This is a genomic window from Micromonospora sp. WMMD1128 (genome assembly GCF_027497235.1).
Lineage (GTDB): Bacteria > Actinomycetota > Actinomycetes > Mycobacteriales > Micromonosporaceae > Micromonospora.
Window position 1 is genome coordinate 2,950,391 of the sequence record NZ_CP114902.1, and the last position, 112,795, is coordinate 3,063,185.

General features: G+C 73.4%; 112 protein-coding genes, 1 pseudogene and 1 riboswitch (2 of these 114 cut by a window edge). Of the genes and pseudogenes, 61 read left to right on the plus strand and 52 right to left on the minus strand.

Going from position 1 to position 112,795, the window contains the following annotated elements; all coding sequences use genetic code 11:
- The 6 genes from O7602_RS13535 to gcvP all read left to right on the plus strand — a co-directional run.
- A protein-coding gene (locus O7602_RS13535) for a MerR family transcriptional regulator (RefSeq protein ID WP_281589313.1) crosses the window boundary here: on the plus strand, positions 1-378 show its 3' portion. The gene continues 210 nt to the left of window position 1, outside the view; only the last 378 of its 588 coding nucleotides appear in the window; the start codon falls outside the window, past its left edge; the stop codon is at positions 376-378.
- Between the two features lie 416 nt (positions 379-794).
- Complete coding sequence (locus O7602_RS13540) at positions 795-1,184, plus strand: group 1 truncated hemoglobin (protein ID WP_281589315.1); 390 nt, start codon at positions 795-797, stop codon at positions 1,182-1,184.
- Positions 1,185-1,186: 2 nt separating this feature from the next.
- Entirely contained in the window at positions 1,187-2,347 is a 1,161-nt protein-coding gene (locus O7602_RS13545) for a globin domain-containing protein (RefSeq protein WP_281589317.1), read from the plus strand.
- A complete protein-coding gene (locus tag O7602_RS13550) occupies positions 2,344-3,024 on the plus strand; it encodes a cell division protein DivIVA (protein WP_281589319.1) in 681 nt (226 codons plus the stop codon). The genes O7602_RS13545 and O7602_RS13550 overlap by 4 nt, the downstream gene beginning before the upstream one ends.
- A gap of 210 nt (positions 3,025-3,234) precedes the next feature.
- Entirely contained in the window at positions 3,235-4,068 is an 834-nt protein-coding gene (locus tag O7602_RS13555; protein WP_281590283.1) for an NAD-dependent protein deacetylase, read from the plus strand.
- A gap of 57 nt (positions 4,069-4,125) precedes the next feature.
- Positions 4,126-4,216, plus strand: a riboswitch (glycine riboswitch).
- Between the two features lie 74 nt (positions 4,217-4,290).
- Positions 4,291-7,116: an aminomethyl-transferring glycine dehydrogenase gene (gene gcvP / locus O7602_RS13560; protein WP_281589321.1), complete on the plus strand. Its 2,826-nt coding sequence runs from the start codon at positions 4,291-4,293 to the stop codon at positions 7,114-7,116.
- A gap of 94 nt (positions 7,117-7,210) precedes the next feature.
- Here the strand turns inward: gcvP and O7602_RS13565 are convergent, their stop codons facing one another.
- Complete coding sequence (locus tag O7602_RS13565; protein WP_013286363.1) at positions 7,211-7,411, minus strand: DUF5999 family protein; 201 nt, start codon at positions 7,409-7,411, stop codon at positions 7,211-7,213.
- Positions 7,412-7,629: 218 nt separating this feature from the next.
- Positions 7,630-8,577 (minus strand): prolyl aminopeptidase, encoded by a 948-nt coding sequence (pip, locus tag O7602_RS13570; protein WP_281589322.1) that lies wholly within the window; start codon positions 8,575-8,577, stop codon positions 7,630-7,632.
- Between the two features lie 74 nt (positions 8,578-8,651).
- Here pip and O7602_RS13575 point away from each other — a divergent pair, with 74 nt between their 5' ends.
- Positions 8,652-9,161 (plus strand): peptide deformylase, encoded by a 510-nt coding sequence (locus O7602_RS13575; protein ID WP_281589323.1) that lies wholly within the window; start codon positions 8,652-8,654, stop codon positions 9,159-9,161.
- Here the strand turns inward: O7602_RS13575 and O7602_RS13580 are convergent.
- Positions 9,141-9,959 carry a GNAT family N-acetyltransferase gene (locus O7602_RS13580; RefSeq protein ID WP_281589324.1) on the minus strand — a complete coding sequence of 273 codons (819 nt, stop codon included), beginning with the start codon at positions 9,957-9,959 and terminating at the stop codon, positions 9,141-9,143. The genes O7602_RS13575 and O7602_RS13580 overlap by 21 nt on opposite strands.
- On the minus strand, positions 9,937-10,656 hold the full coding sequence (locus O7602_RS13585) for a TSUP family transporter (RefSeq protein WP_281590284.1): 720 nt from the start codon (positions 10,654-10,656) through the stop codon (positions 9,937-9,939). The genes O7602_RS13580 and O7602_RS13585 overlap by 23 nt, the downstream gene beginning before the upstream one ends.
- Positions 10,657-10,885: 229 nt before the next feature.
- Between O7602_RS13585 and O7602_RS13590 the strand changes: the two genes are divergently transcribed.
- Positions 10,886-11,665: an endonuclease/exonuclease/phosphatase family protein gene (locus O7602_RS13590; RefSeq protein ID WP_281589325.1), complete on the plus strand. Its 780-nt coding sequence runs from the start codon at positions 10,886-10,888 to the stop codon at positions 11,663-11,665.
- Positions 11,666-11,671: 6 nt separating this feature from the next.
- Here the strand turns inward: O7602_RS13590 and O7602_RS13595 are convergent, their stop codons facing one another.
- The 4 genes from O7602_RS13595 to O7602_RS13610 form a co-directional block, all read right to left on the minus strand.
- On the minus strand, positions 11,672-12,505 hold the full coding sequence (locus O7602_RS13595; RefSeq protein ID WP_281589327.1) for a tetrahydrofolate dehydrogenase/cyclohydrolase catalytic domain-containing protein: 834 nt from the start codon (positions 12,503-12,505) through the stop codon (positions 11,672-11,674).
- 151 nt (positions 12,506-12,656) lie between these two features.
- A complete protein-coding gene (locus O7602_RS13600; RefSeq protein ID WP_281589328.1) occupies positions 12,657-13,688 on the minus strand; it encodes a hypothetical protein in 1,032 nt (343 codons plus the stop codon).
- A gap of 69 nt (positions 13,689-13,757) precedes the next feature.
- Positions 13,758-14,399 carry an HAD-IA family hydrolase gene (locus O7602_RS13605; protein WP_281589331.1) on the minus strand — a complete coding sequence of 214 codons (642 nt, stop codon included), beginning with the start codon at positions 14,397-14,399 and terminating at the stop codon, positions 13,758-13,760.
- 95 nt (positions 14,400-14,494) lie between these two features.
- A complete protein-coding gene (locus O7602_RS13610; protein WP_281589333.1) occupies positions 14,495-15,469 on the minus strand; it encodes a GntR family transcriptional regulator in 975 nt (324 codons plus the stop codon).
- Positions 15,470-15,600: 131 nt separating this feature from the next.
- Here O7602_RS13610 and O7602_RS13615 point away from each other — a divergent pair, with 131 nt between their 5' ends.
- Complete coding sequence (locus tag O7602_RS13615) at positions 15,601-16,323, plus strand: FAD-dependent monooxygenase (protein ID WP_281589335.1); 723 nt, start codon at positions 15,601-15,603, stop codon at positions 16,321-16,323.
- Positions 16,324-16,376: 53 nt separating this feature from the next.
- A complete protein-coding gene (locus O7602_RS13620; RefSeq protein ID WP_281589337.1) occupies positions 16,377-16,715 on the plus strand; it encodes an FAD-dependent monooxygenase in 339 nt (112 codons plus the stop codon).
- Positions 16,716-16,727: 12 nt separating this feature from the next.
- Here O7602_RS13620 and O7602_RS13625 read toward each other — a convergent pair whose 3' ends face one another.
- The gene (locus tag O7602_RS13625) at positions 16,728-17,726 is read right to left on the minus strand and encodes a tyrosine-type recombinase/integrase (protein WP_281589339.1); all 999 of its coding nucleotides are present in this window, start codon (positions 17,724-17,726) and stop codon (positions 16,728-16,730) included.
- A gap of 96 nt (positions 17,727-17,822) precedes the next feature.
- Here O7602_RS13625 and O7602_RS13630 point away from each other — a divergent pair, with 96 nt between their 5' ends.
- A complete protein-coding gene (locus tag O7602_RS13630; protein ID WP_281589341.1) occupies positions 17,823-18,143 on the plus strand; it encodes a phosphotransferase in 321 nt (106 codons plus the stop codon).
- Positions 18,144-18,213: 70 nt separating this feature from the next.
- On the opposite strand, the gene O7602_RS13635 is transcribed toward O7602_RS13630, so the two are convergent.
- Genes O7602_RS13635 through pdxY form a run of 4 tightly spaced genes read right to left on the minus strand, consistent with a single transcriptional unit; the run spans position 18,214 to position 22,371 of the window.
- Positions 18,214-20,574: an excinuclease ABC subunit UvrA gene (locus tag O7602_RS13635; RefSeq protein WP_281589342.1), complete on the minus strand. Its 2,361-nt coding sequence runs from the start codon at positions 20,572-20,574 to the stop codon at positions 18,214-18,216.
- 23 nt (positions 20,575-20,597) lie between these two features.
- The gene (locus tag O7602_RS13640; protein ID WP_281589343.1) at positions 20,598-21,011 is read right to left on the minus strand and encodes a VOC family protein; all 414 of its coding nucleotides are present in this window, start codon (positions 21,009-21,011) and stop codon (positions 20,598-20,600) included.
- Between the two features lie 10 nt (positions 21,012-21,021).
- Positions 21,022-21,468, minus strand: coding sequence for a helix-turn-helix transcriptional regulator (locus tag O7602_RS13645; protein WP_281589344.1), 447 nt, complete (start codon positions 21,466-21,468; stop codon positions 21,022-21,024).
- Between the two features lie 51 nt (positions 21,469-21,519).
- On the minus strand, positions 21,520-22,371 hold the full coding sequence (gene pdxY / locus O7602_RS13650; RefSeq protein ID WP_281589346.1) for a pyridoxal kinase PdxY: 852 nt from the start codon (positions 22,369-22,371) through the stop codon (positions 21,520-21,522).
- Between the two features lie 178 nt (positions 22,372-22,549).
- On the opposite strand from pdxY, the gene O7602_RS13655 reads away from it, so the two are divergent.
- Positions 22,550-23,968 carry an OFA family MFS transporter gene (locus O7602_RS13655; RefSeq protein WP_281589348.1) on the plus strand — a complete coding sequence of 473 codons (1,419 nt, stop codon included), beginning with the start codon at positions 22,550-22,552 and terminating at the stop codon, positions 23,966-23,968.
- Positions 23,965-24,090 carry a hypothetical protein gene (locus tag O7602_RS13660; protein WP_281589350.1) on the plus strand — a complete coding sequence of 42 codons (126 nt, stop codon included), beginning with the start codon at positions 23,965-23,967 and terminating at the stop codon, positions 24,088-24,090. Before O7602_RS13655 ends, O7602_RS13660 begins: the two co-directional genes overlap by 4 nt.
- Positions 24,091-24,142: 52 nt before the next feature.
- Here the strand turns inward: O7602_RS13660 and O7602_RS13665 are convergent, their stop codons facing one another.
- On the minus strand, positions 24,143-24,871 hold the full coding sequence (locus tag O7602_RS13665; protein ID WP_281589352.1) for an SDR family oxidoreductase: 729 nt from the start codon (positions 24,869-24,871) through the stop codon (positions 24,143-24,145).
- 75 nt (positions 24,872-24,946) lie between these two features.
- Between O7602_RS13665 and O7602_RS13670 the strand changes: the two genes are divergently transcribed.
- From O7602_RS13670 to O7602_RS13680, 3 genes are all read left to right on the plus strand, one after another.
- Positions 24,947-25,780, plus strand: coding sequence for a patatin-like phospholipase family protein (locus tag O7602_RS13670; RefSeq protein ID WP_281589354.1), 834 nt, complete (start codon positions 24,947-24,949; stop codon positions 25,778-25,780).
- A 45-nt stretch (positions 25,781-25,825) separates the two neighbouring features.
- Positions 25,826-26,284 (plus strand): peroxiredoxin, encoded by a 459-nt coding sequence (locus tag O7602_RS13675; RefSeq protein ID WP_281589356.1) that lies wholly within the window; start codon positions 25,826-25,828, stop codon positions 26,282-26,284.
- Positions 26,285-26,348: 64 nt separating this feature from the next.
- On the plus strand, positions 26,349-27,038 hold the full coding sequence (locus tag O7602_RS13680) for a hypothetical protein (protein ID WP_281589358.1): 690 nt from the start codon (positions 26,349-26,351) through the stop codon (positions 27,036-27,038).
- 12 nt (positions 27,039-27,050) lie between these two features.
- Here the strand turns inward: O7602_RS13680 and O7602_RS13685 are convergent, their stop codons facing one another.
- From O7602_RS13685 to O7602_RS13695, 3 genes are all read right to left on the minus strand, one after another.
- Complete coding sequence (locus O7602_RS13685; RefSeq protein WP_281589360.1) at positions 27,051-28,556, minus strand: hypothetical protein; 1,506 nt, start codon at positions 28,554-28,556, stop codon at positions 27,051-27,053.
- 89 nt (positions 28,557-28,645) lie between these two features.
- A complete protein-coding gene (cydB, locus tag O7602_RS13690) occupies positions 28,646-29,644 on the minus strand; it encodes a cytochrome d ubiquinol oxidase subunit II (RefSeq protein ID WP_281589362.1) in 999 nt (332 codons plus the stop codon).
- Positions 29,645-29,657: 13 nt separating this feature from the next.
- A complete protein-coding gene (locus O7602_RS13695; protein ID WP_281589364.1) occupies positions 29,658-31,070 on the minus strand; it encodes a cytochrome ubiquinol oxidase subunit I in 1,413 nt (470 codons plus the stop codon).
- A 149-nt stretch (positions 31,071-31,219) separates the two neighbouring features.
- On the opposite strand from O7602_RS13695, the gene O7602_RS13700 reads away from it, so the two are divergent.
- Entirely contained in the window at positions 31,220-31,990 is a 771-nt protein-coding gene (locus O7602_RS13700) for a lysophospholipid acyltransferase family protein (protein ID WP_281589366.1), read from the plus strand.
- A gap of 7 nt (positions 31,991-31,997) precedes the next feature.
- On the opposite strand, the gene O7602_RS13705 is transcribed toward O7602_RS13700, so the two are convergent.
- Complete coding sequence (locus O7602_RS13705; RefSeq protein ID WP_281589368.1) at positions 31,998-32,366, minus strand: DUF4180 domain-containing protein; 369 nt, start codon at positions 32,364-32,366, stop codon at positions 31,998-32,000.
- A complete protein-coding gene (locus O7602_RS13710) occupies positions 32,359-32,829 on the minus strand; it encodes a helix-turn-helix domain-containing protein (RefSeq protein WP_281589370.1) in 471 nt (156 codons plus the stop codon). Before O7602_RS13710 ends, O7602_RS13705 begins: the two co-directional genes overlap by 8 nt.
- Positions 32,830-32,916: 87 nt before the next feature.
- Here O7602_RS13710 and O7602_RS13715 point away from each other — a divergent pair, with 87 nt between their 5' ends.
- The 3 genes from O7602_RS13715 (at position 32,917) to O7602_RS13725 (ending at position 35,881) form a co-directional block, all read left to right on the plus strand.
- Entirely contained in the window at positions 32,917-33,684 is a 768-nt protein-coding gene (locus tag O7602_RS13715) for a glycerophosphodiester phosphodiesterase family protein (RefSeq protein WP_281589372.1), read from the plus strand.
- 19 nt (positions 33,685-33,703) lie between these two features.
- Positions 33,704-35,095 (plus strand): MFS transporter, encoded by a 1,392-nt coding sequence (locus O7602_RS13720; protein WP_281589374.1) that lies wholly within the window; start codon positions 33,704-33,706, stop codon positions 35,093-35,095.
- A gap of 111 nt (positions 35,096-35,206) precedes the next feature.
- Positions 35,207-35,881, plus strand: coding sequence for a thymidine kinase (locus tag O7602_RS13725; protein ID WP_281590285.1), 675 nt, complete (start codon positions 35,207-35,209; stop codon positions 35,879-35,881).
- Between the two features lie 4 nt (positions 35,882-35,885).
- On the opposite strand, the gene O7602_RS13730 is transcribed toward O7602_RS13725, so the two are convergent.
- On the minus strand, positions 35,886-36,344 hold the full coding sequence (locus tag O7602_RS13730; protein ID WP_281589376.1) for a hypothetical protein: 459 nt from the start codon (positions 36,342-36,344) through the stop codon (positions 35,886-35,888).
- A gap of 123 nt (positions 36,345-36,467) precedes the next feature.
- Here O7602_RS13730 and O7602_RS13735 point away from each other — a divergent pair, with 123 nt between their 5' ends.
- Both O7602_RS13735 and O7602_RS13740 read left to right on the plus strand, forming a co-directional pair.
- Positions 36,468-36,839: a VOC family protein gene (locus O7602_RS13735; RefSeq protein WP_281589377.1), complete on the plus strand. Its 372-nt coding sequence runs from the start codon at positions 36,468-36,470 to the stop codon at positions 36,837-36,839.
- A gap of 161 nt (positions 36,840-37,000) precedes the next feature.
- Entirely contained in the window at positions 37,001-38,104 is a 1,104-nt protein-coding gene (locus tag O7602_RS13740) for a hypothetical protein (protein WP_281589378.1), read from the plus strand.
- Positions 38,105-38,240: 136 nt separating this feature from the next.
- On the opposite strand, the gene O7602_RS13745 is transcribed toward O7602_RS13740, so the two are convergent.
- Positions 38,241-39,227, minus strand: a complete 987-nt coding sequence (locus tag O7602_RS13745; RefSeq protein WP_281589380.1) for a tyrosine-type recombinase/integrase — start codon at positions 39,225-39,227, stop codon at positions 38,241-38,243.
- Positions 39,228-39,310: 83 nt separating this feature from the next.
- Between O7602_RS13745 and O7602_RS13750 the strand changes: the two genes are divergently transcribed.
- Positions 39,311-40,339, plus strand: coding sequence for a YafY family protein (locus O7602_RS13750; RefSeq protein ID WP_281589381.1), 1,029 nt, complete (start codon positions 39,311-39,313; stop codon positions 40,337-40,339).
- Between the two features lie 5 nt (positions 40,340-40,344).
- On the opposite strand, the gene O7602_RS13755 is transcribed toward O7602_RS13750, so the two are convergent.
- From O7602_RS13755 to O7602_RS13770, 4 genes are all read right to left on the minus strand, one after another.
- Positions 40,345-40,779, minus strand: a complete 435-nt coding sequence (locus O7602_RS13755; protein ID WP_281589383.1) for an Hsp20/alpha crystallin family protein — start codon at positions 40,777-40,779, stop codon at positions 40,345-40,347.
- Between the two features lie 150 nt (positions 40,780-40,929).
- Positions 40,930-41,457 (minus strand): DUF2087 domain-containing protein, encoded by a 528-nt coding sequence (locus tag O7602_RS13760; RefSeq protein WP_281589385.1) that lies wholly within the window; start codon positions 41,455-41,457, stop codon positions 40,930-40,932.
- 129 nt (positions 41,458-41,586) lie between these two features.
- Positions 41,587-42,153, minus strand: coding sequence for an isochorismatase family protein (locus O7602_RS13765; protein ID WP_281589387.1), 567 nt, complete (start codon positions 42,151-42,153; stop codon positions 41,587-41,589).
- Between the two features lie 91 nt (positions 42,154-42,244).
- Positions 42,245-42,733 carry a GNAT family N-acetyltransferase gene (locus tag O7602_RS13770; RefSeq protein WP_281589389.1) on the minus strand — a complete coding sequence of 163 codons (489 nt, stop codon included), beginning with the start codon at positions 42,731-42,733 and terminating at the stop codon, positions 42,245-42,247.
- Positions 42,734-42,847: 114 nt separating this feature from the next.
- On the opposite strand from O7602_RS13770, the gene O7602_RS13775 reads away from it, so the two are divergent.
- The gene (locus O7602_RS13775; protein ID WP_281589391.1) at positions 42,848-43,666 is read left to right on the plus strand and encodes a TIGR04222 domain-containing membrane protein; all 819 of its coding nucleotides are present in this window, start codon (positions 42,848-42,850) and stop codon (positions 43,664-43,666) included.
- Positions 43,667-43,707: 41 nt separating this feature from the next.
- Here the strand turns inward: O7602_RS13775 and O7602_RS13780 are convergent, their stop codons facing one another.
- The gene (locus tag O7602_RS13780) at positions 43,708-44,538 is read right to left on the minus strand and encodes a pentapeptide repeat-containing protein (protein WP_281589393.1); all 831 of its coding nucleotides are present in this window, start codon (positions 44,536-44,538) and stop codon (positions 43,708-43,710) included.
- Positions 44,539-44,744: 206 nt separating this feature from the next.
- Here O7602_RS13780 and O7602_RS13785 point away from each other — a divergent pair, with 206 nt between their 5' ends.
- The 5 genes from O7602_RS13785 (at position 44,745) to O7602_RS13805 (ending at position 47,655) form a co-directional block, all read left to right on the plus strand.
- Complete coding sequence (locus O7602_RS13785; protein WP_281589394.1) at positions 44,745-45,053, plus strand: hypothetical protein; 309 nt, start codon at positions 44,745-44,747, stop codon at positions 45,051-45,053.
- Positions 45,054-45,188: 135 nt separating this feature from the next.
- Entirely contained in the window at positions 45,189-45,647 is a 459-nt protein-coding gene (locus O7602_RS13790; RefSeq protein WP_281589395.1) for an HNH endonuclease, read from the plus strand.
- A gap of 229 nt (positions 45,648-45,876) precedes the next feature.
- The gene (locus tag O7602_RS13795; RefSeq protein WP_281589396.1) at positions 45,877-46,296 is read left to right on the plus strand and encodes a nuclear transport factor 2 family protein; all 420 of its coding nucleotides are present in this window, start codon (positions 45,877-45,879) and stop codon (positions 46,294-46,296) included.
- Between the two features lie 19 nt (positions 46,297-46,315).
- Positions 46,316-47,092: a class I SAM-dependent methyltransferase gene (locus O7602_RS13800; RefSeq protein WP_281589398.1), complete on the plus strand. Its 777-nt coding sequence runs from the start codon at positions 46,316-46,318 to the stop codon at positions 47,090-47,092.
- Complete coding sequence (locus O7602_RS13805; RefSeq protein WP_281589400.1) at positions 47,089-47,655, plus strand: DinB family protein; 567 nt, start codon at positions 47,089-47,091, stop codon at positions 47,653-47,655. The genes O7602_RS13800 and O7602_RS13805 overlap by 4 nt, the downstream gene beginning before the upstream one ends.
- 162 nt (positions 47,656-47,817) lie before the next feature.
- On the opposite strand, the gene O7602_RS13810 is transcribed toward O7602_RS13805, so the two are convergent.
- Entirely contained in the window at positions 47,818-48,696 is an 879-nt protein-coding gene (locus O7602_RS13810) for a 2-dehydropantoate 2-reductase N-terminal domain-containing protein (RefSeq protein ID WP_281589402.1), read from the minus strand.
- Positions 48,697-48,757: 61 nt separating this feature from the next.
- Here O7602_RS13810 and O7602_RS13815 point away from each other — a divergent pair, with 61 nt between their 5' ends.
- Positions 48,758-49,438, plus strand: coding sequence for a TetR/AcrR family transcriptional regulator (locus tag O7602_RS13815; protein WP_281589404.1), 681 nt, complete (start codon positions 48,758-48,760; stop codon positions 49,436-49,438).
- Between the two features lie 24 nt (positions 49,439-49,462).
- On the opposite strand, the gene O7602_RS13820 is transcribed toward O7602_RS13815, so the two are convergent.
- Positions 49,463-49,954, minus strand: coding sequence for a DUF1992 domain-containing protein (locus O7602_RS13820; protein WP_281589406.1), 492 nt, complete (start codon positions 49,952-49,954; stop codon positions 49,463-49,465).
- Between the two features lie 52 nt (positions 49,955-50,006).
- On the opposite strand from O7602_RS13820, the gene O7602_RS13825 reads away from it, so the two are divergent.
- The gene (locus tag O7602_RS13825; RefSeq protein WP_281589408.1) at positions 50,007-50,675 is read left to right on the plus strand and encodes an HAD family hydrolase; all 669 of its coding nucleotides are present in this window, start codon (positions 50,007-50,009) and stop codon (positions 50,673-50,675) included.
- An 87-nt stretch (positions 50,676-50,762) separates the two neighbouring features.
- On the plus strand, positions 50,763-51,167 hold the full coding sequence (locus O7602_RS13830; protein WP_281589410.1) for a DUF1232 domain-containing protein: 405 nt from the start codon (positions 50,763-50,765) through the stop codon (positions 51,165-51,167).
- A gap of 31 nt (positions 51,168-51,198) precedes the next feature.
- On the opposite strand, the gene O7602_RS13835 is transcribed toward O7602_RS13830, so the two are convergent.
- Positions 51,199-51,747, minus strand: coding sequence for a GNAT family N-acetyltransferase (locus O7602_RS13835; protein WP_281589413.1), 549 nt, complete (start codon positions 51,745-51,747; stop codon positions 51,199-51,201).
- A gap of 100 nt (positions 51,748-51,847) precedes the next feature.
- On the opposite strand from O7602_RS13835, the gene O7602_RS13840 reads away from it, so the two are divergent.
- On the plus strand, positions 51,848-52,498 hold the full coding sequence (locus O7602_RS13840; protein WP_281589414.1) for a LysE family translocator: 651 nt from the start codon (positions 51,848-51,850) through the stop codon (positions 52,496-52,498).
- Positions 52,499-52,511: 13 nt separating this feature from the next.
- Here O7602_RS13840 and O7602_RS13845 read toward each other — a convergent pair whose 3' ends face one another.
- Positions 52,512-54,521, minus strand: a complete 2,010-nt coding sequence (locus O7602_RS13845; RefSeq protein ID WP_281589417.1) for a beta-galactosidase — start codon at positions 54,519-54,521, stop codon at positions 52,512-52,514.
- A 114-nt stretch (positions 54,522-54,635) separates the two neighbouring features.
- Here O7602_RS13845 and O7602_RS13850 point away from each other — a divergent pair.
- From O7602_RS13850 to O7602_RS13865, 5 genes and pseudogenes are all read left to right on the plus strand, one after another.
- Positions 54,636-56,347, plus strand: a pseudogene (locus O7602_RS13850) (TIM-barrel domain-containing protein); the annotation flags it as partial.
- Between the two features lie 96 nt (positions 56,348-56,443).
- Positions 56,444-56,968: a hypothetical protein gene (locus tag O7602_RS30960; RefSeq protein ID WP_348651332.1), complete on the plus strand. Its 525-nt coding sequence runs from the start codon at positions 56,444-56,446 to the stop codon at positions 56,966-56,968.
- Positions 56,969-57,039: 71 nt separating this feature from the next.
- Entirely contained in the window at positions 57,040-58,266 is a 1,227-nt protein-coding gene (locus O7602_RS13855) for an ROK family transcriptional regulator (RefSeq protein WP_281589419.1), read from the plus strand.
- Between the two features lie 241 nt (positions 58,267-58,507).
- Positions 58,508-60,931, plus strand: coding sequence for a glycoside hydrolase family 3 C-terminal domain-containing protein (locus tag O7602_RS13860; protein ID WP_281589421.1), 2,424 nt, complete (start codon positions 58,508-58,510; stop codon positions 60,929-60,931).
- A complete protein-coding gene (locus O7602_RS13865; RefSeq protein ID WP_281589423.1) occupies positions 60,928-61,944 on the plus strand; it encodes a LacI family DNA-binding transcriptional regulator in 1,017 nt (338 codons plus the stop codon). Before O7602_RS13860 ends, O7602_RS13865 begins: the two co-directional genes overlap by 4 nt.
- Here O7602_RS13865 and O7602_RS13870 read toward each other — a convergent pair whose 3' ends face one another.
- Genes O7602_RS13870 through O7602_RS13885 form a run of 4 tightly spaced genes read right to left on the minus strand, consistent with a single transcriptional unit; the run spans position 61,945 to position 65,297 of the window.
- Complete coding sequence (locus O7602_RS13870) at positions 61,945-62,454, minus strand: NUDIX domain-containing protein (RefSeq protein WP_281589425.1); 510 nt, start codon at positions 62,452-62,454, stop codon at positions 61,945-61,947.
- A 10-nt stretch (positions 62,455-62,464) separates the two neighbouring features.
- A complete protein-coding gene (locus tag O7602_RS13875; protein WP_281589427.1) occupies positions 62,465-63,289 on the minus strand; it encodes an SDR family NAD(P)-dependent oxidoreductase in 825 nt (274 codons plus the stop codon).
- The gene (locus O7602_RS13880) at positions 63,286-64,596 is read right to left on the minus strand and encodes an NAD(P)-binding domain-containing protein (RefSeq protein WP_281589429.1); all 1,311 of its coding nucleotides are present in this window, start codon (positions 64,594-64,596) and stop codon (positions 63,286-63,288) included. Before O7602_RS13880 ends, O7602_RS13875 begins: the two co-directional genes overlap by 4 nt.
- A gap of 56 nt (positions 64,597-64,652) precedes the next feature.
- Positions 64,653-65,297 (minus strand): TetR/AcrR family transcriptional regulator, encoded by a 645-nt coding sequence (locus O7602_RS13885; RefSeq protein WP_281590287.1) that lies wholly within the window; start codon positions 65,295-65,297, stop codon positions 64,653-64,655.
- A gap of 58 nt (positions 65,298-65,355) precedes the next feature.
- Between O7602_RS13885 and O7602_RS13890 the strand changes: the two genes are divergently transcribed.
- The 4 genes from O7602_RS13890 to O7602_RS13905 all read left to right on the plus strand — a co-directional run bounded on the left by O7602_RS13890 (position 65,356) and on the right by O7602_RS13905 (position 69,220).
- On the plus strand, positions 65,356-66,705 hold the full coding sequence (locus tag O7602_RS13890) for an MFS transporter (protein ID WP_281589431.1): 1,350 nt from the start codon (positions 65,356-65,358) through the stop codon (positions 66,703-66,705).
- Positions 66,706-66,717: 12 nt separating this feature from the next.
- The gene (locus O7602_RS13895; protein ID WP_281589433.1) at positions 66,718-67,899 is read left to right on the plus strand and encodes a hypothetical protein; all 1,182 of its coding nucleotides are present in this window, start codon (positions 66,718-66,720) and stop codon (positions 67,897-67,899) included.
- A gap of 130 nt (positions 67,900-68,029) precedes the next feature.
- Positions 68,030-68,620 carry a pyridoxamine 5'-phosphate oxidase family protein gene (locus tag O7602_RS13900; RefSeq protein WP_281589435.1) on the plus strand — a complete coding sequence of 197 codons (591 nt, stop codon included), beginning with the start codon at positions 68,030-68,032 and terminating at the stop codon, positions 68,618-68,620.
- A 258-nt stretch (positions 68,621-68,878) separates the two neighbouring features.
- On the plus strand, positions 68,879-69,220 hold the full coding sequence (locus O7602_RS13905; protein WP_007460094.1) for an RNA polymerase-binding protein RbpA: 342 nt from the start codon (positions 68,879-68,881) through the stop codon (positions 69,218-69,220).
- Positions 69,221-69,292: 72 nt separating this feature from the next.
- Here the strand turns inward: O7602_RS13905 and O7602_RS13910 are convergent, their stop codons facing one another.
- From O7602_RS13910 to O7602_RS13950, 9 genes are all read right to left on the minus strand, one after another.
- Entirely contained in the window at positions 69,293-69,820 is a 528-nt protein-coding gene (locus O7602_RS13910; RefSeq protein WP_281589437.1) for an FxsA family protein, read from the minus strand.
- 51 nt (positions 69,821-69,871) lie between these two features.
- Positions 69,872-70,648 (minus strand): polyprenol monophosphomannose synthase, encoded by a 777-nt coding sequence (locus O7602_RS13915; RefSeq protein WP_281589439.1) that lies wholly within the window; start codon positions 70,646-70,648, stop codon positions 69,872-69,874.
- A 22-nt stretch (positions 70,649-70,670) separates the two neighbouring features.
- Positions 70,671-72,269 carry an apolipoprotein N-acyltransferase gene (lnt, locus tag O7602_RS13920; protein WP_281590289.1) on the minus strand — a complete coding sequence of 533 codons (1,599 nt, stop codon included), beginning with the start codon at positions 72,267-72,269 and terminating at the stop codon, positions 70,671-70,673.
- A 483-nt stretch (positions 72,270-72,752) separates the two neighbouring features.
- Positions 72,753-74,087, minus strand: coding sequence for a glutamate mutase L (locus O7602_RS13925; protein WP_281589441.1), 1,335 nt, complete (start codon positions 74,085-74,087; stop codon positions 72,753-72,755).
- 238 nt (positions 74,088-74,325) lie between these two features.
- Positions 74,326-74,718 (minus strand): hotdog domain-containing protein, encoded by a 393-nt coding sequence (locus O7602_RS13930; RefSeq protein WP_281589443.1) that lies wholly within the window; start codon positions 74,716-74,718, stop codon positions 74,326-74,328.
- Positions 74,715-75,470: an OAM dimerization domain-containing protein gene (locus O7602_RS13935; protein ID WP_281590291.1), complete on the minus strand. Its 756-nt coding sequence runs from the start codon at positions 75,468-75,470 to the stop codon at positions 74,715-74,717. Before O7602_RS13935 ends, O7602_RS13930 begins: the two co-directional genes overlap by 4 nt.
- A gap of 53 nt (positions 75,471-75,523) precedes the next feature.
- A complete protein-coding gene (locus O7602_RS13940) occupies positions 75,524-77,080 on the minus strand; it encodes a lysine 5,6-aminomutase subunit alpha (RefSeq protein ID WP_281589445.1) in 1,557 nt (518 codons plus the stop codon).
- Positions 77,077-78,648, minus strand: coding sequence for an amidohydrolase family protein (locus O7602_RS13945; protein WP_281589447.1), 1,572 nt, complete (start codon positions 78,646-78,648; stop codon positions 77,077-77,079). The genes O7602_RS13940 and O7602_RS13945 overlap by 4 nt, the downstream gene beginning before the upstream one ends.
- Positions 78,649-78,652: 4 nt before the next feature.
- Positions 78,653-79,702 carry a zinc-binding alcohol dehydrogenase gene (locus O7602_RS13950; protein WP_281590292.1) on the minus strand — a complete coding sequence of 350 codons (1,050 nt, stop codon included), beginning with the start codon at positions 79,700-79,702 and terminating at the stop codon, positions 78,653-78,655.
- 173 nt (positions 79,703-79,875) lie between these two features.
- On the opposite strand from O7602_RS13950, the gene O7602_RS13955 reads away from it, so the two are divergent.
- Positions 79,876-81,264: a lysine 2,3-aminomutase gene (locus O7602_RS13955; RefSeq protein WP_281590294.1), complete on the plus strand. Its 1,389-nt coding sequence runs from the start codon at positions 79,876-79,878 to the stop codon at positions 81,262-81,264.
- A 114-nt stretch (positions 81,265-81,378) separates the two neighbouring features.
- Here O7602_RS13955 and O7602_RS13960 read toward each other — a convergent pair whose 3' ends face one another.
- Positions 81,379-81,573, minus strand: a complete 195-nt coding sequence (locus tag O7602_RS13960) for a CsbD family protein (protein WP_281589449.1) — start codon at positions 81,571-81,573, stop codon at positions 81,379-81,381.
- A 159-nt stretch (positions 81,574-81,732) separates the two neighbouring features.
- On the opposite strand from O7602_RS13960, the gene O7602_RS13965 reads away from it, so the two are divergent.
- Entirely contained in the window at positions 81,733-82,344 is a 612-nt protein-coding gene (locus O7602_RS13965) for a histidine phosphatase family protein (RefSeq protein ID WP_281589451.1), read from the plus strand.
- Here O7602_RS13965 and O7602_RS13970 read toward each other — a convergent pair.
- From O7602_RS13970 to O7602_RS13980, 3 genes are read right to left on the minus strand one after another with little or no spacing between them, the layout of a single operon-like run.
- Positions 82,277-82,780 (minus strand): Lrp/AsnC family transcriptional regulator, encoded by a 504-nt coding sequence (locus O7602_RS13970; RefSeq protein WP_281589453.1) that lies wholly within the window; start codon positions 82,778-82,780, stop codon positions 82,277-82,279. The two genes, O7602_RS13965 and O7602_RS13970, sit on opposite strands and share 68 nt — an antisense overlap.
- 59 nt (positions 82,781-82,839) lie before the next feature.
- Complete coding sequence (locus tag O7602_RS13975) at positions 82,840-83,055, minus strand: DUF433 domain-containing protein (RefSeq protein WP_281589455.1); 216 nt, start codon at positions 83,053-83,055, stop codon at positions 82,840-82,842.
- A 9-nt stretch (positions 83,056-83,064) separates the two neighbouring features.
- Entirely contained in the window at positions 83,065-84,207 is a 1,143-nt protein-coding gene (locus tag O7602_RS13980; protein WP_281589457.1) for an acyl-CoA dehydrogenase family protein, read from the minus strand.
- Positions 84,208-84,455: 248 nt separating this feature from the next.
- Here O7602_RS13980 and O7602_RS13985 point away from each other — a divergent pair, with 248 nt between their 5' ends.
- The 15 genes from O7602_RS13985 (at position 84,456) to O7602_RS14055 (ending at position 104,179) form a co-directional block, all read left to right on the plus strand.
- A complete protein-coding gene (locus O7602_RS13985) occupies positions 84,456-84,926 on the plus strand; it encodes a hypothetical protein (RefSeq protein ID WP_281590296.1) in 471 nt (156 codons plus the stop codon).
- Entirely contained in the window at positions 84,926-86,389 is a 1,464-nt protein-coding gene (locus O7602_RS13990; protein ID WP_281589459.1) for a hypothetical protein, read from the plus strand. The genes O7602_RS13985 and O7602_RS13990 overlap by 1 nt, the downstream gene beginning before the upstream one ends.
- The gene (locus O7602_RS13995) at positions 86,386-87,702 is read left to right on the plus strand and encodes a VWA domain-containing protein (protein WP_281589461.1); all 1,317 of its coding nucleotides are present in this window, start codon (positions 86,386-86,388) and stop codon (positions 87,700-87,702) included. Before O7602_RS13990 ends, O7602_RS13995 begins: the two co-directional genes overlap by 4 nt.
- A gap of 13 nt (positions 87,703-87,715) precedes the next feature.
- Entirely contained in the window at positions 87,716-88,828 is a 1,113-nt protein-coding gene (locus tag O7602_RS14000; protein ID WP_281589462.1) for an AAA family ATPase, read from the plus strand.
- On the plus strand, positions 88,825-91,671 hold the full coding sequence (locus O7602_RS14005) for a DUF5682 family protein (RefSeq protein ID WP_281589464.1): 2,847 nt from the start codon (positions 88,825-88,827) through the stop codon (positions 91,669-91,671). The genes O7602_RS14000 and O7602_RS14005 overlap by 4 nt, the downstream gene beginning before the upstream one ends.
- Positions 91,672-91,796: 125 nt before the next feature.
- Positions 91,797-92,177, plus strand: coding sequence for a YccF domain-containing protein (locus O7602_RS14010; RefSeq protein WP_281590298.1), 381 nt, complete (start codon positions 91,797-91,799; stop codon positions 92,175-92,177).
- A gap of 495 nt (positions 92,178-92,672) precedes the next feature.
- Positions 92,673-93,395: an FkbM family methyltransferase gene (locus O7602_RS14015; protein WP_281590300.1), complete on the plus strand. Its 723-nt coding sequence runs from the start codon at positions 92,673-92,675 to the stop codon at positions 93,393-93,395.
- Positions 93,396-93,620: 225 nt separating this feature from the next.
- Positions 93,621-94,622, plus strand: coding sequence for a LacI family DNA-binding transcriptional regulator (locus O7602_RS14020; RefSeq protein WP_281589466.1), 1,002 nt, complete (start codon positions 93,621-93,623; stop codon positions 94,620-94,622).
- 121 nt (positions 94,623-94,743) lie between these two features.
- Complete coding sequence (locus O7602_RS14025; protein WP_281589467.1) at positions 94,744-96,423, plus strand: ABC transporter substrate-binding protein; 1,680 nt, start codon at positions 94,744-94,746, stop codon at positions 96,421-96,423.
- Between the two features lie 86 nt (positions 96,424-96,509).
- Entirely contained in the window at positions 96,510-97,634 is a 1,125-nt protein-coding gene (locus O7602_RS14030; protein ID WP_281589469.1) for an ABC transporter ATP-binding protein, read from the plus strand.
- Positions 97,631-98,608: an ABC transporter permease gene (locus O7602_RS14035; RefSeq protein WP_281589471.1), complete on the plus strand. Its 978-nt coding sequence runs from the start codon at positions 97,631-97,633 to the stop codon at positions 98,606-98,608. The genes O7602_RS14030 and O7602_RS14035 overlap by 4 nt, the downstream gene beginning before the upstream one ends.
- A 3-nt stretch (positions 98,609-98,611) precedes the next feature.
- The gene (locus O7602_RS14040) at positions 98,612-99,646 is read left to right on the plus strand and encodes an ABC transporter permease (RefSeq protein WP_281589473.1); all 1,035 of its coding nucleotides are present in this window, start codon (positions 98,612-98,614) and stop codon (positions 99,644-99,646) included.
- A gap of 55 nt (positions 99,647-99,701) precedes the next feature.
- A complete protein-coding gene (locus O7602_RS14045; RefSeq protein WP_281589475.1) occupies positions 99,702-100,709 on the plus strand; it encodes an ABC transporter ATP-binding protein in 1,008 nt (335 codons plus the stop codon).
- A 34-nt stretch (positions 100,710-100,743) separates the two neighbouring features.
- Positions 100,744-102,153 carry a GH1 family beta-glucosidase gene (locus O7602_RS14050; protein WP_281589476.1) on the plus strand — a complete coding sequence of 470 codons (1,410 nt, stop codon included), beginning with the start codon at positions 100,744-100,746 and terminating at the stop codon, positions 102,151-102,153.
- A 142-nt stretch (positions 102,154-102,295) separates the two neighbouring features.
- Positions 102,296-104,179, plus strand: a complete 1,884-nt coding sequence (locus O7602_RS14055; protein WP_281589477.1) for a ricin-type beta-trefoil lectin domain protein — start codon at positions 102,296-102,298, stop codon at positions 104,177-104,179.
- A gap of 39 nt (positions 104,180-104,218) precedes the next feature.
- Here O7602_RS14055 and O7602_RS14060 read toward each other — a convergent pair whose 3' ends face one another.
- Positions 104,219-105,463: an ROK family transcriptional regulator gene (locus O7602_RS14060; protein ID WP_281589479.1), complete on the minus strand. Its 1,245-nt coding sequence runs from the start codon at positions 105,461-105,463 to the stop codon at positions 104,219-104,221.
- A gap of 137 nt (positions 105,464-105,600) precedes the next feature.
- Here O7602_RS14060 and O7602_RS14065 point away from each other — a divergent pair, with 137 nt between their 5' ends.
- Together O7602_RS14065 and sthA are read left to right on the plus strand one after the other, a co-directional pair.
- Positions 105,601-106,944: a glycosyl hydrolase family 18 protein gene (locus tag O7602_RS14065; RefSeq protein ID WP_281589481.1), complete on the plus strand. Its 1,344-nt coding sequence runs from the start codon at positions 105,601-105,603 to the stop codon at positions 106,942-106,944.
- A gap of 74 nt (positions 106,945-107,018) precedes the next feature.
- Positions 107,019-108,422 (plus strand): Si-specific NAD(P)(+) transhydrogenase, encoded by a 1,404-nt coding sequence (gene sthA, locus O7602_RS14070; protein WP_281589483.1) that lies wholly within the window; start codon positions 107,019-107,021, stop codon positions 108,420-108,422.
- Between the two features lie 12 nt (positions 108,423-108,434).
- On the opposite strand, the gene O7602_RS14075 is transcribed toward sthA, so the two are convergent.
- From O7602_RS14075 to O7602_RS14090, 4 genes are all read right to left on the minus strand, one after another.
- Positions 108,435-110,222, minus strand: a complete 1,788-nt coding sequence (locus O7602_RS14075) for a gamma-glutamyltransferase family protein (protein ID WP_281589485.1) — start codon at positions 110,220-110,222, stop codon at positions 108,435-108,437.
- A 35-nt stretch (positions 110,223-110,257) separates the two neighbouring features.
- On the minus strand, positions 110,258-111,307 hold the full coding sequence (locus O7602_RS14080; RefSeq protein WP_281589486.1) for an ABC transporter ATP-binding protein: 1,050 nt from the start codon (positions 111,305-111,307) through the stop codon (positions 110,258-110,260).
- The gene (locus tag O7602_RS14085; protein ID WP_281590302.1) at positions 111,304-112,335 is read right to left on the minus strand and encodes an ABC transporter ATP-binding protein; all 1,032 of its coding nucleotides are present in this window, start codon (positions 112,333-112,335) and stop codon (positions 111,304-111,306) included. The genes O7602_RS14080 and O7602_RS14085 overlap by 4 nt, the downstream gene beginning before the upstream one ends.
- A 110-nt stretch (positions 112,336-112,445) precedes the next feature.
- Positions 112,446-112,795: the 3' end of an ABC transporter permease gene (locus O7602_RS14090; RefSeq protein WP_281589487.1), read on the minus strand. Its footprint extends 535 nt past the window's final position; only the last 350 of its 885 coding nucleotides appear in the window; the start codon falls outside the window, past its right edge; its stop codon occupies positions 112,446-112,448.

Consider the following 112,795-nt stretch of genomic DNA (forward strand, 5'->3'; position numbering starts at 1 on the left):
TCGTTCCGCGACCTGGTGGTGTTGAAGGTCGTGAAGCGGTTGTTGGATGCCGGGGTGTCGTTGCAGAACATCCGGAGGGCGATCGAGGCGTTGCGGTCGCGTGGGGTGGATGATCTGGCGGGCATCACGTTGATCTCCGATGGGACGACGGTGTACGAGTGCCGGTCGCCGGAGGAGGTGGTCGACCTGTTGCAGGGCGGCCAGGGGGTGTTCGGCATCGCGATCGGTGGCGCGTTCAAGGAGATTCAGGGTTCGTTGTCGCATCTGCCGGCGGAGCCGGCGGGTGGGCCGGAGCGGGATGTCGTGGCGGCGGAGCCTGAGGTCGATTCGGTGGGGGACGAGTTGGCGGCGCGGCGGGCGCGGCGCCGGGCCGGGTGATCGTTTCGGTGTCTCGTGTACGGGATCGCGTCGTGGCCTTTTCGGTCCGGCGCGATTCGTCGTTTGGTGACGGTGTGTGTTCGGGGGTGCGGGTTCGGCGGCCGGGGTCGGCCGGGTGTGGGGTGGTCGGCGGTGTGTGCAGGTCGCGGTGGGTGTCGGTGCGGTGTCCGAAAGAGACGGTCGGGATCCCGGTCGGGTGACACGTTTGGGTCGTATCGAGCGAATCGGGTTACAGCGTTGACTGTCCGTGGTCGACGGTTGTCGGGATTCCGACCGGGTGGGCGTGAAGGGTGGCGGCGGGCACGCTATGGTCCCTGACGGTCGCCGGCATGCCGACGTCACGGCGCGTGATGTCGTGTCGCTGGCGACGTCCCCTGCCGCGGCGCTGCCGCGGGCCCCTCGCGGAAGGACCGAGCATGACGGTGACGGACGAGACGACCCCGGTGTCCCACTACGAGCGCATCGGCGGCGCGGCGGCGGTGAAGGCCGCGGTGGAGGTGTTCTACGACCGGGTGCTGGCGGACCCGGACCTGGCCGGCTATTTCACCGGGGTGGACATGGTCGAGCAGCGGCGGCATCTGGCGTTGATGCTGGCGGTGGTGTTGGGCGGTCCGAACGAGTACGCGGGTCGGGGGTTGGCCGAGGCGCATCAGCCGTTGCACATTCCGGCGGACCACTACGCGAAGGTCGGTGAGCACCTGACGGCGACGTTGGCGCAGTTGGGTGTGCCGGGTGACGTGATCGACGACGTGCGGGGCGTGCTCGGTCAGGTGCGCGATCAGGTCGTGTCGGCGGGGAACGCCTGAGCGTGGACGCGGCGCGGCTCAAGCAGAGCTGGGCGCTGGTGGCCGGGCACGGCGACCAGGTGCCGCTCTACTTCTATTCGACGTTGTTCCTGGCGCATCCGGAGACCCGGCAGATGTTCGGCACGGACATGGCCGGGCAGCGGGACCGTCTGGTGTCGGCGTTGGGGCACATCGTGTCGCACGTGGACCAGGTGGATCTGCTGGTCGGGTTCCTGCGGCAGCTCGGCGCGGACCACCGTAAGTACGCGGTGCGGGCGGAGCACTACCCGGCGGTGGGTGAGGCGCTGGTGGCGACGTTGCGGCATTTCAGCGGCGCGGCGTGGACCGACGAGTTGGCCGCGGACTGGGTGGCGGCGTACGGGCTGGTCGCGCGGGTGATGACGGAGGCGGCGCAGGCGGCGGAGGCGCATTCCCCGCCGTGGTGGGTGGGGGAGGTGCTGGTCCACGAGCGGCGCACGTTCGACGTGGCGGTGTTGACGGTGCGGCCGCAGTATCTGTTGCCGTTCACCGCGGGTCAGTCGATCGGGGTGTCGCATCCGGCGGTGCGGTCGTGGCGGTACTACTCGCCGGCGAACGCGCCGCGGGCGGACGGCACGGTGGAGTTGCATGTGCGGGCGGCGCCGGGTGGGGCGGTGTCGTCGCGGCTGGTGTACGGGTGCGCGGAGGGGGATCAGATTCACCTGGCGGCGCCGGTGGGGGACGGGTTGGCGTTGTGGTCGGCGGGGTCGTCGGATCTGCTGCTGCTGGCCGGTGGGACGGGTTGGGCGCCGGTGAAGGCGTTGGTGGAGCAGGTCGCGGCGGAGGGTTCGGGGCGGCGGGTGGACCTGTATGTGGGGGCCCGGTCGCGGACGGAGTTCTACGACAGCGAGGCGATCGACAAGTTGGCCGCGCAGCATCCGTGGTTGCGGGTGTCGTACGTGTCGGGTGGGGATCCGCGGCGGCCGGGTGAGGTGACGCCGGTCGTCGACCGGGTGTTGGCCGAGGGGGACTGGCGGTCGAGGCACGTGTACGTGTGTGGGTCCGACGAGATGGTGAGCCAGTCGGTGGCGGCGTTGACCGGGGCGGGTTACGCGCCGGGTCAGGTGCATCACGAGGGTTACGGCAAGCATTGGTACGGGCCGACGTGGCGTACGGCGACCATCCCTGACGGAGGTATCCGGTGAGTGCGACTCCGATCAGCAGTTATGACGACGCGCAGCACGTGTCGGGTCCGGTGCAGGTGCGGTTGACGTCGGACCGGGTGCGGCGGTGGGAGTTCGGGGCGGCGGCGTTCACGCGCCGCGGGTACGAGCAGACCGATGTGGACCGGTTCCGGATGCAGGTGGCTGACGAGTTGGATTTGTTGGCCGCGCAGGTGGCGAATCTGCGGGCGGAGAACGAGCGGCTCAACGACCATCTGGAGTTGCATCGGCACGGGGTGATTCCGAGCGCCGACAAGCCGGTGATGCCGGCGGCGAAGGAGGTGAACCTGTTGTCGGCGGCGCAGCGGGAGGCGGAGCAGATCATCGCGCAGGCGCACGACTATGCCCGCCGGGTCGCCGAGTACGCGCGGGCGCAGTACGAGAGTTACATGCGGGCGGCGGCGGAGGAGGCGAAGCGGGAGGCCGAGCGGGCGGTGGTGGAGTACCGCAGCAACGCCGGGGGGAACGTCGACGACGCGGTGGCCACGCGGGAGGCGTTGCGGATTTTCGGGGAGATGATGATGTCGCACATGCGGGCGGCGGCCCGGCATCTCGACGACGGCAGTGAGCAGTTGGCGCGGACGATGGAGCGTATCGCCCGGGAGGTGCCGCCGGTCGGCGCGGAGCCGCAGCCGGCGTTGCCGCGTCACCAGCGTTGAGCGAACAAGGAGGGACCCCTCGGCGTCGCCGAGGGGTCCCTCCTTGTTCGCCGGTCAGGTGGCGAGCGCGTCGGCGACGCCGATCATGAGGTTGGCGGCGGTCCGCCGCGGCGTGTCGCACCGCCAACCTCATGATCACCGCAAGCGCGGCGGGGGCGGGTGGGGGCAGTGGGCGCGGGGGCGAGGGAACATGGGTGGGTGAGTGATGCGATGGAGGCGTTGACGTCGCTGGTGGCGGCGGGGGGTGTGGTGGTGCTCAGCGGCGCCGGCCTGTCCACCGAGTCGGGCATTCCGGACTATCGGGGGCCGAGCGGCGCGGCCCGCCGGCACACCCCGATGACGTATCAGGCGTTCACCCGGGATCCGGACGCCCGGCGGCGTTACTGGGCGCGCAGTCACCTGGGGTGGCGCACCATCGCCCGGGCCGCGCCGAACGAGGGGCACCGGGCGGTGGTCCGGCTGCAACGCGCCGGGCTGCTCGGCGGGATCATCACCCAGAACGTCGACGGGCTGCACACCGCCGCCGGCGCCACCGGCGTGATCGAGTTGCACGGCCGCCTCGACGAGGTGACGTGCCTGGACTGCGGCAACGCGACCGGCCGCGACGAGCTGCACCGGCGGTTGACCGAGGCGAATCCGGGGTTCGACGCGCGGGTGGCGCACGTCAACCCCGACGGTGACGTGGAGCTGCCCGACGAGGCGGTGTCCGGGTTCCGCATGGTCGACTGCGGGGTGTGCGGCTGCGGGATGCTGAAACCGGACGTGGTGTTCTTCGGTGAGACGGTGCCGGCGCCGCGGGTGGCGGACTGTTTCGCGCTCGTCGAGGGGGCCCGGTCGCTGCTGGTGCTCGGGTCGTCGTTGACGGTCATGTCGGGGCGGCGGTTCGTGGTGCGGGCGGCGAAGCACGGCATTCCGGTGGGGATCGTCAACCAGGGCGCCACCCGCGGCGACGGGTACGCCACGGTGCGGTTGGACGCCCCGCTGGGCGCCACCCTGACCGGGCTCGCCGCCGCCCTGGCCGCGCCGGCGGGCGCCTCGGTGTGATCAACCCCCGGGACATGAGCGGGAAACACGGCCGCTGGTAGCGTGGGGGTTGCCGGTACCACCCACGTGGGAGAGACCGTCGATCAGGCGGCGCCGAAGGGGCAGATTCTCCCCGGAACCTCTCAGGCAAAAGGACCACGTGGGCAGGCGCTGTGGAGCGCGTCAGCGCGACTCAGGGGGAGGCCGACCCGTCGACCTCGCCCCTCGCAAGGAGCGCCGCGCATGACCGTTGAGCAGTTCGCCGACCGGCACATCGGCCCCGACCCGGCCGCGGAGCGCCGGATGTTGGAGGCCGTCGGTTACAGCTCCGTCGACGAGTTGATGGACGCCGCGATTCCCGAGGTGATCCGCTGGCACGGCGCCCTGGACCTGCCGGAACCGGCGAGTGAGCGGGAGGCGGTCGCGGAGCTGCGCGCCCTGGCCGCGCGGAACACCGTCGCCGTGTCCATGATCGGCCTGGGTTACCACGGCACGCACACCCCGGCGGTGATCCGCCGTAACGTGCTGGAGAACCCGGCCTGGTACACCGCGTACACGCCGTACCAGCCGGAGATCAGCCAGGGTCGGCTGGAGGCGCTGCTGAACTTCCAGACCATGGTCACCGACCTGACCGGGCTGGCCACCGCGAACGCGTCGATGCTCGACGAGGGCACGGCCGCGGCGGAGGCGATGACCCTCGCCCGGCGGGCGTCGAAGAGCACGAGCCCGGTGTACGTGGTGGACGCCGACGCGCTGCCGCAGACCATCGCCGTGCTCGCCGGCCGCGCCGAGCCGCTCGGCATCGAGGTGCGGGTCGTCGACGTGGACGTCGACGGGTTGCCGGCGGAGTTCTTCGGCCTGCACCTGCAGTACCCGGGGGCGTCCGGCGCGGTCCGTGACCACGCGCCGCTGGTCGCCGCCGCGCACACCGCCGGGGCGCTGGTCACGGTCGCGGCGGACCTGTTGGCGTTGACGCTGCTGCGTCCGCCCGGTGAGATCGGCGCGGACATCGCCGCCGGCACCACCCAGCGTTTCGGGGTGCCGATGGGCTTCGGTGGGCCGCACGCCGGCTACCTGGCGGTGCGCGCCGGCCTGGAGCGGATGCTGCCCGGCCGCCTGGTCGGGGTGTCCCGCGACGCCGCCGGTGATCCCGCGTACCGGCTGGCGTTGCAGACCCGGGAGCAGCACATCCGGCGGGAGAAGGCGACGAGCAACATCTGCACCGCGCAGGTGCTCCTCGCGGTGATGGCCGGCATGTACGCGGTGTACCACGGGCCGGACGGGCTGCGGGCGATCGCCCGGCGTACCCATGCGGTGGCGGCGCGGCTCGCGGCCGGGCTGCGCGCCGGTGGCGTGCAGGTCGCGGACGTGGCGTTCTTCGACACGGTCACCGCGACGGTGCCGGGCCGGGCCGCGCGGGTGGTGGCCGCGGCGGCGGCCCGGGGCGTGAACCTGCGGCTGGTCGACGCCGACCGGGTCGGGGTGTCCTGCGACGAGACGACCACGGCGGCGCACGTGGCGGCGGTGTGGGCGGCGTTCGGCGTCGACGGCGTCGACGGCGACGTGGACGCGGCGTTGCCGGACGGGTTGGCCCGCACGTCGGATTTCCTCACCCACCCGGTGTTCGGCGCCCACCACTCGGAGACGGCGATGCTGCGCTACCTGCGCCGGCTGGCCGACTTCGACTACGCGCTGGACCGCGGGATGATCCCGTTGGGGTCGTGCACGATGAAACTCAACGCCACCAGCGAGATGGAACCGATCAGCTGGGCGGAGTTCGCGCACCTGCACCCGTTCGCGCCGCAGGAGCAGACCGCCGGCTACCGGGAGTTGATCGCCCAGTTGGAGGGTTGGCTGGCGGAGGTGACCGGCTACGACGCGGTCAGCGTGCAACCCAACGCCGGGTCGCAGGGTGAGCTGGCCGGGCTGCTGGCGATCCGCGCCTACCACCGGGACCGCGGCGACGGGCACCGCGACGTGTGCCTGATCCCGTCGTCGGCGCACGGCACCAACGCCGCGTCGGCGGTGATGGCCGGGATGCGGGTGGTCGTGGTCGGCTGCGACGCCGACGGCAACGTCGACCTGGTCGACCTCGACGCGAAGATCGACAAGCATCGGGACGCCCTCGCGGCGATCATGGTGACGTACCCGTCGACGCACGGGGTGTACGAGACGGGCATCGCCCAGCTGTGCGCGAAGGTCCACGACGCCGGCGGTCAGGTGTACGTCGACGGGGCGAACCTCAACGCCCTGGTCGGGTTCGCCAAGCCGGGGATGTTCGGGGCGGACGTGTCGCACCTGAACCTGCACAAGACGTTCTGCATTCCGCACGGCGGCGGCGGCCCGGGTGTGGGGCCGGTGGCGGTACGCGCGCACCTGGCGCCGTTCCTGCCCGGCGACCCGCTCGGCGCGCGCACCGACGGCCGGCCGGCGATCTCCGCGTCCCGGTACGGGTCGGCGGGGATCCTGCCGATCCCGTGGGCGTACCTGCGGATGATGGGCGCGCCGGGTCTGGTGCGGGCCACCGGGGTGGCGGTGCTGGCCGCGAACTACGTGGCGGCGCGGCTGCGCCCGCACTTCCCGGTGCTGTACGCCGGCAACAAGGGCCTGGTGGCGCACGAGTGCATCCTGGACCTGCGTCCGCTGACCCGGGCGAGCGGGGTGAGCGTCGACGACGTGGCGAAGCGGCTGATCGACTACGGTTTCCACGCCCCGACGATGTCGTTCCCGGTGGCGGGGACGCTGATGGTGGAGCCCACCGAGAGTGAGGACCTGGCCGAGTTGGACCGGTTCTGCGACGCGATGATCGCCATCCGCGGGGAGATCGACGAGGTGGCGTCGGGGCGGTGGCCGGCCGGCGACAACCCCCTGGCGAACGCGCCGCACACCGCGGCGATGGTGTCCGGCGACCAGTGGCCGCACCCGTACCCGCGGTCGGTGGGCGCCTACCCGGGCGGCGTGGACCGGGCGGGGAAGTACTGGCCGCCGGTGCGGCGCGTCGACGGCGCGTACGGCGACCGGAACCTGGTCTGCTCCTGCCCGGCGCCGGAGGCGTTCGAGGAGGGCTGAGCGGGGTCACGCCGGGGCGGTGGTGGATCTCCGCCCCGGCCGGCGCGCCGACGGTCACCGCCGGCGCGTACGCCATGCGACGCTGCGTGATCGCTCAGGCGACGAGGGCGTGGCGGGCCGGTCCCCGGTGCGGGGCGATGGTCCGCCCGTCGGGGAGCAGCTCACCGGTGTCCTCGAAGACGATGACGCCGTTGCAGAGCAGGCTCCAGCCCTGCTCAGGGAAGCAGGCGAGGACGCGGGCGGCTTCGCGGTCGGTCGCGTCGGCGGAGGGGCAGGTGGGCTGGTGCTGACACATCGGGTTCTCCGGACTGTGGGGGCACTGTGTCATGGTTCACATGACCAGTGACGCACAGTACCAAGTGAAACCGCGCGGCATCGAGCAAGGTTGCGGCTTGTTCACGTAGATTCGGCTGAACGGATGATCCGGAACCGCCCAGACGTCGTGGAAGCGCTCCCACAGGTACCGGTCGATGCGCCGGGCGTGTCGCCGCGCCGCCTCCGGGGCCGACGCGTTCAGGCGGCGGCGAGCGCGTCCAGGGCGGCGACCACCCGCTCGCCGATGCCGTGACCGCTGCCGTGACCCCCCGCCTCGACGATCTCCAGCCGGGCGTCGGGCCACCGCCGGGTCAACTCCCAGGCGATGTCGGGCGGACCGCTGACGTCCAACCGACCCTGCACCAGCACCCCGGGGATCCCGGCGAGACGGGTCGCGTCGCGCAGCAACTGCCCGTCGGGCAGGAACCCGGCGTGGGCGAAGTAGTGGGTGACCAGCCGGGTGAAGCCGAACCGGAACACCGGGTCGGCGTAGCGCAGGCTCGGCGCGTCCCCACCGGCGAGCGACACGTGCACGTCCTCCCACGCGCACCAGTCCCGCGCCGCCCGGTCCCGCACCACCGGATCCGGGTCGTTGACCAGCCGCGCGTACGCGGCGGCCAGGTCACCGTCCCGGTCGGCCACCGGCACCCCGTCGCGGAACCGCGCCCACTGCTCGGGGAACACCCGACCCATGTCCCGGGTCACCCACTCGACCTCCCGGGCGGTGGTGGCGACCACGCTGAACAGCACCAGCGCGGTCACCCGCTGCGGGTGGGCCTGGGCGTACGCCAACGACAGCGTCGACCCCCACGACGCGCCGCACAACAACCACCGGTCCACACCCAGGTGCGCGCGCAGCGCCTCCATGTCCGCCAGCAGGTGCGCCGTGGTGTTCACCGACAGGTCGGTGGCCGGATCCGCCGCCGACGGGGTGCTGCCGCCGCAGCCACGCTGGTCGAACAACACGATCCGGTAGACGGCCGGGTCGAACAACTGCCGCCACGACGCCCCCGCCCCGGAACCGGGCCCGCCGTGCACCACGAGCGCCGGCCGGCCGTCGGGGTTGCCGCAGGTCTCCCACCGCACCCGCTGACCGTCCCCGACGTCCAGGAAACCCTCCGCGTACGGCTCGATCGGTGGATACATCGGCGGGCCCTCCCACGACATCGGACCGGCGGGTGGACGCCACCGACCGGTAAGTAACGACTAGCCTTCCGGACATGACTATGCGCCCGATCCGGATCATCGGCGACCCCGTCCTGCGCACCCCCAGCGAACCGGTCACCACCTTCGACGCCGAACTGCGCGCCCTCGTGCAGGACCTGATCGACACGACTCTCGGCGCGCCCGGACGCGCCGCCGTCGCCGCACCCCAGATCGGCGTCAACACCCAGGTGTTCGCCTGGCACGCCGACGGCCACACCGGCCACCTCGTCAACCCCACCCTGGAACTGTCCGACGAACTCCAGGACGACGACGAGGGCTGCCTGTCCATCCCCGGGCTCTACTTCCCGACCCCCCGCGCCATGCACGCCACCGCCCACGGCCACGACCAGCACGGCGAACCGCTCACCATCACCGGCAGCGGCTTCCTCGCCCGCATCCTGCAACACGAAACCGACCACCTGCACGGCCGGCTCTACGTCGACACCCTGCGCGGCGACACCCGCCGCCGCGCCCTGCGGGACATCCGCGCCGGCCGGTTCGACTCACCCAGCCGCAGCCGATAACCCCGACCGGGCCGTCAACGTGAACTCCTCATAGTCGGCGACCCGGGTGAACCCCACCCGCTCGTACAACCGCACCGCCGCCGCGTTACCCGCGCTCACGTTCAACACCACGTGCGCGACGCTCTCCCGCAGCCGCGCACACGCCGCCGCCACCACCGCCGCGCCCAACCCCCGACCCCGCCACCGCGGATCCGTCGCCACGTTGCCCACCGCCGCCACCCCGTACACCGGCGACCACACGTGCACCCCCGCCACCGCGACCAGCTCACCGCCGTCGCGCACCCCCACGTACTGGCCGGTCTCCACCATCCGCGCGTCGAACCAGTTGCCCGGATACGCCCGCCCGTACAACCGGCGCAACGCCGGCAGGTCCGCCGCGCCCAACACCTCACCCGCCGACGCCACCCCCGCCAACCGGCCCGGATCCGTCAACGCCATCCGAAGATGCCGCCCACCCGACTCACACCGGAACGACCCGGACAGGGCCCCCACCAGCCCGGGGGACAGGTGCGCGTACGACCGGGCCGGCAACACCGGCGCCACCTCCGCCAACAACGCCGCCATCCCCGCGCGCCCCGCCGGCGCCGCGAACGCCAACACCGTCGGCGGCGTCACCCCGTGATACAGCAACACCACCTGCTCACCCCGACGAAACCACGACGTGTACGGCCAGAAGAAGTCGTCCAGATCACCCAACTGGTAGGCGTGCAACACCGGATCCCCACCCAACAGACCCGCCAGCACCACCCGGTCGTGCTCCGCGCGCACCGCCACCTCAACCCGCCACCCACTGGTCATGACCCACCTTCGCCACCAACGCCACGACCACCACCAACAGCACCACGCGCACGAACCCCGACCCGCGGCGCACCGCCATCCGCGCCCCCACCACCGCCCCGGCGACGTTGCACACCGCCATCGCCGCCCCGAGCAGCCACCACACGTGCCCGGTCACCCCGAACACCACCAACGCGCCCAGGTTCGTCCCCGCGTTGACCACCTTCGCCATCGCCGAACCGTGCAGGAAATCCGCGCCCACCACCGCCGTGAACGCCACCACCAGAAACGTCCCCGTACCCGGACCGATCAACCCGTCGTACAACGCCACCGCCACCCCGGCCACCCCGACCGCCACCGCCACCCGCGCCGGCGTCCGCCGCGCCGGCTGCGCCACCACACCCAGCCGCGGGCGCAGCACCACGAACACCGCCACCGACACCAACACCACCAACACCACCGGCCGGTACGCCCCCGCCGGCACCACACCCGCCAACGCCGCACCCAACCCCGCCGACAGCACCGCCAACCCCGCCGCCGGACCCGCCACCACCCAGTCCACCGTCGTCCGCCGGGCATACGTCACCGCCGCCGTCGACGTCCCGAAGATCGCCGCCAACTTGTTCGTCCCCAACGCCGTCGCCACCGGCACCCCCGGCGCCGCCACCAACAACGCCGGCAACAACAACAGCCCGCCGCCACCCACCACCGCGTCCACCCACCCCGCCACGGCAGCCGCAGCCAGCAACGTCGTCAACGCCCACGGATCCACGCCGCGATTCTGCCCACCCCGCCACCAGCGGCGAGAACCCCTGTGGCCAGCCTCACCGACCCCGACGCCGCCGCAACCACACCCCCACCGACGCCACCGCCACGAACACCACCACCGAACAGCACAACAGCTTCAGCACCCGGCCAGCCTGCCACCCCCGACGTAGGGTGTGCAGGTGCGCCTGGCCACCTTCAACCTGCTGCACGGCCGATCCCTCACCGACGGGCTCGTCGACCCCGACCGGCTCACCGCCGCCGTCACCGCCCTCGACGCCGACATCCTCGCCCTCCAGGAAGTCGACCGCGACCAGACCCGCAGCGGCAACCACGACCTCACCGCCATCGCCGCCCGCGCCCTGCACGCCGACCACCACCGCTTCGCCGCCGCCGTCGTCGGCACCCCCGGCGAACAGTTCCGCCCCCTCACCCACGACGACGACGGACACGGCGAACCCCTCTACGGCGTCGGCCTCATCAGCCGCCACCCCGTCCGCACCTGGCACGTCACCCGCCTACCACCGGCACCCGTACGCTCACCCATCTACGCGCCCGGACCCGGCGGCGGACTCCTCCTGCTCCGCGACGAACCCCGCGTCGTCCTCGCCGCCGTCCTCGACACCCCCCACGGCCGGATCACCGTCGCCGCCACCCACCTGTCCTTCGTCCCCGGCTGGAACATCTGGCAACTACGCCGCGTCGTACGCGCCCTGCGCGCCCTGCCCGCACCCCGGATCCTGCTCGGCGACCTCAACCTCCCCGCCGGCCCCGCCGCCACCCTCACCCGCTGGCGACCCCTCGCCCGACGCCCCACCTACCCGGCCGGGCAACCCCGCGTCCAACTCGACCACGCCCTCGCCGACCGGCACCACCTCGACCGGCTCCCACCCGTCACCGCCGTCGGCACCCCACTGTCCACCATCTCCGACCACCGACCCCTCGTGGTCGACCTCGGCTGAAACCGTTCACCCCACCCCGGACTGCCGCCGCGCCGCCTCCACCGCGTTACGGAACAACATCGCCACCGTCGTCGGACCCACCCCACCGACCCGCGGCGTGATCGCCCCCGCCACCCGCGCGCACGACTCGTCCACGTCCGGCAGCAACCGCCGCCCCTCATACCGCACCCCACCACCGACCACGACCGCACCCGGCCGCACATGCTCCGGCCGCACGATCCCCGGCACCCCCGCCGCCGCCACCAGAATCTCCGCCCGGCGCGTATACCGCGGCCAGTCCGCCACCCCCGTGTGCACCACCGTCACCGCCGCGTTCGCCGTCGGCCGCTTCTGCGCCAACAACAACGCCAACGGCCGACCCAACGTCGCGCCCCGACCCAGGATCACCACCTCCCGGCCCGCCACCGGCACCTGATGGAACGCCAACAACGCCTCGATCCCCGCCGGCGTACACGGCAACGGACCCGGCAACCCCAACGCCAACCGGCCCATGTTCACCGGATGCATCCCGTCCACGTCCTTGTCCGGATCCACCTCGGCAAGAGCCCGGTCGTAGTCCAGACCCACCGGAATCGGATGCTGCACCAACACCCCGTGCACATCCTTGTCGGCGTTGAAATCCGCCACCACCGCGTGCAGATCCGCCTGCGACGCCGCCGCCGGCAGATGCACGTGCGGCGACGCGAACCCCAACTCCGCCGCCTGACGCTGCTTGATCCGGATGTAACCCGCGCTCGCGTCGTCGTCACCCACCAACACCGTCGCCAACGCCGGCGTCACCCCGGCCGCGCGCAACCGCGCCACCGACGCGGCAACATCGGTCAACACCCGCTCCGCCACCGGCCCACCCGGCAACAGCCGCGCCGTCGCACCCTGACCCGCCGAACCCGAAGAAGAAGACACGCGACACCTCGCCCGCGGAGGCCCAGGCGGTCGACCCCCACGACGAGCTCCCCGATGGTTTCCACCCATCCCCGTGCCGCCAGTCGCGTCACCCCCAGCCTGCCACAGCCCGCCGCGCCACCGCATCCATCACCGACTGCCACACCGGCAACGACGCCAACACCGCGTCCGCCCGCCGCCGCCGATCCGCCGCCGACGCCACCCCCAGATCCGCCAACACCGCCTCCAACCCCGGCCGCGCCACCCCCTCCCGCTCCGGCGCCACCGCCGACACCACCGACAGGCACCGCGCGTACGTCACCACCACCCAGAACATCGCCTCCCGGTGCCGCCCCGCCGCCACCAACTCCGCGCCACCGTCGAACACCACCGCCCGCCCCGCCGCGCCCAGATCGGCCCCGAACGCGAACCCGTCCCGCGGCAGCCGCGCCACCTCGTCGAACACCACCGCCAACCCGGCCAGATGCGCCCGCACCCGCCCCGCGTCCACCCCGCCGCCGTCGAGCGTCGCCAACAACTCCGGATACCGCCCACCGAACCCGTGACCCGCCAACACCTCCGACGCCCGCACATACCGCCGCCGCACCGTCGGATCCGCCAACCCCGCCACCAACGGCCACACCGCCAGCACCGACGTCGGGAACACCCACGCCAACACCTGATCGGCCAACGGCGCCCCGGCGTCCAGCACCCGCAGCCCGCCCTCGATCCGCCGCCGCACGCCCGCGCACCGCCGTCGCACCCACACCGGATCCGCGAACCCGGCCGCCACCCGCCGCCGCACCGCCGCCAACCGCCCCGACGGATCCGCGATCACCGAATCGGTACGGAACATCGGCGCGAACACCCACGACCCCAACACGTCGTCCGGGCCACCCACCTCCGCCCACGTCACGGTGCTGATTTCCAACAACACCCCACGATGGACGAACTTGCCCACCTTCACACCGGGGGAGTCCCGCACCAGCAACACGTCCACGTCCGACCACGGCGGCACCACCGCGTCATCCGGCAGACCCACCGTCGACCCGCTGAACAACGCCCCCTCGACCGACGGGTCAACCCGCATCCGCTCCCGCACCCACCCGACCGCCACCGCCCGCGCCGCACCCACCCGCATCCGGCCGATCCTGCCAGCCTCCACGCCAGCCGGGCCGACACGCCGGAGCCGCACGCGCCACCGACCGGGTCACCGCACGAGCGCCACCAGGTCACCGGGCCGCCCCGCGACCAGATCAGCCGCCACACCCGGGTCGTACAGGTGCCCCCAGGCCGCCGCGACCGACAACGCACCCGCCGCGCGGGCCGCCCCCAGATCCAGCGGCGAGTCACCCACATAGGCCACCCGCGCCGGCTCGACACCCAGACGCCGGCACGCCAGCAGGACACCCTCCGGATCCGGCTTCGGCCGAGCCACCTGGTCGCCCCCGACGATCACCCGCACGTGCGCGGCCAGGCCGGTCCGATCCAGCAGGATCCGCGCCGCCCGCGCGCTGGCGCCGGTGAACACCCCCACCGGCAACCGCCGCCCGACCTCCGCCAACAGATCCGCCACCCCGTCGTACACCGTGACCCGGTCCGCCGCCCTCGCCAACTCGTCGTGGTAGCGGTCGAGATCCACCCGGGTGGCGGGACGACGGAGCAACGCGGCGAGCAGGTGCTCCGGAGCACCCAGCGGATAACCGGCGATGACCTCCTCGTCGCTGGGCGGGCGACCACCGCCGGCGACAACCGCCGCCCGGTACGCCGCCGGCACCGCCGCGTGCGACTCGATCAGGGTGCCGTCCATGTCGAAGACCAACCCGGCCAGCGGGATCCGCGCGTGAACCACGGTGTCGAGGCTAGGCGACCGGACTACGAGCCGGACAACCCCCACAGCGTCCGGTTCGTGCGGTTCGCCGCGCCCCGCGGCACCCGGTCACCGACTCAGGCCGCCTCGCCGCCGTCCTGCCGCGCCCCGACGAGGCGCTCGAACCCGTCGAGCAACGCCTGCAGACCCAGGGCGAACAGCGCGTCGAGATCGAAGTCGTAGCCGCCGACGAGTCCGTCCATCATCCGGGCGAGGTTCGGATACCGTCCGGAGTAGGCCAACGCGTGCATGTCCGCAGCCTGCGCGTCACCCCACTGCTCATCCGACAAGCCGGTCTCCGCTCGCGCACGGGCCTCACGCTCCAGGTGAACGGCGAGGCCCTGACCGTGGCTGAACAACAGAATCTGCAGGTCAAGAACACGATCCGCGGACAGGCCCAGATCGGCCAACGCGCCGATGATCCACTCGCCATGACGCAACAGGTTGGGTAGCGGCAGGGGCCTGGCCAGTGGACCCAGGTGAGCGAGCCACGGATGGCGGCAGTGCAGACCCCACAGCAGGCGAGCGCCGAACTCCAGCCTGGCGCGCCAACCGTCAGGCGGCACCGCCGGATACTCACCCTCCCCGTACGCCACGTCCGCCATCAGCAGCACCAGTTCGTCCTTACCCGCGACGTGCCGATACAGCGACATGGTGGCCACCCCCAACCGCGCGGCGACGGCCCGCATCGACACGGCCTCAAGCCCTTGGGCATCCGCTATCGCCATGGCGGCGCGTACGACGCGGTCGCGGCTCAACTCGACCTCCGGCATCGCGGCCGTTCCCGTCGACGCCGGCCGCGCTCGCGGCGCCGTGCGCGATCCTGCACGGGCAGCCGGCGGCGCCACGATCGAACCCACCCGCGGTTGAGCGCGGACCAGACCAGCCTGACGCAACTCGTTCAACGCCTTCGCCGCAGTGCCCGGCGCGACTCCCCACCCGGCGGCAAGCGCTCGAATCGAAGGAAGTCGATCACCGGGCCGCAGCTCCCGTGCGGCGATGCGTCGGCGTAGCTCCGCGGCGATATGCAGGTACGGCGGCTCAACGGTCACTGGAGCACCCCTCTGTGCTGGTACACGAGCGCTCCTGCGCTAATGCAGCGTCGCCCGCATCCCTTTTAAATTCAACTATGTACATCGTACGTTGATGACGCGTACAGCGTACGAAGCACAAGGAGGACCCCGTGAAGACCGTGCTGATCTCCGGCGCCGGCGTCGCCGGACCGGCCCTGGCGTACTGGCTGCGCCACCACGACATCACCCCGACAGTGGTAGAGCAGGCGCCCGCGCCACGAGCCGGTGGCCACGCGGTGGACGTGCGTGGGGTGGCGCTCCAGGTGATCAAGCGAATGGGACTGACCGAACCACTACGCCGCGCCCACACCCAGATGCGCGGAATGTCGATGCTCGACGCCCACGGCACCGAGATCATGCGCTCAACCGAGATGGCACTCAGCAGCGGCCGACTCGACAGCGACGACATCGAGGTGCTCCGGGAAGACCTCACCGACATGCTCATCGACGCAACCCGACCACACACCCGCTACCTGTTCGGTGACTCCGTGACCGCACTCGAACAACACCGGGACGGCATCCGAGCGACTTTCGACCACGCCCCGCCCGAAACATTCGACCTGGTCGTCGGCGCGGACGGTCTGCACTCCACGGTGCGGCGGCTCGCCTTCGGGCCGGAGCAGCCCCACGTGCGCCACCTCCACGCATACGTCGGCGTGTTCACCGCCCCCAACTTCCTCGACCTGGACCGCTGGCAGGTCTGGCTCCGCGCGCCGGACGTCGGCTACGGCATCTACTCGGCACGTGACAACACCGAGATCCGAGTCAACCTCGGCTTCGAGTCGGGTCCGCTCGACTACGACCGCCACGACGTAACGCCCAACGCGCACTGATCGAGGAAAGACTCGCCGGCGTCGGCTGGGAAACCCCACGACTACTCGCCGCCATGTGGCAGGCCCCTGACTTCTACTTCGACGCCATGGCCCAGATCCACATGGACCGCTGGTCCACCGGCAGGGTCACGCTGCTCGGCGACGCCGGCTACTGCCCCTCGCCCCTGTCGGGACAAGGCACCAGCCCGCTGGTGGGCGCGTACGTGCTCGCCGACTCCCTGGCCGACGCCACCGACGACCACCGCGCCGCGCTCGATCGCTACGAACAACGGATGCGCCGGTTCGTCACGCTCAACCAGGCACTCGCCACGGAGAATCCCGGCGGTCCGCCCTCCGAGGAGTCCACCGAACTGGCCAAGTCGGCCATCGACCTCGACGCGCGGACCCGATGACGAGCCCACACCTCAGAAGCCCGGCAACCCGAAAAACACCCGATTCGTGCGGTTCGCTGCCGCCGCCGCCCGCTGCTGACCCGCCGTCACCTCGATGTACGTCTGCGACGACGCCAACGACGCGTGTCCCAGCAACCGCATGATCTCCGCCGCGCCCGCCCCGTCCTCCGCCAACCGCGTCGCGAACGTGTGCCGCAACGCGTGCAACCGCGCCCCCCGGGGCACCCGGTCACCGATGCCCGCCCGCCGGTAACACGACTCCACCAGATACTGCAGACCGCCCCGACGCAACGGCTCACCCGCCCGGTCCACCAGCAACGGCCCGTCCGGCCGCACGCTGCGCCCACCGAAACGCACCCGCCGGCTCTCCAGGTAACCGGCCAGCACCCGGTCCACGCCCACCTCGATCGGCACCGTCCGCGGCCGCCCGCCCTTGCCCGCCACGTCAACGCGTCGCTCGCCGTCGCGCCCGGCCACCGACGACACACGCAGCGCCAGCAGCTCCGACAGCCGCAACCCGGCGCACAGCGCCAGCGCCAGCACCGCCAGGTCCCGCTCCGGCCACGGGTCACGCTGCCGGCCGTCCGCGCGCGCCACCGCCGCCAGCAGCTCCTCCGGGGTGTCCTCGCCGCGCAGCGGCTTGGGCCGGGGGAGCGGCGTGCGCGGGCGCCCCACCGCCGGCATCGGATTGCCGGGCACGACCCCCTCGGCCACCAGGAACGTGAAGAAGCTGTTCCAGGTGGACCAGGCGCGGTGGACGGAGGCGGCGGCGCGGGGAGCGGCGAAGCGGGCGAACGCCGCGCGCATCACCCGGGCGGAGAGGGCGCCGACGGGCAGCCGGCCGAGGGGGAGGGGAGTGCGGTCGTCACCGTCCGCCGCGACCAGCGCCGCCACCGCGTTCAGGTCCCGCCGGTACGCCGCCAAAGTGTGCGGGGAGGGCTTGCGGGTGGCCCGAGCGGTCAGGAACTCCTCGATCAACGCCCCTACCGTTTCGTCCGGTTTGTCATGCATAAGGAATATTATGCATGAATTTCGCGTTCCCGCCAGGCCGGCGCTCCGGGGGAGAGCGGCCGAAAAACGCTAGCCGCACACCGCGGACCGGGCCCCATGGTGGAGATCGGCGAAACGCTCGTCCGCACCCTTGTCGCCGCGCAGTTCCCGCACTGGGCGCACCTGCCGGTCGACGCCGTGCCCCGGCAGGGGTGGGACAACCGGACGTTTCGCCTCGACGACGACCTGCTGGCCCGGCTGCCCAGCGCCGAGGGCTACGTGCCCGGCGTCGCCAAGGAGGACCGCTGGCCGCCTCACCTGGCCCGCCACCTGCCGCTACCGGTACCCGAACCGGTGGCCACCGGCGCGCCCGGCGCCGGCTATCCGTACCCCTGGTCGGTGCGCCGGGGAGGCCCCCATCCGGTTTACTTGACATAATGTAGATTATCGAACCGGTGCGGAACGGTGGAAGATGCCGGACACCACCGTCCCGTGTCCGCCGTCGGGGTCAGGCCCCGACATAGGCGGCGAGGTGCTCGCCGGTGAGCGTGGACCGGGCGGCCACGAGGTCGGCCGGGGTGCCCTCGAAGACGATCCGGCCGCCGTCGTGCCCCGCGCCCGGGCCGAGGTCGATGATCCAGTCGGCGTGCGCCATGACCGCCTGGTGGTGCTCGATGACGATGACGGACTTGCCGGCGTCGACGAGCCGGTCGAGCAGGCTGAGCAGGTGGGCGACGTCGGCCAGGTGCAGGCCGGTGGTGGGCTCGTCGAGGACGTGGACACCGCCCTTGTCCCCCATCCGGGTGGCGAGCTTGAGTCGCTGCCGCTCCCCTCCGGAGAGCGTGGTGAGGGGTTGACCGAGCGTGAGGTAGCCGAGGCCGACGTCGGCGAGCCGGTCGAGGACGGTGTGGGCGGCCGGGGTGCGGGCGTCGCCGGCGCCGAAGAACTTCTCCGCCTCGTTCACCGACATGGCGAGGACCTCGCTGATGTCGCGGCCGCCGAGGTGGTAGTCGAGCACGGCGGCCTGGAAGCGTTTGCCCTCGCAGTCCTCGCAGGTGCTGGCGACACCGGCCATCATGGCCAGGTCGGTGTAGATGACGCCGGCGCCGTTGCAGGTGGGGCAGGCGCCCTCGGAGTTGGCGCTGAACAGGGCGGGTTTGACGCCGTTGGCTTTGGCGAAGGCCTTGCGGATGGGGTCGAGCAGGCCGGTGTAGGTGGCGGGGTTGCTGCGGCGGGAGCCACGGATGGGGGTCTGGTCGACGCTTACCACGTCGTCGCGGCCGGCCAGGGAGCCGTGGATGAGGGAGCTCTTGCCGGAGCCGGCGACGCCGGTGACGACGACGAGGACGCCGAGGGGGATGTCGACGTCGACGTCGCGCAGGTTGTGGGTGCGGGCGCCGCGGATGGGCAGGGTGCCGGTGGGTGTGCGCGGGGTGTCCTTGAGGGTGGCGCGGTCGTCGAGGTGGCGGCCGGTGGTGGTGTCGCTGGCGCGGAGGCCGGCGACGGTGCCCTCGTAGCAGATGGCGCCGCCGGCGGTGCCGGCGCCGGGGCCGAGGTCGACGACGTGGTCGGCGATGGCGATGGTTTCGGGTTTGTGTTCGACGACCAGGACGGTGTTGCCCTTGTCGCGCAGGCGCAGCAGGAGGTTGTTCATCCGGGCGATGTCGTGCGGGTGCAGCCCGATGGTGGGTTCGTCGAAGACGTAGGTGACGTCGGTCAGGGACGAGCCGAGGTGGCGGATCATCTTGGTGCGTTGGGCCTCGCCGCCGGAGAGGGTGCCGGCGGGGCGGTCGAGGCTGAGGTAGCCGAGGCCGATCTCGACGAAGGAGTCGAGGGTGTCCCCCAGCGCGGTGAGCAGCGGGGCGACGGAGGGTTCGGTCAGGTCGCGTACCCAGGTGGCGAGGTCGCTGATCTGCATGGCGCAGGCGTCGGCGATGCTGATGCCGTTGATCTTCGAGGAGCGGGCTTCGGGGCTCAGGCGGGTGCCGTCGCAGTCGGGGCAGGTGGTGAACGTGACGGCGCGTTCGACGAAGGCGCGGATGTGGGGTTGCATGGCGTCGACGTCCTTGCTGAGCATCGACTTCTGCATGGCGGGGATCAGGCCGGTGTAGGTGACGTTGATGCCCTCGACCTTGATCTTGGTGGGTTCCTTGTGCAGGAGGTCGTGCAGTTCCCGTTTCGTGTAGTCGCGGATGGGCTTGTCGGGGTCGAACATGCCGCTGCCGCGGAAGATGCGGCCGTACCAGCCGTCCATGCTGTAGCCGGGGATGGTGATGGCGCCGTCGTTGATGCTGCGGTCGGCGTCGTAGAGGACGGTGAGGTCGATGTCGTTGACGGCGCCGCGGCCCTCGCAGCGGGGGCACATGCCGCCGAGGCGGGTGAAGGTGGCCTTCTTGGCCTGGGTTCTGCCGGCGCCGCGTTCGACGGTGATGGCGCCGGTGGCGCGGACGGATGGGACGTTGAACGAGTAGGCGTTGGGTGGGCCGATGTGGGGTTGGCCGAGGCGGCTGAACAGGATCCGGAGCATGGCGTTGGCGTCGGTGGCGGTGCCGACGGTGGAGCGGGGGTCGGCGCCCATGCGTTCCTGGTCGACGATGATCGCTGTGGTGAGGCCGTCGAGGAGGTCGACGTCGGGTCGGGACAGGGTGGGCATGAAGCCCTGGACGAACGCGCTGTAGGTCTCGTTGATGAGTCGTTGGGACTCGGCGGCGATGGTGCCGAAGACCAGGGAGCTCTTGCCGGAGCCGGAGACGCCGGTGAACACGGTGAGGCGGCGTTTGGGTAGTTCGACGTCGACGTCGCGCAGGTTGTTCTCGCGGGCGCCGTGGACGCGGATCATGTCGTGGCTGTCGGCGTGGGCCGTGGTCATGGGATCTCCGTCCGGTGGTGGCTTCAGCGTCGCTGGTTGATGCGGATGAGGTTGCCGGTGGGGTCGCGGAAGGCGCAGTCGCGGACGCCGTAGGGCTGTTCTGTGGGTTCCTGGACGACGTCGGCGCCGGCGGCCTGGAGGCGGTCGAACAGGGCGTCGAGGTCGTCGGTGGCGAGGGTGAGCGCGCCGTAGCTGCCCTTGGCGATGAGTTCGTGGATGGTGCGGCGTTCGTCGTCGGTGATGCCGGGGTCGACGGCCGGGGGGTGCAGGACGATGCCGGTTTCGGGTTGTTCGGGTGGGCCGACGGTGAGCCAGCGCATGGTGTCGCCGTGGCCGACGTCGTTGCGGAGGTCGAAGCCGAGGGTGTCGCGGTAGAAGGCGATGGCGGCGTCGGCGTCGGTGTGCGGGAGGAAGGCGTAGTGGATCGTGATGGTCATGGTGGTCACGCTAGTGGGGGCGGTCGGTCCGGGCTTCTCGATTCCTGATCGGTCGGGTGGCCTGTTTGGTGAGGCACGCCGGTGGTTCGGCGGTGGCGGGTGCGTGGCGGGCGCGGTAGGCGCTTGGTGGTTCGCCGACGAGTTCGGTGAAGCGGGTGCTGAAGGTGCCCAGGGACTGGCAGCCGACGGCGAAGCAGACCTCGGTGACGGTGAGGTCGCCGCGGCGCAGCAGGGCCATGGCGCGTTCGATGCGGCGGGTCATGAGGTACGCGTACGGGGATTCGCCGTAGGTCTGGCGGAACTGGCGGCTGAGGTGGCCGGCGGACATATGTTCGCCGCGGGCGAGGGCTTCGACGTCGAGGGGTTGCGCGTACTCGCGGTCGATGCGGTCGCGGACGCGGCGCAGCCGGGTGAGGTCGCGCAGGCGTTGGGCGAACGCCGGGTCGTGGTCCTGCACGGGGACATCTTCCCAGGTGGGGTGCGACTGGCGCGGAGGGCCGGGGTGGGGTCAGCGCAGCCGGCGGGCGGTGAACCGGGTGGGCGGGTCGGCGATGGCGTCCTGGGCGGCGACGAGTTGGAGTTCGCGGGTGCCGGCGGCGAGGGTCGCCTCGAGCACCGCGAAGATCGAGTTGGTGGTGTGTTCCAGCGCGGTCGCGGGTGAGCCGGTGGTGGCGAGGTGGGCCAGGTAGAGGGCGGCGGTCACGTCGCCGCCGCCGTTGGGGTTGATCGGCAGCAGCGGGGTGGTGACGGCCCAGGCGCCGTCGGCGCAGACGGCGACGACCTCCAGGTGGCCGGCGGGCAGGTCGCCGTGCAGGACGCTGGTGACCAGGACGTGTTCGGGGCCGGTGGCGCGGACGGTGTCGACGGCGGTGAGCAGGTCGTCGAGGGTGTCGGTGCGGCGGCCGGCGAGGAATTCCAGCTCGAACTGGTTGGGGGTGACGATGTCGGCGCGCGGGACGACGGTGTCGCGCAGGTATTCGGGGATGCCGGGGCGGACGAACATGCCGCGGCCGACGTCGCCCATGACCGGGTCGCAGCAGTAGAGCGCGGCCGGGTTGGCGGCCTTGACCTGGGCGACGGTGTCGAGGATCACCGCGCCGACGGCGGGGTCGCCCTGGTAGCCGGAGAGCACGGCGTCGGCGGTGCCGAGCACGCCGCGGTCGGCGATGCCGGCGATGACCTCGGCGACGTCGGTGGGGGCGAGCAGGGGGCCGCGCCAGGCGCCGTAGCCGGTGTGGTTGGAGAAGTGCACGGTCAGGACCGGCCAGACCTCGTGGCGCAGGCGTTGCAGGGGGAACACGGCGGCGGAGTTGCCGACGTGGCCGTAGGCGACGGACGACTGGATGGACAGGATCTTCACCGGCCCATCGTCGCATCCCGGCCGATGGTCACGCTCGGTGGTCGTCCGGTGGCGGGCGGGGGTAGCGTCGGCCGCTCGGCTCAGGGTTTCGACCGTCGGGCGCGGGGTGGGTTTGGGCTGCGCATGCGGTGGGGGCATGAAGCGAGGGGTTCTCGCCATCTGGACGGAGGAAGCAAGGATGCTTTCCGCTTTTGATCGTCGGCGCACCATTGCGCCGGCCGGGTACAGCCGGTGGCTGATCCCGCCGGCGGCGCTGGCGATCCATCTCTGCATCGGGCAGGTCTACGCGACGAGCGTGTACAAGAATTCCCTGATCGCGCACTTCGACACCGGGCAGACGGCGATCGGGGTGATCTTCAGCATCGCGATCGTGATGTTGGGCCTGTCGGCGGCGGTGGCCGGGACGTGGGTGGAGGCGAACGGTCCGCGTAAGGCGATGTTCGTCTCGGCGTGTTTCTGGGCGGCCGGGTTCCTGGTCGGCGCGCTGGGCATCGCGACCTCGCAGCTGTGGCTGCTGTATCTGGGGTACGGCGTGCTGGGCGGTATCGGCCTGGGAATCGGGTACATCTCCCCCGTCTCCACGTTGATCAAGTGGTTCCCGGACCGGCCGGGCCTGGCGACCGGCTTGGCGATCATGGGGTTCGGTGGTGGGGCGATGGTGGCCTCTCCCCTGTCCCGGCAGTTGCTGTCGTTGTTCGACTCGGGCTACGACCCGTCCGTCAGCGGGTCGACGGCGTCCGGTTCGGCGCTGGTGTGGTTGTTCGTCACGCTCGGTGTCGGCTACTTCGCGATCATGATGTTCGGCGTCTTCAACGTGCGGGTGCCGGCGGCGGACTGGCGTCCGGCCGGGTTCGACCCGTCGACGGTGGCGAAGAAGCCGATGGTGACCACCGCGAACGTGTCGGCGGCTAACGCGGTGAAGACCCGGTCGTTCTGGCTGCTGTGGGTGGTGCTGTTCTGCAACGTGACCGCGGGCATCGGCATCCTGGAGCAGGCCAGCCCGATGATCCAGGACTTCTTCCGCGACGGTGGCACCTCCTCGGTGTCGGTGGCGGCGGCCGGCGGGTTCGTGGGGCTGCTGTCGTTGTTCAACATGGCGGGCCGGTTCGTCTGGTCGTCGACGTCGGATGTGATCGGCCGGAAGCCGATCTACGTGGTGTACCTGGGTGTGGGCCTGGCGCTGTACCTGGCGCTGGCGCTGGTCGGGCAGACGGCGACGGCATTGTTCGTGCTGTTGGCCTGCGTGATCCTGTCGTTCTACGGCGGTGGGTTCGCGACCGCGCCGGCGTACCTGCGGGACCTGTTCGGCACGTTCGAGGTGGGCGCGATCCACGGTCGGCTGCTGACCGCGTGGTCGGCGGCGGGCGTGGCCGGGCCGCTGATCGTCAACGCGTTCCTCGACGCGCAGGGCGAGCCGGGTTCGTTGACCGCGTCGGCGTACCGGCCGGCGTTGTTCACGATGGTCGGGGTGCTGGCGGTGGGGCTGGTGGCGAACCTGCTGATCCGGCCGGTGCCGCAGCGGTTCCACGAGCCGGCGTCGGGCCGGGACGAGATGGCGCCGGGGCAGCCGGTGGCGGCGGAGAGGAGCGGATCGTGAACGGGCGGACCGGTGGCGGGCAGCAGGTCCGCCTGGTGGTGTCGTGGCTGTTGGTGGCCGTGTTGCTGGGTTACGGCGTGATCCAGACGTTGATGACGGCGGCGAAGCTGTTCACCGGGTGACGGTGGGCGGGCAGCGGCGGTCCGGGGGCTCCCCCGGGTCGCCGCGTCGTTGCTACAGACCGCCGGCGACCCGCAGGACCGCGCCTGTCGTGTAGGTGGCGTCGGGGCCGAGCAGGTGGGCGATCGCGCCGGCCACCTCGTCGGGCTCACCGGCGCGGCCCAGCGGGATGCGGCCGGCGGAGGTGTCCGGGCGGTCCGGTGCGCCGGAGCGGGCGTGGATGTCGGTGCGGATGATGCCGGGGGCGACCGCGTTGACCCGGATGCCGCGCGGCGCGAGTTCCTTGGCCAGGCCGACGGTGAGGGTGTCGGTGGCGGCCTTCACGGCGGCGTAGTGGATGTACTCGCCGGGGCTGCCGAGGGTGGCCGCGGCGGAGGAGACGTTGACGATCGCGCCGCCGCCTGTCATCCGGCTGGCGGCCTGCTGGGCGCAGAGGATGTAGCCGACGAGGTTGACGTCGACGACCTCGCGCAGGTCGTCGGCGCGCAGGTCGGTGAAGGGGCCGATCGGGCTGGTGACGCCGGCGTTGTTGACCAGGCCGGTGAGCGGGCCGAGTTGGTCGGCGGCGGCGAACAGCCGGCGTACCTGGTCGGGGTCGCGGGTGTCGGCGGCGACGGTGACGGCGCGGCGCCCGGTGGCGCGCACGTCGGCGGCGACCGTCGCGGCGGTGTCGTGGTCGGCGCGGTAGCCGATGATCAGGTCGTGTCCGTCGGCGGCGAGTCGGCGCGCGGTGGCCGCGCCGATGCCGCGCCCACCCCCGGTGATGATGGTGACGGAGGTCAATGCGTTCTCCTCTGCCCTGGTGGTGGGGGCGACGTTACCGTGGGCGGGACCACCGGGGACGGAGAGGACGGTCACATGGGGCGGGCGTTGGTGCTGGGCGGCGGCGGGGTGACCGGGGTCGCCTGGGAGCTGGGGTTGCTGGCCGGGCTGGCTGAGCGGGGGGTGCCGCTGGACGAGGCGGACCTGGTGGTGGGCACGTCGGCCGGTTCGGTGGTCGGTGCGCAGGTCTGTTCCGGGGTGCCGCTGTCCGAGTGGTACGCGGCGCAGCTGCGTCCGCCGCGCGACGAGGTGCCGGCCCGGCTCGGTCTGGGGGTGCTGGCCCGGTGGGCGTGGGCCGGGGCGCGGGGTCGGGACGCGGCGCGGGCCCGGGCGCGGGTGGGCGCGTTGGCGTTGGCGGCGCGTACCCCGTCGGAGGAGTCCCGGCGGGCGGTGATCGCGGCGCGGCTGCCGGCGCGGGAATGGCCGGCGCGGCGGCTGCTGGTCACCGCCGTCGACGCGGCCTCGGGTGGGTTCGTGGTCTTCGACGCCGACAGCGGGGTGTCGCTCGTCGACGCGGTCGGGGCGAGTTGCGCGGTGCCCGGGGTGTGGCCGCCGGTGACTGTCGACGGCCGGCGTTACGTCGACGGCGGGGTGCGGTCGCCGGTGAACGCGGACCTGGCCGCCGGGGCTGCTCAGGTGGTGGTGTTGGCGCCGACGAGCGCCGCGGTCGGGCCGATGCCGCGGCTGGCGGCGCAGGTGTCGGCGTTGCGGTCGGCGGGGGCGCGGGTGGCGGTGGTGGCGCCGGACCGGGCGGCGCGCGCGGCGATCGGTCGTAACGTGCTGGACCCGACGCGGCGGGCGGCGTCGGCGCGGGCCGGGTTCGCGCAGGCCGCGACCGTGGCCGATGAGGTGGCGGCGGTCTGGGCGTGATCGCCTAGGCTCACCGGGTCGGCGGCGAGGCGTGGGAGGTACGCGGTGGGTGTCAGTGTCGGTGACCTGGTCGAGGACTTCACGCTGCCGGATCAGACGGGCACGCCGCGGCGGCTGTCGGAGTTCCTGGCCGCCGGGCCGGCGGTGGTGTTCTTCTACCCGGCGGCGATGACCCGGGGCTGCACGGCGGAGAGCTGTCACTTCCGGGACCTGGCCGCGGAGTTCGCGGCGTTGGGCGCGTCCCGGGTCGGGATCAGCCGGGATCCGGTGGATCGGCAGGCGGAGTTCGCCGCCCGGCACGGGTTCGACTATCCGCTGCTGTCCGACGTCGACGGGGCGGTGGCGGCGGCGTTCGGGGTGCGGCGGCGGTTGCCGTTGGGTGCGTTGAGCACCCGGCGGATGACGTTCGTGATCGGCGCGGACCGGCGGGTGCTGGCCGTGGTGCACAGCGAGATGAGCATGAACGAGCACGCCGACGCGGCGTTGCGCGCGCTCGGGGGCTGATCTTCGTGTTGTCGCAGCCGGCTGGTATCAAGGTGCGTCACACAGGTGTACGGAAGAGGGCGTGATGGCGGTCCAGGGTTTGTCCACTGACGAGGTACAGCAGATCCGCGAGTCGTTGGCGGCGGGCCGCAAGCCACGGGTGGTGTTCACCGAGGCGGCCGGTCAGATGGCCGGGCAGCTCGGGCAGGTGGTGGAGTTGACCGACCCGGCGGTGTCGGAGGAGTTCGTGGTGGTGCGGTTCGGCCGCGACGAGTTGCCCTTCTCCCCCGCCGACGTGGCGGTCGCGCCCAAGGGCGCCGGGCGGCGGCCCGCCGCCGTCGAGGCGAAACCGGAGCCGGAGCAGCCGCCCGCGGCGGCGGAGCCGGAGTTCGTGCTGGACACGCCGCGGGTGCCGGCGCCGCGCCAGGAACAGAAGGCGCAGGAGCAGCAGCCGGCGGAGCCGAAGCCGGCGAAGCGGGCGGTCAAGGCCGTGAAGCCGAAGACCCCGCCCGGGTTGACGGTGACGTTGGCGTACGGCGAGGGCGAGTGGACGGTCGCCGCGCAGCAGGGCGCGAAGGCGCTGGCCCGGCCGTACGTGGTGAAGCCGGCCGAGGCGTTGCGGATGGTGGCGCTGGTGGACGTGCCGGGGGTGCAGGAGGCGGTGGAGCAGATCCTGGCCGCCGAGCGGGCCGAGGCGGAGCAGCAGGCGGAGAAGTTACGCGCCGAGCTGGCCGAGATCGAGGCGCGGCTGGCGGAGCTGCGCGAGGCCCGCTGAGCGGACGGCCGGTCAGGAGCGGGGGGCGCCCGCCGGGTCCGGCTGGCCGTCGCTGGCCGGCGCGGGCTCGGCGGGCGCGCCCGGCGCGTCGACCGCCGAGTCGGTGGGCGTGGTCGGCGTCGGCGTGGGCTCCCGGCGGGCGGCGGCGCGGTCGCGCAGCGCCGTCGTGGCCGCCTCGACGGTGGCGGCCACGAGCAGGATCAGCCCGACGCGCAGCAGCACCGCCTCCTGGATGCCGAAGCGGGCATACTCGCCGGCGGTGAACAGTGTGCCGGCCACCGCGCTGGCGGTGCTGGCGGCCACGAGCAGGCCACCGGCGGCGGCGCTCCAGCGGGTCCGCCGGAACCCGCGGGTGAGCAGCCCGACGGCGGCGGCGAGCACGACGAGCAGGCCGGTCACCGGGAGTACCCGGTCGGGGTCGGGGAAGAAGACCCGCTCGGGGAATGTCGGCAGGGCCGCCACCGGGTCGGCGTAGCGGCCGGTGGTGCCGCCGAGCAGCGTGGGCAGCACCTCGCCGGTGGTGGCGGCGGCGTGCCGCGGGTGGGTCAGGGCGTACCGGTAGGCGACGGTGTCCTTCTCCCGTGCGGTCCAGTCGACCAGGTCGGGGCAGCCGCGCCAGGCGGCGATGAACTCGGTCATCTGCCACGGCGTGCCGGCGGCGATCTGTTCGGCCGGGGCGCAGCGGGGCATGCCCAGGTCTCGGCGGTAGGCGCGGGCGACCGGCGGGTCGTTGAGGATCTGGAAGCGCAGGCGGTACAGGAACGTCGCCTCGGACAGGCTCAGCCCGGAGTACCAGGCCCGGTAGCTCTCGTCGGTGGGGTGGACGGTGGCGGTGTTCCAGGCGAGGCCGCCGAGCAGGACGGCCACGGCCACGAGCGCGGCCCGGCGGGGGCGGCGCAGCAGGGCGTAGCCGGCGAGCACGACGAGCAGCAGCAGCACGTACGGCAGTACGTCCTGGCGGGTGAAGGTCCACCAGAGGGTGGTCAGGACCAGCGCGCCCAGCGCCACCCGGGACCGGGTACGTACCCAGATGGCGAGCAGGGCCAGCGCGGCGACGCCGAGGCTGATGGACAGCGACTCGGACAGCACGGCGTGGTCCCAGGGGTAGACCGACCGGGTCAGGGCCAGGCCGACCAGCGCCGCGGCGGCGGCGAAGCGGGCGGGCAGGGTGCGCAGCAGCAGCCAGGCGGCTCCGATCAGCAGCGACCAGGCCAGGGTGCTGATGCCCCATTGGACGGTCGTGCCGGCACGGTCGGAGCCGGCGAGGGCGTACAGCAGCGGCACGCCCCAGGGCCGGGGTGCGTGGCCGGTGAACGACAGCAGGTCGATGGTGTTGCCGGGCCGGTCGGCGTAGGAGGTGCTGTCGACGGAGGTGTAGACGGTGAAGCGGGTCAGGATGAGCAGCCGGGCGGCCAGGTAGACGGTGAGCAGGACGGCCAGCGGCAGGTGCGTGGGCCGGGGCCGCCACCGGCGCGGCGAGGAGGGTGACGTCGGCGTGTCGACGGCCGCTGACGGCATGCGGTGTCCTCGGGGGGCGTCGGGATCGTGGTCGGCGGGAAGCATAGCCGCCGTCCGCTGGGTTCGGTCCCCGCGGGCGGCGGTGACGCTCAGTGCTGCGGGATGTTGGCCACGCCGATCCGCCTGCGGAACACCCAGTACGTCCAGCCCTGGTAGGCCAGCACGATCGGGGTGAACACCACCGCCACCCACGTCATGATCTTCAGGGTGTAGGGGGTGGACGCGGCGTTGGTGGCCGTCAGCGTGCCGGCCGGGTCGAGCGTGGACGGCAGCACGTTCGGGAACAGGGCGGCGAACAGCGTCGCCACGGCCAGGGCGATGGCCACCGCGGTGCCGGTGAACGCCCAGCCCTCCCGGCGTACCCTCGCCGCGGCCAGGCCGCCGAGCAGGGCGAGGGCGGCGCCGGCGGCGAGCACGACGGCGGCGGCGCTGGCGCGGATGGTCAGTGACCAGCCGAGGAACGCCACCGCGGCGACGGCGGTGCCGGCGCCGAGCTTGACGGCGAGGGCGCCGGCGCGGTGGCGGATGTCGCCGGTGGTCTTGAGCGCGAGGAACACCGCGCCGTGGGTTCCGAACAGGCCGAGGGTGGTCAGGCCGCCGAGCAGCGCGTACGGGTGCAGCAGGTCGAGCAGGCCGCCGGCGTACTCGTGGTCGGCGTCCAGGGGAACGCCGCGGAAGATGTTGGCGAACGCCACGCCCCACAGCACCGCCGGCACCGCCGAGCCCCAGAAGATGGCCCGGTCCCAGCGGCGTTTCCAGGTCGCCTCGGGGCGCTTGTGCCGGTATTCGAAGGCGACGCCGCGGGCGATCAGGGCGAGGAGGATGAGCAGCAGCGGCAGGTAGAAGCCGGAGAACAGGGTGGCGTACCACTCGGGGAAGGCGGCGAACATGGCGCCGCCGGCGGTGATCAGCCAGACCTCGTTGCCGTCCCAGACCGGGCCGATGGTGTTGATCAGGACGCGGCGTTGCCGGTCGTCGCGGCCGAGCACGGGCAGCAGCATCCCGACGCCGAAGTCGAAGCCTTCGAGGATGAAGTAGCCGGTGAAGAGCACGGCGACGAGGAGAAACCAGACGGTGGTCAGTTCCACGGTGGGCTCCGGGTCAGTAGGCGAACGCGAGCGGGCGCTGCGCGTCGTCGGTGTCGTCGTCGGTGGGTTGGTCGGTGACGTCGGGTACGCCGGCGCGGGCGTAGCGGACGAGCAGCTTGAACTCGATCACCGCGAGGGTGGCGTAGATGAGGGTGAAGGCGGTGAAGGAGGTGAGCACCTCGGTCAGGGAGACGCTGCGGGACACGCCGTTGCGGGTGAGCATCTCGCCGAAGACGATCCAGGGTTGGCGGCCCATCTCGGTGAAGATCCAGCCGAAGGAGTTGGCGAGCAGCGGCAGCACCGGCATGACCAGGCCGGCGCGCAGCAGCCACCGGTTGGTCGGGGTGCGGCCCCGGCGTTGGCTCCAGAGGACCAGCAGGGCGATCGCGGCGGCGGCCAGGCCGAAGCCGATCATGAAGCGGAAGCTCCAGTAGGTGACCGGGATGATCGGGGCGTAGGTGCCGGGGCCGTACTGGCTGGCGTACTGGGCCTGGAGGTCGTTGATGCCCTGCACGGTGCCGTGCGGGTCGCCGGTGCCGAGGAACGACAGCAGGTACGGGATCTTGACGGCGAGGATCTCGCGGCTGCCGTCGAGGCTGCCGACGGTGAGCACGGAGAACGAGGCGGGGCTCTCGGTGGTGTAGAGGCCCTCGGCGGCGGCCATCTTCATCGGCTGCACCTCGGTCATGATCTTGCCTTGGATGTCGCCGGTGAGCACCACGAGCGCCGAGGAGACCAGCACCACCCAGGCGCCGAACTTCGTGGCGAAGCGGTAGGCGCCGGTGTCGGCGCTGTCGCGGTTGCGCATCACGTGCCACAGTCCGACGGTGACCACGAGGGACCCGGCGACCAGGAACGACCCGGCGAGGGTGTGCGGGAAGGTGATCAGGGCGACCTTGTTGGTGAGCACGGCGGGGAAGTCGGTGAGTTCGGCGCGTCCGCTGTCGGGGTTGATCCGGAAGCCGACCGGGTTCTGCATGAACGAGTTCGCGGCGAGGATGAAGTAGGCCGACAGATTGGTGCCGATCGCGGCGGCCCAGATCGCGGCGAGGTGCAGTCGCTTGGGCAGCCGGTCCCAGCCGAAGATCCACAGACCGATGAACGTGGACTCCAGGAAGAACGCGACGAGCGCCTCGATGGCCAGGGGCGCGCCGAAGATGTCGCCGACGAAGCGGGAGTAGTCGCTCCAGTTCATGCCGAACTGGAACTCCTGCACGATGCCGGTGACCACGCCCATCGCGAAGTTGATCAGGAACAGTTTGCCGTAGAACCTGGTGAGCTTGAGGTAGCGCTCGTTGCCGGTGCGGTGCCACATCGTCTGGAGGATGGCGACGAGCACGGACAGGCCGATGGTCAGCGGCACGAACAGGAAGTGGTAGACGGTGGTGACACCGAACTGCCAGCGGGCGACGTCCAACGCGTCCACCTGAAACCCCCAGCCTTCTTACTACGAGACGTAGTAAATACTACTCGCCGTCGTAGAGAAAAGGTGAGGGCCACCCGGCCCGAACCGACCCGGGACCAATGACCCTGATCACCTTGCCGCAGGGCCCGTCGTGCGACCATCCACCACTGATGGACACCTCCCCCTGGCGCGCGCCGCTGCTGTGGCGCGGCGCGCAGACGCTCGCCCGCGCCCTCGTCGCGCTGATCGGCCGGCTCGAGGTCACCGGCGACGTGCCCGAGGAGCTGCGGCGCGGGCCGCTGATCCTGGCGGCCAACCACATCAGCCCGTTCGACCCGGTGGTGCTCGCCGCCGCCTGCCGGGTCCGGCGCGTCGCGCCGCGCATCATGGCCACCGCCGGGCTGTTCCGGGCCCCGGTGATCGGGCCGCTGATGCGCCGCGCCGGGCACATCCGTGTCGACCGCGGCACCACCGCCGTGCACCGCTCGCTGGAGGTCGCCGCCGAGGCGGTGGCCGGCGGCTCGGTGGTGCTCGTCTACCCCGAGGGCCGCATCGGGCTCGACCCCGGCATGTGGCCCGAACGGGGCAAGACCGGCGCGGCCCGGCTCGCCTTCGCCAGCGGCGCCGCCGTCGTCCCGGTCGCCCAGTGGGGCTCGCACGAGGTGCTGCCCTACCGCGCCCCGAAGGGGATGCTGCGCGGCCTGGCCCGCGCGCTGCGCCGCCGGCCGGTCATCCGGGTGCACTTCGGCGCCCCGGTGGCCCTGGCCGACCTGCGCCACGACGCGCCGGGCGCGGCCCGCCACGCCACCGACCGGATCATCGACGCGATCACCGAAGACCTGGTCCCGCTGCGCCCGCACGAGCCCGACCTGCCCCGGCACGTCGACCCCGGCCGACCGAGCGACCCCAGCCGCGCGCACCGCCGCCACCGCGCGGGCTGAACCGGGCTCAGCCGGCGGCGCGCAGCCGGTCGTCGAGGGCGGCCAGGTCCGGCACGAACCACACCTGGTCGTGCCGGTTGGACTCGGCGACGAGTGCCCGCAGCGCGCCGCTGTCGGCCAGGTGCGCGGAGATGTCACCGACCACCGCCAGGCGCAGCCGGTAAGTGACGAACTTCTGCATCACCTCCCCGGCGAAGCGGGTGCCCAGCGCGAAGAAGCGCGGGTCGAGCCGCTGCGCCGGCACCGCCACCACGCTCGCGCCGGCGAACGCCGCGCCGATCAGGTCCAGCGCGTCGGCCTCGGTGGCGATCGGCGGGCCGGCCGGGTCGCAGAGCAGCACCGTGACCCCGGCGCGCTCGACCAGCTCGTCAGCCACGGTCGGCCTCCTCCCCCGTGCGCGGGCCGTGGCCGCCGTCGAGCAGGCCGTTGTCGCCGTCGAGCACCGCGTCGAGCAGGCGCAGCAGGTCGGCGGTGGCGGCCAGGTCGCCCAGGATCACCAACTTCATACGCTGACGCTCCTCGTCGTGCACGGTCTGCACCCGCAGTGGACGGTCCGGGTCGGGGTGGGTGTTGACGCCGGCCAGCACCAGCGTGGCCAGGCGGTCGGCGGCGGCCCGGTCGACGCCGTCGAGCGCGACGATGCTCGACACCTCCGCCGCCGAAGGCGTGGCTGTCGCCGGCCGGCCGGTCAGCGCGTCCAGGTCGGCGCGGGCGATCCGGTACTGCTTGCCGATGCGCACCGCGCGCAGCCGGCCGGCGCGGATGTAGCCGCGCACCGTGCGCACGTGCAGCCCGAGCAGCGCCGCGACCTGCTCCACCGAGTACATGTCGTTACCCATCGCACCCTAAGATAGCGAAACAGGGAACGATAGGGAATTTCTTCGGCTGGCCATCCGGGCGTCATCTCCGGCCGGCATACTGCCGGCGTGCAGCCTCGTCACGGCTATCTCGACGCGCCCGCGCCGCTGGCCTTCGCCCACCGCGGGGGCGCCGCCGACGGCGACGAGAACACCGCCGCCGCGTTCGCCCGCGCGGTCGCCCTGGGCTACCGGTACGTCGAGACCGACGTGCACGCCACCGCCGACGGCGTGCCCGTGGTGTTCCACGACCCGACGCTGCGCCGGGTCACCGGCGAGAACGGCCGCATCGCCGACCTGCGCTTCGCCGACCTCGCCTCGGTACGCGTCGGCGGCGCCGCCGTGGTGCCCCGCCTCGACGACGTCCTCGGCGCCTGGCCGCAGGTCCGGTTCAACGTCGACGTCAAGGCCGACGGCGGGGTGGAACCCACCGTCGCCGCGGTCGAGCGCGCCGGCGCCGGCGACCGGGTGCTGCTGGCCTCGTTCAGCGACGCCCGGCTGACCCGGCTGCGCGCGCTGGCCGGGCCGACGGTCGCCACCGGCCTCGGCATGCGCGGCGTGGCCCGGCTGCGGATGGCGTCCCTGCACGGGCGGGCGCTGCGGCTGCCGCCGTCCGTGGTCGCCGCCCAGGTGCCGGTCTCCTACGGGCGGATCCCGGTGGTCGACCGGCGGTTGATCGCCTACTGCCACCGGATCGGGTTGCAGGTGCACGTCTGGACGATCGACGAACCCACCCAGATGCACCACTTACTTGACCTAGGGGTGGATGGCATCATGACCGATCACGTCGGCGTGCTCCGCGACGTCTACCGCAGTCGCGGCCACTGGGCCGCCTGAGCCCCCGAGGACCGCCCCGATGGCCGATCCGGTCACCCCCGTCGTCGTCGACCCCGCCCCGCCGGGCAGCACCCGCCGCGAACGCACCGGCTGGTACTTCTACGACTGGGCGAACTCCGCGTTCCAGACCACCGTCATCACGGTCTTCCTCGGGCCGTTCCTGACCACCGTCACCGAACTGGCCGCCGGCTGCGAGCTGGGCGCCGACAGGTGCGACGGCGTGGTGCACCCGCTGGGCATCCGCGTCGCCGCCGGCTCCTACTACCCGTACCTGATCTCGCTGTCGGTCTTCCTCACCGTGTTCGTGCTGCCCGTGGTCGGCGCGATCGCCGACCGGTCGGCGCACAAGAAGCGGCTGCTCGCCGCCGCCGCGTTCACCGGCGCCGGGGCGACCATCGCGTTCGCGTTCGTCACCGGCGAGCGTTACCTGCTCGGTGGCGCGTTGTTCCTGGTCGCGAACATCTCCTTCGGCGCCGCCGTGGTGGTCTACAACTCGTTCCTGCCGCAGCTCGGCGGCCCGGACGACCGCGACGGCATCTCCAGCCGCGGCTGGGCCATCGGCTACCTCGGCGGCGGGGTGCTGCTCGCGCTCAACCTGGTCGCGGTCACGATGCTCAGCGAGGACGGCAACGCGCAGCGCACCCTCGACCTGGCGCGCTGGTCGATCGTGTCGGCCGGCGTGTGGTGGGCCGCGTTCACCCTGCTGCCGCTGCGCTGGCTGCGTGAGCACCCCACCGCCGCCGCCCGCCACGGCGGCGGTGGGGTGCTCACCGACGGGTTCCGGCAACTCGGGCACACCCTGCGCGAGATCAAGACGTACCCGCTGACGCTGTTCTTCCTGCTCGCCTTCCTGGTCTTCAACGACGGCATCCAGACCGTCATCACGCTGGCCAGCCAGTACGGCACCGAGGAGCTGCGGCTGGAACAGGGCACGCTGATCGTGACCATCCTGCTGGTGCAGTTCCTCGCCTTCGGCGGCGCGCTCGCCCTGGGTGCCCTGGCCAAGCGCATCGGCGCCTGGAAGACCGTGCTGCTGTCGCTGGTGCTCTGGACCGGCGTGATCATCGCCGCGTTCCGGCTGCCCGCCGAGGCCCCGGTGCCGTTCATGATCCTCGGCGGCTGCATCGGCCTGGTCCTCGGCGGCAGCCAGGCGCTGAGCCGGTCGCTGTTCAGCCAGCTCATCCCCGCCGGCAAGGAAGGCGAGTACTACGGCTTCTACGAGATCAGCGACAAGGGCACGAGCTGGCTCGGCCCACTCGCGTTCGGCCTGGTCTTCCAGCTGACCTCGTCCTACCGGGTCGGCCTGGTCTCCCTGCTGATCTTCTTCGTGGTCGGCTTCGCGCTGCTGGCCGCCGTGCCGATGCGCCGGGCCATCGTCGCCGCCGGCAACACCCCGCCCCGGGTGCTCTGAGACGCACCCCGCGGTGGATCATCGCGGACCGGATGCAGCGGCGTCGATCGGCTAGGCTGCCCCGACGTGACCGACGACGCCGCTGCCGCCCCGACCTGCCTGGCCCGCCCCCTGCCGGGGCCCGGCGACGACCGCGCCGGCGGCTGCGCCGCCGCCCGCGGCGTCGACGGCCGGCCGTTGCACGCCGCCGCGCTGAAGTTCTTCTGGGGGCCGATGGACTGCGGCAAGTCCACCATGGCGTTGCAGATGAACTACAACCACGCCCGGCAGGGCCGCCGGGGCCTGGTCACCACCCGCATCGACCGGTCGCTGGGCCCGCAGGTCACCACCCGCATCGGCCTGGCCCACGAGGCCATCGAGGTCACCGACGGCCTCGACCTGCGCGACCTGGTCCGCGCCGCCTGGGCCGAGGGGGTACGCGTGGACTACCTGATCTGCGACGAGGCGTCCTTCTACGACCTGGAGCACATCGAGCAGATGGCCGAACTGGTCGACAGGTTCGACGTCGACGTCTACGCCTTCGGCCTGGCCACCGACTTCCGCTCCTGCCTCTTCCCGGCCGCGCAGCGACTGTTCGAACTGGCCGACGAGGTGGCCCGCATCCAGGTCGAGGTGCTGTGCTGGTGCGGCCGGGAGGGCCTGCTCAACGCCCGGGTGGTGCAGGGCCGGGTGGTCCGCGAAGGCGCGCAGGTCGTCATCGGCGACACCGTCGACACCGCGGACGTGCGCTACCAGGTGCTGTGCCGGCGGCACTACCGCTCCGGCGACCTCGGCCCCCGCGCCTGAGCCGCTAGAACGGGTCCCCGCACACCCGCCACGTCCCGTCCTCCGACACCACCGGCAACTCGCGTTCCTCGCTGCCGCCGCCGTCGCGGTTGAGCCGCACCACCACCGTGGCGCGCGGCCGGCCGGCGCGGGTCGTCACCGACACGTCGACGATCTCGTAGCCGCTGACCAGCGGCGGGGTCCGCACCCAACTGCCGAACCCGGCCCGGCTCCACCGGCTACGCGCGTCGCGGCACAGCCGCCCGTACGCCCGGTCGGTGTCGCCGGCCGCGACGTCGCGGAAGAATCCGTCCGCGGTCTCCCGCACCGGCCCGCCGGCCTGCAACACCACCTGCGCGTTCCACACCGCGAGGCCGGCCACGCCGATCAGGCAGGTGCCCAGCCCGAGGCCGGCGGCCAGCGCACCGGCGCGCAGCGGCTGGCGACGCCGGGCCGGTCGGTGCCACACCTGCTCCCTGCCCATCACCACCGACGGTAGGCAACCGGTGGGCGGCCCGCAGCCGGTTGCGCCGGGCCCGCCCCTCCGCCCCGATCCGCCGGACGTACCTGACAGGAGATGGCAGGTAGGGTCGGCAGACTGCCCGCCATGACGACACACGCCGACCTCGCGATGGTCAACCTGGACAGCTCCGACCCGGCCGCGCACGCCGCCTTCTACGCCCACGCCCTCGGCTGGGAGATCACCCACAGCCAGGCCGAGTACGCCATGATCGTCTCCGGCGGCACCTCGATCGGCTTCGGCCTGGTGCCCGGCTGGACACCCCCGGTCTGGCCGGACGAGACCGGCGCCAAGCGCTACCACCTCGACCTCGTCGTCGACGACGTGGCGCTGGCCGAGAAGGACCTGCTGGCCGTCGGCGCGACGCGACCCGAGTTCCAGCCGGGCGGCGTGGGCTGGACCGTGCTGCTCGACCCGATCGGGCAGCCGTTCTGCCTGTGCCCCCGCCGCAAGGACTGATCCGGCGCCGGCGGGCCGCGGCCCGCCGGCGCTGCCGTCCAGGCGTGTCCAACCCTGTCCAGCCGTGTCCATGATCGGCCCTCCCGAACGTGCGCAGGGCCCAGGGTCACGGTACGCAGAGGCGCTGCGACAGGTGGCGCCGCAAAGGGAGGACCGCACAGATGAAGGTTTGGTCGACCGGATCACGACGGGCCCTTCGGGCCCTGGCGATCGCCTCAATCGTGGTGCCCGTGCTGGTCGTCGGGCCGGGAGCCGACGCGGCCGAACGCGACGCGGTGGCCGACGCGCCCGGCGCCGCCGCCGCCGGGATCACCGGCTTCACCCCGACGGTCACCGCGGACGCGACCCGGGCCGCCGAGGCGGCGGCGGGACAGCGGCTGTCGCGCGACGCGGTGCTGGCCGCGTACTGGACCCCGGCGCGGATGCGCGCCGCGCGCCCGGTCGAGGAGTCCGAGCAGTACCGGCGCGCCCTGACGGTGCCGCAGGCCGGCCTCAAGTCCGCGCCCGCGCCGCGCAACAGCGGCCAGGAGCTGATCGTCCCGCCCGCTCGCGGCGCCACCACCGGGGGTATGACGACCCAGGCGACCGACCCCAACCTGCCGACCAGCCACCCGACCGCGTTCACGGCCGGCAAGGTCTTCTTCACCATGGACGGCAAGAACTACGTCTGCTCGGGCACGATCGTGAACACGGCCGCCGGCAACGAGGTCTGGACCGCCGGCCACTGCATCCACGGCGGCCGGGGCGGCACCCTGGCCTCGAACTGGACCTTCGTCCCGGCGTACAACGGCGATGCGGCCAACCCGCGTCCGCTCGGCACCTGGACCGCGACGGGGCTGTGGACCATGACGGCGTGGATCAACGACTCGAACTTCGCCGAGGACATGGCCGTGGCTGTCATGGGCACGCAGGGCGGCCAGCACATCAACCGGTACGGCGCGCAGGGTCTGTGGGTCAACGCAGGCGTGAACCAGTTCATGAACGCGTTCGGCTACCCGGCGGAGGCACCGTTCAACGGCCGCCGGCTCAAGCAGTGCGCCGCGAGCTCCGTGCAGGAGAACCCGGCGGTGTGGACGCAGACCATCAAGATCACCCCGTGCAACTTCACCGGCGGGGCGAGCGGCGGCTCCTGGCTGATCAACTACGACGGGCAGTGGGGTCTGGTCAACGGCATCAACAGCCGGGCCGACCGGGCGACCTGGGTGGCGTCACCGTACTTCGACGACACCGCGCTGGTGCTGTACGACTTCACGAAGAACTTCTGACCGGCCGGCCGGAACGGGATCCCGGCTGACTGGAGCACCGGGGCGGCGGCCCTCCGCCGCCCCGGTGCTCCAGTCTGAGGGATCAGCGCAGCGGACCGCGGGCGACCGCGACCCGAACTACGGCCGGGTTCGACGCTCAGCCGCGTCGGCGGGCCCGGGCCGCCCAGATCGCGTAAGCCGGGTCCCGGTCCAGGTTGTGCCGGTCCCGGTCGTAGCGGCGGGTGGTGCGCGGATCGGCGTGGCCCATCGCGTCCTGCACGTCCTCCAGCGGCACCCCCTCGGAGCGGGCCGTGGTGGCGAACGCGTGCCGTAGCGAGTGCGGCGACAACCGCGCCCAGGCGGCGATCCCGGCGGTCTGCGCGAGGCGGCGCACCAGCCGGAACACGGCGTGCCGGTCCAGCCGCCCGCCGGAGGCGGTGACCAGCAGCGGACCGGTCAGCTCCGGCACCGTCACACCATGGGCGGCGGCCCGGTCGGCCAGGTAGGCGTCGAGCGCGTACGCGGTGCCCGGGGTGAGCGCGCGGCGGCGTACCTTGCCGCCCTTGCCGACGAAACGGACGCTGCGGTGCCCGCGCTCCGCGCCCAGGTCGGCCAGGTTCAGCGAGACCAACTCGCCGACCCGCAGCCCCAGGTCGGCCAGGAGCGCGACGACGGCCCGGTTCCGGGCGGCGGTCGGGCCGGTGTCGGCCTCGGCGGCGGCGAGCAGCGCGTCGACCTCGTCCGGGCTCAGCCCGACGGTGGCGGAGTGGTCCCGGTCGACCCGGGGCCGGTCGGCGGCGGCGACCGGGTTGGCCGGCACCGCCCCCAGCTTCACCAGGAAGTCGTACCAGCTCGACAGCGCGGACAGCCGGCGGGCCACGGTGGCCGGGGTGAGCGGGCGGCCGTCCCGCCCGCGCGGGGTGGACTCCAGGTCCCGGCCGTACGCGTTGACGTCGAGGAAGGTGACCCGCAGCGGCTCCAACCCGCGCTCGGCGCACCAGCGCAACCAACCGGTGACGTCCCGCCGGTACGCGTCGCGGGTGTGCTCGGACAGGCGGCGGTTGCGCAGCCACGCCTCGGTGAAGTCGGCCGGGCCACCGGGCAGGGCGGGACGCGCGCGGGGAAGCACCTCGGGACGCAGCATGTGAGAAAGGTTCTCAGTCGGCGGCGCGTTTCGCGACGAGGCGCGCCGCCGACCGGATTCCCGGCACGGGTTACCGTCACCGGATGCGCGCCAGCCGGCTGGTCTCCCTCCTGCTGCTCCTGCAGACCCGGGGGCGGATGACCGCCCAGGAACTCGCCGACGCCCTGGAGGTGTCGGTGCGGACCGTCTACCGCGACGTCGAGTCCCTCGGCGCCGCCGGCGTCCCGGTGTACGCCGACCGCGGCCCGGCCGGCGGCTACCGACTGGTGGAGGGCTACCGGACCCGCCTCACCGGGCTCACCGGCCCGGAGGCCGAGGCGCTGTTCCTCACCGGACTGCCCGGCCCCGCCGCGGAACTGGGCCTGGCGTCCGTGGTGGCCGCCGCCGAGTTGAAAATGCGCGCGGCGCTACCGGACGACCTGGCCGACCGCAGCGGCCGGATCCGGCAGCGGTTCCACCTGGACGCGCCCGGCTGGTTCCGTCACCCGGAGGCCACCCCGCACCTGGCCACGCTCGCCGGCGCGGTGTGGGACGACCGGTGGGTGCGGCTGCGCTACCGGCGCTGGCGCGCCCCACGGGAGGTCACCCGGCTGGTCGCCCCGCTGGGCGTGGTACTCAAAGCCGGACGGTGGTATCTGGTCGCCCGGTGCGCGGATCAGCTGCGCACCTACCGGGTCGGCGCGGTGCTCGACGCGGCGGTCACCGACGAGCGGTACGAGCGGCCGGACGGGTTCGACCTGGCCGCCTACTGGCGGGAGTGGACCGCCCGGTACGAACGCGACGTCTACCGCGACCAGGCGCGGATCCGGCTCACCGCCGCCGCGCTGGAGTTCATGCCGTACGTCTTCCCGCCGGAGATGAGCCGGGCGGCGCGGACGGCGGCCGGCGAACCCGGACCGGACGGCTGGTTGGAGACCACCGTGCCGATCGAGTCGGTGCGTCACGCCCACGCCGAGCTGCTCAAGCTCGGCGCCGAGGTGGAGGTGCTGGCCCCGGCGGAACTGCGCGACCGGTTCACCGCGACCGCGCGGGCGCTGACCCGGCTCTATCCGGCCGACGCCGACGCCAGCGCGGGGGCGGCCGGCGCTCCGGCGTCCCCCGCGTCGGCGTGAGGCGCTCACGCGGTGGTGAGCTGCCGGTGGCCGTTGCTCTCGGCGGGCGCGGTGACCGTGATGCGCCGCGGCTTGGCGCGCTCGGCGATCGGGATGCGCAGCGTCAGCACGCCGTTGTCGTAGCCGGCCTCCAGCCGGTCGGTGTCCAGCGTGTCGCCCAGGAACAGCTGCCGGGTGAACGTGCCCATCGGCCGCTCGGCGGCGACCAGCTCGACCTTGTCGCCGGTGGGGCGGCGTCGCTCGGCGCGGACGGTCAGCACGTTGCGTTCGACGGTGCAGTCGATGCTGTCCGGATCGACGCCGGGAAGGTCGAAGGCGGCGTAGAAGTGGTCGCCGTCGCGGTAGGCGTCCAGGTGCATCACGGCCGGGCGGGCGGTGGTGCCGAAGAACTGCTCGGCGATCCGGTCGATCTCACGGAACGGGTCGGTACGCATCAACATGGCCCTTGCCTCCTCGGTTCTCCTGATCCAAGGTCTCGTGTTGAGTCGAGGTGACTCAACTTCCGGTTTCTGTTTTAGCGCGGCGTCGCCACGCCGTCAAGCCGTCGATCCCGCGGCGGCCTTCCCGCCGCGGGCGAGGGCGGTGGCCGGTCACGGGCCGGTCCGCCAGTAGACACCGTGCTCGCGGCTGAGCAGCATGTCGTCGATCAGGTAGCGGCGCAGCGTCACGTGGTCGGCCTCGCCGCCGGCGCACCAGGGACGCAGCAGGTCGTCCACCGCCCGTTCCGGGTAGCGCCGCCCCACCTCGAAGCTGCGCGCGGTGATGTGTTCCAGCAGCACCCGGCGGCGCCCGCGCTGCGCCGGCAGCCGGGTCAGCGCGCCGTCGCGCAGGAACGTGCGCAGGATCGTCTCGCGCGGGTCGGCCGCCGGTGCCGCCGGCGCCGCCGCGCCGGCCCGGGCGAACTCCCGCAACCGGTCACCGTCGACCCGCAGCCCGGGGGCGCCGTCGACCAGCACGCCCGCGTCGGTGAGTCGACGCACGGCGGTGGCGGCGTCGCGGGCGGACAGGCCGGTGCGGGCCACCACGTCGGGCACGTCCCGGGCGCCGAGCGCGATCGCGGCGAACGCGACGCGGCGACGCTCGTCGGCGAGCGCCCCCGCCAGAGCTTGAGCGGTCATGACCGGCAGCCTGCCACCGGCCCCCGGAGACGGCCAGGCGTTTTCCGTCCGGGCGCCCGGCGGCCAGGCCCGGACGGTGGCGGGCTCAGGCCGGGACCGTGGCGGGCTCAGGCCGGGACCGTGGCGGGGTCAGGCCGGGACCGTGGCGTCGAAGTCGACGTCGGCGGTGTCGACCGTGCCGGCGGTGCGGCCCGGGGCGCTCTGGAAACCCCAGTAGAGGTTGGTGTGCGCGATGACCTGCGCCGGCGGCGGCGCGCCGTAGGCGGACAGGTCCTCGGTGGTGTGCGCGTCGGCGACCAGGGTCGCGTCGTAGCCCCGGGTGAACGCCCCGTGCAACGTCGAACGGACGCAGGCGTCGGTCTGCGCGCCGGTCACGATCAGCCGACCCACGCGCGCGGCGGCGAGCACCTGCTCCAGGTCGGTGCCCTCGAACGAGTCGCCGTAGGTCTTGTGCACCAGCGGCTCGCCGTCGCGGCGCGTCAACTCCGGCACGATCTGCCACGGCTCGCTGTCGGCGGGCAGATGCTCGGCGCGGTGCTGCACCCAGACGACCGGCACGCCGGCGACGCGGGCCCGGTCGACCAGGGCGGCGATGTTGGCGACCACCCGGTCGCGGTCGTGGGCGTCGCCCACCACGCCGTTCTGCACGTCGATGACCAACAGTGCGGTGTGCGGACGGTCGGTGAGCGTGGTCATCGCGAGGCTCCTTCGGCGGCTGTCGTCCGGGCGAACCTAACCGGAGCCCCCGACACTTCCCGGCCGGCTCCGACGCGCTCGCCGGGGCCGGTCACAGGAACCGGTGCATGACGTGCAGTCCCACCCGACCGCGCGTCGGGTGGGCGAACGACTCCGGCACGGTGCCGATCACGGTGAACCCCAACCGCAGGTAGAGCGCCACGGCCGCGGTGTTGGTCTCCGCCACGGCGTTGAACTGCATCGCGGCGAAACCCGCCCGGCGGGCCCAGTCCAGCGCGTCCTCGCACAGCGCCCGGCCGACGCCCCGGCCGCGGGCGGCGGCGGAGACCATGAAGCTCGCCGTCGCCACGTGCGACCCCGGCCCGGGCCGGTTGGGGCCCATCTTCGCGGTGCCGAGCACCGTGCCGTCGTCGTCCACCGCCACCGAGGTACGCCCCGGCGGGCGTTCCATCCACACCTTGCGCGCCACCTCGGCCGGCCACGCCGGGTCGTAGACGAAGGTGTCGCCGGCGGTGATGACGTCCTCGACGATCGGCCAGATGTGCCGCCAGTCGGCGTCGGTGCAGTCGCGGATGCGCATCGCCGGCACGCTAGCGCCGGCCCGGTACGCCCCGCCACCGCTTTTCCGGTCATCCGGGCCGGCGACACCGCGGGCCGTGCCGCCCCCCGAAAACCGCGGGCCATACTTGTCGCCATGCTCTGGGGTGTCAGCGGGCCGCTCTTCCTCCTCGACTACCTGGGCGCGGTCGCCGTGGCCGTCGCGGTCGCCCTGGCGGTACGCGAGTCGACCGGCCGCCGGACCCGCGGCGCGACACCCGACCAGGTCGAGTTGGCGTACCTCACCGACCGGGCGCTACTGGCCTGCCAGGTCGGCGTGGCCGCGCTGCGCCGCGCCGGCGGGGTGAGCGTCGGTGACCTCGCCACCCTCCACGCCGAGGGCCCACCGCCGCACCGGCCGGCCGCCCTGGTCCGCGCCCTGCACACCGCGCTGCGCCGCCCGCAGACCTGGGCCGCGGTCCTCGCCGACCCCGACGTCGGCCGGGCGCTGCGCCGGATGGTCGGCCGGCTGGTCCGCGACGGCTGGCTGCTCACCCGCGCCCAGCGGCGGCGGGTCGCCCTGGGCACCGTGCCCCTGTTCCTGGTCGCCGCGGTCGGCGTGACCCGGCTGCTGGAGAGCGCCGTCGAAGGCCGGACCGCCGGTGGTCCGGCCTCGGTCGCCGGGCTGCTGCTGTGCTGCCTGGCCACCGCGCTCGGCGGTTGGTGGCTGACCGAGGTGCCGGAAACCGGCGCCGCCGCCCGCCGGCTGTTGCGCCGGCTACGCCGTGAGCACGCCGACCTGGACCCCGAACGCCGTCCCACCTGGGCCGGCCGGGACACCGACGCGTTGCTGACCGCGATGGCGCTGTTCGGCCCCCGGCCGCTGCTCGCCGTCGATCCGGCCTTCGCCGTCCAGGTCGGCGTCGACCCGGAGCGCGGCCGTCCCCGCCCGGAGCGCAAACCCGCCCGCCGGTGAGCGGGCCGCCGAGGACGGCGCACCGGTGGTCGTTGCCCCGGTCAGCACTGCCAGGGCGCCGTCGCGCTCCCGCTCGGATCGGGAGTTCCCCTGGCCACGGACAGGTCGAGGTCCGCCGCCGCGGGCAGCGTCGCGCCGTCCAGGTTCACGTTGTCCAGGCGCGCCAGGTCGAGCCGCGCGCCGGACAGGTCGGCGCCGGTGAGATCCGCGCCGGTCAGGTTCGCGTTGGTCAACGCGGCGCAGTGCAGGGAGGTGATCCGCATGCTGACCTCGCGCAGGTCCGCTCCGGCCAGGATGGAGTAGTCGAGATCGGCGCCGCTGAGAACCGCGCCGCGGAAGTCGGCGCCGGTGAGGGTCGTGCGGGCGAGGCGTACGCCGGTGAGGTTCAGTCCGGCGAAGCTGGTGAACGACAGGTCGACGCGCTGTCGGGCGGTGTCGTGCCGGGTGTCACGCCGACCGAGGACCGCGATCGCCGCCAGGATGTCCTCCTCCCGGTGCCGGTAGGCGGAGCGCGGGTCCGCCCCGGCTGAAGCGGTCGGGACAGCGCCGGTGACGGTCCGCCGGTTGGCGTTGTCCCGGATGAAGGCGGCGAGGACCTCGACGATCGTGGGCTGGTCCGCGGGTGAGTCCCGCATCAGGCGTTCAAGCGCATAGATGCCACCGAGGCGCACCTCGGCCGAGGCGCCGCCGAGCTGCTCCACCGACTTGGCGTAGCGGTCGGTCAATTGGCCCTGCCGGGCCTGTTCGGTCTGCCGGTTGGTGGTGACGGCGGAGATGCCGTTGAAGACCAGTGCGCCGAGGGCGGCGACGAGGGCGGTGGCGACCCCCGTCCAGGCGGCCAGGTCGCGGCGAGGCGGGTCGGCGGCGGACACTCGGACGCGACGTAGTCGGCCGGGCCACGGTCCTGGGCGCATACGACCGGGACGTGCTGGCGGCATGGTCACCATTCGACCAGAGGGTCGAGCCCGCGCGTCTCCCCCATCGGGCTCGTTTCGGCGCAGGACCACCCACCGCGGAACGAAAGCGTACGGCCGGCCGGGGTAGGTTTCCTTGTCTTGGGCGCCGGGAAGGCTCCGGCATGGCCGAGACATTCGCGAGCGAAGACCTGAAGACGCTGCGGTCGATGGCGCGTGGGGCCGGGATTTCGGATGCCGAGCGCCTGTCGCACGACGACTTGGTCGAGGTGTTGCGCCGGGCCGGGCTGGCCGACGGCACCCAGGACGACTGGCCCGACCAGTCGGTCGAGGACCCGGCGCACCTGGCGGGGCTGCCCCGCAGCTCCCTGCGGCAGGGTGACGAGAGCACCGGCGGCCGGGCCGCCGAGGAGGCGATCGGTGCCCGGCCCGGCGAGTCGGGCACCGAGATCGACGACCGCACGCAGGGCTGACCGCCCCGGTGAAGCCGCTCCGGCCGGGGTTGGCTCCACCGGGGCGCATGATCGACGCCACCTCGCCGAGGTGGAGGTGTCCCGCTCGCACCGATGCCGCCACCTCGGCGAGATGGCGCTGCCTATGCTCACCGGATGCTGTCTCAGGTGACCGGGCTGTCCCGCCACTTCACCGAGGAGTCGCTGAGGGCCTATCTGCTGGCGCGGTCGCAGCGACTACCAAGCGGCTGCCTCGTCGTGCGTGGCTACGGCAGCCGACGTGGCGTCCACCAGAAGCTTGCCGGTCGGGCCTGGGCGCACGTCGCCGCGTACGCGGTCTTCGTGGGTAGCTACCGGCCCGATCTCGAGGTACGTCACGACTGCGGCGTCCCCGACTGCATCGAGCCGACCCACCTGCGCCAGCTCAGTCACGCCGACAACTGTCGGGAGCGTCGGCAGCCGTCGACGTGCCGTAACGGGCACGACCGGGAGCTCGACCCGGCCACCGGGCGGCTCCGGAGGGTGTGCCGCCGCTGCAACAGCGACGCCCAGCGGCGATGGCGCGAGCGGCGTGCCGCCGAGGTCGCCGCCGCGAAGGCCGGCTACCGGCCCTGAGTTCACGGCGGGACCGATGGCGGGCTGCGCGACCGATTACACCAGGCTGATTACTTACGCACAAGAACTGTCATTATGGTGTGCGTGCGATTTGCGGCTTTCGTGGCGGTGATTTAGCGGATTTTCATTAGCGGTAATTCGCTAAATCAATGCGGAGGCTCGGGCACCCCGCCGGGCCGCGACCGGCACTACGGTTGACCCGTCTACCGCATCCACGAAGGAGGCATCGATGGCAGCGTCGTCGCGGGAGGTCGTCGAACGGGTCCTGCGCGCGGGCCGCGAGCAGGACGTCGAGGCGTTCGTGGCGTCCATGGCCCCGGACGGATACATCGAGTGGCCGTTCCGACCCGCGGGTGTGCCCGGGCGGGTGCGGGGGCGCGCGGAGATCCGCCGACACCTGACCGAGACGGCCGGGACGCTCATCACCTTCGACGAGCACCGCGACGTGGTGACGCACGAGACCACCGACCCCGAGGTGGTCGTCGTGGAGTACGAGGCGGTGGGCACCGTCGTCGCGACCGGCGCGCCGTTCGAGCAGACGGTGATCGCGGTGTTCCGGGTCCGGGACGGCCAGGTCGTGTCGTACCGCGACTACATCAACCCGCTGCCCCTGATGGCGGCGCTGGCCGGGGGCGCGGGCGAGCGCTGAGGCGCACGAGAGGAACACGATGGAACAGCATGAGCTCCGGCACTCCTCGTCGTTCGGCGCGGCGGCGACCGCGTACGCCGAGCACCGCCCGGACTACGCGCAGGCCGCGGTGCGCTGGGCGCTCGACACCGCGCCCGGCCGCCGGGTGCTCGACCTCGGCGCGGGCACCGGCAAGCTCACCGCCACGCTCAACGCGGTCGGCGTCGACGCCATCGCGGTCGAGCCGGACCCGGCGATGCTGGCCGAGCTGCGCCGCGCGCTGCCCGGCGTCCGCGCGCTGCCCGGCAGCGCCGAGGCGATCCCGCTGCCCGACGGCTCCGTCGACGCCGTGGTCGCCGGCAACGCCATGCACTGGTTCGACATGGCCGTGGCCGGTCCCGAGATCGCCCGGGTCCTCGCGCCCGGCGGCGTCCTGGCCGGGCTGTGGAACGTCCTGGACGACCGGGTCGACTGGGTCGCCGGGCTGGCCGAGGTCAGCGGCAGCGCCGCCGTCGGCCCCCGCGACACGCCGGTCGGTTGGCGGGTCGAGACGGCGCGGATGCACCTGCCGATAAACGGCGAACCCGCTCGGTTCGACGCGCCGGAGCAGGCCGAGTTCCCGCACGGGCAGCGCCGTACCGCCGATTCCCTGGTGGCGACGCTCGCCACGCGGGCCGGCATGCTGGTCATGCCGGCAGGCGAACGGCAGCGCACGCTCGGCCGGATCCGCGCGTTCCTGGCCAGCCGGCCGGAAACCGCCGACGGCGAGTTCACCCTCCCGATGCTGACCTGCGTGCTGCGCGTGCGGCGCCGGTGAACGGCACGGACGTCCGCCGCGCCGCCGCCGCGATGACCGCCGCGCTGGGGCCGGTCACCGACCGGGACTGGACGGTACGCGCAGGCGACCTGGACTGGTCGTGCTGGACCACCGCCGCGCACGTCGCGCACGACCTGGCCGGGTACGCCGGTCAGGTCGCCGGTCGTCCCGGCGACGCGTATCTCCCGTTCGACCTGCGCGTACGCCCCGACGCGCGACCGGCCGACGTGCTGGCCGTGGCGACCGCCGCCGCCGGGATGCTGGCCGCCCTGGTGGACAGCGCCGACCCGACGGATCGGGCCTGGCACTGGGGTCCCTGCGATCCGGGCGGCTTCGCCGCGATGGGCGTGGCCGAGACCCTGCTGCACACCCACGACGTGGCCGCCGGCCTTGACCTGGGCTGGTCGATGCCGGCCGGGCTGTGCGCCGGGGTGGTGCAGCGGCTCTTTCCCGACGCGCCGGCCGGCGACCCGGCGTCGGTGCTGCTCTGGCTGACCGGCCGGGCCGCGCTGGGCGAGCAGCCCCGCAGAACGTCGTGGACCTGGCGAGCCGCGATCGGCTGACGCCCCCAACGCCACCGGCTGCGGACGAACAGCGTCCGCGACGTGGCCCGACCGTCTGGCCACGATGCGACGCCCGCGCCTGGCCCGGTTCGCGATCGCCCTCCGGTCGTCAGACCGGGCGGCCGGTCCCCGGCAGGCTCCGTCCCGGCGCATGCGGAGCGTCTACCGCCTTCCCACCTTTGCGGCGGCTCGTAGCTGTTCGGCCGTCCGCGCGAGTTCGGCCGCCTCGGCGGGCGCGGTGTTACTGAGCCCGCTGTGCAGCGCCGCCGAGCTGCGCAGGAAACGCCGCAGCACGGCTACGAGCAGCCCTTCCGGCAGCGTCCGCAACGCACCGAATCCGCGCGGGACCGGCGGGCTCGGCATGGCGGCCAGGTTCTGCCGGATGAGGCCGATCATGTGGCGGATCGCGTCCGGATCGTCGGCCAGCGCCACCGGGCCGCCCGCCGCGTACACCGCCTGCCCGAGCGGCGTCGCGAACGCGGCATGCGTGGTGAGCCAGGCGTCCATCCGCGGCTCGACCTTGACGTTGATGCCGGCGGCGCGGAACGCCCGCGCGATCCGTTCCAGCCGTGGGGTGGCGCGGCCGTCGGGTTCGCCGATCGGCATCGGGGCCAGGCGGTTCAGGAAGGTGGGCGCGCGGTAGCGGACCACGTCACCGTCCATCGTGCCGCCGGCGGTGGGGAAGCCGAGCAGCACCCGCTCGTGGCCGATCACCGCGCCCAGCGGCGCCGCGCCGGCTGCCCAGTTGACCAGGAACAGCACGTCGCCTTCGAGGCCGGCGAGTGACTCCAGCACCGCGTCCACCTGATGCGCGCGGACGACGACGACGATCAGGTCGTACGCACCGTCCGGGTGCTCGACCACCGGCACCGGCACCCGCCGGACGGTCGGGCTGGTCTGCTCGGCGAGCCGCACGCCGTGCCGGCGCAGGGCGGCCAGGCGCTCGCCCCGGGCCAGGAGCGACACGTCGTGCCCGGCCTCGTGCAGGTGGGCGGCGAGCAGGCTGCCGCACACCCCGGCGCCGTACACCAGCAGTTTCATGTCTATCCCACCCAGTCATTCATACGTCCGTTTAAATCGTACGTCTGTAGAGTAGCTGCTCATGGGGTCATCCGATACCCGCACCCAGATCCTCGACGCGGCCGAGCACCTGTTCGCCGAGCACGGCTACCGTGGTGCCTCGATCCGCGCGATCACCGACCGCGCCGGAGCGAACCTGGCCGCCATCGGGTACCACTTCGGCTCGAAGGCGGAACTCCTGGCCGCGGTCGCCCGCCGGGTGATCGAGCCGATCACCGCCGCGCAGGCCGCCGGCCTCGACCGGGTGCTCGCCGAGACCCCGGACCCGCCCGTCGCCGACCTGGTGGAGGCGTTCGCGGGGCCGCTGTTCGACCGGATGCGGGCCGGCGACGAGGGCGGTGCCCGGACGTCCCGGCTGATCGTGATGATCCTCAGCGATCCCGCCGAGGAGGTGCGCAACTGGACCGGCCCAGCCACGGACACGGTCCGCGACCGTTTCGTGGCGGCCTTCGAGCGCGCCCTGCCCGGCCTCCCCCAGGAAGAGCTGTGGTTCCGGATGCGGGGGATCCTCGCCGTGACCGCCGTGGACCGCGTCGGGGTCTACCACCAGGATCCTCCGGCCAGCCTCCCCCCGGAAACGGGCCAGGCCGCCCGGAACTGGGCGATCACGTTCCTGACCGCGGCGATGAGCGCGCCACCGACCGGACCTGACGTCTCGGGACGGCCGCGGTCGGCGGCCGGACCGTGTGACCGGAGACCATGACGATGCGGTGAACCGGGGCGGGTTTCAGCGGCGCCACCAGCGCCACCGCCGCCGGGTCCGCGCCGGACGGGCGACGTGCGGCACCGGTTCGACGGCCGTGGCCGGGACGGCGCGCTGCCGGTCGGCCCGCCAGCGGCGTACCACCTCGTCGACGTCGACCGGGCGGACCACCACGCGCGGGCCGGTGGGGGTGCGCAGCCAGGCCACCACCTCGGCGTTGAGCACCGCCACGTACGACCGGACCGCCTCCTCGGTGGGCAGGTCCCGCACCTCGTCGGGGAGCTGCTCGATGCGCCGGCGCAGTTGCAGCGGGGTGGGCAGCATCAGGTCCGACGGGATCTGCTCCCGCTCCATGAAACCTCGGATCCACCAGCCCTCGTCGTAGGGCGCGTCCCGGCCCGGGATCGGCTTGCCGGCGCCCGGCAGGTTGTCGAACTCCCCACGCTCCTGGGCCGAGCGGATCTGCGCCTCGACCGCGGCCTCCCAGCCGTACGTCACCGCCGTCACCTCCCGCATACACCGTATCCGGCCCGGGCGGATCGATCGAACCGTGATCTACTGTGCGACCATGCAGCGACTGGCGTTGTTCGACCTCGATGACACACTCATCGACCGTCAGGCGGCGTTCCGGGCATGGGCGGAAGAGTTCGTGACCGATCGTGGGCTTGACGACAAGGCCCTGACCTGGCTGATCGCCACCGACGCACACATGTCCGGCCCCCGAGGCCCCTTCTTCGCCGCGGTCCGCGACGAATTCGCGCTCCGGCAGGCCGCCGGGGACCTCTGGCAGCAGTACCGCCGGCGCATGCCCGAGTTGGTCTCCTGCCGAGCCGAGGACCGCGACGCGCTCCGGCAGCTGCGCGCGGCGGGCTGGCGCATCGGGATCGTGACCAACGGCATGGCCGACAACCAGCAGGGGAAGATCCGCCGTACCGGGTTGGACGCCCTCGTCGACGGCTGCTGCATCTCCGACGAGGTGGGCATCCGCAAGCCTGATCCGACGATCTTCCAGATCATCGCGCAACGATGCGGGACATCCACGCAGCGCGGTGGGTGGATGGTCGGCGACGACCTGACACTCGACATCGCCGGCGGTCACGGCGCCGGCCTGCACACGATCTGGTTGCGACCGACCCGAACGTTTCAGGAGTTCACGGGCCCCGCACCCGACTTCACCACCGCCACCGTGACCGACGCGGTCCAGATCCTTCTGACGCGGGACCTGCCTGCCGGCTGATGGTGCAGGTGCACCGGCGCGTCGCGATCAAGGCGGAACCCGGCCGGCTGCGCGTAGTGTGCCGGCGGACGAGAGAAGGGCGGTGGCGTGCGGGACTGGCTGGTCGGACTCGCGGTGGCGGCGGCCGGCGTGGTCGCGGGTTGGGCGGTGCTGGTGTTGCTGGCCCGACGGCTGCCGCCGGGGCCGCTGCGGGACCTGGCCGCGTTCCTGCCCGACTGTCTGACCACGGTGCGCCGCCTGCGCCGCGACCCGCGGGTGCCGCGCCGGGCCCGGGTCGCGATCGTCGTCGCCGCGATCTGGTTGGCGAGCCCGATCGACCTGATCCCGGAGTTCCTGCCGGTGATCGGCCCGCTTGACGACGTCGTCGTGGTCGCCCTCGCCCTGCGCTATGCCGGGCGGCAGGTGCCCCGGCAGGTGCTGCTCGACGCGTGGCCGGGTGAGCCTCGGCTGCTGCTGCGCCTGCTCGGCGACGCCGGGGCACGTCGCCGGTGACGCGACGCCGGGGCACGTCGCCGGCGCCGGTTCAGGGCAGCCGGCGTACGTGCCGGTGGCCGTCGCGGGGGAACGGCGGGCGGGCCGGCAGCACCTCGGTGAAGGCGTACCCGCTCTTCTCCGCCACCCGGCAGGAGGCCGGGTTGTCGACCTGGTGGAACAGCTCCATGCGGGTCAGGCCGGCGGCGGCGAACCGGGTGAACGCCCATCCGGTGACCGCGTCGACCGCGCGGGGCGCGACGCCGCGCCCGCGGGCCGGGGCGGCGGTCCAGTAGCCGACCTCGGCGGCCGGGCAGCCGGGTCGGACCTCCTTGAGCACCACGCACGCCACCAGCCGCTCCCCCGCCGGCTCGGGTTCCAGCACGGCGAAGCTGAACCGGCGGTCGGCGGCCCAGCCCTGCCGGGCGCGGCGCAGGAACGCCCGCGCCTCGGCCCGGGTGGTCACCGGCCAGCGGGTCCAGGCGCGCAGCACCGGATCCCGGTACGCCTCCAGCAACGCCTCGGCGTCGCCGTCGCGCCACGGTCGCAGCAGCAGGCCGGGCGCGGTCGGGGTGGCGGCGGCGGACAGCACGACGGGCATCTGTCGAGTGTCGCGCGTCACCGGCCCCGGCCGCGAGCCCGGACCTCCCGGCGGCGGCGGGCGGCGTAGGGTCCGGGCAGGGTCTACGGCGGGAGGCGGCGTGGTCACGTTCGGTGCGGTGATGGGGATCGCCCTGGTGGCGCTCGGTCTGGTGCTCACGCCCGGGCCGAACATGGTCTATCTGGTGTCCCGCTCGGTCACCCAGGGGCGGCGGGCCGGTCTGGTGTCGCTGCTCGGGGTGGCGGTCGGTTTCCTGGTCTACCTGGCCGCCGCGGTGGCCGGCATCGCCACCGTGTTCGTGCTGGTCCCGCCGCTCTACACGGCGGTGAAGCTGGCCGGCGCGGCATACCTGCTCTGGCTGGCGTGGCGGACGCTGCGCCCGGGCGGCCGGTCGGCGTTCACGCCGCTGCCGTTGCCGCCGGACCGGCCCCGGCGCCTGTTCACCATGGGTCTGGTGACCAACCTGCTGAACCCGAAGATCGCCATCCTGTACGTGTCGCTGCTGCCGCAGTTCGTCGATCCGGCGCGCGGGCACGTGGCGGTGCAGAGCCTGCTGCTCGGGGCGACCCAGATCGGCATCGCGCTGACCGTGAACGCGGTGATCGTGCTCAGCGCCGGCGCGGTGTCGACGTTCCTCACCCGCCGCCCGGCCTGGGCGCGCCTGCAGCGGTACGTGATGGGCACCGTGCTGGCCGGGCTCGCGGTGCGGATCGCCGCCGACCGCTCCCGCGCCGCCGTCGCCACGCCCTGAGGCGGTACGCGGGTCAGCCGGGCGGTTCGCGCAGCACCGCCACGCCGCCGGGCGGCACGGTGACCGCGTCGTCGACCGGCGCATCGGTGAGCAGTTCGTGTCCGGTGGCCGGCACCCGCTGCGGCCGGTCGGTGTGGTTGAGCAGGAACAGCCAGCTCCGGTCGCCGTCGCGGCGGCGGACCGCCTCGACGCCCGGCGGGGCCGCCGGGCAGGTCGGGACGACGCCGGCGAGCCGGGCCGCGTCGACGAGCAGCCGGCGGTACGTGTCGTCGTCGGGTCGGGTGGAGACGTACCAGGTGCGGGCGGCGCCGATCCGGTGGCGGGTGACCGCGGGGCGGCCGTCGAGCACCCCGCCGATGTACGCGGTGACCGTCTCGGCGCCGGCCAGGTGCACCGTCTCGGACCAGATCCGGCCGATCCCGCCGCTGGTCAACGGCACCCGTTCGTCGTCGGCGAGGGGGTGGAACTCCTCCACCCGCACGCCGAGCAGGTCCCGGTAGGCGCCGGGGTAGCCGCCGAGGCGGATCCGGGCGTGTTCGTCGGCGACGCCGCTGAGCCAGGTGACGAGCAGGTGCCCGCCGGCGTGGACGTGCCGGCGTACCCAGTCGGCGGTGGCGTCGGAGGCCAGGTAGAGGGCGGGGAGCACGAGCAGCCGGTGCCCGTCGAGCGGGTCGCCCGGCATCACCAGGTCGGCGGTGATGCCGGCGTGCCACAGCGTCCGGTGCGCGGCGGCCACCTCGCCGGGGTGGTCGAGGCCGTCGCGGGGCATCCCCGGGTGGCGCAGCGCCCAGCCGCTGGCGGCGTCGTACGCGATCGCCACCCGCGCCTGCACGTGGCCGGTCGCGGTCCCTTCGAGCCGGCGCAGCGCGGCGCCGAGGTCACTGGCCTCGCGGAACACGCGGGTGTCCGCGCCGGCGTGGGACACCACCGCGGAGTGGAACCGTTCCGCGCCGCCGGCCGGGGCGCGCCACTGGAAGAACATCACCCCGGCGGAGCCGCGGGCCACGTGGGCGAGGCTGTGCCGGGTCATCCGGCCGGGTTCCTTGGTGTGCATCCGCCCGGCGGTGTGGATCTGGTTGGGGGCGCTCTCCATCAGCAGCCACGGCGCGGGTCGGCCGGCGCCGTGGCGGGCCCAGCCGCGGGCGAGGTCGGCGGCGAGCGCGGTCTGTTCCTCCGCGCCCCGGTCGACCCGCGTCGGGTAGTGGTCGACGGCGACCACGTCGACCTCGCGCGCCCACCGGGCGTGGTCGACCGGCACCCAGTCGCCGAGGACGTAGTTGGTGGTCACCGGCACCGACGGGTTCGCCGCCCGCAGCAGGTCCCGCTGTTCGGTGTACGCCGACAGCAGGGTGTCGGACCAGAAGCGGCGGAAGTCGAGCAGGTGGCCGGGGTTGCCCAGGTACTGGGTGGCGCGGGGCGGGCCGATCTGCGCCCAGTCGGAGTAGTGCTGGCTCCAGAAGCTGGTGACCCAGGCGTCGTTGAGCGCGTCGAGGTCGCCGTGGCGGTCGGTGAGCCAGCGGCGGAACGCGGCCTCGACGTGCGGGCAGTGGCAGGTGGTGCCGTACTCGTTGTGCACGTGCCACAGCGCCAGCGCGGGGTGGTGGGCGTACCGGGCGGCGAGCACCTCGGCGATGCGGCGGGCGGCGGCGCGGTAGGCGGGCGCGGCGGCGCAGTAGGTGTCCCGGCTGCCGTGGTGCAGGCGTACCCCGTCGGCGGTGACCGGCAGCGCGCCGGGGTGGTTGAGGGTGAACCAGGGCGGTGGGGAGGCGGTGGGCGTGGCCAGGGCGGCCCGGATGCCGTTGTCGTGCAGCAGGTCCAGCACCCGGTCGAGCCAGTCGAGGGTGTAGCGGCCGGGGGCGGGTTCGAGGCGGGACCAGGCGAACACGCCGACGGTGACCAGGTCGACGCCGGCCGCGCGCATCAGGGCGACGTCGTCGCGCCACACCTCGGGCGGCCACTGCTCCGGGTTCCAGTCGCCGCCGTAGCGGAGCCCGCCGTCGCTCCACAGCGCTTTAGTTGTCATCTGCGCCAAAGTAGGAACAGGTGGGGCGGAAAGTCAATGCCGTCGATCATTGACAGTTAGTTGTGGTTCCAAAGAAACTTGCGGGACCGCCCGTGTCGCCGCGAGGAGACGCCCATGCCGTACCGCCCGCCGCTGGTCCCGTACGAGACGTTCGTGGCCGACCCGCCCGACCTGCCGGTCCGCGCCCCCGGTGAGGAGGGCGCCGACGACGTGCTGCGGGCGCGCGTGGCCGCGACCGACCCGCACGGTGTCACGCTCACCGTCACCTGCGGCTCCGGTCGCACGCTCGTCGGCCGCGTCGAGGCCGCCGGGGACGGGATCCTGCGGGTACGCCTGACCGACGACCTCTCCGTGCGCAGCCGCTCCGCCCGCGCGCTGGACCTGACCCGGCCGCAACCGCACCCGGCCGAGGTCACCGTGGACGAGACGTACGCGCGGGTGGACGCCGGCGCCGTGGTCGCCGAGATCCGCCTCGACCCGTGGGGGCTGCGTTTCCTCGCCGCGGACGGTCGGCTGTTGCTGGCCGGCGACAGCGGCACCCGGGACATCAGCGGCCGGCGACGCACCCTGCCGTTGGGTCGCTCCACCGTCGACGGCGAGCCGGTCGCCTGGCACGAGAGCTTCGTCGCACCCGGCGACGAGCGGTTCGTCGGCTTCGGGGAGAAGTTCACCCCGCTGGACAAGCGCGGCCAGCGGCCCCTGATGTGGAACTTCGACGCGTTCGGCGGCGAGTCCGACCGGTCACACAAGAACGTGCCGTTCTACCTGTCCGACCGCGGTTACGGCGTGCTCGTCGACAGCGGGCTGCCGGTGCAGTTCGACGTCTGCACCAGCACCCACAGCAGCGTGCAGCTGCTGGTCCCGGACGACCTGCTCGACTACTACGTGCTGGCCGGCCCGACCCCGGCGCAGGTCCTGGACCGGCTCGACGCGCTCACCGGCCGGCCGTACCTGCCGCCGAAGTGGGCGTTCGGCGCGTGGATCTCCTCCGGGTTCTTCCCGGACAGCGAGCAGCGCGTGCGGGAGCGGGCCCGGCTGATCCGGGACCGGGGCATCCCCTGCGACGTGCTGCACCTGGACTGCTACTGGCAGGTCGCCGGGCGCTGGTCGGAGCTGCGCTGGGACGAGCAGGCGTTCCCCGACCCGGCCGGGATGCTCAAGGACCTCGCCGAACAGGGCTTCCGGGTGTGCCTGTGGATGAACCCCTACCTGATGACCGGCAGCCCGCTCTACGCCGAGGCGGAGGCCGCCGGCTACTTCCTGCGCCGCCCCGACGGCGCCACGTACGTCGCCGACACCTGGCACGGCAGCTACCCGGTCTGCGCCATCGTGGACCTCACCACCCGGCGGCGGTGCGCTGGTTCCAGGGCTTGCTGCGCCCCCTGCTGGCCCAGGGCGTCGCGGTTTTCAAGACCGACTTCGCCGAGGCCGTACCCGCCGACGCGGTGGCGCACAACGGCATGAGCGGCGTCGAACTGCACAACGTCTACGCGCTGCTGTTCAACGACGTGGTCGCCGACGTCACCGAGGAGGTCGCCGGGCACCGCACGGTCTGGGCGCGCTCGTCGTACCTGGGCGGGCAGCGGCACAGCGCGCAGTGGGGCGGCGACGTCAACGCCACCTGGCCGGGCATGGCCAGCACGCTGCGCGGCGGGCTGTCCCACGGGCTGTCCGGGGTGCCGTTCTGGAGCCACGACACCGGCGGGTTCCACGGCACCCCGGAACCCGACCTGTACGTGCGCTGGACCCAGTTCGGCGCACTGTCGCCGCTGGTCCGGCTGCACGGCACCACCAGCCGCCTGCCCTGGGACTTCCCGCCCGAGGCGGAACGCCACGCGGTGGCCGCGCTGCGGCTGCGTTACCGGCTGCTGCCGTACCTGTGGTCGGCGGCCGTGGCCGCGGCCCGCACCGGCGCCCCGATGATGCGGGCGCTGCTCGTCGACACCCCCGACGACCCGACCGCCTGGACCAGCGACCTCCAGTACCGCCTCGGCACCGACCTGCTGGTGGCGCCGGTGCTCGACCCGTGCGGGGAGCGCGCCGTCTACCTGCCGGCCGGTGACGACTGGCTGGACGCGGCCACCGGGCAGCGGCACGCCGGCGGCCGGCACCTGCGGGTACGCGTGCCGCTCGACCGGCTGCCGCTGTACGTGCGTCGGGGCGCGCTGGTGCCGGTGGCGCCGCCCGCGACGACCGTCGCCGAGGGCCCGTTCCGTGAGGTCACACTCGTCTCGTGGGGTGGCGTCGACGGGGTGGGCGTGGTGCACGACGACGGCGGCGACACCACGGTCACCGCCACCCGCGACGGCGACACGCTGCGGGTCCGGGTGGACGGGCCGCTCGACGTCCGCCGGGTCAGCGTGGTCGGCGCGGACGCGCCGCGCCGGATCACGCTCAACGGCGAACCGGTGCCGGTGACTCCGTTCGAGCCCTGGTTCGGCACCTGACGGGCGCCGCGCCTATTTAGTTTAAGCTGTAGCCGAACTCGATGGTCGGCGGCGCGGGAGGCGGGCACCACGTGATCAGCATCGACCGGCCGGTCCAGACGGCCGACCTCGGCGACGTGCGGGTGGCCAACCGGGCGGTGGTGCTGCGCCACGTGCGCCGGCACGCGCCCTGCTCCCGCGCCGACGTGGCCGCGCACACCGGGCTCAACAAGGCCACCGTCTCCAGCTTGGTCAGCGAGCTGATCGAGCACCGGCTGCTGCGCGAGACCGGGCTGACCGAGAACCGGGTCGGCCGGCCGGCCACCATGCTCGTGCTCGACGGCTCCCGATACGTCGGGCTCGGCCTGCAGATCGGCGCCGACGAGCTGGTCGTGGTCGCCGCCGACCTGACCGGCGGGCCGCTGCTCACCTGGCGGCGGGCGTTCGCCGCCGCGACCGCCGGCCCGCAGGAGACGGTACGGGCGCTCGCCGCGCTGACCCGCCGGGCGGTCACCCGGATCACCGGCGCGGACCGCACCGTGCTCGGCCTCACCGTGGGCGTGCCCGGACTCGTCGACGCCGCCGGCGCCGTGCCGGCCGCGCCCGCGCTGGGCTGGCGCGATGTGCCGCTCGCCGCCGAGCTGCGCCGCGCGCTGCACGATCCCGGCTTCCCCGTCGGCGTCGACACCGACGCCAACCTCGCCGCCTGCGCCGAGCTGCGGCACGGCCCGTACGCCGGCACGGCCGACCTGGTGCATCTGACCGGCGGGCTGGCCATCGGCGCCGGCCTGGTCAGCGGCGGCCGGCTGCTGCGCGGCGGCCGGGGCTTCGCCGGCGAGATCGGTCACCTGCCCGTGCTGGCCGGCGCACCCGACGGGCCGGCGTGCCGGTGCGGCCGGCAGGGCTGCCTGACCGCGCTCGCCGGCGTGGACGCCGTGGTCCGCCGTCTGCTGCCCGACGCGGCGCTGGACGGCCCGATCACCGACTACCTGCCGGAGATCGAACGGATCCAGGCCCTCGCCCGCGCCGGTGACGAGCCGGTGCGTGCCGGGCTCACCGAGATCGGCCGGCAGCTCGGGCAGGCGGTGTCCGTCCTGGTCGACCTGCTCGACCCGGAGGTCGTCGCCGTCGGCGGGCACCTGGCGGCGCTCGCGCCGTGGCTGCTGCCGGCCGCCCGCGCCGAACTGGCCGCCCGCAGCGCCGGACCACCGGCCACGGTCCGGATCGAGGCCAGCGCGTTGGGGTCCGCGGCCAGCGCGCTCGGTGGCGCCACCGCCGCGCTGGCCACAGTGGAGGCCGGGCAACTGCCTGCCGCGTGACTCTTGACCGCGCCGCCGCCGGGTGCCAACCTCGGAAGCGCCGCCACCGGGACCGGGCACTTCCGCGGGCGGCGTGTTCTCCGGCGGTTGTCGAAGCGCTTCACCAACGCTCCGGGCCGACCCCGCCGGCCCCACCACCACCCGCTTACACGCGCGTGCGCGCCGCCGACCACCGACTCGTCCGTCGAAGCGCTTCGACGGGCGGAGCGGGCGCCCGCACGCCCACCCGGAGGCGCCCGACATGACCGACCGCACCCCGCACCACCGGCTGGACGACCTGCTCGCCCGGCTCACCGTGCCGGAGAAGCTCGGCCTGCTGCACCAGTGGCAGGCCCCGGTCCCCCGACTCGGCCTGCCCGCGTTCCGCACCGGCACCGAGGCGTTGCACGGCGTGGCCTGGCTCGGCGAGGCCACCGTGTTCCCGCAGGCGCTCGGCCTCGCCGCCAGTTGGAACCCGGACCTGATCCGGGCCGTCGGCGCCGCCGCCGGCGACGAGGTGCGCGCCAAGCACCGGGCCGACCCGCGGCGGGTCGGCCTGAACGTGTGGGCGCCCGTGGTCAACCCGCTACGTGACCCCCGGTGGGGCCGCAACGAGGAAGGCTGGTCCGAGGACCCCTGGTTGACCGGCCACCTCGCCACCGCCTACGCGCGCGGGCTGCGCGGCGACCACCCGACGCTCCTGCGGACCGCACCGACCCTCAAGCACTTCCTGGGCTACAACAACGAGACCGACCGGGCCGTCACCTCCAGCGACCTGCCGCCGCGCGTGCTGCACGAGTACGAGCTGCCGGCCTTCCGCGCGCCGCTGGCCGCCGGCGCGGCGGTGGCCGTGATGGCGTCGTACAACCTGGTCGACGGCGTGCCGGCGCACCTGAGCCCACTGATCAACGGCGAGCTGCGCGGCTGGGCCGACGACGAGGTCATGGTGGTCGGCGACGCCGGGGCGGTCGGCAACATCGCCGGCGTGCAGAAACACCTGCCCGACCACGTGACCGGCTTCGCCGCCGCGCTGCGCGCCGGCGTGGACAGCTTCACCGAGGACGACGAGGACCCCGCGCCCACCGTCGACCGGCTCACCGAGGCGCTGGCGCGCGGGCTGATCAACGAGTCCGACGTGGACCGGGCGGTCCGGCGGATCCTGTCGGTCCGGCTGCGCCTGGGCGACCTCGACCCGCCCGGCCACGACCCGTACGCCGACGTGCCGGCCGACGTGGTGAACTGCCCGGCCCACCGGGAACTCGCCCGCGAGGCCGCCCGCCAGTCGATCGTGCTGCTGTCCAACGACGGGCTGCTGCCCCTTCCGGCCGACCTGCAGGTCGCGGTCCTCGGCCCGCTCGCCGACACGGTGCTCACCGACTGGTACAGCGGCACCCTGCCGTACGCGGTCAGCCCGTACGCCGGGTTGCTCGGGCGGCTGCCGGAGGTGACCACCCACCCGGGCGCGGACCGGGTCGCGTTGCGCGTCGACGGCCGGGCGGTGCGCGGCGCCGACGGCGGGCCGCTGGCGTTGGCCGACGCGGCGCCCACCGAGTTCGACGTGGTCGACTGGGGCCACGGGGTGGTCGCGCTGCGCGCGGTCGACTCCGGCCGGTACGTCGGCGCGGACGAGGCCGGCGCGCTCGTCGTCGACCGGCCCGGTCCGGGTGGCTGGGTGGTCCGCGAGACGTTCCGCCCGCAGCACCGGCCCGACGGCACCGCGCTGCTGCACCACCTGGCCACCGGGCGGCACGTCGGCGTCGCTCCGGACGGCCGGCTCAGCGTCACCACCGGCGACCCCGCCGCGTTCACGGTGGAGCTGCGCGTCGACGGCGCCGCCGAGGCCGCCGCGTTGGCCGCCGCCGCCGACGTGGCCGTGGTGGTGCTCGGCAACCATCCGATGGTCAACGGCCGGGAGACCGAGGACCGGGCCGACCTGACCCTGCCCAGCGGCCAGCAGGAGCTGCTGCGCGCCGTGCACGCGGCGAACCCGCGCACCGTGCTGGCGCTGACCAGCAGCTACCCGTACGCGGTCGGCTGGGCGCGGGAGCACCTGCCGGCGGTGGTGTGGAGCGCCCACGGCGGGCAGGAGCACGGTAACGCGCTCGCCGACGTGCTGCTCGGCGCGGAGGACCCGGGTGGCCGGCTCACCCAGACCTGGTACGCCGACACCGCCGAGCTGCCCGACCTGCTCGACTACGACGTCATCGGCGCCGACGCCACCTACCTCTACCACCGGGGGGAGCCGCTGTACCCGTTCGGCCACGGACTCAGCTACGGCCGGTTCGACTACGCTGATCTCCGGTTGAGCACCGCGACGGCGCAGGCCGGCGAGGAGGTCGAGGTGAGCGTCGAGGTCACCAACACGGGCCGCCGCCCGGGCACCGAGGTGGTGCAGCTCTACACCCGTCAGCGACGCTCCCGGGTCAAGCAGCCGCTGCGGCAGTTGCGCGACTTCGCCCGGGTCACCCTGGAGCCGGGCTGCGCGGCCCGGGTGACGCTGCGGCTGCGTACCGCCGAACTGTGCTGGTGGGACGCCGACCGCGCCGCGGCGGTGGTGGAGGACGCCACCCACTCGGTGCTGGTCGGCCGCTCCGCCCGCGACGTGCGGCTGGTCGGGGCGCTCACCGTGACCGGCGGCGACGTGCCGGTCGGGTCGGTGGCGCGGCGCTGCGGGGTCGCCCGGTGAGCGGCCGGGCGGCCGGCGAGCAGGTGACCATCGCCGACGTGGCCCGCCACGCCGGGGTGGCGGCGAGCACCGTGTCGTACGTGCTCAGCGGCAAGCGCACCATTTCGGCGACCACCCGCGGCCGGGTGCTGGCGAGCGTCCGGGCCCTGGGCTACCACCCGAACGCCGGGGCGCGGGCGTTGGCCAGCCGCAAGGCCAACGTGATCGCGCTGGTGCTGCCGTTGCGCACCGGCATGCAGGTGCCGGTGGTGATGCGGTTCGCGACCGCGGTGGTCACCACCGCCCGCCGCTACGACCACGACGTGCTGCTGGTCACCGCCGACGAGGGCCCGGCCGGGCTGCACCGCATCGCCGGCAGCGCGCTCGTCGACGGTGTGCTGCTGATGGACGTGGAGTTGGAGGACTCCCGGGTGCCGCTGCTGCGGGAGTTGGCGCTGCCGGGCGTGCTGATCGGGCATCCGGCCGACAGCACCGGCCTGGCCTGTGTGGACCTGGACTTCCGGCGGGCCGGGGAGCTGTGCGTGGAGCACCTGGCGGCGGCCGGGCACCGCCGCGTCGCGTTGCTCGGCGCCCCGGCCGCCGTCTACGACCGGGGCACCGGTTTCGCCCACCGCACCCGCGACGGGGTGGTGGCCGCCGCCGCACGGCTCGGCGTGGACGCGGTGACCCGGTCCTGCGAGGAGGGTCCGGCGGCGGTGCGCCGGGACCTGGCGGCGCTGCTGGACGCGCATCCCGACGTCACCGGGCTGGTGGTGCAGAACGAGTCGGCGGTCGGCCCGGTGCTGGCGGCGCTGCCGTTGCTGGGTCGCCGGGTGCCGCAGGACGTGGCGGTGGTCGCGGTCTGCCCCGACGAGCTGGCCGAGCCGTCCGGGTTGACCTGCGTGCCGGTGCCGGCCGAGGAGGTGGGCCGGCAGGCGGTGACGTTGCTGATGCGGCGTCTGCGCGACGAGCCGGTGCCGGAGGTGACGTTGTTGGAGCCCCGGTTGACCGTGCGCGACACCAGCGTCGGGTGATCAGAGGTTGTCCGGGCGGCGCAGCGCCGGATGGTGCTCCCCGGGCGCCGCGTACCAGGGCGTGGCGCCGTCGGTCAGCGCGGAGTCGATCCGCAGCCGGGCCCAGTCGTCGAGGTCGGGCAGCGCGTCGGGGGTGAACCAGGCCACCGCGAGGGACTCGTCGCCGTCGGCGGTGGGCGCCCCGCCGACGGCCCGGCACCGGAACCACACGTTGAGGTATTCGCAGGCGTCGCCGTTGGGGTAGACCACCGGGTGGGTGGCCACCCCGGCCAGCCGGTCGACGGCCACGTCGACGCCGGTCTCCTCCCGGACCTCGCGCACCAGCGCGTCGGCGGGCTGCTCGCCCGGGTCGACGGTGCCGGCCGGCACCGACCAGCGGCCGTTGTCGCCCCGGCGGGCCAGCAGCACCCGCCCCGCGTCGTCGGTCACCACGGCGCTGACCCCGTAGAGCATGAGCAGGTCGTGGCCGACGTGTTGACGCAGCCGGGCGATGTAGGGCGACACGGGCATGGCGAGCACGCTACCGGCCGGCCCGCCGGTGCCGCCGGAGCATCCCGGCGGCCAGCGCCGCGCCGTCGAGGTCACCCGCGGCGATGCGGCCGGCGACGGTACGCCGCACCAGCCGGTCGGCCAGGCCCGGCGCGTGCCGGGCCAGCATCAGCTCGACCCGGCCGCGTCGGGTGGTGGCCACGTCCCGGGGGGCGCGGCGGGCGGCGGCGGCGCGCAGGATCGCCGCGACCACCCCGTCGACCGGCTCCGGCCGGGACACCCCGCTCAGCGACAGTCCGGCGGCCTCTGTGCTGTCGTGGATCGGGGAGGGGACCATGCTGGGGTAGACGACGCTGACTCCGACGTGTGTGCCGACCTCGTGACGCAGCGCGTCGGCGTACGCGACGAGCGCCCGCTTACTCACCCCGTATGCGGCGGCCAGGGGCAGCGGCAGCACGGCCATCCGGCTGGCCACGAAGATCACCCGACCGCGGGTGGCCTCCAGGGCGGGCAGTGCGGCGGCGGTGGTCCGCCAGGCGGCGAGCAGGTTCACCTCCAACTGGCGGCGCACCACCTCGTCCGGGGGCAGCTCGGCCGGCGCCGGTCCGCCGACGCCGGCGTTGTTGACCAGCAGGTCCAGCCCGCCGAGCCGGTCGACGGCGGCGGCCACCGCCGGTGCCGTCGCGGCCGGATCGGTCAGGTCGACCCCGAGCACCGGCGGCGTGGCGTCGGTGTCGGCGTGCAGGTCCAGCCCGACCACGTGCGCTCCGGCGGCGGTCAGCGCGTCGCCCAGGCGCCGGCCGAAGGTGCCCCGCGCGCCGGTGACCAGCGCCCGGCGGCCGGCCAGCGCGCTCACCGGGTCGCTCCGGCGCGCCGCGCGCCGGCGGCCAGTTCCCGGCGCAGCTCGGCCAGGTAGGCGTCGAAGTCCACCCGCATGTGCGGGCGGCGTTGCCCCCAGCGGGCGGTGGCGGCGCGTAGCTCAGCCCGGCAGGCGGCGGCCTGGCGGGCCGGATCCGGCGGCGCCCAGGTGCCGGCCAGGCGCGCGGCGACCAGCCGGGCCTGCGCCTCCAGCAGCGGGAACGCCGCGCCGGTGGACTGCATGAGCCCGACGAACGCCAGCCCGGCGGCGTCCAGGTGGAACACGTGCCGGTACAACGGCAGCCGGTCGGCGCCGTCGCCGAGCAGGCTCGGGTCGATGAACGGCACCCGCACCCGGTAGCCGGTGCACCAGATGACCAGGTCGATTGCGTCGACGCGACCGTCGGTGAACTCGACCCGCCCGCCGGCGAAACGCGCGATCCCGGGCCGGGCGTGGATGTCGCCGTGGGTGAGCCGGGACAGCAGCGTGTCGGAGAGCGTCGGGTGGTCCTGGAGGAAGCCGTGTGTCGGGGCGGGCAGTCCGTAGCGGGCGGGTGGGCCGACGGCGGCGGTCAGCGTGGCCTGGCTGATCCGTTGCCGCAGCCGCCAGGGCAGGTGGCGGGCCAGCGCCCCGTTGAGCGTGTCCGAGGGACGGCCGAGCAGGTATTTCGGCACCACCCAGACGCCGCGGCGAAGCGACAGCAGCGTCCGGGTGGCGGCGTACGAGGCGTCGACCGCGATGTCCATCGCGGAGTTGCCGCCGCCGACGACCAGGACCCGCCGGCCGGCGAGTTGCTCGGGCCCGCGGTAGTCGTGGCTGTGCATCTGTTCGGCGGCGCATTCGCCCGGGTAGGGCTCGGGCCGGTGCGGCACCCGGTTGTGCCCGTTTGCCACCACCACCGCCGCGACGTCGACCTCGACCGGCCCGGCGGGGCCCTCGGCGTGTACCCGCCAGCCGTCGCCGGCGCGGGTGACCCGGTCGACGGTGTGACGCAGCCGCACCGCCTCGCGCAGGCCGAACCGGTCGGCGTAGTCGTCGAGGTAGCCGGCGACGCGGGCGTGGTCGGGGTAGTCGGGCCAGTCGGCCGGCATCGGATGGTCGGCGAACTCGGTGCGCCCCTTGCTGGTGTTGAGGTGCAGCGTCCGGTAGGCCGGCGAGCCGGGCGCGCCGTAGACCCAGAGACCGCCGATTGTGTCGGCGGTCTCGAAGGCCACCGCCGGCACGCCGACGTCGGCGAGCGCTTTGAGTGTGGCCAGCCCGGCCGCTCCGGTGCCGATGACCGCCACCCTGGGTGGTGCCGCCATGACCGCCCCCCTTAATCCAACGACTGCTGGATAATTGCCCGGCGGGCGTGCCGTCGTCAAGCCGTGGCCGGCGGGTAGAGCCCGTCGAGGAACCGGTGCACGAACGCGCGGAACTCCCGCCGCTCCCGCGCCCCGGAACCGGTGCCCGCGGCCAGCGCCACCACGTGCCCGTGCACCGCCCAGACCAGGCTGCGTACGGTCACGTGCGGGGCCGGCTCGACCAGCGCCCCGGCGGCGGACGCGGCGGCCAGCAACTGCTCGACCTGCGCGTACAGCGGCGCGGCGTAGCGCCGGTCCAGCTCGGCGTGCCGCTGCGGCTCCAGCCAACGACGCAGCCACAGCGCGGTCGTCTCGGGCCGGTCCTCCAGGAAGTCGACGAACACGTCGACCAGGTCGTGCAGGGCGCGCAGCGCATCGGTCGGCCCGGCCGTCAGGGCGGCGCGCGCGCGTTCCCCGGCCGCCTCCAGCGCCGCCCGCTCGGCGGTGAACACCCGGGCGAAACAGGCGTCGTAGAGCTGCGCCTTGGCGCCGGTGTGGTGGGCGACGGTCGCCACGTCGACGCCGGCCGCGGCGGCGACGTCCCGGACGCTGACCGCGTCGAAGCCGCGCTGCGCGAACAGCGCGGTGGCGGCGTCGAGCACGAGGTCGCGGGTGGGTCGCTGGTCGTCGCGGCGGGGCCGGCCCGGCCGGCGGCGGGGCATGGTCATCCGGCCATTGTCACCCCTACAATCCAGCAACCGTTGGATTGGGGTGCCGATGATGACCGGGACGCAGCAGCGACACGAGACCGTCGCCCTGCCGCGTGGCCCGCTGCTCGGGTTCGCCGCCGGGTCGCTGGGCATGGGCGTGTGGGTCACCGTGCCCGGCCTGCTGCTGCTCTACTTCCTCACCGACGTCCTCGCGGTCACGCCGTGGCTGGCCGGGTTGACCCTGCTGCTGCCAAAGGTCGCCGACGTGCTGCTGCACCCGTGGGTCGGGCACCGCAGCGACCTCGAGCAGGCCCGCCGGGGCCACCGCCGGCGGCTGCTGCTGACCGGCTGCGCGTTGCCGGCGGCGTTCGCCGTGCTGTTCGCGGTGCCCGGCGGGCTGACCGGCGCGGGCGCGGCGGCCTGGGTGGCGGTGTTCTTCGTGGCCGGCAACCTGCTGTTCGCCGCCTACCAGGTGCCCTACCTGGCGACGCCGGCGGACCTGCGGATCGGCTATCACGAGCGGACCCGGCTGATGGCCTTCCGGATGGTGGTGCTCACGCTCGGCATCCTCGTCTCCGGGCTGCTGGCGCCGCTGCTGGCCGGCGGTGACGCCGCCACCCGCGGCGGCTACCTGCGGATGGCCGTGGCGCTGGCCGCCGGCATGCTCGCCGCGATGGCGGTCGGGGTGGCCGGGATCGGCCGGCTGCGCCGCACGGCGTCCGCCCCGACGCTCGGGCCCGGCGCCGGCGGCTGGCGGACGCTGGCGGCGAGCCTGCGGGACCGGCAGTTCCGCCGGCTGGCCGGCGCGTACCTGGCCATGTCCACCACCACCCACCTGGTCCTGGCCGGGGTGCCCTACTACGCGCAGTACGAGCTGGGCCGGGCCCGGCTGGCCACGGTGCTGGTCGCCGCATTCGTCGCGCCGGCACTGCTTGTCACACCGGCGTGGCTGGGGCTGGCCCGGCGGGTCGGCAAGCAACGCGCGCTGCTCGGCGCGCAGGTCGCGTTCGCCGCCGGGTCGATGGTGCTGGCGGTCGGCCGGCCGGCCGGGCTGCCGGTGCTGGTCGCCGCCGTGGCGGTGCTCGGGGTGGCGTTCGCCGGCATGCAGCTACTGCCGTTCTCGATGCTGCCCGACGTGATCCGCGCCGCCGGCGCCGAGCGGGCCGGCACCTACACCGGGGTGTGGACCGCCACCGAGGCCACCGGCGCGGCGCTCGGCCCCTACGCGTACGCATTGTGCCTGGCCGCGGGGGGCTTCGTCGCGTCGACCGTCGGGCAGTCCGTCACCCAGTCGGCGCAGGCCCTCGCGGCGCTGCGGTACGGCTTCGGTCTGCTGCCCGCCGCCGTGATGGTGGTCGCGGTCCTGGTGCAGCGCCGCTACACCCTCGACGGCGCGGCCCGCGCCGACGGCGGCCACTAGACTTCGCCCCCGATGGACGCCGACCTGACCACCGAGACCCGCCCCTGCGCCCACTGCGGACGCGAGGTGCCGCAGCGCGCCGGCGCCGGCCGTCCGTTCCGCTACTGCCGGGACAACGACGGCGCCTGCCAGCGGGCCGCCCGCAACTCGCGGATGCGGCACCGCAACTCCCCCGGCCTGCCCGGGCAGGTGGCCCGCACCTGGGAGGCGGTGGACCGGCTCGACCAGGTGGTGGAGACGCTCACCGAGGCGTTGCACGCCGAGCTGTCCCCGGCCGGGGTGGAGCGGCAGCTCGCCGAGGTGCGCGCGGAGACCTCCGCGCAGGTCGCCGCCGCGCACGCCGAACGCGACGAGGCCCGCCGCGACGCCGAGGACGCCGCCGCCGCGGCGGCCCGGGACCGGCAGGAGACCCGGGCCGCGTACGCCGACCGGGACGCCGCCGGTCAGCGCGCCGAGCGGGCGGAGGCGACGGCCGCGGCGGCGGTCGAGCGGGCCGCCGCCGCGGAGACCGCCCGCGACGCCGCCCGCGCCGAGGCCGGCGCCGCGCAGGCGCTGCGGGTGCAGGCCGAACGCGACCGTGACGCCGCCCGCGCCGAGCTGCGCACGGTGCGGGCCGAACGCGACGGCGAGCGGCAGCGGGCCGCCGAGCTGACCGCCGAACGGGACACCGCCCGCGCCGACGCCGAACGCGCCACCCGGTCCGCCACGGAGGCCCTGGACCGGGCGCAGCGCCTGCGCGCCGAGGCCGACGCGGCGCGCGCCGACGCGCAGGCCGCCCGGACGCAGGCGGTCGAGGACCGCCGGTCGGCGCAGACGGCGACCGAGCGGGCCGACGCCGAGGCGACCGCCGCGCGGGCGGCCCGCGCCGAGCGGGACCGGGCGGAGGCCGCCCGCGCCGAGGCGGTCGCCGCCGCGGACGCGGTGCGCGCCGAGCGGGACCGCGTCGACGTCGCCCGCGCCGAGGCGGTCGCGGCGACGGACGCGGCCCGGGCGGAGGTGGCGGCGCTCGCCGCCGAGCTGGTCGAGGCCCGCCGGGCGGTGGCCGCCGCGCAGGCCCGGGCGGAGGAGTCGGCGGCCCGGCTGGTCGCGGCCGACGCCGACCGGGACGCCGCCGAACGGCGCGTCGGGCAGCTCGCCGACCAGGTCAGCGACCTGGCCGGGGCGCTGGCCGCGCTCGGCTCGCGGGCCGGCTGACCCGTCCGCCGGCGGCGTCCAGGCGGAGACCGCGCCCTCTGGGGGGCCGTGCCGCACCACGATCCGGGGAGCCCGGCCACGGACCGGGACGGGGCAGCGCGGCGGCGGCCCGCCGGGCCAGGATGTTGGCATGGGAAAGACGTACGAGCGCATCGACGGCCGGCTGCGGGAGTTCATCGAGGCGCAGCCGGTGTTCTTCGTCGCCACCGCCCCACTGGCCGGCGACGGCACGGTCAACCTGTCCCCCAAGGGGCTGCGCGGCGCGCTGGCGGTGCTCGACGAACGCACCGTGGCCTACCTCGACTTCGCCGGCAGCAACGCCGAGACCATCGCCCACCTGCGGGAGAACGGCCGGGTGACGCTGATGTGGTGCGCGTTCGCCGGCCCGCCGACGATCGTGCGGGTGCACGGGCGCGGTGAGCCGGTGTTCCGCGACGACCCGCGCTGGCCCGACCTGTTGCGGCACTTCCCCGACATCGACCCGGGCCCGCACGGCCTGCGGGCGGTGATCGTGGTGCGCGCCGAGCTGATCCGCGACACATGCGGCTACGCGGTGCCGCTGATGAGTTACGACACCGACCGGGATCTGCACGGCCGCCGGTTCGCCCGGGAGGACGACGCGTCGCTGTCGGCGTACTTCGCCGGCAAGGAGCACGTGGCGACGAGCATCGACGGGCTGCCCGGCCTGCCGTTGCCGTTGCCGCCCACCCCGGCGCGGTGAGCCGCGCGGCGGCGGAGGAAGGTCTTCCCGGCGGGCCCCGACCGGCGCGTCACTGCTCATCGTCACCTCCGGCGCGCGTGGTCGGTACCATCCCCGGTGACGGCCGGAACACTCCACCGATTCGAGGGGCTGTCGCGGCCGGTTACCCTTGAGGTTCCCGACCCGCGGACGGCCTCATCCGACGTGGGTGGGGAATGGGTGGGCGGTGACCGGCCGTTACACCTGAGGACCAGCACCACGGACGAGGGGAAGTCGATCATGGGCGAGCGCATGCTGCGCGGTAGCCGGCTGGGCGCGGTCAGCTACGAATCCGACCGGAACACGGAGCTCGCGCCGCGGCAGACCCGCGAGTACCTGTGCGCCAAGGGCCACCAGTTCGAGGTGCCGTTCGCCGTCGACGCCGAGGTCCCCACGACCTGGGAGTGCAAGTTCGACGGCAGCGTCGCCCGGCTGGTCGACGGCAACGAGCCGGAGCAGAAGAAGGCCAAGCCGCCGCGCACCCACTGGGACATGCTGCTGGAGCGGCGTTCCATCGCCGAGCTGGAGGACATCCTCGCCGAGCGGCTGCAGGAGGTCCGCACCCGCCGCGGACGCGCCTGAACAAACCGAAACCGTCGAAACGCCCCCGGGGATCACCCCGGGGGCGTTTCGTCACGTCACGAGCGTCGCTTGTCAGCGGTCGACGATCTCGCCCTCGATCGCCGCGCCCGGCTGATGCGCGGCCGGGGGCTGCTCAGGCGTCGGCGTCGGCTGCGGGGGCGCCGGTTGCGCGGCGCCCGGGTAGACCCGCACCCGACGCGGGCCGAACAGGTCACCGGCGACCATCGACGACACCCGCCGCTCGGTGGACCGGCGCACCCCGGCGGCGGTGAGCCGGCGCACCGGCGGCACCATCAGCAGCAGCCCCACCACCCCGCTGACCAGCCCCGGCAACGCCAGCAGCAACGCACCGGCCAACCCCACCAGGCCGTCGGTGACCTGCGGACCCGGCGGCTGCCCGGCCTGCGCGGCGGCCCGGAAACGCCGCCACGCCCGCATGCCCTCACGGCGCAGCAACACCAACCCCAGCAGCGACGCCGCGAACACCAGCAGCAGCGCCGCGCCGAACCCGACGGCCCGGCCGACCAGGACGAAAACGGCCAGCTCCAGCAGCGTCAACAGCAGCAGAGCCAGTGGTATGAATCGTAGTCCTCGGCGCATCTCACCCCATCCGGTGCGTCGTCACGCCCCTCCAGCATGACACGCCCGCGCTCACGGCCACCGCGCCAACGCCCGCGGGCGGCCCCGCACCGCCGCCCGCCGGTCCCGCACCCCCCACCGGGTGACCCGCCACAGCGCCTCCGCCACGATCAACGGGCTCATCTTGCTGTCGCCGTGTTCCCGTTCGGCGAACGTGATCGGCACCTCCACGATGCGCACCCCGGCACGGTGCGCCAGCCGGGACAACTCCACCTGGAACGCGTACCCCTGGGACCGCACCGAGTTCAGGTCGATGGCCTCCAACGCCGTCGACCGGTACACCCGGTACCCGCCGGTGGCGTCGCTGACCGGCATGCCCAGCGCCACCCGCGCGTACAGGTTGCCCACCCGCGACAGCAGCAGCCGCCGCCACGGCCAGTTCAGCACCCGCGCGCCGGGCGTCCACCGGGAGCCGATCACCACGTCGGCGTCGCGGGCGGCGTGCAGCAGCGCCGGCAGGTCCTCCGGGGCGTGCGAGCCGTCGGCGTCCATCTCCACCACCGCGTCGTAGCCGCGCTCACGCGCCCACCCGAACCCGGCCAGGTACGCCGCGCCGAGGCCGTCCTTGCTCCGCCGGTGCAGCACGTGCACCTGCGGGTCGACCCGGGCGAGCATGTCGGCGATACCGCCGGTGCCGTCGGGGCTGCCGTCGTCGGCGACGAGCACGTCCACCGCCGGCGCCGCCGCCCGGACCCGGGCGACGATGCGGCGTACGTTGTCCGCCTCGTTGTAGGTGGGGATGACCACGAGGACCCGCCCCACCCCGGGATGGCCGGCTGCCACACCCACCGTCGCACCGCCTCTCGTCGGCTCAACCGCCGGTGGGCTCCCGGCGGCGGCGCAGCACCGCCGCGCCGGCCAGGGCCGCGACCGCCAGGGCCGCGAGCGCCACCTCCGGCCACACCCCCGCCACGGTGGCCGGGGTACGCCCGTCCCCGAGTCGCATCTGCCGCACCACCACCTCGGCGGTGTTGAACCCGGTGGCACCGTCTACCCGCCCGTCGGGGGAAACGAACCCGGACACCCCGACCGTGGAGGACATCAACGCGGCACGGCCGTGCTCCACGGCCCGCAGCCGCACCATGGCCAACTGCTGGCGGGCCTCGGCCACGTCGAAGGTGGCGTTGTTGGTCTGCACCACCAGCAGCTGCGCGCCGCCGGTGACGGTGTCCCGGACGATCCCGTCGTAGGCCACCTCGAAACAGATCACGTCGCCCAGGACGGCCGGCCCGGCGTCGAGCACCCCGGGACGGTCACCGGGAACGAAGTCGGAGCGGACCCGGTCGACCTCCGCGCTGACCTTCCGGGCGATCGACCGCAGCGGCACGTACTCGGCGAACGGCACCGGATGCCGCTTGGTGTACAGCTGGGTCAGGTCCGCGCCGCTGCCCGGCCGCCACAGCAGGCCGGCGTTGCGGACCTCACCCTCGCCGGGGCCGAGCAGCACCGCGCCGACCAGGATCGGCGCGCCGATCGCGTCGGCGGCCTGGGAGATCCGGTAGCCGGCGGCCGGGTTGCGCAGCGGGTCGATGTCGCTGGAGTTCTCCGGCCACACCACCACGTCGGGGCGGGCCTGCTCACCCCGACCGACCCGCTCGGCCAGCTTCAGGGTGGCGTCGACGTGGTTGTTCAACACCTGCTGCCGCTGCGCGTTGAAGTCCAGACCGAGGCGGGGCACGTTGCCCTGCACGACGGCCACGGTGACGGTGTCCCCGGCGCCGCGTACCCCCGCCGGGACGACCGGCCCGGCGGCGAGCAACGCGACCAGGGCCGCGGCCAGCGCGGCGACCGGCCGCCACTGCCCGGCCGGGCGGGACCAGTCCCGCCACCCGGCGGCGAGCAGGATGCCCCCGGCCAACGCCACGGCGAACGTCACGAGCGGGGCGCCGCCGAGCGCCGCCAGGCGCAGCAGCGGCGACGTGTCCTGGCTGAACGCCAACCGACCCCACGGGAACCCGCCGAACGGGATGCGGTCACGCAGCGCCTCCTGCCCGACCCACAACACACCGGTCAGCAGCGGCCACGCCGCCGCCCGCCGGTCGGCCAGCGGCGACACCCAGGCGGTGGCGGCGCCGAGCAGCGCCAGAAAACATGCCTGCGACACCGACAGCAGCACCCACGGCAGCCAACCGGTGTGCAGGTTGGTCCACTCCAGCAGCGGCGCGAACAGCACCACCCCGGTCAGGAACCCCAACCCGGCGCCGGCGCGCACCCGCCGCCGGTGCGCCGCGGCGGCCAGCAACGCCACCCCGACCGGCGCGAGCGGCCACACCCCGTACGGGGGGAACGCCAGCAGCAACGCCAGCCCCGCCAGCACCGCGGCCGGCGCGGCCAGCGTCAGCGGCAGCGGGCGACGCGCCACGCCGCCCGGGCGTGCCCCGCCCGTGGCACGCGGCTGTTCCCGGTCCAGCGTCGTCACCGGCACCTCACCACGATCACGGGCCGAAGGCTACCCGGCCCGGCCGCCGACCGGCCCGCGGGCGGCCCCGGAAACGGAAATCGGGGCGCGGCGTAAGCCGCGCCCCGACGCTCCCAGGCCCTTCCCGGCCGGTGGGGCGAAGATGATCGGCGCCGACCTTCGGACCGACCCGACGTGGACTGGCTGCCCCCGCCTGGCCGTTGTCTACTGGCCGTTCCTCTCACCCTGCCCGTACACCGGTAACCGCGACCGGTTCGCGCCGCCCCGCCGACCCCCGCCCGCTGGACCTGGCCGCCGCAACCTTCCGGTCGCTCGGCCAGCGGACGAGAGGACGAAGCGAACAACAGCCGCTTCCCGTGGTAGGACTCAAAGACGGTACGGCGTGCACCCCCGCCGCTGTCAACCCACCCCGGCCTGTCGTGTGCTGCGCCACGGCGTGTCGCGTCGGCGCGTCTCGATGGGTGGACCGTCCGGTCAGCCGCCGAGGTGGCACCGCAGCACCGCCGCCGCCGCGACCGGATGCTCGCCGGCGAGCAACCCGGCCGCCGCCAGCACGTAGTCGACGTCGACGACCGGCCGGGCGGCCCGCGGCAACGCCCACCCGCCCGCATGATCGGTGAGCACCGCGTCGAGCACACCCACCGCCGACGCCGGCTCGGCGTGCCGCAACACCCCACCGGAACCGACGAGCAGCCGCACCTCCCGCAGGTCCCGCCCGGCCCGTTCCCCGGTCGCCGCGCCGCGCGCGTGCCGACGCAACGCCACCGTCGCCGCCAACGCCGCGATCCGGCCGTCGACGGCCCGCTCGGCGTCCCCGCCGGGCAGGAACCCCGGGTCGGCGGCCCGCGCCGCCGCCGCCACCGCCAGAGCGTCCCGCTCCCCGGCGGCGAGCAGCCGCTCCTCCGCGGCGGCCCGCACCACCCCCGGCGCCGACCACCGCACGCCCAGGTCCCCCTCGACGGTGCGGGCCCGCCACAGCGTGCCGGTCACCTCCCGACCCGGGCCGGACTCCCGCTCGTCGGGCGTCAACACCGAATACACGTCGGTGGTGGCGCCGCCGACGTCCACCACGGCCAGGTCACCGCCGACGGTGTCGGCGAGGACCTCCACGCCGGTCAGCACCGCGTCCGGGGTGGCCGCCCGCACCAGCCGCGCGAACCGGACCCCACGGGACAACTTCTTCCCGCCGATGACGTGCCGCAGGAACACCTCCCGGATCGCCGCCCGCGCCGGCCCCGGCGCCAACACCCCGATCCGGGGCAGCACGTTGTCCGCCGCCGTCACCGGCACACCCGCGCCGGCCAACACCGCGTACAGCCCGTCGCGGGCGTCGACGTTGCCCGCGAGGACCACCGGCACCCGCCACCGGGCCCGCGCCAGCCGGGTCGCGTTGTGGGTGAGGGTGTCGGCGTCGCCGCCGTCGGTGCCACCCACCAGCAGCACCACGTCCGGGCGGGCCGCCCGCAACGCCGTCAACTCCGCCGCGCCCAACCGGCCGGCGGCCACGTGCACCACGTTCGCCCCCGCCGACAGGCCCACCCGCCGGCCCGCCTGCGCCGTCACCAGAGGCTCGTAACCGACCACGGCCAGGCGCAACCCACCACCGGCCGACGAACACACGTACCACGGCACGTCACCGACCCCGGCCGCCGCGCGGGCCGCACCGACCGCGGCGTCCAGACCGTGCAGCACATCCGAACCGACGGTCGTCGGCGCGGACGCCGCGCCGACGAGCCGACCGCCGTCGAGGTCGACCACCGCCGCCTTCGTGTACGTCGACCCGACGTCGGCGCAGACCACGACGCTCACGCGGAGCTGTCCGTCGTTCGCGACCGCGGGGCTCGCAGGACCGGCTCACTCCTCGCGCTCACGGGGCTGTCGTTCGTTCGCGACTGCGGGGCTCGCAGGACCGGCTCACTCCTCGCGCTCACGGGGCTGTCGTTCGTTCGCGACTGCGGGGCTCGCAGGACCGGCTCACTCCTCGCGCTCACGGGGCTGTCGTTCGTTCGCGACTGCGGGGCTCGCAGAACCGGCTCACTCCTCGCGCTCACGGTGCCGGCGGCACGACCACCGTGCCGGTCGCCGTCACCGCCACGATCGGCGGCTCCAACACCTCGGCCGCCGAGTCGCCCCGGTCCGGGCGGCCCCGGCACACCACCCGCGCCTCGAAGTCGATCGTGCGGCTACGGGTGCCCACCCGCGTCACCGTCGCCACCACCTCCAGCACGTCACCGGCCCTCATCGGCGCGCGGAACTGCACCTCCGAGTACGAGGCGAACAAACCCTCGTCGCCGTCCGCGCGGATGCACACCTCCGTCGCCACATCCCCGAACAACCCCAACGCGTACGCCCCGTCGACCAGGTTCCCCGCGTAGTGGGCGTGCGCGTACGGCACATACCGGCGGTGGGTGACGGTCAGACCGAGCCGAGGGTCACTCATGCGGCGTTCGCCTTCCTGGAGGTGATCAGAGCGTGCACGAGGAAGCTGGCCACCTCGCCCGGGGTGGTGCCCCGACCGAAGATCCGGTCCACGCCCAACTCGCCGGTCATCGTCTCGTCGAACCGCGGCCCACCCACGATCAGCAGCGGTCGCCGGCCCGCCGGCATCGCCTCCCGGAACGCCGCCGACATCTCCCGCGTGTTGTGCAGATGCGCGTCGCGCTGCGTCACCACCTGCGACACCAGCACCGCGTCCGCGCGTTCCTGCCGGGCCGCCTCCACCAACTCCGGCACACTCACCTGCGCACCCAGGTTGGTCACCTTCAACTCCCGGTAGTACTCCAGGCCCTTCTCCCCCGCGATGCCCTTCACGTTCAGGATCGCGTCGATGCCCACGGTGTGCGCGTCCGTGCCGATACACGCGCCCACCACCGACAACTTGCGGCGCAACCTCCGCTTCACCACCGCGTTGACCTCCTTGGCCGACAACAACGGGAAGTCCCGCTCCACCACCTGCACCCGGTCCAGATCCACCAGGTGGTTCACCCGCCCGTACACCACGAAGAACGTGAACCCGTCGCCGATCGGCTTGGCGTGCACGAGCATCGCCGGATCCATGCCCATCTTGTTGGCCAACTGCACGGCCGCGCCCTCGGCCCGCTTGTCGTGCGGCACCGGCAACGTGAACGACACCTGCACCATCCCGTCGCCGGTGGTGTCCCCGTACGGCCGCACGATCGTCTTACCCGTCATGCCGTGCCGGCTGGGCATGCCCTCACGGCCCTCGCTGCGCTCGGTGCGTTCGCTCATGCCGGCTGCTCCAGCATCTCTGTGGCCGGGTTGTAGTAGCCGGTCTCGTGCTTCGCGACACCGTCGATGCCCTTGCCCCGGTCCGCGGGCCGCTTCATGATCCCGAACGTGCCCTCGGCGATCGCCGTCAACAACGACTGCCCACCGATACGCTCCAACAACTCCACCGCCTCACCCAGCACCCGGTTCGCCCGCTGCTGGATGAACCCACCCGCCGCCGGCGCGAAATCCTCGTGCAGATTGCCCGCCGCGCCCAACACGTACCGCACGTTCTGCAACGCGACGTCCCGGTCCGACAACCACGGCGTCACCACCGCCTCCGTCATCATCCCCACCAGCAGGATCCCCTGCCCCGTCATGGCGCCCACCAGGTTGAAGAACCCGTCGAGCAGATTCCCCCGGAACACGTCACCGGTCATGTGCTTCGTCGGCGGCATCCACTTCAACGGCGCGTCCGGGAACAACTCCCGCGCCAACAACGCGTGCGCCAACTCCAACCGGAACGACTCCGGCACATCCGGGTTGATCTCGAACGCGTGCCCCAACCCCAACAACCGGTCCGGCAACCCCGCCTCGTGCGCGAAGAACTCGTTCAACAACTGCGACACCGTCACCGTGTGCGCCTCGTCCACCGCGTCCGCGGTGGTCAGATAGTTGTCCTCACCGGTGTTGATGATGATCCCCGCCCGCGCGTGCACCTGCCGGGAGAACCGCTGGTCCACGAACGTCCGGATCGGGTTGATGTCCCGGAACAGGATCCCGTACATCGAATCGTTGAGCATCATGTCCAGCCGCTCCAGGCCGGCCAGCGTCGCCATCTCCGGCATGCACAACCCCGACGCGTAGTTCGTCAACCGCACGTACCGGCCCAACTCCTTCGACGACTCGTCCAACGCCGCCCGCATCAACCGGAAGTTCTCCTGCGTCGCATACGTCCCGGCGAACCCCTCCCGGGTCGCCCCCTCCGGCACGTAGTCCAACAACGACTGCCCCGTCGACCGGATCACCGCGATCACGTCCGCGCCCGCCCGCGCCGCCGCCTGCGCCTGCGGAATGTCCTCGTAGATGTCCCCCGTCGCCACGATCAAATAGATCCACGGCCGCTGCTTCGGATCCCCGAACCGCTTCACCAGGCGGTCCCGCTCCGCCCGCCGCCGATCCACCTGCCGGATCCCCGCCGCCACCGCCCGCCGTGACGCCCGCCGCGCCGCCGTCGCCGCCTTCCCCGACGGCCGGTCGAAACGCACCGACCCGGCCGCCGCCTTCTGCGCCAGCAACGTCACATCCGTGACACCCTCCCGCGCGAGCGCGTCGAACACCGGCAACGCCACCCCGTGCCCCAACCCCACGTCCGCCACCACCGCGTCGACGAGACGGTTCACCCACGGAATACCGTCCGGGTCCGCGCCGGACACCCCCGCCAACCGCAGCACCGCCCGCTCCACCGACACCGTGGTGTGACTCCGCGCCAGATCCACCACCGGCTGCCCCGCCCGGCGCGCCAACTCCCGCGCCCGCGCCACAAGCGCCGGATCCAACCCAAGCTTGCTCACGAACTGCCTTCCTGATAGATCACGTCACCGCGCAACACCGTGGCCCGGCACACCGGCAACGGCGTCGGATCCGCCGGCCCCCGCAACTCCGGGTCCTCCGCCAACACCACCGGCAGCCCCCGCTCCACCCCGGCCGGGGTGTCCCACACCGCGAACGTCGCCGGCGCACCCAACGCCAACACACCCTCGTTGTCCAGGTGCACCGCCCGCCACCCGCCGCGCGTGTGCGCCGCGAACGCCGCCCGCACACTCATCCGCTGCGACGGGTTGTGATGCGCCGCCGCCGCCCGCACCGACCCCCACGGATCCACCGGCGTCACCGGCGAATCCGACCCGAACGCCAACGCCACCCCCACCCCGTGCATCGCGCCCATCGGATTCGACTCCAACGACCGGGCCAACCCCAACCGCGACTCGTACATCCGCCCCGAACCACCCCACAACCGGTCGAACGCCGGCTGCATCGACGCCACGATCCCGTACTCCACGAAACCGGCGATCAACCGCTTGCTCATGATCTCCGCGTGCTCCACCCGATGCCGGGCCGCCCGCACCCGCTCCGTGCCCAACGTCGCCGCCGCCTGCGCGAACCCCGCCAACACCGTGCCGATCGCCGCGTCCCCGATCGCGTGGAACCCGCCCTGCATCCCGTGCGCCGCACAATCAAGCAAATGGTCACGCACCTGCTCCGCCGACACGTACCCGTGCCCGCACGCCCCCGACTCCCCGTCCAGGTACGCCGCCGACACGTGCGCCGTCCGCGACCCCAACGCCCCGTCCGCGAACAGATCCCCACCGGCGCCCACCGCACCCAGATCCCGGGCCCGCGCCGCACCCAGCAGCTCACCCCAGTACCCGTACACCTCCGGCACCCCGTCCCCGGACACCGCCAACAGCCCGGTGAAGTCCTCCTCGTCGGAAATGTCCGGACCACCGCACTCGTGCACCGCCGCGATCCCCAACGACGCCGCATGCGCCAACGCCCGACGCTGCGCCGCCACCCGCTGCGCCCGCGTCACCGACCCGAACGCCGCCGCCCGCACCACATGGTGCGCGTCACGCCGCAACCACCCCGACCCGTCGAACCCGGCCGCCCCCGCCGCCTCCGGACACGCCGCCAGCAACGACGCCGACACCAACGCCGAATGGATCGACGCCTGCGACAGATACACCCGGCGGCCCCCCGCCGCCCGATCCACCGCCGCCGCGTCCGGCAACACCGGATCCACCCACGACGACTCGTCCCACCCGTGCCCCAGCACCACCGCGTCACCCGGCAACCCGCCCGCGAACGCCGACACCGCCGCCAACAACTCACCGGCCGACCGCACCGCCGACAGATCCAGCCCCGACAACGCCAGCCCCGTGTCCGTGGCGTGCACATGCGCGTCCACGAACGCCGGCGTCACCAACGCCCCGGCCAACTCCACCACCCGATCGGCCGGCGGCGCGTCCGCGTCCGCACCCAACCAGGCGATCCGCCCGTCCCGCACCAGCAGCGCCGTCGCGCTCGGCTCGGCCGGACAGTGCAGCACTCCACCGCGGTACAGCGTCGAGGGGTTCGTCATGGCCTCAGTCTGCCGCCAGCCGCGCCTCGAACAGACCACGCACCCCCGGCTCGGCCCGCAACAACTCCAACGCCAGCTCCGCGTGCCCCGGCACGAACCCGTTCCCCACCAGCATCGTCACGTCCGCCGCCAGGCCCTCCGCGCCCAACGCCGCCGCCGCGAAACTCGTCGCCATCGAGAAGAAGACCACCGTGCCGCCGTCCGCCGTGGCCAGCACCGCGCCGTGCTCACACCCCGGCACGTCCACGCACACCACCGTCACGTCCGCCGGCACACCCAGCGCCGTGGTCACCGCCGTCGACAACCCCACCGGATCCCGGGCGTCCGCGAGGGCCACCGCGTCGGCCAACCCGGCCCGCTCCAGCGCATCCCGCTCCGCCGCCACCGGCACCACCCCGACCGTACGACCCGCACCGGCCCGCCGCGCCGCCGCGAGAGACAGCGACCCGCTCTTGCCGGCCCCACCGATCACCGCCACCGCCACCGGACGCGGATCACCCTCCCGGCCACGCCGCGCCACCTGCTCGGCCACCACCCGCGCCGTCAACGCCGGCGCCCCACACACGTCCAGCACCGCGAGGGACAACTCCGGATGCAGATCGTCCGGCAACACCGCGGCGATCGACCGCGCGAACAGGATCGCGTAGCCGTCGCACGGCACCTGCTCACTGCGCCCGTCCCACCGGGCCAGCCCGTCGAGGATCATCAGCGGCGTCAACGTCAACGACACGAGCGTCGCCACCCGGTCCCCCGGCCGCAGTCCCAGCGGGGAGCGGCGACCCGCCTCCTCCACGACGCCGATCAACATGCCGCCCGAACCGGTCACCGGGTTCTGCATCTTCCCCCGGGTCGAGATGATCTCCAGCACCTCGGCGCGGACCTTCTCCCCGTCCCCGCCGTGCTTCTCCGCCAGCTGCCGGAAACTCGCCGCGTCCAGGTTCAGCCGCTGCACCCGGATCCGCACCTCGTTCGCCGCGACAGCGGGATCGGCGTCCAAGCGCCAGGCCGCCTGCGGCAGCACCCCCGCAGGTTCCACGACTCGGTGCAGACCCACCGGTGACGTCACGCCGACCCCCTATGTCCAGCCGCCCGAAACCCCGGCCAGGGTTCGCGTCGCGGGAAAACTTACGGCAGACTAATTTCTAGACCGCAGATTTTCCAGTAGCCTTCGCAAGGTTGATCTACCCGCACCACTGACGAGGAGGGGCCGTGACACAGACCCAACCGGTGGAAACCATCCCGACGCCCCGCTCCACGCCGGTCGCCGTCCCCGCCGCCGGACAGCCCTACGAATACCGGCGCGCCCCCCTGGTCGAACCCGATTGGACCCGCTTCCCCGGCTGGCGCCACGTCACCCGCGAGCAATGGGAGAACGCCCAGTGGCAGCGGGTCAACTGCGTCAAGAACATCAAGCAGCTGCGCACCGTGCTCGGTGACCTCGTGGACGAAAGCTTCTACGCCGACCTCGAGGCCGACCAGAAGGCCCTGGCCACCATGTCCATGCTGGTGCCACCACAAATGATCAACACGATGGTGCCGTTCGCGCCCATGACCACCGAGGCGCTGCTCGCCGACCCGATCCGCCGCTACATGATCCCGGTCGCCTCCGACCGCCGCACCGACTGGCCCTCGCACCCCTACGCCAGCCGCGACAGCCTCCACGAACACGACATGTGGGTCGCCGAGGGCCTCACCCACCGCTACCCCACCAAGGTCCTCGCCGAACTGCTCTCCACCTGCCCGCAGTACTGCGGCCACTGCACCCGTATGGACCTCGTCGGCAACTCCACCCCCGCCGTCGACAAGCTCAAGCTCACCCTCAAACCGGTCGACAGGTACGACGCCCACATCACCTACCTCAAGGCCCACCCCGGCGTCCGCGACGTGGTCGTCTCCGGCGGCGACGTCGCCAACGTGCCCTGGCGCAACCTCGAGTCCTACCTCATGCGCCTGCTGGAGATCGAGACCATCCGCGACATCCGGCTCGCCACCAAGGCCCTCATGGGCCTGCCCCAGCACTGGCTCCAACCCGACGTCGTCGAGGGCCTCGAACGCGTCGCCCGCACCGCCGCCCGCCGCGGCGTCAACCTCGCCATCCACACCCACGTCAACCACGCCCAGTCGCTGACCCCGCTGGTCGCCAAGGCCACCCAGACCGCCCTCGACGTCGGCGTACGCGACGTCCGCAACCAGGGCGTGCTCATGCGCGGCGTCAACGCCACCAGCGCCGACCTGCTCGACCTCTGCTTCGCGCTCCAGGGCGAGGCGGGCATCCTGCCGTACTACTTCTACATGTGCGACATGATCCCCAACGCCGAACACTGGCGGGTCCCGGTCTGGCACGCCCAGCAGCTCCAGCACGACATCATGGGCTACCTGCCCGGCTACGCCACCCCGCGCATCGTCTGCGACGTCCCGTTCGTCGGCAAGCGCTGGGTGCACATGCTCACCGACTACGACCGCGAGCACGGCATCTCCTACTGGACCAAGAACTACCGCACCTCGATCGAGTCGGCCGACCTGGAAGCGCTCAACAAGCGCTACGCCTACTACGACCCGATCGACACCCTGCCCGACGCCGGCCAGTCCTGGTGGCACACCCACCGCGACGACTGATCGCCACGCCAGCCGTCGCCCCCGCAGGCCGAGCCGGCCGCGGGGGCGACGCCGTTCCCGCCCCGGAGACACGTCGGTGGGCCACCGGATCTCGGTGGCCCACCGATCGCACGCTCACTTCTCGAACGCGTCCTTCACGTCGCGACCGGCCTGCTTGACGTTCTCCCCGGCCTGCTTGGCGCGCGCCGTGCTCTGCTCGCTGGCGCCCTCGGCCCGCAACCGCTCGTTGTCGGTGGCGTCACCGATGCGCTCCTTCGCCATGCCGGTCATCTCCTGGGCCTTGTTCTTCGCCTTGTCGGTGAAGCTCATCTCGCCCTCCTCGTCTGGGCTGCCCGTTGCGCTTGTCGCGTCCCCGGTCTGGGCGTGGGCAAACGCGGTGCGGGTGGGCACACCCGGTAGAGCGTCCTAGGATAATAGGTTGAAGGTGGACGCCGAGCGGCCCCGTCCGGGGCATGCTTGACTGGGGCGGTGAATGAGATCCTGCTGGTCCGGCACGGCGAGACCACCTGGAGCGCCAGCCACCGGCACACCTCGTACACCGACCTGGAGCTGACCCCCGACGGCGAACGACAGGCCCGCGCGCTCGCCCCCCTGCTCGCGGGCCGACGCTTCGTACGCGTGCTGTCCAGCCCACGGCAGCGCGCCACCCGCACCGCGCTCCTGGCCGGGCTCACCGTCGACGCCACCGACCCCGACCTGGCCGAGTGGAACTACGGCGAGTACGAGGGCCGCACCACCGCCGCCATCACCGAGGAACGACCGGGCTGGACGATCTGGACCGACGGCGGCCCCGACGGCGAGTCACCGGACCAGGTCGGCGCACGCCTCGACCGGGTCCTCGACCGGATCGCCCCGCTGCTGGAACACGGCAACGTCGCGCTCGTCGGGCACGGGCACAGCCTGCGGGTGCTCGGGGCACGCTGGATCGGGCTGCCGCCGGCGGCCGGCGGGCTGCTGCGGCTGGACACCGCCACGCTCAGCGTGCTCGGTCACGAACACGGCCGGCGGGTCGTCAAGCGCTGGAACCTGCCGGCTCCGACGCCGACCGGGAACGGACCCGACCAGGCAGCTCGGCACTGATCCGCGGCGGCCGGTGCTCATAGGGTGTGGAGAGCACGACAGTGGTGCGGGTGGTGACGTTCGCGGAGGTGCGGATCTCCTGCAGCAGCCGCTCCAGGTCGGCCGGGCCGGCCACCCGCACGAGCAGGAGATAGAAGTCCTCCCCCGCGACCGAGTAGCAGGAATCGATCTCCGGCAGGTGCGCCAGCCGCTCCGGCGCGTCGTCGGGCTGCGACGGATCGAACGGCCGGATCGCCACGAACGCCGTCAGCGGCAGGTCCAGCGCCTCGAACGACACCCGCGCGGCGTACCCCTTGAGCACGCCGCGTTGCTCCAGCCGGCGGACCCGCTGGTGCACGGCGGACACGGACAGGCCCACCCGCTCGGCCAGGTCCGTGTACGACAGGCGGCCGTCCCCGGTCAACGCCGCCACGATCGCGCGGTCGATCTCCTCCACGCGCTGAAACCTACCGGAGACAGCGCTCCCACGCCGTCCCCGCCCCGCCGTGGTGACGCTCAGCGCGCCGCGCGGTCGCGGACCGCGTCCGCGGCGTAGTTCAACACCTCCGCCAGGTCCTCCTCGTCGAGGAACGGCAGATCGGTGAGGATGTCCGTGACGGACATGCCCTCGGCCATCATGGCCAGCAGCGTGGCCACCGGGACGCGCGACTGCCGCACGCACGGCGCGCCACCCATGACGTCGGGGTCGACGGTGATCCGGGGGAAGGTCACCGCGACAGGTTAGCCCTTGGCCAGGGCGCGGGAGATCACCAGGCGCTGGATCTGGTTGGTGCCCTCGACGATCTGGAGCACCTTCGCCTCGCGCATGTACCGCTCGACCGGATGGTCGGCGACGTAGCCGGCGCCGCCGAGCACCTGCACCGCGTCGGTGGTCACCCGCATGGCCAGGTCGGTGGCGAACAGCTTCGCCTTCGCCGCCTCGATCGAGTACGGCCGGCCGGCGTCGCGCAGCCGCGCGGCGGCGAGCATGAGCGCGCGGGCGGCCGAGATGCCGGTGGCGTGGTCGGCCAGGTTGAACCCCAGCCCCTGGAAGTCGATGATCGCGCGGCCGAACTGCCGGCGCTCCCGGGCGTAGCCGACCGCGTAGTCGAGCGCCGCCTGCGCCAGACCCACCGCGCAGGCGGCGATGCCGAGACGCCCGGAGTCCAGCGCGGACATCGCGATGGCGAAACCGGCGCCCTCGCCGCCGATCAGCCGCTCCGCCGGCACCCGGGCGTCGTCGAAGGCGATCTGGGCCACCGGGGAGGCGTGCAGGCCCATGGTGCGCTCGGCGGCCTGCGGGTGGATGCCGGGCGTGTCCCGGTCGGCCAGCAGGCAGGAGATGCCCTTCGCGCCGGGCCCGCCGGTGCGGCAGAAGATGTCGTAGAAGTCGGCGACCCGGGCGTGGGTGATCCACGCCTTGGTGCCGGTCACCACGTAGTCGTCGCCGTCGCGGACCGCCCGGGTGGTGAGCGACGCCGCGTCCGACCCGCCCTGCGGCTCGGAGAGGCAGTACGCCCCGAGCAACTCCCCACCGATCAGGTCGGGCAGCCGCTTGCGCTGCTCGTCGGTGCCGAACGCGGCCAGCGGGTGGCAGGACAGCGTGTGCACGCTGACGGCCTCGGCCACGGCCAGCCAGCGGCTGGCGAGGATCTCCAGCACCTGGAGGTAGACCTCGTACGGCTGGGCGGCGCCGCCGTGCTCCTCGGCGTACGGCAGCCCGAGCAGGCCGGCCCGGCCCAGGATGCGCAGCACGTCGCGGGGGAACTCGCCGCGCTGCTCGAAGTCGGCGGCCCGTCCGGCCAACTCCCGGTCGGCGAGCTCGGTGGCGAGGTCCAGCAGGTCGTGGGCCTCGTCGGTGGGCAGGATCCGGTCGACGTCCATGGCGGGTTGAGCTCCGTGGGGTAAGTGAGCCGGTGCGGCATCCGTGGTGTGGACCCCTGAAGCTTAACGTTCGTTTGGTCGAGGTGGTGCACGCGCGCTCCTGTCGTACCCGTGATCCATGATCCTTGTCGTCACAGCGGCACGGATCACGGGCCGGCGACGGCGGTCCGGCGTGCCCGGCGCCGGCCGCCGGCGGGGAGGTCGGGACAATGACGGAGGCCCAGGACGCCTCGTGGCGACGGCGGAGCGTGCTGCGGGTGGCGCCACCCGCGCGGGCCCGCAAGCTCGCCAAGGTGCCCTTCGTGGAGCTGGCCGACGGGCGGCTGCAGGGGGTGGTGTCGAGCGGCTCCGACGTGGAGCGGGTCTACGTCTCCTCGGTGACCGCAGGCAGCCACGCGGTCAACTGCAGCACCAACAACAACCGGCCCTGCGGCGGCCTGCGCGGCAGTATGCTCTGCAAACACCTGCACGCGCTCGCCGACGAGGCCGTGCTCCAGTACGGCGTCGAGCAGGTCGCCGGCTACCTGCGCGTCGACGTCGGCGACGGCGTCTCCGGCGGCGCCGAGCTGCTGGCCCGCACCGACGCGCGGCACGAACCCGGCCCGGCGGCGGTGGTGTTCAGCCGGTTCCTGCGCCACCTGGCCTACCTGGAGGTCCCGCCGAGCGGCGCGCCCGTGCCCGAACTGCACTGGTTCCCGGCCACGGCGGGGGTGCGCTGATGCTCGCCGCGCACCTCACCCAACTCGACGACGGCCTGCCACCCGGGATGGCCGAGGCCCTCACCGTGGTCGACGGCGTCGACGACACGCTCACCCGCGGCCTGGCCCGCCCCGGCGAGCCGGACGCCGCCGCATGGGCCGCGCTGGCCGCCGCGGTCGGCGGCACCCCGCTGGCCGAACCCGCCGCCGAGGCGGTCCGCGCGGCGACCACCGGCGCGCTCACCGACGCGCACCTGGCCGTACTCGCCGGCGCCCGCGCCGCGCTGCTCGGCGCCGCGCACGACGCCCTGCTGAACCGGCTCGACGAGGCGCTGCACCGCTCCCGCTCCCCGTGGGCCGCCGCCCCGCCCGACTCCGCCGCCGGCTCCCGGTCGGACGCCGAGCCGTCCGGATCCTCGTCGGACACCGAGCCGTCCGGGTCGCCGCCGGACGACTCCCCCGGGCGGGCCGGGGCGCGCGCCTGGCTGCACGAACTGGCGCTCGCCGGATGGCGCGGCGCCGACCACGAGCTGCTCTCCGGCGTCGCCGCGCCGGTGGAGGCCGCGCTCGCCGTGCCGGCGCTGCGCCGCCTCGCGGTGCTGCTCGACGGTCTCGCCGCCGAGCTGCGCACGGGCACGGCGGCCGACCCGGCGCGGGTGCCCGCCCGCCGCTGGGCCGACCTGTGGGCCCGGGCCGTGCTGCTCGCCGCCGGCGCCGCCGACGAGACCGCGCCGCCGGAGCCGGTCTCCGGCCGGCTGCTGCCGCTCGGCGTCGACCTGCACGAGCACGACACCGCCTTCCAGGCCCAGGTGCACGCCGTGTTCGAACCGGCCGGCGGCGGCACCGTCCGGCTGGTCCGGGTCAGCGTGGCCGCGGCGAAGGTCGCCACCATCGTCGGCCCGGCCGGCTGGCGGCTGCTGGAGGCGTACCCGGTGCTGCTCAAGGCCCTGGCCGAACGACGGAGCGTGACCGTCACCGACATGCCCGCGCACGGCGGCGACCTGCGCTGGGTCGACGAACGCGCCGCGCTCGGCGACCCGGCCGACCCGTTCGCCACGGCCCGGGTGCTGCTCGCCGACGCCACCGCCGCCGCGACCCCGCCGCTGCAACGCCACCCCGCCGCGATCGCCGAGCCGGTCCTGGCCGAGGGCCGGGTCACCCGCGACGGCGACGGCGCCCTGCTCGTCGACCTCGGCGGCCGGGCGATCCCGCTGGCGACCGACCGGCTGCCCGCGGCCGGGCCGCTCACCCCGGCCCTGCTCGCCACCACCACCGCCTGCCTCGGCCTGCTGCGCTGGGACGACGGCCGCTGGCTGCTGCAACCCCTCGCGGTCCGGGCCACCGTCAAGAAGCAGACCGTCGAGGCGCACAACGGCGACTGGGCGTGCGGCGTCACCGACGCCAAGGTCGCCAAGGCCGAGGCCAGGGCCGGCGACGCCGTGGCCGTGCTGCGCGAACGCGCCGGAAGGTTGCTGCGCCGATGACCGCCGACCACGCCAACCGCCGCCAGGTGCTCTACTGGCGGCTGCTCGCCCGCCTGTTCCACCCCGACGAGCAGCCCACGCTCGAGTCCGCGAGCGTCGCCGTGGTCGACGACCTCGGCCTGCCGCCCGCGCTGCTCGACCCGGCCGTCTCGGTGGACACCGTCGTCCAGCGCTTCCCGGCGCTCGCCGACGAGCTGCGCGGCCTGCTCACCGCCGACGACACCCCGGGCGGCACCGGGCCGTTCCAGCCGGGCGAGACCGAGGTACGCCGGGCCGCGCTCGCCGCCAAACTGCTGCTCAACGTGTTCGCCACCGGCGCCGGCGAGGTCAGCGCCGGGCAGCTCGCCCGCTGGCAGGCCGACGCCGGCTGGTTCGAGCAGGCGTGCGGCGTCCCGCCCGGCGAGTTGCGCCGCGACGGCACCGGCCTGGGCGCCACGCTCGCCGGCCTGGAGGGCGACCTGGTCCGCCGGATGCGCCTGCGGGAGGTCCTCGCCGACCCGGTGCTCGCCGCCCGGCTGACCCCGAGCATGTCCCTGATCGAGCAGCTCCTGCGCGACAAGTCGAACCTGTCCGGGGTGGCGCTGGCGAACGCCAAGTCGCTGATCCGCCGCTACGTCGACCAGGTCGCCGAGGTGCTGCGCACCCAGGTGGCGCAGGCCACCGTCGGCGCCGTCGACAGGTCGGTGCCGCCCAAGCGGGTCTTCCGCAACCTCGACCTGGACCGCACCATCTGGCAGAACCTGACCAACTGGAGCCCGGAGGACGAACGCCTCTACGTCGACCGGCTCTATTACCGGCAGACCGCCCGCCGCACCACCCCGGCCCGGCTCATCGTGGTCGTCGACCAGTCCGGCTCGATGGTCGACTCCATGGTCAACTGCACCATCCTCGCGTCCATCTTCGCCGGCCTGCCCAAGGTCGACGTGCACCTGATCGCCTACGACACCCGGGCGCTGGACCTCACCCCGTGGGTGCACGACCCGTTCGAGGTGCTGCTGCGCACCAACCTCGGCGGCGGCAACGACGGCCCGGTCGCCATGGCCCTGGCCCGCCCCAAAATCGTCGAGCCGCGAAACACCGTGCTGGTCTGGATCTCCGACTTCTACGAGTTCGACCGCTCCCAACCGCTGTTCGACGGCATCGAGGCGGTGCACCGCTCCGGGGTGAAGTTCATCCCCGTCGGCTCCGTCAACAGCTCCGGCCACCAGAGCGTCAACCCCTGGTTCCGGCAACGCTTCAAGGACCTCGGCACGCCCGTCATCTCCGGCCACATCCGCAAGCTCGTCACCGAGCTGAAGAACTTCCTCACCTAGGAGAGCACCCCTGATGTCCGACATGCTCCGCGCCCCCGCCGAGGTCAAGTACGCCGACGAGCTGGCCTGGCTCGAATCGGTCGACACCGGGCCGAAGCCGTTCTCCTGGCGCCTCAGCCCCCGCATGGTCCGCCTGTTCATCCTCGGCTCCGAACGCGCCGACGGCCTCGACCGGGAGATCCCGCAGAAGTGGTTCGGCGACCGCAGCTTCGTCGAACGCAGCATCGTCACGCTCGCCTCCGACCGGGGCCTGCTGCTCATCGGTGACCCCGGCACCGGCAAGAGCTGGCTCGCCGAGCTGCTCTCCGCCGCGATCTGCCGCAACTCCACCCTGGTCGTGCAGGGCACCGCCGGCACCACCGAGGACCACATCAAATACTCCTGGAACGTCTCCATGGTCATCGCCCGCGGCCAGTCCCGCGAGTCGATGATCCCCTCGCCGATCATGAACGCGATGGAACAGGGCGTCATCGGCCGCTTCGAGGAGCTGACCCGCTCCACGAGCGACGTGCAGGACGCGCTCATCTCGATCCTGTCCGAGAAATACGTCTCCATCCCCGAGCTGGACCATGACAACATCGTCTTCGCCCAGCCCGGCTTCTCGATCATCGCCACCGCCAACAGCCGCGACCGGGGCGTCAACGACCTCTCCTCCGCGCTCAAGCGCCGGTTCAACTTCGTCCGCATCCCGGTCGTCACCAACAAGCGCAGCGAGGCGGAGATCGTCCGCTTCCGCACCGGGGAACTGCTGCGCCGGCACCGCATCGAGCTGGAGGTCCCCCCGACCCTGCTCGACATCCTGTTGCAGAGCTTCGCCGACCTGCGCGCCGCCGCGTCCGCCGCCACCAGCGACGACGAGAAGCTCGAGTCGGCGCTGTCCACCGCCGAGCAGATCGGCGTGCTGGAGGACGCCGTCCTGCACAGCCAGTTCTTCGGCGACCGCACCCTGCGCGCCCAGACCCTCGCCGGCTCCCTCGTCGGCTCGCTGGCCCGCCGCAGCCCGGAAGACCTCGCCATCCTCAACAAATACCTGCACGGCGTCGTCGAACCCCGCGCCAAGGCCGACGGCGGCGACTGGGACGGCTTCCTCGACGGCGGCCGCCAGGCGATCGCGTCCCTGTCATGACCGCGCCCGCCCCCACCGGCCTGTTCGGCGCGCTGCGCGACCAGCTCACCGACGCCGCCGCCGCGTTCGCCGACTCCCCCGACGCGCTCGCCGACATCCTCGCCGGCATGGTCGACGACGTCGACCGGGCCCTGCGCGAACGGTTGGAGATCTTCCCGGTCTGCCACCACTCCCCCGCGTCCGCGCTGGCCATGGCCCGCCGGCTGCGCGCCCGCCCACCCAAGGTCATCTACCTCGAGCTCTGCGAGGACCTGCGGCCCCTCCTCGACGAGCTGCGCAACTGCCGCCTGCCGGTGGCCGTCCAGGCGTTCGCCACCGAACTCGACGGCTTCCCCGTCGAGTGGAGCCCACTGAGCGTCATCGCCCCGATCACCGAAGCCTCCGCGGAATACCAGGCCATCGCGTACGCCCTGGACACCCCCGGCGTGGAGCTGGTCCTCGTGGACCGCTCCACCGACCACGTCTACCAGTGGACCCCCCGCGCGGACGGCCCCGACGCCGCCCCGACGTCCGACGAGGACGCCGCGCTGCACGGCGAGGCGATCGGCGTGGAGATCGGCGACCTGCGCCCCCGGTTCGCCGAGCTGGAGGCGCACCTGCTGCACCACGGCAAGGTCCGGCACTGGTCGGAATGGTGGGAGCAGTACGTCGAACGACCCCTCGCCGACGCCGACCACGACACCTACCGGCAGGTCATGGTGCTCATCGGCAGCCTGTTCCGGCGGCTGCGCCCGACCCGGGCCGCCCACGACGACCGCGACGAGGACCGCGAACGCCACATGTGGACCCGGATGCGCCAACACCTCGCCGCCACCGGCGCCGACCCGAACGACTGCCTCTACGTGTGCGGCGCCTACCACGCCGCCAGCCACGTCGAGCAGTTCGGCCTCGACGCCACCGCGCCGGACTTCCCGATCAGCCCCCGCACCGGCACCCGCTGGCGCTACGGTCTCATCCCGTCCAGCCACTCGGCCATCGAGGCGCAGTTCGGGCTCGCCCCCGGCACCGTCTCCATCGCCGCCGCCAACTGGGCCACCGCGCTCGGCCGCAGCAAGCTCACGCCCTACCGGCTGACCGGGCAACCAAGCGGGAAGAAGGGCCGGCGGACCCGCGCGAGCACCGCGCCCGCCACGCCCGAGGCCACCGCCGACCGCCTCACCGGCTTCCTCGCCGCGCCACCCGCGCTCGACGACCTCGACGAGGCGCAGCTGCGCGGCTGGTGCGTCGACATCGTCCGGCTCGCCCGCCGCAACGGCTACCTGGCCAGCACCGCCGACGCGATCGCCGTGTTCGAGACCTCGATCCTGCTGGCCAACCTGCGCAACCGGGCCCGACCCACACCGTACGACTTCGCCGACGCCGCGGTCACCTGCATCGAGAAGGACGTGGTGCCCGGGCGGCGCGACGTCCGCCGGCTCTGCGAGATCCTGCTCGGCGGCGACCGGATCGGCCAGGTCGGATACGACTCCCTGCCGCCGCTGGCCCGCGACGTCCTCGACCGGCTCCAGCCGCTCGGCCTCGACCTGCAGCGGCGCACCGTGCAGCGGGCACTGCTCGACCTGCGTGCGGACCCGGCGCTGGCGCCCTGCTCCGACCTGCTCTGGATGCTGCGGCACCTGCTGCCCGCCGACGCGGTCCGCCCGATCATGGGGGAGCACCGCCTCGGTCACCGCTCCACCCAGGAGAGCTGGGACCTCGCCCTCGGCCGCAACCAGCGCGCCCTGATCGAGCTGGGCTACGAGGGTGTCACCGTCGAGCAGGTGCTGGAGCAACGACTCCGCCGGGCCGTCCGCGGCCCGGACGCCACCGCCGCCCGCGCGCTCGCCGCCGTCGAGGACGCCATCCGCCTGCTCGGCAGCCCCCGCCTGGTCGACGAACTCGGCACGCGGGCGGTGGAGCTGCTCGCCGCCGAACGCACCGTCGACGACGCCCCGGAGGTGCTGCGCCGCATCCGCCGGTTGCTCGCCCATCACCGCACCACCGCGCCGGCGCTGCCCGCCTGGTGCCGGGCGTTCGTCACCACCGGCTACGCCCACTACTGCACCCTGCTGCCCACCGCGTTCGTCGACGAGGCCACCGGCGTACGGCAGGTCGGCGCGATGCTCGGCTTCCTGTTCAGCATGGAGAGCCTCGCGTTGTCGCTGGGCTGCGACCGGTCCCAGCTCGAACTGGCCGTCGCCCAGGCCCACCCCGAGGCGCCGGCCAAGCTGGCGCTGCTCTGGGCCGCCCGCCACCAGCTCGGCCTGCTGCCCCTGGCGCGCCTGCGCGAGCGCTGCGCCGAGCTGCTGGCCAACCCGCTCGTGGTGCCGGCGTTCCCGCAGTACCTGTCCGGCTTCGTGCACGCGCTCGACCCGGTGCCCGGGCTCGCGCCGTTCGTGGTCGAGACCATGTCCGCCGCGTTCGCCGGGCTGCCCGACCCGGTGCTGCTGCCCTGGCTGCCCACCCTGATCACCACGCTCCGCGAGCACGGTCCCGAGTTGGTACCGCTGCTGGTCCGCGAGGCGGAACGCACCTTCCCCGCCACGCTGCCCGCGCTCGACGGCTGGACCCCGCCGTGGGCCGCCGACCCGGGCGCGCCCGCCGCACCGACGCCGACCGTCCAGGCGGGGCCGGCGCACGACCTGCTGACCGCCCACCCGGAGGCGGTCGACGCGATCGCCGCGCTGCTCGGCTGCGACGCACCGTGGCGTTCCCCCACCGACGCGGCCCAGATGTCCGGCGGCGCTGGCGGGGCCCCGGTGGCGGGCGCCGCGGCGGCGCTGCTCACCGCGCATCCGGCCACCGCGCACGCCGTGGCGGCCCTGGTGACCACGCCGGACCGCACCGCGGTCGGCACGGGGTGACCGGCGTCCGCACGAGAGCTTCGAGGACCTCGACGTCGCCGACGTGGCGGGCGTCAGGTCCGAAGCCCGGCGTGGATCAGCACCAGCTCGGCGGGGTGGTTGCGGGCGGCGGGCACCATGGGGTGGTGATCCGCTTCCTGCTGAACCTGCTGTGGCTCGTCTTCGGTGGCGGCCTCGTCCTCGCCCTCGGCTACGGCGTGGCCGCCCTGATCTGCTTCGTCCTGGTCGTCACCATCCCGTTCGGCGTCGCCTCGCTGCGCCTCGCCTCGTACGCGCTGTGGCCGTTCGGGCGCACGATCGTGCCCAAGCCGGGCGCCGGCGTGCCCTCCGGCCTGGCGAACGTGCTCTGGGTGCTGCTGGCCGGCTGGTGGCTGGCCCTGTCGCACATCCTCGCCGGGGTGGCGCTGTGCGTGACGATCATCGGCATCCCGTTCGGGGTGGCCAACTTCAAGCTGGTCCCGGCGGCGCTCTGGCCGCTGGGCCAGGAAGTCGTCGAAACCCCCTGAGTTCATGATCCGGGGCGACGTCTGGTTGCCCCGCTCTCGCCTCGGCGTGGCGCACCGACGCCATGTCCCTGAGGTGGCGGCATCCCCCTTCCCTTGATCGACTCCACCTCGGCGAGGTGGTGGTATCCGGCGGCGTGATCGACTCCACCTCGGCGAAGTGGTGATATCCCGACGCGGTGATGCCACCACTTCGGCGGACTGGAGTCGATCAAGGACGCGTTCTCGCTCAATGGGAGGACCTTCCACGTCCGGAACGGACCCGCGTTGCCCGGTTTTTGGCCTTTGCGGCATCTCGAACGACCGGGTCACCTGCCACGAAATGTCCCTGGAGGGAACTCCGGCGAGCCGGAGTACCACCGCTCGGGCGTCCTAGGAGGATGGGGTGGTGGGCGGACGGAAACGCGTCGACCCGCACCCGACGATCAGGGGCGGGCTACGGTCGGTGGTGTGGAAGATCGCAACGAGGTGATCGCGGCGCTCAAGGCCGATCCGGCGATGTCGGGCCTGCGCCGGTCGCTGGAGTTCTACCACGGTGATCCGGCGCGGGAGGCGGCGCTCGACGCGTTCTACGCTTCCCTGGTCGGCGCCGGTGACCTGGTCTTCGACGTCGGCGCGCACGTCGGCGACCGGCTGGACAGCTTCCGCCGCCTCGGCGCCCGGGTGGTCGCCGTGGAGCCGCAGCCGCTCTGCGCCCGGGCGCTGCGGGCCCTGCACGCCGGCGACGGCGCGGTGACGGTGGTGGAGGCGGCCTGCGGGCGGGCCGCCGGACCGGTGCGGCTGCACGTGAACTCCGCCAACCCGACCGTCTCCACCGCCTCCCGGAGTTTCGTCCGCGCCGCCGATCGGGCCGCCGGCTGGGAGGGCGAGACGTGGGACGGCGAGATCGAGGTGGCCGGCACCACGCTTGACGCGCTCGTCGCCGCTCACGGCGTCCCGGCGTTCGTGAAGGTGGACGTGGAGGGCTTCGAGGACGCCGTGCTGGCCGGGTTGAGCCGTCCGGTGCCGGCGTTGTCGTTCGAGTTCACCACCATCGCCCGCGACCTGGCCGAACGCTGCCTGGATCGGCTCACCGCGCTCGGCTTCACCGGGTTCGCCGTGGCGCTCGGCGACGAGATGGCGTTCGCCCCGCCGGGCTGGCGGTCGGCCGCCGAGGTGGCGGCGTACCTGCGCGCGCTGCCGCACGAGGCCAACTCGGGCGACGTGTACGCGCGGATCTGACCTCGGTCCACTTCGGACAGCATCTTCGGCACCACATCGACCCTGCTCACCGCCCTGATCGGCACATCCGCTGCCCGACCGCTTTTTTCAGGCGTCGAACTTAGCCGTGTTTCGTTACCTGGCCGTTATTGACGTGACCGGCGCCACTTCGGTTGACTGCCACGGAACCGCTACCGCAACCGGTTCCGAAACACCCCCCTCATCCCCGCGACCCGGGAGCGTCACGTGCCGATCACCATCGCCGACGTCGCCACCCGCGCCGGGGTGAGCAAGACGACCGTGTCCCGGGTGCTCAACGGCAAGGGCGAGGTGCACATCCGCACCGCCGACCGGGTCCGCGCCGTCATCAGCGACCTCGGGTACGTGCCCAGCGCCCGCGCGGTCGGCCTGGCCCGCGGGCGTACCCGGGTGGTGGGCATGCTGGTGCCGGCGCTGACCTGGCCCTGGATGGGCGAGGTGCTCCAGGGCGCGGTGGACGCGGTCGAGGCCGCCGGCTACGGCATGCTGCTGTTCACCTGCACCCACGGCGACGAGTCGATGCGGCGGTTCGCCTCCCAGGTCTCGGCCAAGTCCTTCGACGGCCTGCTCGTGGTCGAACCGGAGGGCACGCTCGACTACATCACCGGGCTGCACCGGCGCGGCCTGCCGGTCATCCTCATCGACGACCGCGGCCACCAGCCCGGCTTCCCCTCGGTGCGCACCACGAACGAAGCCGGGGCCCGGGCCGCCGCCGTGCACCTGCTGGCGCTCGGACGCCGCCGGCCGCTCGTCGTCACCGGCCTGCGCCGCTTCGGCTGCACCCGGGAACGGCTCGCCGGCTTCGCCCACGCCTACGCCGAAGCCGGCGTACCCGTGGAGGCGATCCGGGTGGTGGAGGGCGACTTCACCTTCGAGTGCGGGCGCGCGGCGGTGCGGCGGCTGCTCGCCGACGACGCGCCGTTCGACGCCGTCTTCGCGCACAACGACCTCTCCGCCGCCGGCGCGCTCCAGGCGCTGCGCGACGCCGGCCGGCGCGTCCCGGAGGACGTGGCGGTGGTCGGCTTCGACGACCTGCCGCTGGCCGGGCACACCCACCCGCCGCTCAGCTCGGTGCACCAGCCCATGCGGGAGATGGGCGCCGCCGCCGCCCGGCTCCTCATCGCCCACCTCACCGGCACGCCGCTACCCGACGCCCCGACCGTCATCCCGACCCGCTTCGCCGCCCGCGCCTCCACCGGCGTCACCTGACCCCGATACCGCCGAACCCGGCGACCACGCCGGCGGGCACCCGCCCGCCGGTGGCACCACCGCACACCCTTCATCCACCACATCCCGCCCGAGACACGCGGGACCACCGAGGGAGACCTCCATGAGAAGAAGGCAACTCCTCGCCGTCGCGCTCGCCGGCGCGATGGTCACCACCACGGTCGCCGCCTGCGGCGACAGCCCCAACGCGGAGAAGAAGAACGGCCAGGCCGCGACCGTGCTGAACGTCGGCATGCCCAACGGTCCGCAGGCCGAGAACAACAACCCGTTCCTCACCACCTCGGCCGCGGCGTCGCTCGGCTACCGCTGGCAGATCTACGAGCCGCTGATGATGTGGAACCCGGTCAAGCCGGCCGAGCCGTTCAAGCCGTGGCTGGCCACCAAGGCCGAGTGGTCGGCGGACTACAAGTCGGTCAAGGTGACCGTCCGGGACGACGCCACCTGGTCCGACGGGCAGAAGGTCACCGCCGAGGACGTGGCGTTCACCTACAACCTGGTGAAGAAGTTCCCGGCGCTCAACGACCAGGGGGTGCCGTACACCGACGCGACCGCGAGCGGCAACGACGTCACGATCACCATGTCCAGCCCGCAGTTCGTCAACCAGCAGAAGGTGCTGTGGCGGGTGCCGATCGTGCCCAAGCACCTCTGGGAGAAGATCGCCGACCCGACCACCGACCCGGTGAAGCAGCCGGTCGGCAGTGGCCCCTACACGCTCAAGTCGTTCACGCCGGCCACCACCACGCTCACCGTGCGCGACAGCGGCTACTGGCAGGACGCGCCGAAGGTGAAGGAACTGCGCTTCACCTCGTACACCGACAACAGCGCGCAGACCACGGCGCTCGCGAACGGCGAGTCGGAGTGGAGCTTCGTCTTCATCCCCAACTACCAGACCGTGTTCGTGGCCAAGGACGAGAAGAACCACAAGGTGTGGGCGCCGGCGGTGCTTGGTATCCACGGCCTCTACCTGAACACCACGAAGAAGCCGTTCGACGACCCGACGCTGCGCAAGGCGATGAACATGGTCGTCGACCGGGCGGACATCTTCACCACCGCCGAGGCCGCCTACTTCCACCCCGAGGTCAAGAGCGTCACCGGCCTGCCCAGCCCGGCCGGTGACTCGTTCATCGCGCCGGAGTACCAGGGGCAGGAGCACAAGGTCGACGTTGAGGGCGCCAAGACGCTGCTCACCGGCGCCGGCTACAAGCTCGACGGCACCACGCTCAAGGACAAGACCGGCAAGCCGGTCACGATCAAGCTGACCGACCCGGCCGGCTGGTCCGACTACCAGACCAGCCTGGAGATCGTGAAGGACAACCTGTCGAAGATCGGCATCGCGGCGACCATCGACAAGGCCAACCAGGACGCCTGGTTCCGCAACGTGGAGCAGGGCAACTTCGACGCCACGTTCCGGTGGACCGAGAGCGGCGCGACGCCGTACGACATCTACCGGACGATCATGGACGGTCGGGTGCTCAAGCCGATCGGCACCGCCTCCCCCGCCGGCAACTTCGGCCGCTTCGACAACAAGACGGCGACCGACGCGCTCGTCTCGTACGCCAACGCGACCGACGACGCCACCCGCACCACGGCGCTCGCCACGCTGCAGAAGATCTTCGTCGAGGAGACGCCGATGATCCCGGTCGGCGCGGACAACATCGGCGGCGCGTACAGCGCGAAGAACTGGACCGGCTGGCCGGACGACTCGAACCCGTACGGCGCGCTCCAGCCCACCCAGCCCAACGCGCTGGACGTGGTGCTGCACCTCACGCCGACCGCCGGCTGACCCGGCGTCGCCTCTCCGGCCGGCCCGCGCCGGCCGGGGAGGCGGCCCCCGTCCCTCACCCCGGCAACCCCAGACAGGAATTCGGCATGACGACGACCGAGAGCGCCCCGGCGCCGGCCGACGAGGTGGTGCTGGAGGCCGTCGGCCTGACCAAGCACTTCCCGGTCCGCCGGCGGCTGCGCGACCTCCTCTCCCGGACCCCGGCGGCGGTGCACGCCGTCGACGACGTCTCGATCGCGCTGCGCCGCGGCCGGGTGACCGCGCTGGTCGGGGAGTCCGGCTCCGGCAAGTCCACGGTGGCCCGGCTGCTGGCCCAGCTCTACCCGCGCACCGCTGGCGACATCCGGCTGCACGGCGTCTCGACCCGGGTCCGCGGCGGACGCCGGTTCCGGGCGTACGTGCGCCAAGTGCAGTTGATCCTCCAGGACCCGTTCGCCTCGCTGAACCCGGTGCACACCGTGCGCTACCACCTCACCCGGTCGCTGCGCATCCACGGCAACGCCGGGTCCGGCCCGGACGAGTTGGAGAAGGCCCTGGCCGACCTGCTCACCCGGGTCAGCCTCACCCCGCCGGAGCGCTACCTCGACGCGTTCCCGCACGAACTCTCCGGCGGCCAGCGCCAGCGCGTCGCGATCGCCCGGGCGCTCGGCGCCGACCCCGAGGTGCTGCTCGCCGACGAGCCGGTCTCCATGCTCGACGTCTCGATCCGCCTCGGCGTGCTCAACCTGCTCCAGGACCTGAAGGACCGGCTCGACCTGGCCATCCTCTACATCACCCACGACATCGCCTCGGCCCGCTACTTCGCCGACGAGACGATCGTGATGTACGCCGGGCGGATGGTCGAGGGCGGCGACAGCGAGACGGTCACCCAGCGGCCGGCCCACCCGTACACCAGGTTGTTGATCGACTCGGCGCCGGACCCGGAGCGGATCACCGGCGCGGTCACCGACGCCGACGCGGCGGGCGAGCGCGGTCACGGGGAACCGCCGAGCCTGATCCGCCCGCCCGGCGGCTGCCGGTTCCACCCGCGCTGCCCGCACGCGATGCCCCGGTGCAGCGCGGAACTGCCGCCGCCGATCCCGATCAACGACCGGCCCGGGCACTGGGCGGCCTGCTGGCTGTTCGACCCGGCCACCGCCGCGGCCGGGAAGGCCGACCCCACCGCCACGGCCGGGAGGGCCAACGCCACCGGACGGGAGGCGAGCCGATGAGGTTCCTGCTGCAACGGACGGCCTTCTACCTGTTCACCGCCTGGGCGGCGATCACCCTCAACTTCTTCATCCCGCGGATCGTGCCGGGCGACCCGGTGCAGGCGCTGATCTCCCGCAACCAGGGCCGGATCAGCGCCGACTCGATCGCGTCGCTGCGGGTGCTGTTCGGGCTGGACTCCGACCGCAACCTGTGGCAGCAGTACGTCGCCTACTGGGGCCAACTCCTGCACGGCGACCTCGGTTTGTCGTTCACGTTCTTCCCGGCGCCGGTGTCCGAGGTGATCGGGAGCAGCCTGCCGTGGACCGTCGGCCTGGTCGGTGTCACCACGATCATCAGTTTCCTGCTCGGCACCGCGCTCGGCGTGGGCGCCGGCTGGCGGCGCGGCTCGTGGGTCGACGGGCTGCTGCCGGCCACCACGTTCCTCTCCTCGATCCCCTACTTCTGGCTGGGGCTGGTGGCGATCGCGTTGTTCGCCGGGCCGGGCAGCTTCTTCCCCTCCTCCGGCGGCTACGAGCCGGGACTGGTGCCGGCGTTCGACGCCTACTTCATCCCGAGCGCGATCCAGCACAGTCTGCTGCCGGCGGCGACCATCCTGGTCTCCTCGATGAGCGGCTGGATCCTCAGCATGCGCAACATGATGGTCACCGTCGCCAGCGAGGACTACATCACCGTCGCGCACGCCAAGGGGCTCTCCGAACGGCGGGTGGCGCTGAGCTACGCCGCCCGCAACGCGCTGCTGCCGAACGTCTCCGGCTTCGCGCTGTCGCTGGGCCTCATCGTCGGCGGCACGCTGCTCGTGGAGATCGTCTTCTCCTATCCGGGTCTGGGATTCCAGCTCTTCCAGGCCGTCGGCTACAAGGACTACCCGCTCATGCAGGGCATCTTCCTGATCATCACGATCTCGGTCCTGGTGGCGAACCTGCTCGCCGACGTCGCCTACCTGCTCCTCGACCCGCGGACCCGAAAGAGCTGAGCGATGACACTTTCCCCGTCCAGCATCGACCAGGTCACCCCCGGCCAGGGGGCGGTGGCCCAACCGTCGGCCCGGCCCCGACGCCGCCGGTTCCGCTTCGTCGCCAACCCCAAGGCCGCCACCGGCCTGGCCATCCTCGGGGTGTACGCGCTGCTGGCGGTGATCGGGCCGTGGATCGCGCCGTACGACCCGGACGCGCGCGGCGCCGACGTGCTGCAGGCGCCCTCGGCCCGGCACTGGTTCGGCACCACCCACCTCGGCCAGGACATCTTCAGTCAGATCCTGGTCGGCGCGCGCAGCGTGATGGTGGTGGGGCTGATCGCCGGCGTGCTGGCCACCGTCCTGTCCATCCTGATCGGGGTGACCGCCGGCTACCTGGGCGGCGCGGCCGACGAGAGCCTGTCGGCGCTGTCCAACGTGTTCCTGGTGATCCCCGCGCTGCCGCTGATCATCATCGTGGCGTCGCTCGTCGACCAGGCCGGCGAGCTGCTGGTCGCGCTGATCATCGGGCTCACCTCGTGGGCCTGGGGCGCCCGGGTGCTGCGGGCACAGACGCTGTCGTTGCGCCGCCGCGACTACGTCGAGGCCGCCCGCGCCACCGGCGAGCGGACCTGGCGGATCATCGGCTTCGAGATCCTGCCCAACCTGACCGCGATCATCGCCTCCGGCTTCGTCGGCACGGTGATCTTCGCGGTGATGTCGGAGATCACCCTGGCGTTCATCGGCATCTCCTCGGTGTCGTCGTGGAACTGGGGCACCATCCTGTTCTGGGCGCAGGGCCAGCAGGCGCTCGCGCAGGGCGCCTGGTGGTGGTTCGTGCCGGCCGGGCTGGCCATCGCGCTGCTCGGCACCGCGCTCGCGCTGATCAACTTCGGCATCGACGAGTTCGTCAGCCCCCGGCTGCGCACCGGCGGCCGGACCCGGATCCGCACCGCCGACGGCCGCACCGTGCGGATGCGGGTGGGCTTCACCCCGGTGCTGGCCCCGAAGGCCGCCGCCGTGCCGATGCAGGACAGCCGGAAGGACGTTGAGCCGTGAGCGCGAGGAGCGCAGCGCAGCGGAGCCCCGCAGTCGCGAACGAAAGGAGGGCCCGATGAGCGACCAGGTGCTGGAGATCCGTGGGCTGTGCGTCGACTACGGTGTCGGCGCGGACGCGGTGCACGCGGTCCGTGACGTCGACCTGACGCTGCACCGGGGCGAGGTGCTCGGCCTGGCCGGGGAGAGCGGCAGCGGCAAGTCCACCCTGGCGTACGGGCTGACCCGGCTGCTGCCCCCGCCCGGCGTGGTCAGCGGCGGCCAGGTGATCTACCACCCGGTCGACGGCCCGCCGGTGGACGTGCTGACGCTCAGCCCGGCCCGGCTGCGCGAGTTCCGCTGGGCGGAGACGTCGATCGTGTTCCAGGGCGCGATGAACTCGCTCAACCCGGTGCACAAGGTCTCCACCCAGCTCCTCGACGTGATCAAGGCGCACGAGCCGGGGAGCACCGCGTCCGGCCGGCTGGCCCGCGCCAAGGATCTGCTGCGGCTGGTCGGCATCGCCGGCGACCGGCTGGACAGCTATCCGCACCAGCTCTCCGGCGGCATGCGGCAACGGGTCATGATCGCGATGGCGCTGGCGCTGGAGCCACAACTGGTCATCATGGACGAACCGACCACCGCGCTGGACGTGGTGATGCAACGGCAGATCCTCAGCCAGCTCGCCGAACTGCGCGAACGGCTCGGCTTCGCGGTGCTGTTCATCACCCACGACCTGTCGCTGCTCGTGGAGTTCTCCGACCGGATCGCCATCATGTACGGCGGTCGGATCGTCGAGGAGGCGCCCGCCGCCCGGCTGTACGCCGAGCCGCTGCACCCGTACACCGAGGGGTTGCTGCACTCGTTCCCGGCGCTGCACGGGCCGCGCCGCGAGCTGACCGGCATTCCCGGCTCCCCGCCGGACCTGCGTGCCATGCCGGCCGGTTGCGCGTTCCACCCGCGCTGCCCGAAGGCGTTCGAGCCGTGCGACGAGCGGGTGCCGGTGCTGGGGCCGCCCAGCGTCGACGATCCGACGCGGGCCGTCGCGTGCTGGCTGCACCCGGCCGTCGCACCCCTGCCCCGCTGACCCGCCCGAGCCCACCGCTACCGCGAGGAGAACCATGGACACCGACCTCAACCGCAAGAGTGTGGATCAGGCCGACCCGATCGACACGCTGCCGCCTACCTTCCGGTGGGGGGTGGCGACGTCGTCGTACCAGATCGAGGGCGCGGTGGCCGAGGACGGCCGCACCGCGTCGATCTGGGACACCTTCTGCCGGGTCCCGGGGGCGGTGGCCAACGGCGACCACGGCGACGTGGCCTGCGACCACTACCACCGGATGCCGCAGGACGTGGCGCTCATCGCCGACCTGGGGCTGGACACCTACCGGTTCTCGGTGGCCTGGCCACGGGTGCAGCCGGGTGGGCGCGGCCCGGCCAACGCGGCCGGGATCGGCTTCTACGACCGGCTGGTGGACGAGCTGCTCGGCCGGGGCGTCGACCCGTGGGTGACGCTCTACCACTGGGACCTGCCGCAGGAGCTGGAGGACGCGGGCGGCTGGCCGAACCGGGACACCGCCTACCGCTTCGCCGACTACGCGGAGCTGGTCTTCGCCGCGCTCGGCGACCGGGTCCGCACCTGGACCACGCTCAACGAGCCGTGGTGCTCGGCGATGCTCGGGTACGCCTACGGCGACCACGCCCCGGGCCGGCGGAACCTGGGTGACGGCATCGCCGCCGCGCACCACCTGCTGCTCGGGCACGGCCTGGCCACCCAGCGGCTGCGCGCGGCGGCGCCGGGTCCGGTCGAGCTGGGTCTGACGCTCAACCTGACCACCGCCGACCCGGCCACCGACAGCGCGGCGGACCGGGACGCGGCCCGGGCGGCGGACGGGCTGGGCAACCGGCTCTATCTCGATCCGGTGCTGCGCGGCACGTACCCGCAGGACGTGGTCGCGGACCTGGCCGCCGAGGGGGTACGGATCCCGGTCGAGGACGGTGACCTGGCGGTGATCGCCACCCCGATCGACGTTCTCGGGGTGAACTACTACTTCGGGCAGCTGCACTCCGGGGTGGACGAGCAGGGCCGTGAGCGCGACGACGACGGCAGGCCGGTGCGTCGGGTGGTCCGCCGGGATCTGCCGCGCACCGCGATGGACTGGGAGATCGTGCCGGAGTCCTTCACCGACCTGCTGGTGCGGCTGCACCGCGACTACCCGGGCGTGCCCATGGTGATCACCGAGAACGGGGCGGCGTTCGACGACCGGGCGGACGCCGACGGGTTCGTGGCCGACGACGACCGGGTGGCGTACCTGACCGAGCACCTGCGGGCGGTGGCGCGGGCCCGGGCGGCCGGCGCGGACGTGCGCGGCTACTTCGCCTGGTCGCTGCTGGACAACTTCGAGTGGGCGTACGGCTACGACAAGCGGTTCGGCATCATCCGGGTCGACTACGACTCGCAGCGCCGCACCCCGAAGCGCAGCGCGTTGTGGTACCGCGACACGGTCCGGCGGGTGCGCGGGCAGCGCTGACCCGACCTGTCCGGGGTGGCCGCGCGGGAGCTTCCCGGGTGGCCGCCCCGGCGCGCCCCGGACCACTTTTTTCATGCCTTGACATAAGGCGGGATGAGCGGTTTTCTCATTTGCGGATGTCGATTCACTGGAAGGAGCATCCGTGTCCCCCACCACCGTTCCCCGCCTCGCCGGCCGCGTCGCCCTGACGCTCTGCCTCACCGCCGGCGCCCTCGTCCCCACCACCGCGGCCCACGCCGCCGGCGAGACCGTCAACATCTGGCTCACCACCACCTCCGACGCCGGCGGCCGGACCGTCACCCGGGGGCTGCAACAGCAGAGCCCGACGAGCTTCGCCCCCACCAGCGCCGGCGCCACCCACACCATCACCGTCGACGAGAACACCCGGTACCAGCCGTTCGAGGGCGCCGGCGCGTCCATCACCGACACCACCGCCCACCTGCTGCGCGGCGGCGCGGTCAGCGCCACCACCCGGGACGCGGTGATGCGCAAGCTGTTCAGCCCCACCGACGGCATCGGGCTGTCGTTCGTGCGCAACCCGATCGGCGCGTCCGACCTGTCCCGCCCCGGCAACGTCTCCCTCGACGACACCTGCTGCGACCTCAACGACTTCGGGGCGAACGGCTACGACACGAACGTCGAGCTGCTCACCGCGCAGGCCCGGCAGCTCAACCCGGCGCTGCGGGTGATGGTGGTGCCGTGGAGCGCCCCCGGCTGGATGAAGGACAACGGCCGGATGGACCAGATGGGCTGGCTGAAGTGGGAGCACTACGCCACCTACGCCCAATACCTGGTCAAGACCATCCAGGCGTACGCGGCGCGCGGCGTGAAGGTCGACTACCTGTCGGTGCAGAACGAGCCGAACTGCTGCCAGTCCGGCAACCCCACCGCGATGGACTACCCGGGCATGAGCTGGAACGCCTCCGGCCTGGTCGAACTGACCAAGAACTTCGTCTACCCGGCGTTCCGGGCCGCCGGCCTCACCACCAAGGTGCTCGTGCACGACTGGAACTACGGCGACTACGCCACCATGGGCGCCGGGTTGCTCGGCGACTCCGGCGTGCGTGACGACCCGCTCTTCGGCGGCATCGCCTGGCACGGCTACTTCGGCGACCCGGCGGTCGGCAGCCAGGTCCGCGGGCAGTATCCGGCGGTGCCGCAGTTCAGCACCGAGCACTCCGGCGGCACCTGGATCACCAACCAGCACAACGAGGACATGGCCGACATCGTCACCTACGCCCGGAACTGGAGCCGCAGCGTGGTGAAGTGGAGCCTCGCGGTCAACCAGAACATGGGCCCGCACAACGGCGGCTGCGGCACCTGCACCGGCCTGATCACCGTGCAGGAGGGCGGCGCCCGGGCCGGCCAGGTCGACTACACCATCGAGTACTACACCACCGGGCACCTGACCAAGTTCGTCCGGCCCGGCGCGACCCGGATCGACTCCACCGCCAACGGCGCCGTGCCGAACGTCGCCTACCGCAACCCGGACGGCTCCAAGGCGCTGCTCGCGCACAACGGCGGCACCTCGGCGCAGTCGGTGCGGGTGGTGTGGGGCGGGCAGTCCTTCACCTACACGCTGCCGGCCCGCACCACCGCCACGTTCACCTGGTCCGGCACCCCGTCCGGCGGCGGCCCGACGCCGACCGGCCCGGTCACCGGCATCGGCGGCAAGTGCCTGGACGTCACCGACAACGCCAGCGCCGACGGCACGCCGGCGCAGATCTGGAGCTGCACCGGCGGGACCAACCAGCAGTGGACCCGGGCCGCCGACGGCACGCTCCGGGCGCTCGGCAAGTGCCTGGACGTGGCCGGTGGCGGCACCGCCGACGGCACGAAGGTGCAGCTCTGGACCTGCAACGGCACCGCCGCCCAGCAGTGGACCTGGACCGCCGGGCGGGACCTGGTCAACCCGCAGGCGAACAAGTGCCTCGACGTCACCGGCAACACCTCCGCCGACGGGACGAAGACGCAGGTGTGGAGTTGCACCGGCGGCGCCAACCAGAAGTGGACGCTGCCGTCCTGACCAGCGTGGCCGGGTCGGCGGAAACGCCGGCCCGGCCCGTCAGCGTCCGCGCGGCCGTCGCGCCGGTGGTGCCGGGCGGAACGCCGGTTCGCGGGGCACGCCGCCGTCGCGCAGCAGCCGGGTCATCGGCAGGGTGGCCGCGCCCATCGCGACCGCGTCCGGTCCGAGCCGGCACAGCTCGATCGAGGTCTGCGCGTACGGCTGGCGCAGCGCGTGCCGCGCGGTGGCCGCGCGGATCGCCGGCAGGTGGCGCTCGCCGAGCGCCAGCCCGGCCCAGCCGCCGAGCACCACCCGCTCGGGGTTGAACAGGTTCACCAGGTTCGCGACGCCGGCGCCCAGGTAGCCGACCGTCTCGTCGATCACCTTCGCGGCGGTGCGGCCGGTGGCGCGCAGCAGCTCGCCGAACGCGGTCTCCTCGTCCCCGCCGGCCGCCGGTCGACCCCGGTTGGCCTGCCGGAACCGGTCGAGCACCCCCTCCGCCCCGACGTACGCCTCGAGGCAGCCGTGGTTGCCGCAGCGACAGCGCCGCCCCCCGTACACGATGGTGGTGTGACCCCACTCGCCGGCGCTGCTGTGCGCGCCGCGGTAGCCGACGCCGTCGGCGACCACGGAGGCGCCCACGCCGGAGCCGACCAGGGCGACCACCGCGTGCCGGACGCCCCGACCGGCGCCGAACCACATCTCGGCCTGGCCGAGCGTCTTGGCGCCGTTGTCGACGTGCACCGGGACGTCGGTGCCGGCGCGCAGCATCGCGCCGAGCGGGACGCCGTCCCAGCCGAGGGTCTGGGCGTGCACGACGGCGTCGGCGGTGCGCTCGACCGTGCCGGCGACGGCGACGCCGAAGCCGAGCACCGCGGCCGGGTCGACGCCGGACTGCTCGGTCACCGCGGCGAGGCCGTGCCGCAGGTGGTCGGCGACCCGCGCCGGGTCGGGCTCGGCGGCGGCGATCGGGTATTCCGCCTTTGCCAACGCGGTCATGTTCAGGTCGAACAGCTCGACCTGCACCCGGGTCTCGCCCACGTCGGCGCCGACCAGGTAGCCGTAGCCGGGGGCGACGCGCAGCAGCACCCGGGGGCGCCCGCCGTCGGACTCGACCGAGCCGGCCTCCTCGACCAGCCCTTCGGCGATCATCTCGCCGACCAGGTTGCTCACGCTGGCCAGGCTCAGCGCGGTCGACTGCCCCAGCTCGTGCCGGCTGAGCGGGCCGTCCAGCCAGATCCGGGTGAGCAGGACCGACCGGTTGGCCCGGCGCATGTCGCGCACCGTGGTGCGTCTGGCGTCCACGTCCGCCGCCGTCCTTCCCCCGGCCGCCCGCCGGCGACCTGCTTTCACGTCGTGAACCAAGTGGTGACAGACTACTGCGCATTTACATTTAACAAAGTTAACTGATAGCCTGCGGCGCATCGACGAGGAGGTATGTCATGCGACTCGGACGTCTGATCACCGCTGTGCTCGGCGGCGGCGCGCTGCTCGCCGCCACCGTCGCCCTGCCGGCCGCCAGCGGCGGGGCGACCGCGCGCGGCGCGCTCGTGGCGTGCGACGCGCCAGCCTGGGCCGAGGGCGTCACCTGGACCGCCGGCAGCCGGGCCAGCTACGCCGGCCGGCTCTACCAGGCGTTGGTGACGCACACCCCGCCGGTCGGCGCGGGCTGGAACCCGGCCGCCGTACCGGCGCTCTGGACCGACCTCGGCGCCTGCACCGGCGGCGGCACGCCGTCACCCAGCCCCACCACCCGGCCGCCGTCACCCACCCCCACCGCGTCCCCCTCCCCCACCCGGACGCCCACGCCGACCCCGACCGCCACCGGCGGTGGCACCTGCGCGCTGAAGTCCCGGCCCGGCGGGAAGGTGCTCCAGGGCTACTGGGAGAACTGGGACGGCGCGGCCAACGGCGTGCACCCCGGGCTCGGTTGGATCCCGATCACCGACGCCCGGATCACCGGGCACGGCTACAACGTCGTCACCGCCGCGTTCCCGGTCATCCGCGCCGACGGCACCGTGCTGTGGGAGGACGGCATGGACGCCGGCGTCAAGGTGCCCACCCCGGCGCAGGTGTGCCAGGCCAAGGCCGCCGGGCTGACCGTGCTGCTGTCCATCGGCGGCGCCGCCGCCGGCATCGACCTCAGCTCCGCCACGGTCGCCGACCGGTTCGTCGCCACCGTCGTGCCGATCCTCAAGCGGCACAACTTCGACGGCATCGACATCGACATCGAGACCGGGCTCACCGGCAGCGGGAACATCAACCAGCTCTCGCCGTCGCAGGCCAACCTGATCCGGATCATCGACGGGGTGCTGGCCCAGATGCCGGCCGGTTTCGGGCTCACCATGGCGCCGGAGACCGCGTACGTCACCGGCGGCAGCGTCACCTACGGCTCGATCTGGGGCGCCTACCTGCCGATCGTCAAGAAGTACGCCGACAACGGCCGGCTCTGGTGGCTGAACATGCAGTACTACAACGGCTCGATGTACGGCTGCGCCGGCGCCTCGTACCCGGCCGGCACGGTGCAGGGCTTCACGGTGCAGACGCAGTGCCTGAACAACGGGCTCAGCGTCCAGGGCACCACGATCCGCGTCCCCTACGACAAGCAGGTCCCCGGCCTGCCGGCACAGCCCGGCGCGGGCGGCGGATACCTGAACCCGTCGTCGGTGGGCCAGGCGTACCGCTCCGTCCCCGGCCTCAAGGGGCTGATGACCTGGTCGATCAACTGGGACGGGTCGAAGGGTTGGACGTTCGGCGACAACGTCCGCGCGCTCCAGGGCCGCTGACACCGTGGGGCCCCGCGCACCACGCGGGGCCCCACGGCTGGCGTCGGGCCGCACATCCTGCGAGGCTGACTCTCGTGTACGACTACGACCTACTGGTGCTGGGATCAGGACCGAGTGGACAGAAGGCGGCCATCGCCGCGGCCAAACTGGGACGACGGGTGGCCATCGTCGACCGCCGCGACATGCTCGGCGGGGTGTGCATCAACACCGGCACCGTGCCGTCCAAGACGCTGCGCGAGGCCGTCCTCTACCTGACCGGGCTGAGCCAGCGTGACCTCTACGGCAGCAGCTACCGGGTCAAGGAGGACATCACGGTCGCCGACCTGGCCGCCCGCACCCAGCACGTGATCACCCGGCAGACCGACGTCATCCGCAACCAGCTGGCCCGCAACCGGATCGCGATGATCACCGGCACCGGGCGGTTCGCCGACCCGCACGCGGTCTGGGTCGACGCCGGCTCCGGCCGGGAGACCCGGGTCAGCTTCGACAAGGCGGTCATCGCCGCCGGCACCCGACCCGCCCGCCCGGACAGCGTCGACTTCGACGACCGGACCATCGTCGACTCCGACGGCGTCATCAACCTCCAGGCCGTGCCCCGCAGCATGGTGGTCGTCGGGGCCGGCGTGATCGGGATGGAGTACGCGTCGATGTTCGCCGCCCTCGGCACGAAGGTGACGGTGGTCGAGCGCCGCGACGGGATGCTCGACTTCTGCGACGACGAGATCGTCGAGTCCCTCAAGTACCACCTGCGGGACCTGTCGGTGACCTTCCGCTTCGGCGAGGAGGTGGCCGCGGTGGAGAAGCACCGCACCGCCGCGCTCTGCGTGCTGCGCAGCGGCAAGAAGATCGTCGCCGACACGGTGATGTACTCCGCCGGCCGGCAGGGGCAGACCGACGACCTCGCGCTGGAGGCGGCCGGGCTCACCGCCGACCACCGTGGCCGGATCGAGGTCGACGCCAACTACCGCACCGCGGTCGACACCATCTACGCCGTCGGCGACGTCATCGGGTTCCCGGCGCTCGCGTCCACCTCGATGGAACAGGGCCGGCTGGCCGCGCAGCACGCCTGCGGCGAACCGGCCCGCACCATGTCGGAGCTGCAACCGATCGGCATCTACACCATCCCGGAGATCAGCTTCGTCGGGAAGACCGAGGACGAGCTGACCGAGGCATCCACCCCGTTCGAGGTGGGCATCGCCCGCTACCGGGAACTCGCCCGGGGGCAGATCGTCGGCGACTCGTACGGCATGCTCAAACTGCTCGTCTCCCCGGACGACGGGCGACTGCTCGGGGTGCACGTGTTCGGCACCGGCGCCACCGAGATCGTCCACATCGGGCAGGCCGTCATGGGTTGCGGCGGCACCGTCGACTATCTGCTCGACGCGGTGTTCAACTATCCGACGCTCGCCGAGGCGTACAAGGTGGCGGCGCTTGACGCCGCCAACAAGATCCGCAACATCACCCGGATCGACGGCTGAGCGGGGGCGGGGTCAGCGGCCGGTGGCGTAGCCCTGGGCGCCGCGGGGGTTCGCGGCGGCGGACAGGACGCCGGTGCGCGGGTCCCGGGTGACCGCGCACAGCCGGCCCAGGCTCCACGGGCCGGAACGGCGGACGGTGTGCCCCCGCGCGCCCAGCGCGGCCAGCACGTCCGGGTCGATCCGGTCCTCCACCACCAGCACGCCCGGCTCGATCTCGCGGGGGTGGAACGAGGCCGGCAGGCTCGTGGTGTGCCACGCCGGGGCGTCGATCGCCTCCTGCAACTCCACGCCGCCGGCCAGGTGGCGCAGCAGGAACAACAACTGCCACTGGTCCTGCTGGTCACCGCCGGGCGTGCCGCAGGCCAGCACCGGCTCGCCGTCGCGCAGCACGAGCGTCGGGCTCAACGTGGTACGCGGACGCCGGCCCGGCCGCAGCGTCGAGGCGAGCCCCTCCTCCAGCCAGCACATCTGCAACCGGCTGCCCAGGGGGAAGCCCAGCTCCGGGATGACCGGCGAACTCTGCAACCACCCGCCGCTCGGCGTGGCCGAGATGATGTTGCCCCACCGGTCGACCACGTCGACGTGACAGGTGTCGCCGCGGGTCACCCCGTCGGCCCGGACCGTGGGCTCGCCCGTGGTGGGATCCGGCGGGCCGGCCCGCCGGGCGGCGTCGGCGTGCAGGTGCGCCGGCAGTCGCGGCGACGCGCCCGCCGGGCGGCCCGGGCGCAACGCGGTCGAGGCACGGTCACCGATCAGCGCGGCCCGCTCCCGCGCGTATCCGGGCGACAGCAGCGCCCCGCCCGGCACGTCGGTGTCGCCGTACCACGCCTCCCGGTCGGCGAAGGCGAGCTTGAGCGCCTCGGCCTGGGCGTGCATCCCGTCCACGGTGGACGGATCGAGCGCGGCGGGATCGTCAAGCGCGTCGAGCGTCGCGAGCGTCTGCAGCAGCACCGGACCCTGGCCCCAGAAACCGGTTTTCGCCACCGTGTGCCCACGCCAGTCGAGCGTGACCGGCTCCTCCCAGGTGGCCGACCAGCCGGCCAGGTCGTCGCCGGTGACCAGCCCGGCGTGCGGCCGGCCGCTGGAGTCGCGGAACGGAAGACGGCTGAAGCTGTCGACCGCCTCGGCGACGAAACCCTCCCGCCAGGCGCGCCGGGCCGCCTCGATCTGCGCGGTCCGGTCCGCCCCCGCCGCCCGGCCGGCGTCGACGAGCCGGCGCAGCGTCTCCGCGTACGCCGGGTTGGTGACCATCTCCCCCGGCGCCGGTGGCCGGCCGTGGCGCAGCCAGAGATGCGCGGAGGTCGGCCAGTGCTCGGTGAACAGCGCCCGGACCCGGTCGATGGTCTGCCCGGCGGCCCCGACGAGCGGATGGCCGGCGGCGGCGTAGCCGATCGCCGGTGCCAGCACCTCGTCGAGGGAACGGGTGCCGTGGTCCCGCAGCAACAGCAGCCAGGCGTCCACCGCGCCGGGCACCACCGCGGCCAGCGGGCCGGAGCCGGGCACCAGGTCCAGACCGAGCGCGCGGAAGTGCGCGACGGTGGCGCCGGCCGGGGCCGGACCCTGGCCGCAGAGCACCCTCGGGGTGGGATCGCCGGCGGTGGCCAGCACGGCCGGCACTTCGCCGCCGGGGCCGTTGAGGTGCGGCTCGACCACGTGCAGCACGAACCCGGCGGCGACCGCGGCGTCGAAGGCGTTCCCGCCGCGCTCCAGCACGCCCATCGCGGACTGGCTGGCCAGCCAGTGCGTCGAGGAGACCATGCCGAACGTACCGCGCAGCGTCGGCCGGGTGGTGAACGTCATCGCGGCTCCTGGGGTGGGTCGGCGGCCCGCCGAGCCTACGCCGTGCCGCCGCCGGGCTCGCCCGCGTCGCGGGCCTCGCCGGTGGCACGGGCCGCCGGCCCGGCGGCCGGGTGCCGCTCGCCGTCGAGCGGGAACAGGCAGGCCGCGTGGTGGTCGGCGCCGACCTCGGCCAGCGCCGGGTCGGTCTCGGCGCACTCCGGGCGGGCCTGCGGGCAGCGGGTACGGAAGCGGCAGCCGCTGGGCGGGTCCACCGGGCTGGGGATGTCGCCGGAGAGAACGATGCGGCGGCGTTCCCGCTCGACCCGCGGATCGGCCACCGGCACCGCCGACAGCAGCGCGGCCGTGTACGGGTGGGCCGGCCGCCGGTAGATCCGCTCCGGCGGGCCGGTCTCGACGATGCGACCGAGGTACATCACCGCGATCCGGTCGCTCATGTGCTCCACGGCGGACAGGTCGTGCGCGATGAACAGGTAGGTCAGCCCGAGGTCGCGTTGCAGGTGCCGGAGCAGGTTCATGATCTGCGCCTGCACGCTCAGGTCGAGCGAGGCGATCGGCTCGTCCAGGACGATCAGGTCCGGCTCGCCGGCCAGCGCGCGGGCCACCCCGACCCGTTGGCGCTGGCCACCGGACAGCTCGTGCGGGTGCCGGCCGGCGGTGTCGGCGCGCAGGCCGACCAGGTCCAGCAGCTCGGCCACCCGGTCCCGGCGGGCGGCGGCGGACGACGCCAGCCGGTGCACGGTCAGCGGCTCGGCGATGCTGTCCCCGACCGTGCGACGCGGGTCCAGCGACGCCTGCGGGTCCTGGAAGACCATGGCCACGTGCCGGCGCATGCCGCGCAGGCGACGCCGGGACAGGCGGGTCACGTCCGCGCCGGCCACCCGGACCCGCCCGGCGGTCGGGTCGACAAGTCGCATCAACGCCAGACCGGCGGTGGACTTGCCGCTGCCCGACTCGCCCACCAGACCGAGCGTCTCGCCCCGGCGTACCGCCAGGGTGACGCCGTCGACGGCGCGGACCAGGCCCGCGGGGGTCGGGAAGTGCACCGCCAGGTCGTCCAGTTCGGCGACCACGTCCGCGGCAGTCATGACGTCTCTCCCGGGTAGAAGGTGCGGACGGTGTGCCCGGCCCCGACCGGCGTCAGCGGGGGCAGCTCGTGCTCGCACCGGGGGTCGGCGCGCACCGGGCACCGCGGCCAGAACGCGCAACCCGGCGGCAGGTCGAGCGGGCTCGGCGGGGCGCCCGGGATCGCCACCAGATCCTCGCCCCGCCGGTCCGGGTCCGGCCGGGCCGCGAGCAGGGCCCGGGTGTACGGGTGGCCCGGCGCGTCGAACACGTCGTCGACCGGCCCCTGCTCGACGATCCGTCCGCCGTACATCACCGCGACGGTGTCCGCGATGCCGGCGACCACGCCCAGGTCGTGGGTGACCCAGACGACCGCGGTGCCGAGCCGCCGTTGCAGGTCGGCGACCAGCTCGACGATCTGCGCCTGGGTGGTCACGTCGAGCGCGGTGGTCGGCTCGTCGGCGATCAGCAGGTCCGGCTCGCACGCGAGCGCCATGGCGATGACGACGCGCTGGCGCATGCCGCCGGAGAACTGGTGCGGGAAGGCGTCCACCCGCTGCGCGGCGGACGGGATGCCCACCAGGTCGAGCAGCTCCACCGCCCGGGCGCGGGCGGCACGGCGGGTCAGCCCCAGGTGTTCCTCGGCCGCCTCGGTGACCTGCCGGCCCACCGGCAGCACCGGGTTGAGCGACGTCATCGGGTCCTGGAACACGAACCCGACGTGCCGGCCGCGCAGCTTGCGGCGGCGGTCGTCGGGCAGCGCGCTCAGCTCGGTGTCGAGCAGCCGCACCCGGCCGGTGACCGTCGCGGCGCGCGGCGCCAGGCCGGTGGCCGCGAGCAGCGTCATGCTCTTGCCGCTGCCGGACTCGCCGACGAGCGCGAACGTCTCCCCGGCGCGGACCTGCCAGGACACCCCGGCCACCGCCCTGGCCGGCCCGCGCCGGGTGCCGACGGTGACGGTGAGGTCCTCGACCGAGAACACGGCCTTCTCGCTGCTGTGCTGGCTGGGCATGCGCTCGTGGCCCTCGCTCCGCTCGGTGCGCTCGCTCATGCGGTGCTGGCTGGGCATGCGCTCGTGGCCCTCGCTCCGCTCGGTGCGCTCGCTCATGCGGTGCTGGCTGGGCATGCGCTCGTGGCCCTCGCTCCGCTCGGTGCGCTCGCTCATGCGGTGGTACCCCTCCGGGCTTCGCTGACGGTGAGCTGGCGCGGGTCGAGCACGTCCCGCAGCGCGTCGCCGACCAGGTTGAACGCGAGCACGGTCAGGAAGATCGCCGCGCCCGGGAACACGCCCAGCCACCAGGCGTCGGTGACGAACCCGCGCCCGTCGAAGAGCATCCGCCCCCAGGCCGGGGCCGGCGGTTGGATGCCCAGGCCGAGGAAGGACAGCGCCGCCTCGGAGAGGATCGCGAACGCCAGCGACAGCGACGTCTGCACGATCAGCGGCGCGGCGATGTTCGGCAGCACGTGCCGACGCATGATGCGCAGGTCCGACGCGCCGATGGAGACGGCCG

Bases quoted from the DNA above. Each gene is read 5' to 3' on its own strand.
- O7602_RS13540 (WP_281589315.1), top strand. From the start codon at position 795: ATGACGGTGACGGACGAGACGACCCCGGTGTCCCACTACGAGCGCATC.
- O7602_RS13555 (WP_281590283.1), top strand. From the start codon at position 3,235: ATGGAGGCGTTGACGTCGCTGGTGGCGGCGGGGGGTGTGGTGGTGCTC.
- gcvP (WP_281589321.1), top strand. From the start codon at position 4,291: ATGACCGTTGAGCAGTTCGCCGACCGGCACATCGGCCCCGACCCGGCC.
- O7602_RS13565 (WP_013286363.1), bottom strand. From the start codon at position 7,411: ATGTGTCAGCACCAGCCCACCTGCCCCTCCGCCGACGCGACCGACCGC.
- pip (WP_281589322.1), bottom strand. From the start codon at position 8,577: ATGTATCCACCGATCGAGCCGTACGCGGAGGGTTTCCTGGACGTCGGG.
- O7602_RS13575 (WP_281589323.1), top strand. From the start codon at position 8,652: ATGACTATGCGCCCGATCCGGATCATCGGCGACCCCGTCCTGCGCACC.
- O7602_RS13580 (WP_281589324.1), bottom strand. From the start codon at position 9,959: ATGACCAGTGGGTGGCGGGTTGAGGTGGCGGTGCGCGCGGAGCACGAC.
- O7602_RS13600 (WP_281589328.1), bottom strand. From the start codon at position 13,688: ATGCGGGTGGGTGCGGCGCGGGCGGTGGCGGTCGGGTGGGTGCGGGAG.
- O7602_RS13620 (WP_281589337.1), top strand. From the start codon at position 16,377: ATGTGGCAGGCCCCTGACTTCTACTTCGACGCCATGGCCCAGATCCAC.
- O7602_RS13625 (WP_281589339.1), bottom strand. From the start codon at position 17,726: ATGCATGACAAACCGGACGAAACGGTAGGGGCGTTGATCGAGGAGTTC.
- O7602_RS13630 (WP_281589341.1), top strand. From the start codon at position 17,823: ATGGTGGAGATCGGCGAAACGCTCGTCCGCACCCTTGTCGCCGCGCAG.
- O7602_RS13635 (WP_281589342.1), bottom strand. From the start codon at position 20,574: ATGACCACGGCCCACGCCGACAGCCACGACATGATCCGCGTCCACGGC.
- O7602_RS13640 (WP_281589343.1), bottom strand. From the start codon at position 21,011: ATGACCATCACGATCCACTACGCCTTCCTCCCGCACACCGACGCCGAC.
- O7602_RS13655 (WP_281589348.1), top strand. From the start codon at position 22,550: ATGCTTTCCGCTTTTGATCGTCGGCGCACCATTGCGCCGGCCGGGTAC.
- O7602_RS13670 (WP_281589354.1), top strand. From the start codon at position 24,947: ATGGGGCGGGCGTTGGTGCTGGGCGGCGGCGGGGTGACCGGGGTCGCC.
- O7602_RS13680 (WP_281589358.1), top strand. From the start codon at position 26,349: ATGGCGGTCCAGGGTTTGTCCACTGACGAGGTACAGCAGATCCGCGAG.
- O7602_RS13685 (WP_281589360.1), bottom strand. From the start codon at position 28,556: ATGCCGTCAGCGGCCGTCGACACGCCGACGTCACCCTCCTCGCCGCGC.
- O7602_RS13700 (WP_281589366.1), top strand. From the start codon at position 31,220: ATGGACACCTCCCCCTGGCGCGCGCCGCTGCTGTGGCGCGGCGCGCAG.
- O7602_RS13710 (WP_281589370.1), bottom strand. From the start codon at position 32,829: ATGGGTAACGACATGTACTCGGTGGAGCAGGTCGCGGCGCTGCTCGGG.
- O7602_RS13720 (WP_281589374.1), top strand. From the start codon at position 33,704: ATGGCCGATCCGGTCACCCCCGTCGTCGTCGACCCCGCCCCGCCGGGC.
- O7602_RS13730 (WP_281589376.1), bottom strand. From the start codon at position 36,344: ATGGGCAGGGAGCAGGTGTGGCACCGACCGGCCCGGCGTCGCCAGCCG.
- O7602_RS13735 (WP_281589377.1), top strand. From the start codon at position 36,468: ATGACGACACACGCCGACCTCGCGATGGTCAACCTGGACAGCTCCGAC.
- O7602_RS13740 (WP_281589378.1), top strand. From the start codon at position 37,001: ATGAAGGTTTGGTCGACCGGATCACGACGGGCCCTTCGGGCCCTGGCG.
- O7602_RS13745 (WP_281589380.1), bottom strand. From the start codon at position 39,227: ATGCTGCGTCCCGAGGTGCTTCCCCGCGCGCGTCCCGCCCTGCCCGGT.
- O7602_RS13750 (WP_281589381.1), top strand. From the start codon at position 39,311: ATGCGCGCCAGCCGGCTGGTCTCCCTCCTGCTGCTCCTGCAGACCCGG.
- O7602_RS13755 (WP_281589383.1), bottom strand. From the start codon at position 40,779: ATGTTGATGCGTACCGACCCGTTCCGTGAGATCGACCGGATCGCCGAG.
- O7602_RS13760 (WP_281589385.1), bottom strand. From the start codon at position 41,457: ATGACCGCTCAAGCTCTGGCGGGGGCGCTCGCCGACGAGCGTCGCCGC.
- O7602_RS13765 (WP_281589387.1), bottom strand. From the start codon at position 42,153: ATGACCACGCTCACCGACCGTCCGCACACCGCACTGTTGGTCATCGAC.
- O7602_RS13770 (WP_281589389.1), bottom strand. From the start codon at position 42,733: ATGCGCATCCGCGACTGCACCGACGCCGACTGGCGGCACATCTGGCCG.
- O7602_RS13775 (WP_281589391.1), top strand. From the start codon at position 42,848: ATGCTCTGGGGTGTCAGCGGGCCGCTCTTCCTCCTCGACTACCTGGGC.
- O7602_RS13785 (WP_281589394.1), top strand. From the start codon at position 44,745: ATGGCCGAGACATTCGCGAGCGAAGACCTGAAGACGCTGCGGTCGATG.
- O7602_RS13790 (WP_281589395.1), top strand. From the start codon at position 45,189: ATGCTGTCTCAGGTGACCGGGCTGTCCCGCCACTTCACCGAGGAGTCG.
- O7602_RS13795 (WP_281589396.1), top strand. From the start codon at position 45,877: ATGGCAGCGTCGTCGCGGGAGGTCGTCGAACGGGTCCTGCGCGCGGGC.
- O7602_RS13800 (WP_281589398.1), top strand. From the start codon at position 46,316: ATGGAACAGCATGAGCTCCGGCACTCCTCGTCGTTCGGCGCGGCGGCG.
- O7602_RS13810 (WP_281589402.1), bottom strand. From the start codon at position 48,696: ATGAAACTGCTGGTGTACGGCGCCGGGGTGTGCGGCAGCCTGCTCGCC.
- O7602_RS13815 (WP_281589404.1), top strand. From the start codon at position 48,758: ATGGGGTCATCCGATACCCGCACCCAGATCCTCGACGCGGCCGAGCAC.
- O7602_RS13820 (WP_281589406.1), bottom strand. From the start codon at position 49,954: ATGCGGGAGGTGACGGCGGTGACGTACGGCTGGGAGGCCGCGGTCGAG.
- O7602_RS13825 (WP_281589408.1), top strand. From the start codon at position 50,007: ATGCAGCGACTGGCGTTGTTCGACCTCGATGACACACTCATCGACCGT.
- O7602_RS13835 (WP_281589413.1), bottom strand. From the start codon at position 51,747: ATGCCCGTCGTGCTGTCCGCCGCCGCCACCCCGACCGCGCCCGGCCTG.
- O7602_RS13845 (WP_281589417.1), bottom strand. From the start codon at position 54,521: ATGACAACTAAAGCGCTGTGGAGCGACGGCGGGCTCCGCTACGGCGGC.
- O7602_RS30960 (WP_348651332.1), top strand. From the start codon at position 56,444: ATGCGGGCGCTGCTCGTCGACACCCCCGACGACCCGACCGCCTGGACC.
- O7602_RS13860 (WP_281589421.1), top strand. From the start codon at position 58,508: ATGACCGACCGCACCCCGCACCACCGGCTGGACGACCTGCTCGCCCGG.
- O7602_RS13870 (WP_281589425.1), bottom strand. From the start codon at position 62,454: ATGCCCGTGTCGCCCTACATCGCCCGGCTGCGTCAACACGTCGGCCAC.
- O7602_RS13880 (WP_281589429.1), bottom strand. From the start codon at position 64,596: ATGGCGGCACCACCCAGGGTGGCGGTCATCGGCACCGGAGCGGCCGGG.
- O7602_RS13885 (WP_281590287.1), bottom strand. From the start codon at position 65,297: ATGCCCCGCCGCCGGCCGGGCCGGCCCCGCCGCGACGACCAGCGACCC.
- O7602_RS13890 (WP_281589431.1), top strand. From the start codon at position 65,356: ATGACCGGGACGCAGCAGCGACACGAGACCGTCGCCCTGCCGCGTGGC.
- O7602_RS13895 (WP_281589433.1), top strand. From the start codon at position 66,718: ATGGACGCCGACCTGACCACCGAGACCCGCCCCTGCGCCCACTGCGGA.
- O7602_RS13900 (WP_281589435.1), top strand. From the start codon at position 68,030: ATGGGAAAGACGTACGAGCGCATCGACGGCCGGCTGCGGGAGTTCATC.
- O7602_RS13905 (WP_007460094.1), top strand. From the start codon at position 68,879: ATGGGCGAGCGCATGCTGCGCGGTAGCCGGCTGGGCGCGGTCAGCTAC.
- O7602_RS13910 (WP_281589437.1), bottom strand. From the start codon at position 69,820: ATGCGCCGAGGACTACGATTCATACCACTGGCTCTGCTGCTGTTGACG.
- O7602_RS13930 (WP_281589443.1), bottom strand. From the start codon at position 74,718: ATGAGTGACCCTCGGCTCGGTCTGACCGTCACCCACCGCCGGTATGTG.
- O7602_RS13935 (WP_281590291.1), bottom strand. From the start codon at position 75,470: ATGACGGGTAAGACGATCGTGCGGCCGTACGGGGACACCACCGGCGAC.
- O7602_RS13945 (WP_281589447.1), bottom strand. From the start codon at position 78,648: ATGACGAACCCCTCGACGCTGTACCGCGGTGGAGTGCTGCACTGTCCG.
- O7602_RS13960 (WP_281589449.1), bottom strand. From the start codon at position 81,573: ATGAGCTTCACCGACAAGGCGAAGAACAAGGCCCAGGAGATGACCGGC.
- O7602_RS13980 (WP_281589457.1), bottom strand. From the start codon at position 84,207: ATGGACGTCGACCGGATCCTGCCCACCGACGAGGCCCACGACCTGCTG.
- O7602_RS13990 (WP_281589459.1), top strand. From the start codon at position 84,926: ATGCTCGCCGCGCACCTCACCCAACTCGACGACGGCCTGCCACCCGGG.
- O7602_RS13995 (WP_281589461.1), top strand. From the start codon at position 86,386: ATGACCGCCGACCACGCCAACCGCCGCCAGGTGCTCTACTGGCGGCTG.
- O7602_RS14000 (WP_281589462.1), top strand. From the start codon at position 87,716: ATGTCCGACATGCTCCGCGCCCCCGCCGAGGTCAAGTACGCCGACGAG.
- O7602_RS14005 (WP_281589464.1), top strand. From the start codon at position 88,825: ATGACCGCGCCCGCCCCCACCGGCCTGTTCGGCGCGCTGCGCGACCAG.
- O7602_RS14015 (WP_281590300.1), top strand. From the start codon at position 92,673: ATGTCGGGCCTGCGCCGGTCGCTGGAGTTCTACCACGGTGATCCGGCG.
- O7602_RS14025 (WP_281589467.1), top strand. From the start codon at position 94,744: ATGAGAAGAAGGCAACTCCTCGCCGTCGCGCTCGCCGGCGCGATGGTC.
- O7602_RS14030 (WP_281589469.1), top strand. From the start codon at position 96,510: ATGACGACGACCGAGAGCGCCCCGGCGCCGGCCGACGAGGTGGTGCTG.
- O7602_RS14035 (WP_281589471.1), top strand. From the start codon at position 97,631: ATGAGGTTCCTGCTGCAACGGACGGCCTTCTACCTGTTCACCGCCTGG.
- O7602_RS14040 (WP_281589473.1), top strand. From the start codon at position 98,612: ATGACACTTTCCCCGTCCAGCATCGACCAGGTCACCCCCGGCCAGGGG.
- O7602_RS14045 (WP_281589475.1), top strand. From the start codon at position 99,702: ATGAGCGACCAGGTGCTGGAGATCCGTGGGCTGTGCGTCGACTACGGT.
- O7602_RS14050 (WP_281589476.1), top strand. From the start codon at position 100,744: ATGGACACCGACCTCAACCGCAAGAGTGTGGATCAGGCCGACCCGATC.
- O7602_RS14065 (WP_281589481.1), top strand. From the start codon at position 105,601: ATGCGACTCGGACGTCTGATCACCGCTGTGCTCGGCGGCGGCGCGCTG.
- O7602_RS14075 (WP_281589485.1), bottom strand. From the start codon at position 110,222: ATGACGTTCACCACCCGGCCGACGCTGCGCGGTACGTTCGGCATGGTC.
- O7602_RS14080 (WP_281589486.1), bottom strand. From the start codon at position 111,307: ATGACTGCCGCGGACGTGGTCGCCGAACTGGACGACCTGGCGGTGCAC.
- O7602_RS14085 (WP_281590302.1), bottom strand. From the start codon at position 112,335: ATGAGCGAGCGCACCGAGCGGAGCGAGGGCCACGAGCGCATGCCCAGC.